The organism is uncultured Dokdonia sp., from assembly GCF_947492815.1.
Taxonomy (GTDB): Bacteria; Bacteroidota; Bacteroidia; order Flavobacteriales; family Flavobacteriaceae; genus Dokdonia.
In genome coordinates this window covers 57672-173014 of sequence record NZ_CANLOB010000005.1, presented here as the reverse complement: position 1 = coordinate 173014, position 115343 = coordinate 57672, and the positions used below count along the sequence as shown (strand labels likewise).

The following is a 115343-nucleotide window of genomic DNA, read 5'->3' as shown; positions in this document are numbered from 1 at the left end:
GGAAAAGTCGTTAAAATTACTGCCCCAAAATCTGTAAGTTCAAATATCCTTTTAAATCAAGAATCTAAGATTGGTATTCCTTGCCCACAATGCCTAAATAAAGATGGATATGATGAAGCATGCGTATTAGTTTGCATATTTGAAGCTATTTTTGGAACTAAATAATTTAAACTTAAATCATGATGCTCTTATAGACTGAACTCTAAAAGAGCATCTATTTAAAAAGCCTATAACCTTATGAAACCAATACTCCCCACACTATTCTTAGTGTGCATATCAACTATTGCCTTATCTCAAGAGTACAAAGCTAGTTTTGGAAAGTATACAGGTTGTTTACGAGCAGGTGGTATTTGTACGATCGAAACACCGCCGCTTTCAAACAATAAAGCTATATATGACAATAACTTATCCTTTATAAGAACCGAAGAGGGAGCTACAATACTAAGAGTATATAGAGATAAATTGACAGTAGAAGAACATGATAGAATTTTAGGAGTTCCTATCACATCAAAAAATAAGAACTTACTACAGTTCACCATGGAAGAAGCGTTGCCATTGTCTGTAGAAATTAAAGCAGTAACATCAAATAAAAAATCCAAACAACTTGCAGAACTGGAAGCAAAGACCTACCCAACAGTCATTACTGATAACTATATAGACATCACCATTGTACCAGTAGACACCAATGTAAACTCAAAAGATGAATGACAAAATAGCCTTTCTCCCTCTGGGAGAAACGGGAATGAGGGCAAAACAAATAACGTCATGTTGAACTTATTTCAGCATCTCAACAAAAAGCAAATTAACAACAAATAAGATTCTGAAATAATTCGGAATGATTAAAATAACGAATCCTCTGTAGTTTTTCCTCTTTTGGAAGAAACAGGAATGAGGAAAAACACAAAACAAATGAAACTTATTATATACATCACCATCATTCTTTCCCTTTGTGGAATACACACTTCCTTTGCTATAAATGATACTGGAATTACCAATGAAATTTCTATTGAAGAGCATATAACACAACTATATATTGAGTTAGAAAACACCAAGACACAGTATCAAAAAAAGTATATGTTTATTTCCTTAGCACTATCTAAAGCTAACCAAGGAATCAAAGAAAGTATCACTAACGACCAAAAACTATATTGGTTATTAGAAAAAGATAAGCTCAAAGAAGAAAGAGAACGCCTAGCGTTAAGCGAACTATCTGACTTAAGTAAAATCAGATATATCAAAGGACTTCAAATTATTAAAATACTCTATGAAAAAACACTAGCCTTAGATCATCATTTTGCTTCAGTGAGCACATTCAACGAAATAAACAAAATAGCAAATCCTAACAATTATCCTGAATTCAAAAACATTAAAGAAACCATAGGTTCTAAAACAGACAAAAAGAAAGGTTTTGATCTTACTAAAATTCTAGGTAATAATATTTATGCATCAGTGGCGCATTCTTTTATTTCTTTATTTAATAATGATGGTACTTCCAGAGCTCAAAAAGAAGAAAGTCTTAAAGATGTAGAGTGTATATTAGATTTTACACTTCGTATGCATAACGACCTGAATACTATTTATTTTGAAACAGTATTTCTTCAAAAAAGCAATGAGAATATTATAGGAGAATTACAGCAACTTTTTATTGATTTCACAAAACCCATTAAATACAAAACGCCACTAAAAGAATGTCGAAATACTGATGATTGGGATAGTGTACGAGATCATTTAGACATTTATTTAGAAGCGCTTAACACAGCGCTGGCAGACGACAGCAAACGCTATAAAGCGCATAAAATGCAAATTAATCTAGAGTTTCCTATAGATAGATTATTACAATTTATAACACAGTACAACGCTTTTATAGATCAAGGAGCAAAATTTTACGAAAAGTTCGGAATCATGCTAGATAGTTATGAAAACGAAACCCAATGTGCTAGTAAAATTCCTATAGAATATAAAAAACTAAAAGAAAGTATTGTGGTGGCTATAGAAAAGTTTAATACCGCTTATAAGCCCGTAGAAATTAATGGAAGTAAAATGAAAGAAGTACTCTATGGACTTAATGAATATGATTAAACATACTATGATTGCGTTCACTAGTATTCAAACAGACATAAGTCTATTTGTATGGCAGCTATCTTTAATACTGAGTATCATTTTCATTGTATTTTTCATGATCAAAATAGTACTATTTATAAGAAAAGTATCACTATATATTGATTTAAAAGTTGCGTTTATGGAACATATATTACAAGAAATATCATCATAACTAAACGTAGTTTTCTATCTAAAAAAACATAGTAAAGAACTTATACACGTGAAATAAACCTTCGCTCAAGCAACTAATAAAAAATACAGAATAACAACTTCTTTACAATAAAGGAGAAGAGAAATACATCCTATTCTTAAAGTGCGCATACACTAGGATAGGTGACCTCTTCTCCCTCTTATGTGTTAGTTAGAGGAGCTGCTTTTATAAAACGATAACATGCGCATTAAGACATATTGGTTTCTCTATGCACCAGTCCTCCAATGTCTTAAGTTGTCGTTTTTAAAGCAGCGTTTCTCTATAGCAATCTACTTTTCTAATTGCTACACTACCTACCCTACTTCTTACAAACAATCCTTTGAAATCATACAACACACTTCTAGCCAAAGCGACTATAGCGTTCATAATGGGTATTATGCTATACCCATATACTAGGTTATCTTTATTTTGGTGTTGTATCCTTATTGGATTTTTTTATGGTATCGCTGGTGTTTTTCATAGTTGTATTTATAAAAACAAAAAATGGACAATCCCATTTGGAATAAGCATTTTAGCACTCTTCTTACTATTAGGCATCGGAAATACCATACTCAAAAACCCTCTAAACAAAGAGTCTCACTACACAAATCATAATGACCACAACACGCACACTTATTTATTTTCTGTTGTAGAAAAATTAAAATCGAGTCCATATCATGATAAATACATCGTACAATTAAAAAAGAGTGACAGTACACAAATCAATGGAAAAGCGTTACTATCTGTTCAAAAAGATAGTATTCAAAATATGCTTACTGTAGGGCATTGGTATTATACACGTACTTCATTAAAAGAACTCCCTAACATAAAAAACCCCTATCAATTTGAGTACGGAAACTATTTAAAAAGAAAACATATTTACGGTCAATTTTCAATAAAAAACAATGAACTCTTTAAAGGAGATAAAATCACAACAAACATATATACCGCTGCTATACGCTTTCGCGAAAGCGTGCTATTAAAACTAAAAAGACACCCATTTACAAAACAACAATTAACGATCATTCAAGCCTTATTATTAGGCCAAAAACAAGATATAGATCGCACATTGAGCAACCAATACGCAAATGCAGGAATGATGCATATATTAGCCGTATCGGGACTGCATGTAGGTATTATATTACTCATACTACGTTTTATGACAAGCTTGATATCAAACAGAAAACTTCGCTGGTTACGCTCTGGAATGATTATAGGACTATTGTGGGGATTTGCTTTTATTACCGGTCTATCACCTTCTGTTTTACGAGCGGTAACTATGTTTAGTTTTTTAGAATTTGGGGCATGCCTAGGTGGAAAACGAAGAACACATGATGCTCTTTTATTTTCTGCCTTTATATTATTGGTAATAGATCCATCATTGATATATCAAGTAGGTTTTCAACTAAGTTATCTGGCGGTTATTGCGATTTTATGGATACAACCGTGGTTGTACAGTTTTTATCGTCCAAAATACTATGTGATTACTAAATTATGGGGAGTTATTACCGTGTCTATTGCAGCACAAATTGGGGTATTACCTTTAAGCATATTTTATTTCCATCAATTTCCTGGATTATTCTTAATCTCAAATGTTGTTGTACTCCCATTTTTAGGCATCATACTTTCGATAGGCATACTAGTCGTAATTCTCAGTTATTTTTCGATACTACCTGATATACTAGCGATCATTTATGGAAAAATCATCAACCTCTTAAATAAATTTATCTCATGGATTGCCTCTAAGGAAACATTTGTTTTTGATCACCTATCACTATCATTAAACAATGTGCTTTTAGTATATGCTTTGATTATCTCTCTCATTTATGTGCTTAAAAAGTATCAATATAAAAGAATGATACTTTTCTTACTCCTTTGCGCCATAACATTGAGTATCCAATTATATCAAAGAAGTGAGGTGGATAATTCTCATTTAACCATTTTTCATAAATACAAAGAAACCCTGATAGGTATTTACGCATCTGATTCTTTAGTAATATATACCGATACCACTAACTCAGCATACCAAAATGACAGTCGTATAGAAGCGTATAAAAACAGATTTGGACTAGATACTTTTCACATACGAAACATGCAAAACTATTTTAGCTTCAAACATCAAAAAACATTAGTGATTGATAGTTTAGGAGTTTATAAAATCAAAAATGTACAACCTGACTATATCCTATTACGTCAATCTCCAGATATCAATTTAGAACGTCTTATCGCATTATATCCTGAGGTAAGCATCATAGCAGATGGGTCTAATTATAAAAGCGATATCACCCGATGGAAAACTACATGCCATCAACTAAAAATCCCTTTTCATAGCACTTATGAAAAGGGATTTTTTATGATTGAATAAGTCAAGAAACTAAATAAATTCCTGATTATAAAAGTAGCTATATTATGGTCTCTCTATATGTGAGGACTACTTCCCAAACGTATATTTAAAACTATCTTGATAGGCTTGCCATTTCTCTTGTGTTGTCAAATCTTTATAATCATCATTGGCAATCATCTTAAGGAAAATTTCTAGTTGGCGAGGGGTTTTATATCCTACCACAGGCTGAATATAATTTCCTTTTTCATCAAAAAATACAATACTAGGATATCCTCTTAATTTCATAGCTCTTGTAAATTCATGCGGACTATTACGGCCTTTACGATTAGGGTCATAACCAGGGTTTGTATACACATTATCCAAGTAATTAACCTCTTCAGTACCTTCTGCATTAAACTTTACAGCATAGTAATTTTCATTGATAAAATCGGCTACTTGTTGGTCACTAAACGTATTTTTATCTAACAATTTACAAGGACCACACCAAGTAGTATAAGCATCTACAATAATTTTCTTTGGTGTTTTCTCTTGCGCAGCTAAGGCTTCATCAAAAGTCATCCAATTAATTTCTTGTGCTGATAGCGAACTCACAAAAACGAGTGCACATATATAAAGTAGTTTTTTCATCTATTTTTAAGTTTACATCTTAATGAAGACAGAGGGTCTTAATGAATGTGTTGTCCTTTTATACGCTTTCGCGAAAGCGTATACTGCATCAATACAATTAGTATACCTCAGACATCATCTTCATCTATTTATGTCTAATTCTTTTCTAATCCCTTACAAACAAAAAACGTTCCAAGATAAGGAACGTTTTTGTGTTTATAATCGTATGAATTTTATTTAACGCCGTGCATTAATTTCTTTATCACTGGATATAATATCGCAGATAGAATACCTAACCCTACTGCAACTGCCGTAAGAAGCCAGAAAAAATAACTCAGTCCTTCTGTTTTTGCAATAGATTCTGATGCTTCTCCAAATACACCAGCTAATTTCATCCCGATAGCGACAGCAAGGTACCAGATTCCAAACATCATTGCAATCATTCTTCCTGGAACAAGTTTACTGACATATGAAAGTGCTACTGGAGATATACAAAGCTCTCCCATCGTATGAAATAAATATACTAGCACTAGCCAGATCATACTTACTGAAGCTGTTCTAGCACCTACTGGTATATCTGATGCTCCAATAGCCACACAGGCCATTCCTATACCTAAAAGCACCATCCCAATAGCATACTTCATATTTGCATTAGGATTGTATTTACTTTCCCACCACTTTGAAAACAATGGCGCTAAGGTTATAATAAATAATGAATTTAAAATTCCAAACCAAGACGCATCAATTTCTGCAATATCTTGGTTAAACTTATCAAACAATCTATAGAGTGCAAGTGCCCAAATGATCACAAAACTTAATGCCAATATGATATTTGATAAAGAATATTTTTTAAATGTTTTTGAGAATAGCTTAATTAACACCCACGTAATTACTACAAGTGGAATAATAGTAATAAGCGCATCTACAATTTTAAAAGTCAATCCAGCACTCCCTTCTAAAATACGATCAGTATAATCTCTTGCGAAAATGGTAAGAGAACTTGGTGCTTGTTCAAATATTGCCCAAAAGAAAATCGTGACAAATGCAAAGAACACTACGGCAAGCATTCTATCTCTTGTTATTTTAGCATATTTAGGGATTCTAATAACCAAAAGAAGAATAAACAAGACTAATGCAAATAATATCATAAAATTAGCCCCACTTAATCCAAAAAGCTCAAAATCAAACAGATTATACTTCCCTTCAGATATTTTACTAACAGGGTCATTTAGAATCCAAGAAAGCCCTATTACTGATGCGACTGCTATTAATACGAGTTCAAATTTTGTAAAAGGATTCAATTGTGTGTCTTCTCCTTCTTCTAAAACGACTTCTTCTTTTTTGGCCGGTTTTAATCCTATGTTACCAAAAATATCTTGAGCAAACCAAAATTGTAGTAATCCGAAAAGCATAAAAATACCTGCTAATCCAAATCCCCATCTCCAACCAACTTGCTCTCCAAAATAACCACATAAAAGAATTCCTAAAAAGGCCCCTGCATTTACACCCATATAGAAAATGGTATACGCACCATCTTTTTTTTCTGGTCTATGCTTATACATTTCTGAAATAATAGAGGTCATATTCGGCTTAAAAAAGCCACTTCCAAATACTAATAGCGTAAGTCCTGTATAAATAAAGAATGGTGTTTCTAGGGCCATTGCAGCATGTCCAAGAGTCATTAATAATGCACCAACAACAACTGCCCATCGATACCCTATTTTCTTATCCGCAAAATATCCTCCTAATAAGGTTGATAAATACACTAAAGAAGTATATGTGCCAAATATAGCAAAAGCATGTTCTCTCGGCCAACCCCAACCTTCATCCATTATAGATGCCGTAAAAAACATCACTAGTAAAGCTCTCATCCCATAGTAGGAAAAACGTTCCCACATTTCAGTAAAAAAGAGCACAAAAAGACCTGCTGGGTGCCCTATTACAGGATTTTCAAAAAATTTATCTGTAGAATTTGTCGCCATAATATCGTTTTTTAGTTATCTGCTAGTTCAAACCCTTCAGCTTCTTCATTGGTCGTTCCTTCCTTATCTTCAGCTCCGTGAGTTAAACGTTTTAAAGGTTTAAGAATAGCAATTACTCCAAGACCAAATAACACTGTAAATATTGTGATACCAGTAAATATGGTATACTCTCCATATTCTGAAGCATTTTCACCTAATATACCTGCAACCTTGTTACCTAATCCTGTAGAAGCAAAATAGAGTCCCATCATTAACGACGCGTATCTTACTGGCGCCAATTTTGTAACAAATGAAAGAGAGACTGGTGATGAAGATAATTCACCTATTGTATGAAAGAAGTATGCAAGCACCAACCAATACATTGCAGACGATCCATTTGCATTATAATCTCTAGCTGCAAACACCATGAATACAAAGCCTAATCCCATAATTATAGTTCCTGTTGCCATTTTAAAGAGAGAAGATGCTTCTTTATTTTTAAGCTTACGTTTCGCCCAATAATTAGCTACTGTTACTGCAAAAAGAATTATAAAACCAGCATTCAGGCTTTGAAACCAAATTGTGGGCACCTGCCAACCAAATAGCATTCTATTCGTTTTATTTTCTGCATATAAATTCATTAATCCTCCAGCCTGTTCAAATGCTCCCCAGAAAACAATCACTAAAAAGAAAGATAACAACACTACTAAAAATCTATCTTTTTCAATTTGATTTCTAAGGCTTTTAAAAATCATCATTAACATTCCAACTACAAAAGAAAGAAATACAAATAATGCAACATATCCCCAATGATCTACTCCTGTCATAACAAAACCTCCAAAATAGATAGAAAGTCCTAATAATATTAAGACAATAACTAGATGCTTTGTAGATTTTATAAGATCCCCAAATAACTTCCCTAAATCAACTTGATCTTTCTTTTCATTTTCTGGAGTCTTATTTCCTACATGAACTAAATACTTCTGCCCATATAAGTATACTATAAGTCCTAATAACATACCTATTCCTGCAAGGCCAAAACCTGCATGCCATCCCCATTTTGCAACAACTAATCCAACAATTGTCGTTGCTAATAATGATCCTGTATTAATCCCTATATAAAATATACTAAACCCTTTATCTCTTCGTATATCGTTCTTACCATATAAACCACCTACCATCGTTGAGATATTAGGCTTTAACATTCCTACTCCAAGAATTATTAATATCAAACCTACAAAAAATGCCCATTCTTGCTCTATAGCAAGAGTTGCATGTCCTAAAGTCAAAATAACAGCTCCTACTAAAACAGATTTTTTTTGTCCAATAAGTTTATCAGCTATTAACCCTCCCGGTATTGACATAATATACACCAACATTGTATACCAACCGTATAGTTTTAGTGCTTCTGCTTCAGTCCATCCTAAACCAGGATTAGCACCTGTAATTTCTGCAGCCATATATAAAGATAATAATCCTCTCATCCCATAATATGAGAACCGTTCCCACATCTCTGTAAAAAATAAAACATAAAGCCCTACTGGATGTCCAAATAGTTCTTTTTGGTGTGCTGCTTTTGTTGACATATATTTTCTATTAATTAATAATTAGGTTGTATAATAGTTAGTTGATTATAATTTTTCTTTGATAAAGTTGGTCATCATCGTATATAAGTGATAACGCGTATTACCTCCATAAATCCCATGATTTTTATCAGGGTAATTAAAGTACGTAAATTGCTTATCTGCTTGTACAAGCGCTTCTACCAGTCGTGTAGAGTTTTGCACATGCACATTATCATCTGCACTACCGTGTACTAATAAAAGATCTCCTTTTAATTTTCGTACATGGCTTAGTGGAGAGTTGCGATCATACCCGTCAGGATTTACCTGCGGTGTTTGCATATATCGCTCTGTATAAATAGTATCGTAAAAACGCCAAGAAGTTACTGGAGCAACCGCTATAGCCATCTTAAATGTATCGGCTCCTTGGAATAAACAATTTGAAGCCATAAACCCTCCATAACTCCAACCAAAAATCCCTATTCTATCTGCATCTATATACTCTCTTTTTCCTAATTTTTCTGCGGCAGCAATCTGATCGATCACTTCGTATTTTCCTAATTCTTTTTGAGTCACTTTTTTAAAATCTCTTCCTTTCAATCCTGTTCCTCTTGGGTCAATACATACAACAATATATCCCTCTTGCGCTAGCATTTGAAACCACATATCATTGGCACTATTCCACGAATTTTTTACAGATTGTGATCCGGGACCTGAATATTGATACATAAACATTGGATACTTCTTAGTTACATCAAAGTTTTTAGGCTTGATCATATATCCATTTAAATCTTCTCCATTGATAGGCAATGTAAAAAACTCTTTAGGGGATACTGTATACCCATTATATAATGTCTTTACAGCTTCATTATCTTTTAAGGTCTTAATTAATCGACCATCTTTTGCATCATGTAGTGCATAACGCCAAGGAGTTGTTGTATCACTAAACGTATTTATGAAATAGGTGAAGTCTGCGCTAAAATCGGCATTATTTGATCCTACTTCTACAGCTAATGCTGTTTTATTTTTACCATCTATACCAATAGCATATACGCCTCTATTAATAGAACCGTTTTCTGTACTTTGATAAAAGATTCGATTTGAAGCAGCATCATATCCGTAGTAATCTGTTACTTCCCATTTACCTGATGTTACCTGGTTTTTCAAAGAACCGTCTTTATTGTAATGATAAATATGATTCCAACCGTCTTTCTCACTCGTCCAAATAAAGCTATTATCGTCTAGAAAAGTTAAGTTATCAGTTATATCTACATAGGCTTTATCTCTATCTCTAAGGGGTTGTGAAACTTTATTTGTCTTTGCATTGTAAAACACGAGTGTTAAATCATTCTGATTTCTATTCAATGTTTGTATAGAAAGAACAGTAGCGTCTTTAGACCATTTAATTCTTGGGATATAATAAGGATCTATATTTCCAAAACTTATTTGTTTGGTCTGCACCACATTTGTTCCTGTAAGTGCTTCTCCTAAACTATAAATATGCAAACTAACTTTTGCATTTTCTTCTCCTGCTTTAGGGTACTTAAATACCGTTTGCGTTTGATACAATTTATCACCATACATATCCATAGAGAATTCAGGAACATTGGTTTCATCAAAACGGATGTAAGCGATACGTTTTCCATCTGCACTCCAATCGAATGCACGAACAAAACCAAATTCTTCTTCGTATACCCAGTCAGTAATTCCGTTTATGATACTATTTTTCTTTCCGTCAAATGTAAATTGATTTGTTTCGTTTCTATCTATATCAAAAACATATAGGTTATTATTTTTTCCATAGGCTATTTTAGTTCCATCTGGAGAAAATGTAGGTTCCTGAATAAGATCGTCAGATACTTTGGTAAGCTTTCGCGAAAGCAAATCATACACATAATACTCTCCTAGTTTAGATCTTCTAAAAATAGATTTAATCTGTGTAGAGAGTAATACTTTTTGTTCATCAGGACTAAATTCATATCCTATAAAGTCATCAAGACCTTCTATTTCTGCTGTGCTTACCGCTGTACGTACTTTCTCACCACTTTCGTAATTGTATACATCAACAGATGCTACACGTGTAGCGTTGTCAAAATTTTGAACTGCATATTCTTTTCCGTTTTCTAAAGAATGTAATGCTTGTAAACGCTCAGTTATAAAGGTATTATTTCTCCATATATCTTCAATGGTAATAGACTTGTCTTGAGCTGTAATGATGGGGGTTGCCAAAAGAAAACAGGCAATCATAAAAGTAGTGATTCGCATAAAAATCGTAAGATTTTAATAAAGGTTTTCCAATTTTACTAAAAAAAGACCAGAAAACCTGCTATTTGGTGTTAAATACTATCAAAATGTTAAGAAATAGCAATCATCAAAAATAATACCTAAAAGTTCTTTATCAACTTTCTACCTATCTTTGTAGTGACTACAAACCATATAGAATGACCCAAAAAATATCAGGTTTTTCAAAACTCTCTAAAATAGAAAAGATTAATTGGTTAACACAAACTTATTTTTCTAACAAAGAGACCGCAAGCCAATTACTTAGAACATACTGGAATTCAGACCAAAAGCTACAACAGTTACATGATGAATTCATAGAAAATACAGTAACCAACTATTACTTACCATTAGGTGTTGCGCCTAATTTTTTAATAAACGGTACATATTACACCATCCCGATGGCCATTGAAGAAAGTTCTGTGGTAGCTGCCGCAAGTAAAGCAGCTAAGTTCTGGGAAGAGCGTGGAGGGTTTAAAACTACTGTTCTAGGTACTACTAAGGTTGGTCAGGTACATTTTATGTACACTGGCAATATAGATCATTTACAAGCTTTTTTTAACGAAATACACCCTACACTTCTTGAAGAAGCCAAGCCTATTACGGCAAATATGAAAAAAAGAGGAGGCGGTATAAAAACTATTGAATTAGTAGATAAAACAGCTGCTTTAGCTAATTACTATCAATTACACTGCACTTTTGAAACCTTAGATGCTATGGGCGCTAATTTTATTAATAGCTGCTTAGAGCAATTTGCACAAACATTTAAAAATGGGTTTGATGCTGATATACGCTTTCGCGAAAGCGAACTCAGCATTATTATGAGCATTTTATCAAACTATGTACCTGATTGTATCGTAAGAGCCGAAGTAAGCTGTCCTGTAGAGGCTCTTACAGAAAAGGGAATTGAAGGAGACGAATTTGCGGCTAAATTTGCGCAAGCTATCGCTATTGCAGAAATAGAACCTTATCGTGCTGTAACGCATAATAAAGGTATTATGAATGGTATAGATGCCGTTGTTTTAGCGACAGGTAATGATTTTAGAGCTATTGAAGCAGGAATACATGCCTATGCTTCTAAAGATGGAGTATATAAAAGTCTTACTCATGTAAGTATAGAAGATGGTATGTTTCGATTTTGGATTGATATTCCATTAGCATTAGGTACCGTGGGTGGGCTTACAAAACTGCATCCACTTGTAAAATGGTGTTTTGAATTATTACAACAACCTAATGCCAAAGAGTTAATGCAGATCATTGCAGTAGCGGGACTTGCTCAAAATTTTGCTGCTGTAAAATCACTTACCACTACAGGAATACAACAAGGGCATATGAAAATGCACCTAATGAATATCCTAAATCAGTTTGAAGCTTCTCCTTCTGAAAAAGAACAAGCAATTACTCATTTTAAAACACACCCTGTCACACATAGCGCAGTGGTACGTTTTATAGAAAAAATAAAATCGTAAATGCCCTCTTTTTATAGTCACGGAAAATTACTTATTACTGCTGAGTATCTTATTTTAGATAACGCCATGGCGCTTGCTATTCCTACAAAAAAGGGACAATCACTTTCTATCACGAAAACAGATACTACAACATTAGTATGGGAAAGTGTTTTACACGACACCTCTTTATGGTTTAAGACAGAAATTAACCTGCCTATAAAGAATACAATACATTCTAATGATCCTATTACACAGAAACTATATGAAATTCTTATCGCAGCACAAGAATTAAACTCTAATTTTTTACAAACTACAGAAGGATATAAGGCTGTAAGCACTTTAGAATTTCCAAGAAATTGGGGATTAGGCTCTTCTTCTACCCTGATTACTAATATTGCACAATGGGCACAAGTGAATCCATACGAACTACTTAAAAAAACATTTGGCGGAAGTGGTTATGATATTGCTTGTGCTACTACAAACACCCCTATAACATACATACGAAATAAAGTTACCCCAAGTATAAATCCTGTTACATTTGACCCTAGTTTTAAAGATCAATTGTTTTTTGTTCACTTAAACAGGAAACAAAATAGCAGAGATAGCATCTCTCATTACAGAAACCTTTCTACAGCAGAAAGAGAAGCACAAGTCAGGGCATTTACGACATTTACAGAAGCTATTATCGCATCACAAAATATGCTATCTGAATTTGAAGCACTCATCAAAGATCATGAACTAACACTTTCAAAAATAGTCCAAACCCCCACTATAAAAACCCAGCTATTTCCGGACTACCCTAAAGCTATTAAAAGCTTAGGAGGTTGGGGAGGAGACTTTATACTTGTGGTTGGCACCTCTCAAGAAATGAATTATTTTAAAGAAAAAGGATATACTACTATCATTCCATTTTCAGAGATGGTTCTTTAATGCTCATTTAATTTCAAAACATCGCATAACGTTTGTTGTTTCAAAACATACATGACATAAAAAAGGATCGCAAATGCGATCCTTTTTTTATACTACAATGGCATACTATTAATAGAATACACCTCTATAATCTTCGATATCTGCTGCTTCTTTTAATGCTGCAACTACCTTTGTAGTCACGCCATTTCTTGCTTTTTGAGTTTGCTGTGCAGCATATGTACCATAGTTTTCTAATACTGGTGCTTCTGTCTTTTTTGTTACTTTAATAACATAGACACCTCTTTCTCCTTCGATAGGTTCTGAAACATCACCTTCTTTAAGTCCAAAAGCGACACCTACTACTTTAGGCTCATCTCCTGCTCCTGCAATATTAGGACTATTCATATTGAGTGCTCCTGAAGTTTTTACTGTTTGACCTTGACTTTGTGCGATAGCATCTAACGTTGTTCCAGTAATCTTTCCTTTAATTTGTTCAGCTTTCTTTTGCTTACGTATAATAGGTAATACACTTGCTGATACATCTTCAGCACGTTTTACTCCTTTTTCTACCTTACGTGTAATTTGAGCTACGATATACCCATCATTTACTTGGAAACGTTTAACATCTCCATTTTCTGCATCTTCTTCAAAAGCCCACTGTACAATTGAACGTTGCGATCCTTGTCCTGGAAGATTCTCATCCATTCTTCCTATATTATTTACAGGACGAACTGTGTAATTACCTTCTTTGGCAACTGCTTCAAAATCTCCATCTCCAACAGCTACTTCAAATTTTTGTGTTTCGGTATAGACATCAGATATTGTTTGATCTGAAGGAACAATTTCTTTAGCTATACTAGCAATTTTAAGCGCTTTTTGAAAATTCTTTTGCTCTGTAACCTCTATAATATGGTATCCAAAATCTGTTTTTACAACATCCATAGATCCTTTTGGATTATCTACGATATAATCTCTAAATTCTACTGCAAATAAATTAGGGTTTTGAAAACCTAAATCACCACCTGTGCTTTTATTTGATGAATCAGATGAATACTCAGCTGCCAATGCATCGAAAGAGCTTTTATCTCGTTTTATTACGCTAAGGATACTATCTGCAAGTTTCTTTGCTTCTTCTTCAGTACGAGTTTCTGCAGAACGTAATGCACCTTGGTACGATAATAAGATATGACGTGACTGTACCGAATCAGGCATTTGGCGTGTCTCTACAATACGATCTAATCTCATATAACGACCATCCTTATAAGGACCATAAATTGCTCCTTCTTCTAGTGTAGAAAGTGTATCTCTTACAACACCTGCAAGATCTTTTTTAAATCTAAAACGATCTGCATATGGTAAGTCAGAATTTTCAGAAAGAAATTCAGTTAAATTTTCAGCAACTCTAAATCCAGGAAGTGTGTCGTTAATTTGTGTTGACCTATTATAGGTCACTAATTCATCATTAAGATATGTTTTCATAGATTCCTTAAGAGCATTTTCATCTTCTAAGGTTGCTTTTTCTTCAAATTTCACAAAACGAATGTTACGTGTAGCATCTGTTTGATATTCGTCTTTGTGCTCATTGATATAATTCTTAATCTCAGCTTCAGTTACTGTAATATCTTCATCTGAAATACTAGCGTAAGGAATTTGAACAAACTGAATATCTACAGCATTTCCATCTAATCTGTATGCAACTTCACCATCTTTTAGAGTAGCCCCTAATCCTGCTTTTACTAGATTATAATATATATTTTGCTTTTCTGTATCTTCAAGAGATTTTTCAAAAACAACCCATTGTCTATAACCATCTGAATTTTGACTACTTTTTTGCAAAGCAATATATTCTTGCATTTTAGCTTCACTAAAGAAACCATCTGCATCTTGAAATGTTGGATTGTTCTGTAATGAATTTTTAAGAAGCTCTGCTAGGCGGTCTTTTCCAATACGAATATCTAATTCTTCATACTGCTCCTCCAAAACCATGCGGTTTACTTCTTGATCCCATACAGAGTTAACAGCTCTTGTCGTTGTACCTGAAGGGCCTAAACGACGTACTTGTTGCTCCACTTTTAGATCGAAATCTTTTCTATCTACATCCTCTCCATTAATTGTCGCTATACGATTCTGTTTTGAGGAATCTGATCCTGCATTTTTAAACAAATCAGCAAGCACAAAAGAAAAAAGTGCCAATGCAATGATTAGAATTAAAAATAGTGATCGTTGTCTTATCTTATTTAAAATTGCCATCTGTCAATAGTTTATTCTACAATAGTGGGCGAAAATACCATTTTCTTATAAAATAAAAAACAAAAAAGTGATAGGATTTAACCTTCTTGAGGTCGTATCTCAATAAGCTCGATTTTTGTACTAGAAGTCTCTAGTATATGAAGATGTAAATCATCTATAATAATTGTCTCTCCTTCTTCTGGAATCTCTTCTGTATGACTAACAACAAGACCTCCTAAAGTTTCATAATTTTCACTCTCTGGAAGGTTTAATCTATAGGTTTCATTTAGATAATCTACTTCTAAGCGAGCTGACAGGTGATAATAACCATCATTTGTAATTTCTTCTTTCAAATCTATAGAATCATGCTCGTCTTGAATCTCTCCAAAGAGTTCTTCTATAATATCTTCTACAGTCATCATACCACTAGTACCTCCATACTCATCTATTACGACAGCAATACTCTTTCTCTTTTTTGTAAGTACATTAAGTACGTCTTTTGCAAGCATTGTTTCTGGAACATATACAACTGGCATCAAAACACTACTGATCGTTTTGGGCTTTTTAAACAAAGCAAATGAGTGTACATACCCTACAATATCATCTATAGTGTCTTTATATACTAGTATTTTAGAAAGTCCAGATTCTATAAAAAGAGAAGTTAGTGCCGAAGGACTCGTATTTTCTTCTAAAGCAATTATCTCTGTACGTGGAATCATTACCTCGCGAGATTTTACTTCAGAAAATTCTAATGCATTTTGAAAAATTTGGATTTCAGTATCTATTTCTTCATGCTCAGATACCGATTCCATTTGTTCTGATATATAATTTCCAAGTTCTACTTTAGAAAAAGCCAGTTGTACTTCATCTCCATCCGTTTTAAATAGATATTTAAGTACTCTATCAGAAATCCAAATTACAAAAGAGCTTAAAAAACTAAATAAAACATAAAAGAAATAAGCAGGTATAGCAAAAAACTTCAATAGCTTATTAGCATATATCTGAAAGAATACTTTTGGCAAAAATTCTGCTGTAAGAAGAATTACAATAGTTGAAATAATAGTCTGACTTAAGAGACTAAACTCCGAGACAAAGGTAGAGAGCCATTGAAAATTTTCGCCGAAAGGCACACTTTCAAGCCAATGCTGAAGCACATCCCCCATATAATACCCATATACAACCAGAGCAATATTATTACCCAATAACATGGTTGCTATAAATTTTGAAGGCTTTTTTGTAAGACGGGCTAGAATCTTAGAAAGGAAGTCATTTTGCTTTTTCTCTATCTCGATATGAATTTTATTTGCCGATATATAGGCAATCTCCATCCCTGAAAAAAAAGCAGAAAGAATGAGCGAAATACAAATAACCGCTAAACTACTCTCAAGTGACTCCATTCGTTAAGGATTACTTCCTTTTTTCAAATTTCTTCCTAAAATGTCTTCTAAAGAAGACCATTCCTAGACTAATTACAGTAAAAAACAAAAATAGATAAGCTTTATTTCTATCTTCATTCCATGTTGAAAAGGTTTCATAACCTGCTAATACAGCTACAATAGCATATATCCATTCTGTGAATTTTGCGTAACGCATCATTGTTCTTCGGTGGTTTCTTTTACGTATTGTTTACTTACGTTGTTTAAAGATACAAAATTTGTAAAGTCTTTGTTTGAATCAAATAAATCTCCGTCATTACGAGATCCATCAGCAGTGATAAGTGTATAGGGTTGATCTGTAAATATCCAATTATTAGACTGATCCCAATACAATTGTTGTGCATTTAATGTTACTGAATCACTTGTAAATAAAGTAACATCCTGTTGTAAATCTATAAGATTAGTATTCTTGTATCGTATAGCATATTTTGAAGTAATAATACTTTCCTCTCCATTTTCATCAATAAAAGTCACTTCTACTCCTTCTGGAAATTCTTCATAAGGAAAACCAGCATTACTAAAATCTTTCAGTAAAGGAGTTTTAAGATGTGCGGTCACTTTTCCAGAATCAGTATATTTTAGATTAATACCAGTTCCTTCTGCAATAGCTGCATCAGATTTGATTCTCATTTTACGAATCTCTTCTCCTTTACCCTTACAACTAAAACACAAAGTCACAGCAAAAGCTGTGACTAAGTATAATATATATGTTGTTGTTCTTTTAATCATTATAGATTAGGAACTCTTACACTAGATCTAATCCAACATCCAATAGAAATTGTTTTGCCTCCCATGTTTTGGTTAAAGATCATTGACTTATCCGGTGCTTTCGCTCTGTAAGAAACCGCTGTTGCATTTGCTGTTTTTGCTAATGATGGGCTCACACGACCAGCACGCTCTGCTGTATTTGCAGCTAACCAGTATACTGCTCTTTTGTTAAATACAGAGTCTCCACAATTATTTGCACTTGAAGCATACATTGCAGCTATACGAAGGTAACATCTACCCATTGTAGGATCTTCCTGTAATGTTCTATTATAAAGACCTCTTGCTTTTCCATAGCTCCCTTTCTTTCTAGCAGTCTCAGCTAATCTAAACAAAGACTTAGCTTTTTCTTTTGGATCAGTTTCTAACTCCACTGCCTGAAGAAAATATTTTTCTGCCTCTGCTTCATCTCCTCTTTTTAGAGCAAGAATCCCTAAATACTGAGCAGACCTTGCAGATGGTTCTAATCTATGTAACTCCTCTACCATGGAAACAAATAAATCAGAATCGGTACAATCTTTACCTGCAAGACGTCCTGCTGATTTTTTCAACCATGCAACATCATTTTTATTTGCTTCAAAATCTTTTGTGTATAATGGAATTAAGTTTTCACAATTACCTAATTCTCCCATTGCTCCATCTGTACTACTTCCAAATGTAGCAAACGCTTTTAGGTTTGTTATATACCCTTTTTTTCTTCTTGCTTCTTTTGCAGTAAGTGCAGTTCCAGATTCTTCCTTATCTAAAAGTTTCTGTAGTTTACCATCAAGTTTTGTCGCTTCTTTATTTAATTTTTCCTGAGTTTCATCATAAAGATCAAAAACATTCTGAAGTGGCAATTCGTTTGCTTTAAATAAATCTACAGCTAGTTTAAATCTCGTATAAATACTTTTTGAACTTGAAATAGACGCTGCATCTTTTGCAAATGCTGCATTAAATGCATCATACTGAGATTTTTTCGTACCTATTTTATTATCAAAAAGAATCTGTGCTTGGTTTGAAGCATTCTTTCCAGCAGGAGTCTTTGCAGGAAAGTACTGCTCTCTTTGCTTTAAAAACGAAATAAGATCTTGTGCAACTGCAGTTTTTGCATCTCCAGTCGCTTTTTTAAGGTCGGCTTTTAATAAACGCTCTCCATATTGATATAATGCTAATGACCAATTAGGACAATCTTTTCTTAATTTTTCAAATGACGGTCTTGCAGCTTCATAGTTTTTAACTTTGGCAGCTTCTACAAAAATCGAACCTGTAGTAATACACTCCTCGCTTATTTGAGCATTTAAATTTGCAGTACCAGTCATCATCAATACGATCGCTGCAAAAAGTGTAGTTAATTTAGTTTTCATAATCTAGTTTTTGTACTATTAATTAAATTTACTTTGGATAAACCAAATATCATTGAGAGATAAACTAACTCCTGCGTTAAAGAAGTTTTCTTGAACCAATCCTGAATTTGTTGTTCCACGCTGTCCGAATTCAAAAGTAAAATTAATATTACTTAATCTTCGTCCTGCTGGTAATCCAACTCCAAAAGATATGCCAAACTCATTTATATCTTCATTATCTATGACAATACCACTCTCTTCATATCGAAATCCAGCCCTATAAGTAACTCTTTCAAAGTAACTTGAAACAGAATTATATTTAGGAATATAAAACCCTCCTAATCTAAATTGGGCAGCATCTTCAAAACGCGCATTATCAATCTCAAACCCTCTATTAGTAAATGTACTATTCTTTTGAGTGGTATATTCAGCTCCAAAAAACCATTTATTAGGTGCTCCTAATCCAGCTCCTAATGTTACAGAAGAAGGAAAATCAAAATCAGTATCTCCTACAGGAACTTCAACAATATCTAAATCTTGTAATAATCCTAAACTATTAAATAGAACAGAAGAAACTTGTCTTTCATTTTCAGATCTAACCTTTGTTGCAGGAACATACTTTACAGAACTACGAAGTTCTAACTTATCTGTCACCATAACATCATATTGAGCTCCTAATTCAAAAGTAAATCCTAAAATATCAGAACGATTACGTTCACGAGTCCCTAATTCGGCTCCATCTATAGTACGTAATGTTTCATTTTGAATATTACCAAAGTTATAATTGGCGCTCGCACCTAGATAAAGTCCTTTTGTTAATTCATATCCTGCAGACAAAAATACACGATTTACGCCACCTCGTCCCGAAAATGTATTTATAGTTTCTTCATCGCTATCACTAAGATCATACCCTACAGATGTATAAGGAACTAATCCAAAACTAACTCCAGCCTTTTTAGACACAGGAAAACTTAATGCCAAATAATCTATAGTACTTTTAGATGTATTACTTTCTGCAACACCATCTTTTAGTACTTCTTCAGTATGACTCCCTCCTACTGTAAATGTCACAAATCGCAAACGCCCTAATTGAGCAGGATTTAATAAATTAAGGTGTAAACTATCACTATAAATCCCCATACCACCCATGGCACGGTTTTCATAAGTCCCTCTAAATTGTTGTGTTCCTATACCAAAAAAGGAATAAGGAGATGCAGTTCCACCCTCCTGTCCAAAGGCATTTCCAGCCATCACAAGCATTACTGCAATAATTATTTTTTTAATCATTCGTTCGTCTTAATATATAATTTAAGCCCTCCATCAAAAAATTAGAGTGCGCAAAGATGCTATTTTTTAATCGTTTTGACAAGGTTTCTGTGTCTCCACCAGTTAAAATAACGGTATCAACCCCAAAATCACGTTTATATTGGTCTATTATTCCATCAATTTCTTTAACTACCCCTACCATAACTCCAGAATGAATAGCCATCTCTGTGCTATCTCCTACAATTTGCTCTGGCATATGTGTTTCTAGTAAAGGGAGGTTTGCCGTAAGATTATGTAATGAAGTATATCTCAATCGAATCCCTGGAGATATCGCTCCTCCTTTATAATGACCTTCGGCATTAATAAAATCATACGTTATACAAGTGCCTGCATCTATGATTAATCCATTTTTTCCTGGGTACGCTTTCGCGAAAGCGGCCACAAGCGCCATCCTATCCACCCCTAATGTTTCAGGTGTTCCATAATCATTTATAAAAGGAAGTGACGTAGTATGAGATAATAATAACGTAGGAAATCGAAGCTGAACGGAGCGAGCTTGTTCTTTTGACAAGCGTCCTACGGAAGATATGATTGCCTTCTTCACAGGATATGCTGCCACAAAACCACCCAAATTTTCTACAAATTGAGGTAATGCCATCACTTTTTTTGCGACCATGACATCATCATCAAAAATAGCAGTTTTTACTCTTGTGTTTCCTACATCTATAATAAGTTGCATACGGTATAAGTATGTCGCCAAAAATACAAATTGAAAAGTACTACCTTGTTAACAGAATTGTAAAAGACTGTAAGGTTTTGCAAATTAATAGGCTGTTAACATAAATTAGGGCTTATTAACATACTTTGTATTTTTCATGATTTTCAAAACCATTTTTTAGTAAGTTTGTAAACATAAGTAAATAATTCATGTAATAACTACCGGCGCAATTTTTTCATAAAAAAAGAGGGATCAAAGACATTTGTCTTCATAAAAACCAAAATCCCTTAAATTATGGAAAAAGTAATCCTAGCAATTGCATTTGCCCTTGCTGTTTTTGTAGGCGCAACTACAGACTCATCCCCAAATGACACAAGAACAAATGATAAAACAACATACGAAATCCCGCCAAACGGATAGAAAAAAACGTTTTATTATTGGAGGTGTGATTGCAATAATTCTTGCAACCACACCTCTTTTATTTTACCTCTACACCTACGCTCCTAATAATGCTAAAGTGTGGGAAACATCATTTTTCACTTTTGAAAGCAGAGGGTTTAATAATGTTCAAAGCTTCATACACGCATTATTTACTAAAATAACTTTTGTTATTATAACAACACTATGGTTTATCACTTCTAAGGACTGGTGGAAATGGGCCATTCTTGTCCCATTAATTATGTTTCTTTTTCAATTGATAGGTGTTGTTAATTATCAAATAAAATATGTGGATGATTTTTCTTTCTGGTACTCACTTCCTATTGTAATGCCAGTAATTGTATTTCTAATATGGATAAGTAGAGAACTAAATAAAACTATTGGTGACCTTGATCTTAAAGATGAGATAGAAGAAGAGTTAGAAAATTACAATAAAAAAATATAGCCATCCAGCATAAAAAAACCTTAAAAGCACTTGATAATCAACAATAGTAATAAAAACAAAAAACCCGATCAAATTGATCGGGTTTTTCTGTGGTACCTCCAGGAATCGAACCAGGGACACACGGATTTTCAGTCCGTTGCTCTACCAACTGAGCTAAGGTACCTCGCTAATGCGGGTGCAAATATATAACCTTATTTAAATATGAACAACAACTTTTTTAGAAAAATTACACTTCTTTTTATTTTTAATTTCTCAAACCCCTAAAATCAACCCATTAGCAGTAAAAAATGTTAAATAAAACCATTTATTTAAATTTACCGTAAGTAATTGGACAGAATTACGATTAATTATACTTTAGCCTACAGCAATCAAACATATTATGGCAGATCAATATTACGACCCAAAAGACCTTAGAAAGTTTGGCAAAATCACAGAATGGAGCGAAGAATTAGGAACAAAATTCTTTGATTATTACGGTAAAGTCTTTGAAGAAGGAGCGCTTACCGCTCGTGAAAAATCTCTTATTGCCCTAGCCGTAGCTCATACAGAACAATGTCCGTATTGTATAGACGCTTATTCTAAAGATGGTCTTCAAAAAGGAATTACCAAAGAAGAAATGATGGAAGCTGTACATGTAGGTGCCGCTATAAAAAGTGGTGCTACATTAGTACATGGCGTGATGATGATGAATAAAGTAAATAAATTAGACGGATAAATTATTAGCTTTCGCGAAAGCGTACAAAAAGACAAAGACACTCGCCTTAGCGGGCAACATATATGGGAGCAACAAAATCACTTAAAAAGAGCGAAAACGAATTGGCAGATGCAAACCGCCAGTTAGAAATACTCTCTAACGGTATTTTCCAAAATGGAGAATTACCCACATTTGCAAAAAAAATAAAAGAAACAAATCAGTTTCCTTTACGTCCTCGAAAACTAGAAATCTTACAAATTAATGTAGGATATATGTGTAATCAAGTGTGTGATCACTGTCACGTAGATGCAGGACCAGACCGAAAAGAAATTATGACTTGGGAAACCATGGAGCAATGTCTTGAGGTAATACGTAATACAGGTGCACATACATTAGACCTTACAGGAGGCGCGCCGGAAATGAATCCGCACTTTAGACGTTTTGTAGAAGAAGCAAGTAAAGCAGGAATTAAAGATTTTATCGTACGTAGTAATCTTACGATCATAAGAGCCAATAAAAAATATTACGATTTACCTGAGTTTTTCAAAAAACACAATGTACACGTCATTTCTTCTATGCCTCACTGGACTAAAGGAAAAACGGACAAACAACGTGGTGATGGTGTTTTTGATAAATCTATCAAAGCATTGCAAGAGCTAAATGCTGTAGGTTACGGAATGCCTGATAGCGATTTACGCTTAGATCTTGTATACAATCCATCAGGTGCATTTTTACCTGGTGATCAGGCAAGTATGGAGAAAGATTTCAAAAAAGCATTAATGGAAGATTTTAGCATTCAATTCCATAATCTTTTTGCCATTACCAATCTCCCTATCGCAAGATTCTTAGACTATTTGATTGCTTCAGAAAATTATGAAGATTATATGTATCAACTGGTAGAAGCATATAATCCTATGGCCGTTGCCAATGTGATGTGCACAAACACCATCTCTATAAGTTGGGATGGATGGTTATATGACTGTGACTTTAACCAGATGTTAGGCCTTAAAGTCAATTCAAAAGTGAAACATATCTCTGAGTATAACGAAGAAGTTCTAAATAATCGCGATATTGTAATCTCACAACATTGCTATGGATGCACTGCAGGTGCTGGTAGTAGTTGTCAAGGAACTGTAGCTTAAGTATAGTGAAAACAGAAAAAACTGCCATATTAATATTTGCACAATCTGCTCAAAAAGAGGCAGCAAACAAGCCGTTTAAAAATGCGGCGCAGTTATTTACGCAGTTAAATAATCACACTATTACTACCGTAAAAAAGAGCAATCTTCCTTACTATAGAGCTACAGAAGAAGAACAGGTAGGCATGACCTTTGGAGAGCGCTTAACAAACGCTATACAATCTATCTATGAAAAAGGATATGAAAATGTAATCACCATAGGAAATGATACTCCCAATCTTAAAGTACATCATATTGTAGATGCTGTTCAAAAATTAGAAACTCACAAACTGATTTTAGGACCTTCTAAAGATGGCGGTTTTTACCTCTTAGGATTACATAAATCACAGTTTGACCCAACGAAATTTTTACAATTACCTTGGCAGACAAATTTACTTTCTGAAAAATTACTCCATGTATATTCAGAAAACGAAAACGCTATTTTATTAAACACATTATCAGATATTGATACACTATTTGATATTGAAACTATTCTAGAAAAAGAACAGCAAATAGCAAATAGCATACTCGTACAAGTTCTACAATCTGTTACAACTACCACTACTGCTATTATAAAAGACACTCAATTTCTTATTGATTCTTTTGTGTCAAATAATATATTCAATAAAGGTTCTCCCTCCACTTGTCTTTTATAACGTATGTATTATAAATGCATACCTATCTATAAATAGATAGTACTTCACAGCGTTTAAATATGTTGTAAGTCATGTAGAATTCACGTAGATCACTTATGAAATTAACAGTTATTATTTTATTTTTTATATCAGTTCCCATACTGGCTCAAACACCTATGGATCAGATATTAAATACGTATAATGACCGTACTGTACCCTATATTTCTGTAGAAGATCTTCATAAAAACAAAAAAGCATACCTCATTTTGGACACACGTAAAAAGGAAGAGTTTTTGGTGAGTCATATTCCAAATGCTATTTGGAGTAGTGAGAAGTTGGATGCGTCCGCTTTCGCGAAAGCGTACCCAAAAAAATCACAACCCATTGTTGTGTATTGCTCCATAGGAGTGCGTTCTGAAAACTTTGGAGAAAGTCTTCAAAAATTAGGATACACCAATGTGTATAATTTATACGGAAGCATCTTCTCATGGAAAGACAAAGGATATACGCTTGTAAATAAGCAAAAAAAGCCTACAGATAGTGTACACGTATACAGCAAAGAATGGGGAAAATATTTACAAACTGGTATTAAAGTATATAAATAGTGAGCACAAAAAACACAGATAACGTCCTTCTTATATTTACTCGAAACCCAGAATTGGGTAAAGTAAAAACGCGACTCGCAAAAGGAGTGGGACAAGAAAATGCACTTACTATTTATAAAGAATTACTACAACACACACATGATGTTGTGATTAAAAATGACTGTGCAAAACGAGTTGGTTATTCTGTCAAAATAAGAGAGCATGATATGTGGGAGGCATCTCTTTTTGAAAAATTTCAACAAGAAGGAGCAGACTTAGGACAACGCATGGAACAGGCGTTTTCTAATGCGTTTTCAGACAATTATAAAAAAGTAATCATTGTAGGCAGTGATCTTTATGACTTACGAACGCATCACTTAGAGCAAGCTTTTGACGCACTAACAACAAATGATGTTGTTATTGGCCCAGCAAAAGACGGGGGATACTATTTATTAGGGATGAGAGTGCTCATTACTGATGTTTTTAAGAATAAAAAATGGGGCGGTGATACTGTGCTTGAAAACACATTGAAAGATCTTTCATCGTACACCGTATATAAACTAGAAGAACTAAACGACATAGACTTTGCAGAAGATTTAAAACCTTACCCAGAGTTTAGCAAATACATTAACTAATTAAACTACAATCATGAAAAAAATTACGATTATTCTTATTGCCTTTTTAGGTATTACAACAATTACACAAGCACAATGTTTTAGAGAGGGAACTCTTGCTGCAGTAGATGACCCTGTTGATTATCCTGTAGAAGGAACCGCTTTTTTAAGATTTGAAACAGATGGAACAAAACAAGTCATCTTTGCAGACGATTTTGCGACTGTACAAGGAATCGAATTACGTGTATTTCTAACCACTACAGAGCGTCTTAATCAAGGTGGAACAGAATTACAAGTAACGACAGAACCATTACAAGACGATAATGGAGGGCAAGATATGAATGACCCTATTACAGGAATGAAAACCTTTGACGTTCCTGATAGTGTAAATCTTAGTGATTTCTCTTACATCATCATACAGTGTGTACAAGCAGATGTATTATGGGGTCGTGCTACATTAGGAGATAATGAGGGAGCAGATTGTGCTGCACTTGCTATCGAAGAGAGCCCTTTTGACACTATGGATATCACGCCAAACCCTATGAAAGATCAATTTTCAATAACTGGATTGACCACACAAGATAATACCATTACTATTTATGATGTCGTGGGAAAACAAGTACACACACAACAAAATATTACAAACCAAACGATATATGTTCCTTCATTAAAAGCAGGGATTTACATCATGACAATCTCATCAGGAAATCAAAAAACAACAAGAAAACTGATCATTCAGTAAGTAATTATTATGATAAAAATCATTCAAGAGACTACAGAATACCTCCAAAACAAAGGATTTGACAATCCAGAAATTGGAATTATTCTAGGAACAGGATTAGGTCAATTACTAAACAGTATAGACATCATCAAAGAAGTAAGCTATAACCATATTCCAAATTTTCCAACAGCGACCGTTGAGTTTCATACTGGGAAATTAATTTATGGAACACTTGAAGGTAAAAAAGTGGTTGTCATGCAAGGTCGTTTTCATTTATATGAAGGATATTCCCTTACTGATGTAACATTTCCTGTACGTATCATGCATGCATTGGGTGTTAAAAAGCTATTAGTATCTAACGCCGCGGGAGCTGTAAACCTCAACTTTAAAAAAGGGGAACTCATGCTTATTGATGACCACATCAATTTACAAGGTGGATCACCACTTGCTTTTAAAGGTGTCGAAAAATTGGGAGAACGTTTTACAGATATGAGTGCTCCTTATGATGCTACGATGAATGCTTCTCTTGAAAAAATAGCTACTACAAACGGAATCAACCTACACAAAGGAGTATATGCATCTGTTGTAGGACCACAATTAGAAACAAGAGCAGAGTATAGATATCTCAAGATTATTGGAGCAGATGCTGTAGGCATGAGCACTGTTCCTGAAATTATTGTTGCTAATCATTTAAAGCTTCCTGTAAGTGCAGTATCAGTATTAACTGACGAGTGTGATCCAGATAATTTAGCCCCTGTAAATATTCCTGAAATTATAGCAATGGCAGGAAAAGCAGAACCCAACATGATCACTTTATTTACAGAATTAATAAAAAATATATAAAAAGAATTTAATACGACTAAGGAGTTCAATTGTACAAAACCCCTTACCAATTTATAATAAAACAGACAGAAATATGAGTTATTTAGATGCCACAGTAGATGTATATAAAGAAGCGGCCTTAACACCAGATGTAGGATTATGCTGTACCACAAATCCTATTTGGGAACTACCAGGATTAAAGATTCCTAAAATCATGCAAGAAATGAATTATGGATGTGGTAGTACCGTAAATGCAAGAGATCTCACCAATGAACCAAAGATGTTATATGTTGGTGTAGGTGGTGGTATGGAATTATTACAATTTGCATATTTCAACCGAAATAAAGGTGGCGTTGTAGGCGTAGATGTTGTTGATGAAATGCTAGAAGCATCACGTGTTAATTTTAAAGAAGCAGAAGAATTAAACCCTTGGTTTAAAAGCGAGTTTGTAGATCTTAAAAAAGGAGATGCACTTAATTTACCTGTAGCTGATAATACGATTGATGTAGCCGCTCAAAATTGTCTCTTTAACATCTTTAAAGCAGAAGATTTAAAGAAAGCTATAGAAGAGATGTACCGCGTTTTAAAACCGCATGGTCGTTTGGTGATGAGTGATCCTACCTGTGAGCAACCTATGAATGAAGAATTACGTAACGATGATAGATTACGTGCCCTTTGTTTAAGCGGTAGTCTTCCTATTGCTGAATATGTAAAAGCATTGACAGATGTAGGTTTTGGAACCATTGAAATCAGAGCTCGTAAGCCATATCGTATTTTGAATCCAGGTGCATATCCAACAGATGAGCTTATCTACATAGAATCTATAGAGATTGCAGCTATTAAAGATCCAATGCCAGAAGATGGTCCTTGTATTTTTACAGGAAAAGCTGCTATTTATTATGGTGATGAAGATTATTTTGATGATAAAAAAGGACACGTTCTTTTAAAAAATCAGCCACTAGCGGTTTGTGACAAAACAGCGCAAGACATTGCAAATTTAGGTCGTAATGATATCTTTATTAGTGAGTCTACCTATCATTATGATGGTGGTGGATGCTGCTAATAAGTATTTCAATTAAAATATAAAAAGGATAGCCATTGAGCTATCCTTTTTTGTTGGCATTCTTAAACTGAAACAAGAATTAGGAACTTATATTCTTGTTACAAAAACTACTGTTAACTTTTATCGGTTAATACTTTCAATTTTAGTTTTTTATATATTTTTGATTCATCACAAAAATGATTATTATGAAAAAAAGTCTTAAAGCTCTTAACCTAAATAAAGAAGTAATTTCAAAATTAAAACCTTCTGAAATGAAACATATACATGGGGCTTCTGCGAATAATTTTGGTTGTAGAATCTCAAAACAGTATGATTGCGAAATAACTATAGATTTCTTTGGCAGTTTTAACTGTTAAGCCTACTTATTATTACAGTATTTGTGTTTTATGTTATTGTTGAATAATCGCAACAATATTGCTACTATGACTTCAATTAAAATTATATCTTCAATTATTATTTAATTTTAAACCTTTGAGGACACCACCTACGTATGAGCGATTAAAAATTTTAAATATTATTTCTACCGAATAGCGGAACTGATAGGTACATCTATTTTTTACTGTAAATTGCAGATGAATCCAAGTGATATAATAAATCTTTTGTTACTTATTATTGGAATCATCCGAATTATTAAATTGTTAAACTTCCATAACCACTACCTACAATTTTTAGTTTTATTATATTGAGGTTACTACCATTTGTTACTAATGAATAAATTTGAAAGACGTTTAAAGGGATTACATAAGTTCAAACAGCGATTAAGAAATTATAATCTTAATAAATCAGAAGGTTATATTCTTAAAACAACTGGAAAACCTTGTAGCTGCTATATGTGTAGCCCTAAAGAAGGGAAATCTAAATATAATACCTCTAAAAATAAAGACCACCACTCTATAATTCATTAATTACTGTTTAATAAAATTGTCAAGGTAATTATAAAATATCTTCAGGAATAGATACTATCAAAATTATCTTCTTTCATTACACCTATACAAACTCTAAATGAATTTTGAATTAGTTTTGTAAACGGCTCAATAACTGCATCGCTTCCTTTCCTATTAAAAAGCTTAAAAAAAATAAATACCCCAATATGTAAAGTATGGCTTAAATTTTGGACTACTAGAATGAAAAACAAAATAAGTCCAAAAAGGAAGTATTGGTATAAAGCACATACCCCATAAAATCAAACAAATGAAATATTACCTAATAGCATTAGCACTTACAACAGGTATATTAACTGCCTGTGGCGGAAGTAAAAGAATAGCTACTACAGAACAACAAACAAAGCAAACAGTTACTATCAACGAGAATGCAGCTAAAGAAGAAGTAAAAACAGAAACCAAAACTGTTATAGAACGTGAAGCTCCTGAAGTAGAAAAAGACATGATGGAGGCTCCAAAAAAAGACACAAAGGAAGAAACGACTGTAGTTCTAAATACAGACATACAACCTAATGAAGAAAAAATGGCAGATGTTCCTGTGCCTACCATAAAACCACTGGAAGCTTTTGATCATACCAGCTATGGTGATTTAGTAGCAACCTATGTGTCTCCACAAGGAAATGTAGATTATGATGGATTTAAAAGAAATTGGAGTACGCTAAGAAACTATATAAAAGCCTTAGGAGAAAATATGCCTACAGATCAGTGGAGCAAGGAAGACAAACTTGCCTATTGGATGAACGCCTATAATGCTATGACGGTAGATCTTATTCTCCGTAATTATCCATTAGCAAGTATTAAAGATATCAAAGACCCATGGGGACAACGTTTCTGGAAATTAGGTGAAAAATATTATAATCTTAATGAAATTGAGCATAAAATTCTACGTAAAATGGGAGATGCTCGTATCCACTTTGGAATTAATTGTGCATCCTTTTCTTGCCCTCCATTGTTAAACGAAGCATTTACTGCTCAAAAAGTAGACAAACAATTAGACACATTAGCAAGACGTTTTGTAAATGATAAAAAACGTAATACTATTACAGCTAATAGCATTGAAATCTCAGAAATTTTCAATTGGTTTGCAAAAGATTTTAAAACTAACGGATCGGTTATAGACTTTTTAAATACGTATTCTGATACGCCTATTAATGCAAAGGCTAAAAAGAGATATAAAGATTATAATTGGTCACTTAATAAATAAACATATTTGGGAACTCCCAAAATTTCGATAGTAATACCTACGCTTAATGAAGCCGAGAATATTTCTCGGCTTTTGAAGCATCTAGACGCCTCTAAAAATCCAAACACACCTATTGAGATTGTTATTGTTGATGGCAAAAGTGAAGACAACACACCAGATATCATTCAACAATACATTTCTAAGCATAGCCTACACCATATTACTGTGATCACTTCCCCAAAGGGTCGTGCAAAGCAAATGAATGCAGGAGCTGCCGTTGCAAAGGGAACTGTCCTTTACTTTTTACACGCCGATAGTTTTCCTCCTAATGGATATGATCAATATATTTTAAATGAAGTCTCAAAGGGCAATCATGCCGGTTGCTTTAGAATGCGTTTTGATAGTAATCACTGGTGGTTACGCCTTGCTAGTTGGCTTACGCAGTTCTCATGGAGAGCCTGCCGAGGAGGAGATCAAAGTCAGTTTATCACAAAAAAGCTATTTGAAGAATTAGGCAGATATGATGAGCGCTTTATCATTTATGAAGACAACGATCTTATTAATAAGTTATATGCACGGAAGGAATTTGTAGTCATCAATAAAAAAATAACTACTTCCTCTAGACGCTATAAAAACAATGGTATCTGGAAATTACAATATCATTTTTGGGCGATTTATGTAAAAAAATGGTTCGGTGCATCTGCCGAAGAATTACACGAATACTATAAAAAGAAAATTGTTTCTTAACAACACTTCTTTATCTTAGAGGAGTGAAATCTATAGAGTACATACTCATTGTCTTATTATCTGTAGGCGCTTTTCAGGGAATTGTATATGGCATTATTTTATCTCAAAAAAGAGGCATGCATTTTTATGCCAATAGATTTCTAGCTGCCATTCTTTTCTTTTTCTCCTATCGATTATTAGTAGAAACAAGTAAGATATTTGGATATGGTCGCTATGATTTTTGGTATCAAGTGCTCTTAGAATATAATTGGATATACGGTACACTTCTATTCTTCTTTGTAAAGAGCTATGTCAACCCTGATTTTCGCTTAAAGCGAAAAGACTACATTCATTTTCTCCCAGTTCTTATTGAAATTATCTGGAGTTTCTTTATAAAATCGCAAAACTTTTATTGGGATGGAACCAGAGAAAGTCTCTCTTGGCTAGGTTATTACGGGTACATGGCTTGGATGCGCTACCCTACCATGTATGTTATTTCTAGCGCACTTCTTATCTATTACACAAGTACGTCCCAAAAAATACTTTCTCACCTTCCTGAACTTACCAATTATGAACGTATCACAAGAAAATTACAATGGATTAAACGTGTTGTAATCATTATCAAAATATTTGCTATTGCATATATCATAGGGATTCTTGTAGATTACTTTTTCTTCAATTTTGCTAGTAATTTATTTTATGGCCACCCTGTATTTATAGGCATGGCGATTATTACCTATTGGTTAGGTATAGAAGGATTTTCGAGACGTAAAGATGCAGCCGTAAAACCTATACAACAATTATCTACCAAGGAACAGAAGCAACTAGAAGAAATTGCTATTTCCATACAGCAACTAATGAAAGAAGAGTCATTATATAAAGACCCTGAATTAACACTGGGTACGCTTTCGCGAAAGCTACACCAGAAACCATACCTCGTGACCAAATCTTTAAATAATATTCTACAAAAAAAGTTTACTGATTACATCAACGAACTACGAATAGAAGAGGTAAAACGAATGCTAGAAGACCCTAAAAGCGAGAAATACACCTTACTTTCTATAGCCTATGATGCTGGTTTCAACTCAAAAGCATCTTTTAATAGAGCCGTAAAGAAAATTACCGGAAAACCTCCAACACACTTAAAAACAAATAAATAAAAGACTCAATTTTCAAATTGACACCTATAAAAAGTGTCATTTCCAGAATTGAGACGACCAACATCCTTTCATATAGCATCTTTGTGTCAACCAATAAAAACACAAAAGATGAAAACATATCTCACGCTCTGTTTTATACTCATAACGCTCACGGCATGTGGCCAAAGAGATTGGACAGGCCCCACTGGAAAAGAACCATTACCAGAAAAACTAAAAGATATTCGACAAGCAATAACTGTTGCTAATTTCCCTAAAGAAAATGATCCTATACAAATAAAAGATAGATATTACTGGAAGCACGCGACTTCCATTTTATGTAAAGAAAGTGCTATTACGATTATAGAATATGGTGCCTACTTATTTTATGACGGAAAATGGAATCTTCGAAAATCATACCCACTCAAGGAACTTGATAAAACCTTTGGCACTAAAAAACAACAATTACTACAAGGAGAACCCTATACCTGGACCAACAATTGGCGTACAGATACAAAACCATATGGAGGCTGGGCAATGTGGTACTTCATAGGTAAAACAGCAAATGGAGAAACTGTTTGCGGTTATGACACTATTCACACAACGAATCATCTTTTAAACAACTAATTATGAAAACCTATATCACCCTTTTCTTTTTAAGTATTTGCTCGCTATTATTTAGTCAAGAAATCTATATCGTCACAAAAAATAGTAGCACCCTTACTTGGGGCGGAAAAGCAGCCGTAGGCGGTTATGCACCTGAAGGAACTTTACAAATCCAAAAGGCAACAATTACCTGTGAAAACAATACGATTACTACTCTTGAAATTATTGTAGATATGACAAGCTTATATCAAGAAAATAAACAACTGTCTGGACATTTAAGAGACAAAGATTTCTTTCACGTAAAAAAATACAAAACAGCAAAATTCACGCTTTCTGAACCAGCAGCTATTTCATCTGGCACTTGTATTTTAAATGGTTACATGACCATAAAAGACACTAAAAACAAAGAGCAAGTAAAAGCCACAGTAACTATGCAAGAAGGAATGATCTCAATTGCTTTTAATCATACAATGGATCGCACTACGTATGGTGTAAATTATAATTCTCCATCTATATTTAAAAGCTTAAAAGAAAATGTTATTGCAGATGATTTTACATTGAAAGGAAGCTTGACATTTATAAAAAAGTAATAGTTGACCAGAAATCACTACTTTTAAGAAAAGAGACAAGATTATATCATTTTAAAATTATAATCTTGTCTTGTGTTTCCATATACAGAAACACCTTTTGCTTATGAAAGTAGTACCACACGCTTTTTATTTGAATCCAGCTATTGAAAAAATTTTAATAGATGGAAATTCTGCTGTCATTCATAAAAAAGTGACAGCATCAGATATACAAAACCAACGCTATTTAGCTTCTCATGCACTTACACTTGTACTACATGGAGGCCTACAAATAGAAAAACATAATGGTGAATTCACTAAAGTTCGTAAAAACCAAATGGTATTATTACCAAAAGGATTGTACGCTATCACAGATATTATTCCTGAAGATCAATACTTTGAAGCTATTGTCTTTTTCTTTGATCAAGAAATTACTGATGAGTTTTTAAATAGTTTTGAGATAAGCAAGTCACAACATACAACATGTACATTCTTAATAGATTACGACGAGAGCTTACGTCTATACACAGATACGTTGCTTGCCTTATATAGAGGTAAAAGCACACATCAATTCACCAAACCTAAATTATTAGAACTATTACATCTTATCAGCATCTCAGAAAAAGGAGATGCTTTTGTACAACATCTTTTTGCATTAAAAAATAGAGAGCGTTTGCATATCAGAAAATTCATGCTCCAAAATTTTGAAAAACCATTAGATATTGTTGATTATGCATATCTCACTGGAAGGAGTCTTTCTACATTTCAGAGAGATTTTAAATCTACGTTTCATATGTCTCCAAAAAAATGGCTTATTGAACAACGTATGCAAGAAGCGTCAAAATTACTACGTACAACATCAGATTCTGTAACAGACATTGCCTATCGGGTAGGCTATGAAAACGTTTCTCATTTTATTAAAGCCTTTCATAAATTATTTGGTACTTCTCCTAAACAATACCAAATTCAAAATAGAAAAAATACACTCATATGATTTTTGACTAGAAATCACCATTTTTGATGTATTTGGAAATTTAATGCTTTCATTTTGATAGAAATTTGTTCTCATAAAACAAAAAATCATGAATAAGAAAATAGGATTTATCGGATTAGGAATCATGGGAAGTCGTATGGCACGCAATCTTCAAAAAGCAGGCTGTGACCTCATTATTTATAATCGTACGAAAGAAAAAGCAACTGAGCTTCTAAAAAACGGTGCATTATGGGTTGCTAGCCCTAAAGATGTCGTCATGCAAAGTGATATTTTAATCACCATGTTATCTACACCAGAAGTGGTTCAAGATACGATCACACCTATACTATCATCATTTAAAAACGATGCACTTTGGATCAATGCCAGCACAGTTAATCCTTCGTTTACAGAGATGATGGGTACGCTTTCGCGAAAGCATAACATACGTTATTTAGATGCGCCTGTAGCTGGAACTAAGGGTCCGGCTGAAGCTGGGGAATTGCTCTTTTTGGTGGGAGGAGATTCACAAGATTTAGCGCAAGCAAAACCTCTTTTGGATTGTATGGGCAAGAAAACAATACATTTAGGCACTATTGGAAAAGGAGCCGCTATGAAAATGTTGATCAATCAATTATTAGGACAGCAAATGGCAGCTGTTGCCGAAGCACTTATGATGGGAAAAGCAATGGGACTTCAAGAAAAATTGTTATTAAATGTTCTGACTGCCACACCTGTAGTTGCTCCCGTCATACAAGCGGTAAGGCCTAAATTAGAGCAGCAAAATTACGAAGCAAATTTCCCCCTAAAATGGCTACATAAAGATTTGCACCTCTCTAGTATTTCTGCGTATGAAGTAGGCGTAGCGACTCCTAGTTTAAATGCAACAAAAGAGCTCTATGCAAAAGCAACACAGGATGGTCTAGGAGACTTAGACTTTACCGCTATTTATAAATATCTAGAATCAAAATAACACCAAACACAAAACAACATCATGAAAAAGAATCTTTTTATCGCACTACTAAGTCTTATGATAGGTAACACCTATGCGCAAGATGCAAAACAACTCTTAGCTGAAACCATGGAAGCTATGGGAGGCAAAACAAATTTTTATAATAAAGGGAGTGTATCCTATGATTATGAGTACAACGATCCAAATTCAGGACTCCATTTTATAGGAAAAGAAATGTATGATTTTGATGGAGAATTATCTCGTGCTGATTTTACAACGCATACTATGATTGCTCCAAAAGGAGGCGCAGTTACCGAAGGTTATGATGGCACTCATTTTTGGGTAAACATAGATGGCCAAAAAACAACTAGTGAAGAAGCACTAGGGTTTGCTCGTTTCTTACGCAAAACGAACTATTATTGGTTTACTATGTTTTTCAAACTTTTAGACGAAGGTGTGAATCAAGAATTTACAGGTACTAAAACTATGAATGGTAAGACGTATAACATCGTTAAAATTACATTTGGAGAAAAGGTAGGAGATGCGCAAGATACGTATGTGTTATATATTAATAAAGAAACAAAACTGATTGATCAGTTCTTGTTTACGATTACTGCTTTTGGAGTTACTGAGCCTAATCTTATGCGATTTGATTATGAAACTATAGATGGGATTAAAATTCCTACGCGAAGAAATTATATCAAATCTAATTGGGATGGTGAGATTATTGGTACCGTTCCAGCAATTACAACATGGGAGAATATTCAGTTTGGAAATGTAGATCGCTCTGTATTTACTCAAAAGTAAATTTCATATACACCTAAGCAAACTACCACGAGGAAAGTCCGGAAGACATTTACATAAGACTGGATTTTAATTTCGAGGCTAGCCTCAGAGTATCAGATCCTTTGGTAGTGCCAAAAAAAGCTCTCGAATAATCATTCGAGAGCTTTTTATATCAAAATAGATAACAGCTTATAAATCTCCTATCAATTCTATAAATGTTCCATCTGGATCTTGTATCAAGATAAATGTTTTCCCATTAGGGAGTTTTGTAGGTGTTTCACCCAAAGTAGGGACATTATATTTCTTGATACGTGCCATTGCTTGTTTCATATCTTTAGGGAAGATAGTAATATACTGCATCCCCGTATCATCTTGAATATATCGTTGTTTAGGATGTGTAGCTTCTTTGTTGAAACTCATTAACTTCCATTCTGTAGCTGTAGGACTGTCTTCTAATTTCAAAACAGTTACTTGAAGCGGTAACCCTCCTGTAAGACCTGTTTTCTTTGCGACTTCACTTGTCACATTAAAACCAGGAACTTCTAGCATTCCCACTACATCTTTATAAAACGTAGTAGATGCTTCTAAATCAGAAACCACGACCCCTATACTGATTGCATTTTGTTCAAATGCTGTTTGTGCGTTTACAACCATCCCTATTTGAATTATTAGTAAAAGAAATCCTGTTTTAATGCTATTTTTCATCATTGTTATTTAGTTAAAAGTATTGACCGATTCCAAACACAAAACCACTAGTTGCACTAGGAGTTATACCATACCCATAATCCACTCTAAAAGTAGCGTTAAATATCTTCTTATGTATAAATCGCATCCCAATTCCTGGGTACACACGTAAATTTTGGTCATCCCCAAAATCACTTAAATCACCTCCTGGATTACGCCAACTACCAGCATCTACAAATGCATTTCCTTGTACTACAAACCAAGATCTATCTACAAAAGTATATCGGTATTCTGTATTTAAAACAATCACCCCAGTACCACGATCAATGGTATTTCCCACCCCTCGTACATTCAAATTATTATCGACTGAAAAGGGCGCAAAAGGTGAGTCTGCATTGGTGGCTAGACCAACACGTAATCTATTAGCCCAGTTCCCTTTCTCCCCTACTCTTTTAAAATAATGAAAATCATTCCACCATATCAAAAAATCAGGTAATGTCTCATTACTAGCAATTACATATTGCACATTAAATGTGCTTTTAAATCCATCGGTATATTGATAGTAATAATCTAGATTATCATATTCGTATACTCCTTTAAAAAGCAGCTTATCCACAACAAGTTCTTGTGGAACAACATCACTTGTAGCACCAAATAGATATTCATAATCTTCTGTAAAAAAGGTAACACCAGATTCTATACGATGTCGGAAGTTAAAAGCATACAATCCTAAAACTTCAAAAGAGGTATTATTATACTTATACTCTGCAGTTCCCTCTTCTAAAAACACGGGTTCTTGTGTGGTTAGACTTTGAAAATTTAAAGCAATTCCAATCTTATTATTAAATACAAAAGGAGCTCTTAAATTAATTCCAAAAGAATCAAAAATATCTCTCTGATAAAATCCTCCAAAAGCAATATTTCTACCTAGCGTGTTAAATTCATACAGACCTGCTCTATAGGCAAACTCATCATCATTAGTGGTATACACATTAAGCTGAGGATTAATAGTAAAGTTTTCTTCTATATTGTAAAAGACATTATAATGATTATCATGCGAATAAAAAACTTGATAATACGCATGCGAAACCGCTGGAAGTCGTTTTAATCGAATAATATCATGGTCTAATACTGTAGAATCTAATACATGTCCTGTTTTTGCATCACTTATTAAACGTACAAAGGAGCTTTTAAGGCGTTTATTCCCTTGTACTTTTACATCTGCTATGTAAGATTCTTGCGCGTATCCTTTTGCAAACAAAGCTGTAAGAAAGAAAAGTAATAGCGCTTTTTTAAACATTATTTTTTAAAGTAAAATACAGTCAACAATATAAACGTTAAAATTAGCACTATTATAATGTATATCGTTAAAAAAACTGACCAATTCCAAACACAAGACCATTTGTTTCATTTTCTCCTAATCCAAAGCCATAGTCCAGTCGGATCACTGCATTAAAAATACGTTTATGTATAAAGCGCACTCCCAATCCTGGGTTTACACGAATGGTACTCCCATCAAATAGTTGATTAATATCATTTCCTGGGGTACGCCAAGAGCCTGCATCTATAAACGCATTACTCTGAATTACAAACCACCCTTTTTCTAATAAGGTATGTCTATACTCGGTATTAATGACAACAGAAGCTGTACCACGATCTACTGTATTTCCTACACCTCGTATATTTACTTGATTATCTAAAGCAAAAGGTGCAAAAGGAGAATCCCTATTGGAAGTAAACGATAATCGTAATCTATTAGCTAGATTTCCTCGTTCTCCTATTCTATGAAAGTATTCCAGATCATTCGTTCCCACAAAAGCATCCTCTAAAAACTCTTCGCTTCCAGAATTAAAAATATACTGTGCATTTGTCTGATTTCTAAAACCTGATACATATTGATATTCGATATCTAAATCATTATATTCATATTCACTAATTACGCCTACACTATTAGCTTCTAATTCATCTGGAAGACCTAAATCAGGTTGATCAGGTTGCACCAAATAATCTTGACTTCCTATGGTAAATCCTAATTCAAATCTATTATGAAAATCATATTCATAAATCAAACTAGCTTGAAAAGCTCTATTCTGAAATCTAAAATCTTCTGAGATATCTTTAGAATCTGTAAAGATGGGCTCAAAAGTTACATTATCCTGATAGTTAATTCCTACCCCTAGTTTATTCGTAAATAGGAAAGGAGCTTCCCAAAATACACCGTAAGAATCAAAAACATCTCTTGAGTAAAAACCTCCTAAAATTTGACCTCTTCCAAAAAGGTTAAATTCAAATGCCGACACCCTAAAAGCAACATCATCATCGTTATTGGCTTGAGAGACTCGTATGCCAGGAATAATTGTAAAATTTTCTACAATCGTATAGGTAATGGTATAATCTACCTCAGAGTTTTTAGTAATCTTTGATGTTGCATTTGCAATACCAGCCAGTCTATTCAAACGTTCTACATCGGTAGCAACTTTTAAAGAATCATAGGTACTTCCTGGTTTGACTTTTACTAATCTTCTCAGAAAAGATTCTTTGGTTCTTTTCAATCCTTCTATTTCAATTTTCGTAACGATAACTTCTTGTGAAAAGGCAAAAGAGGTTATCATCAAAACCAACAATACGATGGTTTTTTTCATAATATATTTTTTTCGAGGTTCAGGGATTTTAGACGGTATATGTTTAGGATAATTACAGCATATGAAAACAAAATCTACTTTTATTTTATTACCTAATTATTAATCCTCCAAAACAAATTCTGCCTGTAACAATGTATTCACCCAATTATCCTCACTTACGCCCATCACAGTAAAACCATATAATGTTTGGCTTGCTAATTCTGGAGGTATTTCTTCTGTGATATTAAGCACTACATTATCCAACTGGTAATATCTAAATTGAGGTTCAAAGGTGTATGTTCCAGAAAGCAATTCATTAGAAGCATCAGATACTACCTGAAAATAGATAGCATCTAGAGGCTGTAGTATTGTTTCCCAATTAAAAAGAGGCATTCCTATTTGTGATTGATCAATAGTAACCTCTGTAGTAAAATTAGTATTCTGTGTTTTATGTTTTAATCGAATAGGATTGGATAGATGCAGTATTCCGCTTTCGCGAAAGCTTATAATGACCCATTTTTCTACAGTAGTTTGTCTTGTAAATGTTTTGAGATAGCCGTTAAAAAAATCTTCTTCTGGCAATATTACTTGACGATAATTTTCATAATCATTTTTATCTACTGTTACAGATTCCGTTTCAAAATAACGTATATCTGAAACGCCCAGCCGAGGATATACATACGCAATAATTTCATTTGGATTTTCAGAACCTGAAGCACAGGCAATCACATTATCTATTTCTATAGTATTTTGAGCCACCAAAGTATCTAATGAGCCATCATCATCTTGTTCAGCAATTGTTTCATTATCACTATTACATGAAATTAGCAATACTAAAAAACAAACCCATAAGAAATTAGTTTTTCTCATAATATTCTTTTATTACTGCTTCTGCAGGTTTATTTTGAGGTGTAAATCGATTATTATCACTTCCTCCTGACTCTGAGTGATGAATAAACCACTTCCATATAAAGCCACCAGCAAACCAATCTTCATTCCATAAAGTATCAAAAGTTGCTCTCGTTGTATTGGCCTGTGCTTCTAGATTTACAGTAGTTACAGAATGATCAGAGGTCCAAGGTTCTTTCGCTGTAAAATCTACACTACGATATCCCCACTCTGTAAAAAGAATCTTTTTATCATGTAGTTTTGAAAAAGCAGACAGTTCTCCTTTCCACCATCGCCATCCATCTATTACACTTTCTACAGATGGTGTCTGCATTTCAGACAAAGGGAAGTAGGCATCTACTCCTACATAATCCATTTGATCCCAAAAGGGAACACGTTTGTACTCATCCCAATTAGAGGCATAAGTAAGTTTTCCTTTATAAACCGTTTTAATTTTTTGAATAAGGGATTCCCAAAATGCTGGCCGATTTGCTACAAATTGTTCTAGCTCTGTTCCTATAGAAAAAATAGACGTTCCTGTTTCTTGTGCCAATTTTGCATAATCTAAAATAAACCTCTCATAAGAAGTTTCTAATGCCTTCCAATTTTCTTCCGTTTCCATTTTGAGGTATCCCGTATACTCACCTCTCCAGATCCATAGTTGTGGCTTCAACATTACCTTAATACCATTAGACTGCAATAGTTTTATATAAGCCTTTGCTCCATCTCTACGCTCTCCATACCACTGTCTATCTGTATTATACACAATAGTTGGATTATCTAAGGCACGTATAAACCCAAAAGGCATGACTGCAGCATAATTAGCTCCTACTTGTACAACAGGCTTTACATGTTCATTAGTAACTTTATCTCTAGAAGCTACAAAACTAATTCCGTTAATTTTCTGAGCGTGTAAATAGGACACCTGTAGAAGAAGAAATAATACAATAAAAAAGTAATTCTTAGAATACATAGTTATTTTTTAAATCAAATTACAGCATTATATAGCTATACACGTGTTAAAATCATCATAATGCTATATCGCTTTATTGATGATTATATAAACGGATAAAACCCTAATTAAATTAGGGTGATTTCCTTTTTATTAAAATAAGGCTCGCAAAGTTTGTTTAACCGGTTTCAAAACTTTGCGAGTCACTTGGAATACGATAGCCTAGAGAGGTTATAGGGGATACTGACTAGGCGATGTACGTTATTTCTTAAAGGACATAACGAAGTCCGAAATTATAAGATTCTCCTAATCCTGTATCATTACCTCTAGCAAAATAACTCCATAATACTTCGAGGTTTAATGATTCTGTAAGTTGATACTTTGCACCTGCACCAACTGCTGTTAAATCTTGTTCAAAACCATCATCTTCAAAAGAGATGAGTTGAAAATGTTGTGCAAATACTTGAGCTGTAAATTTAGATGTTGGAAAATAACTTAGAAAAGCACCTGGTGTTAATCTTAGACTATTACTTGCAAAACTCCCTTCAGATCGGCCATCATCTGTAAACACTAAATCATCACCAAAGTTATACTCTGTATTTACGTCAAAAAACAACTGCCATTCTTTTGAAGTTCCTAATGGAAGGTCATAAAAGAATCTATTTTGTAGAACAAAAGCATCTTCATCTAAAAATACGCCATTTTCAAATTCGCTATCTATAAGTGGGATCACTATACTACTCTGAATAGAAAAATTACTTAAACTTGCAAAAGGCACATATTTGATACTAGGAGCTATACTTGTTAAACCACTACGAGCAGATCCTCGTTCACCGTCAAAACTAAATACATCAAAAGCACCACGTCCTCCTATAGTATTAGATCGAAACTCAAGAATCGCCCCTACACTCACACGACGATTTTCAGATACTCCGTAAAAGAAATCTAATGTAGAAGTAAAAAAGTTTCCGCGTGGCGCTGCTGAGACATCTCCGTCAGCATTTGCAACTCTAGTTTGTGTAAATAAGTTATTAAACCATTTAACGTCTACTTGTCCTTTTCCTATCAATTTTGAAGGCGTTAAGTTTTGGATCACAGACCCTCCTTGATCTTGATCATCATCTGAGTTGTCTTGAGCAAAAGCTCCTATGGTAAATAATGTGGCTAATGCTAGTGTATAAATCTTTTTCATTTTGTTTTTTTTGATTTGTGCTTCCCATACCTGATTTATTCATAACAGTAAATCAGGCAGGAAGACTTTTATAAAAAATGTAATATGTTATTATTTAGTTTGGTTTAATGTCCAATCATATGAGTAATATGAGATTTTTGCCTTTGCAGGAAGTACTTCTTTTCTGTACTTATTAATAAAATCGACTTCTGATCCTTCTTGTGTAAAATCTCCTTTGTACCACTCAAATATTTGAGAAATTTGTACTTTATTCCCTTTTACTCTTATAAAGTTAGGATTGTTCAATGCTTTTACTGTTTGTCTCTGTAACTGTGCTTCTAATTTTGAAGGGGTATATGCTTCATTAATAATAGGAGGGCATCCTAAACCAGCACATACTAACACAAAGTGAAAGCGTGCTTCTTTTGGAAAGACTTTTCTGAGTAATTTATTTTCGATATCATTCAGCGTGGTTTTAACGCCACCTACCTCATGAGTCGTTTTATCAAAGAACCCTTTAATATCTAAAGGCTGTTTTACTGGATAGTTATCTACAATACCTTTTATTACAGTGATATTGTATGCATTAATCCAAAATGCTTGGTATGATTTTGCATCACTTTTTGATACTCGCACCTCTTTTGCTAGCGATGTAAGTTCATTTAATGTTGTTGGATTATTTTTAATAGCTTTATAATCTACACGTCCGTTTTTTATATGTGTTTTGAAAAAAGTATCTGCTTTATTTACAAAAGTATCTACGCTTTGTGAGTAGCTTACAACTACAAATAATAATGCTACAAGAGTGGTTATTTGTTTCATTTTAATTTTGATTTTTATGTTGCCTTCTGTCGTGAGTATTTCTTTTCGCTTACAAAAAAAGTTGTCATATTTTCCTTTTCTTTTAAAAAAATTCGTGTAGTAAAAAAGACAATAACCTTACAAATTGTAAGCTTATTTAAAATAATTCTAAATGATTTGTATATGTTAAGTTCATTATCTTTAAGACGACCTTATTAAGGAATCTATTGCGAATGCTACTTTATACGCTTTCGCGAAAGCAAAAAAACAACCACCATCATATGGAAGAACACATTGTTATAATAGGTAACGGAATTTCTGGTGTCACGACTGCAAGACACATCCGAAAGTTATCTGATAAAAAGATCACTATTATTTCCGCAGAAACTGATCACTTCTTTTCTCGTACAGCTCTTATGTATATTTACATGGGACATATGAAATATGAGCATACAAAACCGTATGAAAATTATTTTTGGAAGAAAAACAGAATTGAACTAAAACGTGCTTTTGTAAAGACCGTAGATCACGCAAATAAACAATTACAATTTGCAGATAACACAATGATGTCTTATGATAAATTAGTACTAGCTGTAGGTTCTAAACCTAACAAATTTGGATGGCCAGGTCAAGATCTAGAAGGTGTTCAAGGCATGTATTCAAAACAAGACCTTGATATGCTTGAAAAAAACGCTCCAAATAATAAGGCATGTAATCGTGCTGTTATTGTAGGTGGAGGCCTCATAGGAATAGAACTTGCTGAAATGTTACACTCTCGTAATATTCCCGTTACTTTTTTAGTACGTGAAGAAAGTTTTTGGGGAGGTGTATTACCAAGTGGAGAAAGTGGAATGATTAATAGGCATATCCTAAACAGTCATATAGACTTACGACTAGGCGTTAATCTTAAAGAAATCTTATCTGATGAAAATGGCCGTGCGCGTGCTGTAGTCATTGCAGAAACAGGAGAAGAAATTCCATGTAATGTTGTAGGGCTTACAGCTGGTGTATCACCTAATATCGATTTCTTAAGAGACAGTGGTATTGAACTTGGTAGAGGCATTAAAGTAAACCCTATGCTCGAAACTAACATTCCAGACATTTATGCTGTAGGTGATTGTGCAGAGCAACATGAAGGGATTAATGGAAGACGTCCTATAGAAGCAGTATGGTACACAGGAAGAATGATGGGAGAAACGGTAGCACAAACGCTTTGTGATAATCCTACAGAATACAAGCCAGGACATTGGTTTAATAGTGCTAAGTTTATAGATATAGAGTACCAGACATACGGCTGGGTATTTTCTAAACCTCGCGAAGGAGAAATACATTTCCATTGGAAACATCCAGATGACACAAAATGTATTACAATAAATACAGAAGAAGCTACTGGGAAGTTTATAGGTATTAACACATTTGGAATCAGAATGCGACACCAAATTTTTGATAGATGGTTAACAGAAGAACGCACCACAGATTACATATTAGAACATTTAAAGGATGCCAACTTTGATCCTGAATTTTATGCACTATTTGAGAAAGATATTGTAGCTCACTATAATAAAACATACAGTAAGAATATTCAAGTAAAATCAAAAAGCTGGGCTCGCATATTCAGCAAAGCATAATTTTAAAAATCTAATTATCACATATAGGCTTTATGCACTTTAGCGAAAGCTTACTCAAGAAAATACCCACTATGAAAGCATTAACATATATAGGTTTAGCTATATTCCTTATTGGACTTTCCATATTTACTGGATCTATCTTTTTAGGAAATTTTGAGCTTAAACAATCAGACTTAACAACGTTTCTAGAAAACAAAGGAATCGAGAATGAATTGCTCCAAAAAGAATTACAAAGTGCTGTAATTACAGGAGAAAAAATGGACATTTTCACCTTTTCTAGTAATGTACGAGGAGCACTAGAAAAAAATAACGCTCATTACGATGCACTTATAGCAAAGTACGATGCAGAAAAAGACTGGACCAAGAAAGGTGAGCAATATCAATATAGAATTAATGATAAAGATTTCAGAGCTATGAGTTTCTCTCTTGCAAAGAAATCTGGAACTGGCTTTGTGGTGGAAAACAGAGGACTCATGTGGTTTCTCACCTTTGGTTTAGGTATTATAGGAGCCCTTTTATTTATTCTTCCTCAATTAAAATTACTAGGCCCGCCAGGTATAAAAAATAATGGTGTATATCATAATCCTGCAACCAATCGTGGTTGGATAGCATGGCTAGTCCTTGTATATTTAGTGGTCTTTTATATTATGCTATACTTTATGGCTGATTATGTTGTAAACTGGACGTTTATTTTAGATCCTATTAGCAAAGCACTCAGTGGTGGAGAAGCAAGTCAATGGTTTGTTTATGGTTTCCTTTATTGTGTGATCATGATCGTGATGGCGGTACGTATGTATATTAAATATCGTCACAATAAATATCAAGTTGTAAGAACTACATCAGTACTTTTCTTTCAGATTGTTATTGCTTTCTTGATCCCAGAAATTATGACGAGCCTTAACATGCCTGCATATGATTTTAAAAATGCATTTCCATTAGATTATGACTTCTTCTTTGACTGGAATTTAGATTCATTAATAAATAGTGGTGGGATAGGATTATTTATACTCGTATGGGGCATTGTCCTTACTTTAGTGATCGTACCAGTAATGGTTTATTTCTTCGGAAAAAGATGGTACTGTAGCTGGGTATGTGGTTGCGGTGGACTAGCGGAAACACTTGGAGATCCTTACAGGCAAAATTCTAGCAAAAAAATGTTTTCTTGGAAACTAGAAAGATGGTTAATTCATTCCGTTTTAGTGTTCTCTTTGGTAATGACACTTGTAACACTTTATTGTTATTTTACAGGAGCCTCTTCCTTTATAGGAATCCCTTCTAATTGGATAAAAGACACCTATAGTGTTCTTATTGGTGCTTGGTTTGCAGGTGTTATAGGTACTGGATTCTACCCTATTTTTGGAAATAGAGTATGGTGTCGTTTTGGATGTCCTCTGGCTGCTTACTTAGGATTTGTGCAACGTTTCAAATCAAGATTTAGAATTACAACTAATGGAGGTCAGTGTATCTCTTGTGGTAACTGTTCTACGTATTGTGAGATGGGTATTGATGTAAGAGCGTATGCTCAGAAAGGAGAAAACATTATACGTTCTAGTTGTGTAGGATGTGGTGTATGTTCTGCGGTATGCCCTCGTGGTGTTCTTAAGTTAGAAAATGGTCCTTTAGATGGCCGTATCAATCCTACAGATGTATTATTAGGAAATGATGTAGACCTAATGGACTATGTAAATAATAAGAACGCGAGTTAATTCTTATTAAGATTCTTTATTTATACGCTTTCGCGAAAGCGAACTTGTGAGACCTGCCGGCAGGGAGGTTTGCGACCATCGGAAGAGTGAAGCAATAAAGCATATAAAAGTACAAACCGTCTCAAATGAGGCGGTTTTTTTATTGCAAAACATCACATACGAATCATGATTACTTATCTTTAATCAAAATTAAAAATAAGACCACAAAACACACATGCTAAATTGGTTTAAAAAAAAGAAAAAAGATACTCCTAAAAAATATGAATTCAGATGGTATGGAATAGAACCTGAAAATCCGTTTAATAAAAAAATTTTAGATATTAGATCGTATACTGGAACTACACTCGCTTTTACTACTGAAAAAAAAATAGCTGAAAAATATAATGAATTACGCTATTCTAATGGTGAATATCTGATAAAAGCAACTATCGAAAATAAAAAAACATCTGATTTCGACTTAGTATATCCTCATAATGGAGATACACTTCGCGGAAATATTTTTAGAGCAGATAGCATGGATTGCAAATGGGATATTTATTGTTTTGAAAACACCTTTTTCTTTTCCAAAAGTTGGGGAGGAGAATTAATTTATAAAGCTAAATTCAAAATAACACCTACTAGTATTCAAATATACCAAATCGATCACTCATCTGATGTTGATCAAAATACTGCTGCAAACGACATACATTACTTAATCAAAACACATGCATTAGATCAACCTATTCCACATAATATTCCTGAATATTTAAAAACTGATTTAGAAATTGCAAATTGGTCATTCATTAAATTTGGAAATCGTGCATATTATGCCACTTATGAAGATGTCACAAACACCACTGTAGTTTCAAAAAAATAATCTATTCTAATTTTCTAAATGAATCTAAACATCACCTCCTATTCTACAGCCTTATTTTCCACATGGATTAACATAGAAGAATTACATCTTTTATTCGATGCTGGTGATGGAGTTACTGCTGGATTATTACAAAAATCTGGAAAGATTAAATATGTTTTTATTACGCATCCAGATAGAGATCATATCACAGGGCTTTTTCAACTTCACCAACTTAATGCAAGAAAAGGGCTTCCAAAAATATATTATCCAAAAGATAGTGGCTCTTTTCCTGCAATAAAGGACTTTCTGCACAAGTTTGACACACACATACAAGGCACAGAATGGCACCCCATAAAACATTTAGACACCATCGAAATTCGTAATGATTTATTTGTAGAAGCTATTCGTAATGAACATGTGGCTGTTCCTCAAGAAGTCTCAAAAAGTTTAAGTTTTAAACTCTACCAAACAAAACAAAAACTTAAAAAAGAGTTTTCCCATCTAAATGGTAACAGTATTAAAGAAATGATAGGACTACACGGTAGAGATCACTTAATGGAAACGATACATACCAACATACTCTCTTATGCAGGAGACACCCCAGTAGATGACTATAACAAATGGGATCACTCAAAAATACTCATCCATGAATCTACATTTCTTCAGGATCAAGAAAATGCTATTATAAAGAGTCCTAAAGAGAGAAATAAACACAGTAAACTAAATGAAGTATTAGAAATGGTTTCTAATATTACTATAGACAGGCTCATTTTACACCATTTTTCATCTCGATACTCCAAAGAAGAAATAGACACCAATGTTATTAAGCTTTGCAAATACTATCATATTAAAGTTCCTGTACATGTAATTTACCCCGGAAAAATTCATCGTGACATTTTGAATAGTCCTCCCTTATATGGGTAGCATCAAGATGACTCTTGTGATAAGAAATAGGTAAAGAACACTTTTGCTGTATCAAAAGAAGGACATCCCATCACTAGATCATCTACACTTACATTATTTTTTTCTATAAACGCTCGGTCTTTTTGAAAATAAGCATCTCCTGCTTCTTTAGAAAATTCAGGATGAAACTGAGTTCCTAATAAATGGAGATCATAATTAATATAGGCCTGTATTGAAGAATGCGCATTTGTTGCTAATATCTCTGATCCTTCAGGTAATGCTACTACTTCATCAAAATGGTGTTGCCAAACATCTTCTTGATGTTCTACTTGCAATATGCTTGCTGCACTATTTATAAATCTTACTCGTCCCCATCCTACTTCAAATCCATGAGGAGAAGATCTAATCGCATGATCACCTACCAAGGCCTTACAAACTAACTGATGTCCATAACAAATTCCCATTTGCCAAATTCCTTTATCACAAGCATCCTGAATATATTGAATAGCCTTCTCTGTAAAAGGAGCCATATCATTTATAGATAAAGCAGACCCTGTGTGAATGATATGCGTATATTCCTTTGTTATCAGATCATCTGGAAAGGATGCCGCAGTATCTACAAACAAGGAAGACACCTCCCAATTGGGTTCGGTCAAACAACCTTTAATGGTAGGGGTTTCTAACCGATCTACTGAGTAATCTAGAATTAAAATTTTTCTTTTCTTCACGTTCTCCATTTCAATAAAGTACGAAAGATAAAACCATATCTACAAAATAATCTTAATAGTATTCTAAAAAAGAAAAGCCAACCTGATTAGGTTGGCTTTTAAAAAAATATAATTCCTTGTTTATGCTTTCATTTCAAAGTCTTCCATAAACTTTGTTGTGTAGTTTCCAGCAATATAATCAGGATGATCCATTAATTGTCTATGGAAAGGGATGGTTGTTTTAATTCCTTCAATCACAAACTCATCCAATGCACGTTTCATTTTATTGATAGCCTCTTCACGAGTCTGTGCAGTGGTAATTAATTTAGCAATCATAGAGTCATAATTAGGTGGTATCATATAACCACTATACACATGGGTATCGATACGAACTCCGTGTCCTCCTGGTGCATGTAAATTAGTTATACGTCCTGGAGAAGGTCTAAAGTCGTTATAAGGATCTTCTGCGTTGATACGACATTCTATAGAATGCAATTGAGGGTAGTAATTCTTTCCAGAAATAAGAACACCAGCAGCAACAAGAATTTGCTCACGAATCAAATCGTAATCTACTACTTGTTCTGTAATAGGGTGCTCTACTTGAATACGCGTATTCATCTCCATAAAGTAGAAGTTACGATGCTTATCTACTAAAAACTCTACTGTTCCTGCGCCTTCATATTTGATAAACTCAGCCGCACGTACTGCCGCTTCTCCCATAGCATCTCGAAGTTCATCTGTCATAAACGGAGATGGGGTCTCTTCTGTTAATTTTTGGTGACGACGTTGTACAGAACAATCTCTTTCAGATAAGTGACAAGCTTTCCCTTTACTATCGCCAACCACTTGGATTTCAATATGGCGAGGCTCTTCAATAAGCTTCTCCATATACATTCCATCATTTCCAAAAGCAGCTTTAGATTCTTGACGAGCAGATTCCCATGCTTTTAAAAGATCTTCTTCTTTCCAAACAGCACGCATTCCTTTTCCTCCACCTCCAGCAGTTGCTTTAAGCATCACTGGATATCCAACTTCAAGTGCTAATTTTGTACACTCTTCAAAATCTGCGATAATTCCATCAGAGCCTGGCACACAAGGTACCCCTGCCGCTTTCATTGTAGCTTTTGCAGTGGCCTTATCTCCCATCTTACTAATCATATCTGCACTTGCTCCGATAAATTTGATATCGTGCTCTTCACAGATTTTTGAAAATTTAGCATTTTCAGAGAGAAATCCATATCCAGGATGGATTGCATCGGCATTTGTGATCTCTGCAGCAGCAATAATATTTGCCATTTTTAGGTAAGACTCGTTACTTGGAGCGGGTCCTATACACACTGCTTCGTCTGCAAATTTCACATGAAGACTTTCTTCATCTGCTTTTGAATATACAGCTACGGTTTTTATACCCATCTCTTTACACGTTCTTATAACGCGTAATGCGATCTCGCCTCTATTTGCAATAAGTATTTTCTTAAACATAGTGTTCAATTTATTTTTAAGGAATCATAGAATTCTAAAAAATCCATTATACACTTTCGCGAAAGCGTACTTATTCCTTAATACATTTAAAAATACCCGTAAGGGGTTATGATGGGTCTACTAAAAATAATGGTTGATCAAATTCAACTGGTGATGAATCGTCTACAAGAACTTTTACAATCGTTCCTGAAACTTCACTTTCAATTTCGTTGAAAAGTTTCATTGCTTCGATTACACAAAGAACATCTCCTTCAGCTATTGATTTTCCTACTTCTACAAACGTAGGTTTATCTGGAGATGGTTTACGATAAAATGTTCCAATAATAGGTGATTTTATCGTAATATATTTTGAGTTCTCGTCTTCTGCAGGAGCTACTGGAGTAGGAACTGCTGCTTCAACTGGTGGTGGTGCCACAGGTTGTGCTTGCGCTTGAACTGGAGCCATTGCTGGCATTTGCTGTACTATCGTCGTAGCACCTTTATCATCATCGGCACCCGTTTTTATGGTGATTTTTACATCATCCATTTCAAGTTTCACTTCACTAGCGCCTGATTTTGCAACAAATCTGATAAGGTTTTGAATTTCTTTTAAATCCATAGTGCGTTTGTTAGTCTTTTAGGTTTTTGTTTTAGGAGTTATAGGCCCACTTTAAATATATAGACCCCCACGTAAATCCGCCGCCAAAGGCTGCAAAAACGATCTTATCTCCTTTTTTAAGTTGGCTTTCATAATCACTCATCAGCAGTGGTAATGTTGCTGATGTTGTATTACCGTATCGATGAATATTGATAAGAACTTTGTCTTGATCCAATTTCATTCGTTTTGCGGTAGCATCAATTATTCTTTTATTAGCCTGATGAGCAATAAGATAATCTACATCATCTCCCGTTAGGTTATTTCGGGTTAAGATTTTATCACTGACATCTGCCATATTTGAAACAGCATACTTAAACACTGTTTTTCCATCTTGGAAAACAGTGTGCTGTTTATTATTTACAGTTTCATGAGAAGCTGGAAGTATAGAACCTCCTGCATCTATTTTTAAGAATTCACGTCCCACCCCATCAGATCGTAAGATTTCATCTTGCAATCCATTTCCTTCTTCATTAGGCTCAAAAAGAACAGCTCCGGCACCATCTCCAAAAATAATACACGTAGCTCGATCTGTATAATCTATAATAGAAGACATTTTATCTGCTCCTATTAATAATACTTTTTTGTAGCGTCCAGATTCGATATAACTTGAAGCTGTAGACATTCCATATAAGAAACTTGAACAAGCTGCTGTAAGATCATACGCAAAAGCATTGGTAGCTCCTATTTGAGATGCTGTATATACTGCGGTAGATGCCACAGGCATATCAGGAGTAGCCGTAGCTACAATCACCATATCGATCTCTAAAGGATCAAGGTTTGCTTTTTTCAGTAAATTGTTTGCTGCTTGTATAGCAAGGAAAGAGGTTCCCTTACCTTCTTCTTTAAGGATACGACGTTCTTTGATTCCCGTTCGGGTAGTAATCCACTCGTCGTTGGTATCTACCATGGTCTCCAATATCTTATTGGTAAGCACATAGTCTGGAACATATGCCCCTACAGCTGTAATTGCCGCTGAGATTTTATTCATTTGCTTCAGTTAGGTTTGTTCATTTTATATCAAAAATGATATAAAATGGAGCGAAAAATACTAAAATTTGACCAAAACAAGTCAAAAATTAACTTTTTTTACAAAAAAACATTTACAAAAAAAACTCTCACATCGTGAGAGTTTTTGTGTTATGTAGCGGTAGAAAGCTTTTACGCTTCTACTTCGTCTCCAGTTTTATCAATAACTACTTGACCTCTATAATATAATTTTCCTTCATGCCAGTGTGCTCTGTGGTAAAGGTGTGCTTCTCCAGTTGTAGGGTCTACAGCTATTTGTGGTACAGCAGCTTTGTAATGTGTTCTTCTTTTATCTCTTCTAGTTTTTGAGATTTTTCTTTTAGGATGTGCCATTACGTATACTCTTATTTATCTGTTAATAGTTTTTTTAATGAATCCCATCTGGGATCTGTTTCCGACTGATCGTTATTTTCTTGTTCTTTTTTACCTCCTAAACTTAATTCTTCAAGTTTTGTAAGTATTTCTGATTTTAATGTTCCATCCTTAACTCCTGGGTGAACCCTTTTGTTTGGAACAGATAGAATGACTAGCTCATATATATAATGCGCCACATTTAATTCATATTCTCCATACGGAAGAATAAGAATTTCTTCATTTTCATCATTATATTCATGACCAAACTTCACAACAAGCTCAAAATCACCCTCAATAGGCTCATCATAAGGCTCATTAGTAAGATCACAATTTACATTGACGCTTCCATCTACTTTAAAATGCAACTGCATAAGTGTTGTCTTTTTAACAAAACTAAGACTCGCTTTTATTGCTGCGCCATTAAAGTCATCAAATTCAAAATAATCAAAGAACGACTTGTCTATTTGATATTCAAAATTATGCTCTCCTTCTTTTAAACCTACATACTGTATGGTAAATAGTTTCAAATCTTTCATCATTTCATCCGTTAGGAGCGTGCAAAGATACATAATTTTCTTTATTTAAAAACTTCTTAGTATCTTTTTATTTATTAGCGTGTAAGCCTGTAAATCTACAAGATACTATTTATGACTCTTTAGAAGCTTGACGTCCTTTATTCACTGATTTTCTTGGTGAAATTTTAAGTACATCTTTTGTCAACTCCTTGTAATCTTCTCTCTTTCTATACATTTCTATAGCCATAAATACGGCTTCTCTGAAAGAACCATGATCAGCCTTGTTTTGACCCGCAATCTCATAAGCAGTACCATGATCTGGAGATGTTCTAATTTGATCTAACCCTGCTGTATAATTCACCCCTTTCCCAAAAGACAATGTCTTAAAAGGAATTAAGCCTTGATCATGATAAGCTGCTAAAATAGCATCAAAATTCTTGTAATTTCCTGAACCAAAAAAACTATCTGCCGCATACGGACCATACACGATCTTTCCTGTATCTCTTATTTTTTCAAGTGTCGGGATCAGTACTTTATCATCTTCATCACCTATAACTCCATTATCACCAACATGTGGATTAATACCTAACAACGCAATTTTAGGCAAATGAATTCCGAAATCGCTTTGAAGTGTTTTATACAATGTTTCTACTTTTTGAGTGATTACTTCTGGCGTAATATGAAAAGGGACATCCTTTACCGCTACATGATCTGTAAGCAGCCCTACCTTAAGGCTATCAGTAGCCATAAGCATCATTGCATCTCCTTTTAATTCTTTTGCAAGATAATCCGTATGCCCAGGAAACTTAAACTCATCTGTTTGAACAGTAGCTTTATTAATTGGAGCCGTCACTAGCACATCTACCTCACCTTCTTTAAGTGCTTTTGTAGCTCTCACAAACGATTTTAAAGCGTATTTACCTGTTTCTTCTGTTGCTTCTCCAAATGCTATTTTTACAGGCTCCTTCCATACATTAAGGACATTTACCTTCCCTTCCAATGCTTTAGAAACGCTATCTATACCATGCAAGCTAATTTGACTTCCCAATACTTTTTTTATATATGAAAGCGTCTTAACAGATGCAAATAATATAGGCGTACAAAAATCCAACATCATACTATCCGCAAAAGTTTTAAACACTATTTCAGTTCCTATACCATTAAGATCTCCTATTGATATTCCAACTTTAATTTTTTGATCTTTCTTCATTATATACCAGCTATGGGTTTTGTATTTTTACACCACAAAAGTAACCAAATTAATAGTCATTCATGTTTACAGGCATTATAGAAGATTTAGGTAAGATTATTACTATCGAAAAAGAACAAGAAAATGTTCACCTAACCGTTGAAAGTAATCTTACTCCAGAATTAAAAATTGATCAAAGTGTTGCTCATAATGGCGTGTGTCTAACTGTAGTATCCATAAACAATAATCAATATACAGTAACAGCCATCAAAGAAACTCTTGAAAAAACAAATTTACACACCTTAAAAGAACAAGATGAAGTAAATCTTGAACGTGCTATGGTTTTAGGGGCTCGACTAGATGGTCATATCGTACAAGGGCATGTTGACCAAACTGGAGTATGCACAAATAAAAAAGAGGAAGACGGAAGCTGGCGATTTGATTTCCAATATGACCCAAAACTATCTAACGTCACTATAGAAAAAGGTTCTATTACCGTAAATGGGGTTAGCCTAACAGTGGTTGATTCTATACAAAATGGTTTTAGTGTTGCCATCATTCCGTATACATATGAACATACAATATTCAAAAATATTCAAAGAGACACTATAGTCAACTTGGAATTTGATGTAATTGGAAAATACGTAAAAAGACTTACAGAAGCTTATTAACTAAGCTTTAGACAATCGATTTCTTAAAAGATACACAATACCAGTAATCACACCTAATATCAATAAGATCATTAGGTTTTCATCTATTGGAACTACCAATCCTGGTAATCCTGGAATACGTTCTCCTGCAGGAGGTGGTGGTGGTGGAGTTGGTCCACCAGTAACCACTTCTTGGGCTATAGAAGCGTATCCAACAACATGTAGGAGTGTTGTCATAAGTAAGTTTTTGAGTTTGGGGCTCATAGACTACAAAAGTATATAATTTAAAAGGTACTTAATTGTAACGTTATAAATATACTAATAGTATATTGAATTTTATGCTTTTGGTCGACAATATTAAGCATTTTATCGGTAAAAACAAGTATTTTCTTGTTTTTTTTTACAAAAACATAAACTTAAATATACATTAATAAAAAAAACACCATATGCGCAAAAAGTAATGTATGTTATTATTTTACACGTATGATGATCTTTTAAAAGTGGTCCCACTTGGGCTCGAACCAAGGACCCTCTGATTATGAGTCAGATGCTCTAACCAACTGAGCTATGGGACCAAAAACGGGTGCAAATTTATAATAAATACTCAATAGAGCAAAGAAATTTATTGCTTATTATTATTTTCTTGACATAATTCTACTAAAACACCTCCAGCAGTCTTTGGATGAACAAAGGCTACTAGCTTATTATCAGCACCTTGCTTTGGTGTTTTATTAAGCAATATAAATCCTTCTTTTTCTAAGCGATCCATCTCTGCCTCTATATTATCTACTGCAAAAGCGATATGATGGACCCCTTCTCCCCTCTTTTCTATAAATTTTGCAATAGGACTATCTACATTTGTCGCTTCTAATAATTCAATTTTATTGGGCCCCACTTCAAAAAAGGAAGTTTTCACACCTTCAGACAACACCTCTTCTATTTTATAATGTGGTTTTCCAAGTAGTTTTTCATATAATTTATTGGAAGCCTCAAGGTCTTTGACCGCAATTCCTATGTGTTCGATTTTATCCATTTGTTTTTATTTCTTTCTAAGTACGCTTTCGCGAAAGCATATAATTATTGAAAACATGCCCTACAAAAGTAACACAATCCATAAAAAGCGTATTTTTGCCCCATGGAATCTAATAGACAGAAAAAAGTAGCTGGTGTTTTACAAAAAGATCTTGCCGATGTATTACAAAATGCATTACGAGAAAGTGGTCATAGAGGTATTATTGTCTCTGTCTCTAAAGTAAAAGTCCCGACAGACCTCTCTATTGCCAAAGTATACATAAGTGTATTTCCCAATGCTGAAGCAGAAAAAATGCTAGAGGAACTCAATATAGTGAAGTCTAAAATCAAACATGAGATTTCACAACGCACCCGTCACCAACTAAGACGCATGCCTGAATTACAATTTTACATTGATGATTCGCTTGAATACATGGAGGGAATTGACAGGTCTCTCAAAGGAATAGATAACCCTATTGAAGACCCTTCCTTATTAGAAAAAAGAAAAAAATCGTAAATGCGGTTTCCTCTATATATTGCAAAACGATACCTCTTTTCAAAAAGTGGCACAAATGCCATTAATATTATCACTATAATATCTGTTATAAGTATTATCATAGGCACAGCGGTGCTTTTAATAGTACTATCTGCTTTTGCAGGTCTTAAAGATTATAACGTTTCTGTCACATCTATTGTAGATCCAGACATTAAGGTTTCACCTAGCACAGGTAAAACAATCACTATAACTCCTGAACAAGAAGAAAAACTAGCGCTAATCACAGGCATACAAGGATATTCGAAAGTGATAGAAGAACGCGTTTATTTAGAATATGACGGAAAAACACATCTTGGTTTCATAAAAGGTGTTGATCAAAATTATTTAAAAGTAAGTAGCATAGACACCACATTATTTGCAGGATCATGGCCTAGCATAGGAGAACCAGAAGTAGCCATAGGCTTTGGCATAAGACGCAGATTATCTTTAGGCATGAGTGATTACGGGAACTTATTACGCATTATGGTTCCCAAACCTGGAACAGGCCAGATTATAGATCCCACGAGTGCTTTTAGTAAATCTAGTGCTGTTGCTAGCGGTATTCTATTAGTTGGAGAAACAGAAATAGACGAGAACTATCTTTTTGCCAATATTGATTTTGTAGGAGAATTGTTAGCGTATCCTTTAGACAAAATAAGCACCTTAGAATTAAAACTCGCGCAAGATGCTAATGAATCTGAAGTAAGAAGCCAACTAACAGCCATTTTTTCAGATGCCATCCTAATCAAAAATAGAACTGAGCTTAATGATGCACTTTACAAAATGCTGAATACGGAAAATTTAGCCCTCTATTTTATATGCACACTAGTACTTATTATTGCGTTATTTAGTTTTGTAGGAAGTATTATCATGATCATTATTGACAAAAAAGGCAATATCAAAACACTATCTGATCTTGGAGCAACACTCACAGACATACGCAAAAGTTTCTTTTATCAAGGCGCATTAATGGTTATTATAGGCGGTGCTACAGGAGTATTTTTAGGAAGTATTATTGTTTTTATACAACAACAATTTGGCTTAGTAAATATTACAGCAACTCTTCCATACCCGATGCGTTTTGAATTTTTAAATCTACTAATCGTCTATGCTACGATATTAGTTTTAGGAATACTAGCTTCAAGATTAGCCTCTAGTAGAATAAACAATACTTTTTTAGAAAAAGAATAACTTAGGTAAATTCATAGCCTGCAAATTCTTTTTCGATAAGATGCAAAGCTGCAAATACATCTTCGCTATGATCACTAGTGACCAATTTCATACGGTATTCTTTAAAATGTGGAATTCCCCTAAAGTAATTTGTATAATGGCGTCTGGTCTCAAAAACACCTAACTTCTCTCCTTTCCAATCTATAGACATTTGCAGATGTCTTCTAGCAGCTTCAATACGCTCTTCTAGCGTTGGAGGCTTACACTTTTCTCCTGTTGCGATATAATGCTTTACTTCTTTAAAAAACCATGGATACCCGATACTTGCTCTACCTATCATAGCGCCATCGAGTCCAAATTTATCACGCATTTCGACAGCCCGTTCAGGTGTATTTACATCTCCATTTCCAAATACAGGAATATGCATTCTAGGATTATTTTTCACCTCAGCAATAGGATGCCAGTTTGCATCTCCTTTATACATTTGTGCTCGCGTACGACCATGTATAGATATAGCAGCACAACCTACATCTTGTAATCTTTCTGCCACTTCAACAATCCTAATACTATCATGATCCCAACCTAAACGGGTTTTTACAGTTACAGGAAGCTTTGTATGTTTTACCATAGCTTCCGTGAGTTTTACCATAAGATCAATATCTTTCAAAATACCGGCACCAGCTCCTTTAGAGACTACTTTTTTAACAGGACAACCAAAATTAATATCTATAATATCTGGTCCGCTTGCCTCTACGATCTCTACACTTTTAAGCATAGATTCCATGACAGCTCCAAAGATTTGAATTCCAACGGGACGTTCCTTCTCGTAAATATCCAGTTTCATGGTGCTTTTTGCAGCATCACGTATCAATCCTTCTGAAGAGATAAATTCTGTATATACGACATCTGCCCCTTGTTCTTTACATAAAGCGCGAAACGGAGGGTCACTCACGTCTTCCATAGGTGCTAGTAATAACGGAAAATCTCCTACATCTATATCTCCAATTTTTGCCATGCTATTCTTTTAATTATGTATTCTTTTTATTCGCTTTCTCACTTCGACGTCGCTCAGTATAAATTTCTGCGTCGCTTCTCTATTTGAAAGCGTATTAATCCTTTACAAAAACAATTTCTTTATGTAACTGCTCCCCTTTTCTATCTACAACTATAGTCGTCTCGTCTCCCACATCAAAAGCGGAAAGTGCTCGCATATAACTCATCATATCTACCACAGTGCTATCTCCCATTTTAACAACTATATCTCCTTTTTCTAATCCAGCGTTTTGGGCAGCTCTACCTTCACTTACACCATCAATACGCATTCCTTTACCTGAAAACAAATAATCTGGTACCACTCCGAGCCCTACTTTAAAACTAGGCACCGCAGTACTTTCATCTTTAGTCTTAGTAAAAGCAAGCTTCCCATTATTATCTAATTCGGTTACAATGGCTAAAATATAGTCTTCTATCAGTTGCATTCCTTCATAATTAAGCTTTTCACTATCATCCCCAGGCTTATGATAATCATCATGCTGTCCTGTAAATAAATGCAATACTGGAATATCATTTAAATAAAAAGAAGTATGATCTGACGGCCCTACCCCACTTTTATGTTCTGCCAATTGGAATGATGTATTGGCAGCAAATACCGTTTGATTCCATGAAGGCGATGTTCCCACTCCATGAATTGCTAATGCTTTTTCTTCATTAAGTCTCCCCACCATATCCATATTAATCATATAATTGATTTCAGAAAGTGGTATTGTCGCATTTTTAGTAAAATAATTAGAACCTAATAATCCCATTTCTTCTCCAGAAAATGCAATAAACAAGTAATTATTTCCCTTATAAGATTCGGTTTGAAGTTTTTGAGCCAATTGCAATAGAACAGCAACTCCACTAGCGTTATCATCTGCACCGTTATGAATAGCTTCCCCTTCTCGATACAAAGAACCTTCTCCTCCCATTCCTAAATGATCATAATGCGCCCCAATTACAATTGTATTAGGTGCTTTATGATCTATATATCCTATCACATTAGTTCCAGTGATAAGGGAGTCGTTTCCGCTTTCGCGAAAGCGTACTTCTCCATGTGGATCTTTTTTAGGAGCAAATGTGAAGGTTTGGAAATAAGTTCCTGCATTGCCCTTTGGAGATACTCCTAAAGAAGCAAAACGATCTTTGATATAATGCGCTGCTTTTAATTCTCCTGCTGTCCCCGTTTCGCGTCCTTGCAAATCATCTGATGCTAGGAATGTTACATCATCTTTCATCGTAACCTGAGGAATTGATTCTTTCTTACAAGAGGTCAATCCTATTAACGCAAAAACCAATATGAGCTTTTTCATAGAAGAATACTGTATTTTTGTGCAAAATTAATGATTTATACTCGTATGAAACGTTTTTATCTAGTTGCCCTTATTTTAGTATGTATCGCTTGTAAAGAAAAAGCTTCTGAAACAGATACAAAGACCAAAGATGCTGAAGCCGTTGTAGAAATTCAGGACAATCCTTTAATCTATCCAGAAGAGACACATTTTAAAAATATACAGCAAGTTACATTTGGAGGTGATAATGCAGAAGCGTATTGGAGTTTTGATGATAAACAATTAGTGTTTCAATCCAATTATAAAGATTGGGGAGTAGGTTGTGATCAAATGTTTTTAATGAATGTAGGGGAAACATTCAAAGATAATAAGCCTCCTATGATTTCTACAGGAATGGGACGTACTACGTGTGCTTATTTTTTGCCAGATAACAAATCTTTTGTTTATGGATCTACACATCTAGGGGGAAAAGACTGTCCTGAAGTTCCTTTACGTAAAAATGGCAATTATGTGTGGCCTGTATATGACACATTTGACATTTTTGTTTCTGATTTAGAAGGAAATATCCTTGGACAACTTACAGATGAACCTGGTTATGACGCAGAAGCTACGGTATCTCCCAAAGGGGATAAAATTGTTTTTACTTCAACCCGTAGTGGTGATTTAGAATTATACACGATGAATATTGATGGGTCTGATGTACAACAAATCACAGACGAACTAGGATATGATGGAGGTGCTTTCTTCTCACCTGATGGCACAAAACTTATTTTTAGATCATCACGACCAAAAACAGAAGAGGAAATTAAAAAATACAAAGACTTACTCGCTCAAGGACTTGTAGAGCCTACAGACATGGAGCTTTACATTTGCAATGCAGATGGCTCGGATTTACGTCAGCTTACGCGTTTGGGTAATGCAAACTGGAGTCCGTTCTTTCACCCTAGTGGAGAAAAGATTTTATTCTCTTCCAATTTTGAAGCAGAACGCGGATTTCCATTCAACCTATATATGATAGACTTAGATGGAAAAAACTTAGAACGTATTACACATGGAGAAACCTTTGATGCCTTCCCTGTATTTTCAAACGATGGAAAAAAATTGGCTTTTTCTTCTAATAGAAATAATGGCGGTGGTAGAGACACCAATCTTTTTATTGCAGATTGGGTAGACTAATCACTAAGCTACAAACGTTCCCTTTCTTTTTTATCTAACGAACGATTATTATCTTCTAACTTAAAATTACCGAAATTGTAGGTAAAGCCTATTTGGACATTTTGAGTTTCTGGGAGTGCAAAATAACGATTATCTTGATTTAGATACCTAGAACTAAGCAAGGCATTAGCCTCTCCCAAAACATCATTTACAGTTATAGATAAAGACGCTCTTTTATCCCAAAAAGTTTTTTTAACCCCTATTCTTAAATCAGCGGTGCTTTCTTGAATATAGCTGCCTAATAAAAAGTTTGACACATACGTAAATGACACCTCTCCCGTATAGGTTTTATCCGCACTAAGTGTTAAGAAATTTGAAAAGGAGCCATAAACCCCATCTACTTCATTTATATAAGACACATTATTACTTTCTACAGCAAGAAAAGTTTCTTCTTCGTGAAAAATACTTATGTAAGTATAAAAATACCACCATTTTGCAATAGAACGACCATGTGTAATATCAAGTCCCCAAGATTTACTATCTAATGCATTTTGCTTATCTGTACGTAATATCTGATTTACATTATCTTGAAAAGGCAACGTTAAGATATTCTCTCCATTATCTCTATAATACACATCAAAGAAATATGTATTAGCAAGCGAGTAATTAATATTAAATTGATGACTAAATGCTGGCAACAAGCTTGAATTACCTTGAAAAAAATTGTTTTCATTTAGAAAATAAGCAAACGGATTTAAATCTTGATAACGAGGTCTATATAATTTACGTCCATAATCAAAACTAAAACTGTGATTTTCTGACAATTCATACTTCACATAAGCTGTAGGAAACCATTCTAGATAATCTAATTCCACAACTTCATTTAACACTAGGGAAGTCCCCGTAGAATTAGTTTGTTCTACTCTCAAACCACCTTTTAAACTCCACTTATTAATATCTTTACTTAATGTTGCATATGCCGCAAAAACATTTTCTTCGTATAAAAAATCATCATTTTGAGCTTGATCCAACCCATTAATCGCATCATTTTGGATAGTTAAAAAATCAATAGCAGATCTTGAATCGATGATAGACACTTTTCCACCTGTTTCAAAAGCTACTTCTCCAAGTTGTGTTGTATAATCTATTTGTCCAGTATAAATTTCTATATCTTGGAATGCATCAGAAGTAAACCTAACATTTCTAAAGTTTTCATTTTGATTATCTGTATACACTGAAGAAAGACTTTGAATACGGTCTCTTGAGAATGTTGTATAATGCGTATTTAATTTCAAGTTCCCATTTTGCATATCGTACGTATATGACATATCAAAAGCGACATTTTTCTGATCTCCATTTAGACGACTTGTTGTTCCTATAGAAAACGGATTATCTGTTAATGAATTTACTGTTGTAGCAGATCGATTAAAATCAAATTCATTTGGAGAATAAAGACCTATCGCAGAAAAATTAATTTTTTGCTTTTCATTGAGTTGATAATCCAGTATTAAATTTGCATTATGTGCTTCTCTCCATTCTTTATCTTCGATATCTTGATCCCACTCAGCTAAAATACCTGCACTATTCCTGTAATTTATTAACGTATTAGTTTGTTGTGTTCGCTTAAGAGGATTAAAACTATAATTAAAAAAAACATTCAGTTTTTTGTTCTTAAAATAATGACTGGTTCCAAAATAATGTTTTGGAAATATACCATAGGTCCCGCGAGTAGTTACAGATCCTTTATAACCAAGATACAATGCCTTTGAAGAAATAATATTAAGAATAGCTCCTCCTTCTGCATCATATTTTGCAGATGGATTTGTAATTACTTCTACGGATTTTATAAGATCTCCTCCTACACTTTCCAGTAAACTTTGGATTTCCTCATAGCTCAACGTTACTTTACGGTCGTTTAAATACACCGTAACATTCGTATTTCTTACTGTAAGTTCACCTTGTCGAATCACTACCCCTGGAGTTCTTTTTAAAATATCCCACGTAGTCCCTTGTGCTGCGATGGTATTTTCCACATTAAACACCAGCCTATCTGCTTTACGAGAAATTGTAGGTTTCTTACTAATAACAGTAACCTCATCTAAACCTTCAGAAACTTCTATTAGTTTTATTTCTGGCAGCCTTTTATTTTCCGAAAGAGCAAAAACATCAGAACTAAATGTTTCATAACCTACAAAACTGGCTTTTATAGTATAAGTTCCATCTGACACAGACGAGAATAAAAATTCCCCACTATCTTCTGTAATAGCACCTTGTACAACACTGTCCTCAGAATCATACAGAACAATATTGACAAAAGGGATTGGGTCCCCAGAAACAGTAATAACTTTTCCTGAAATCGAAGCTTGTTGAGCTATTAAAGAACTAGTACTTAGAATTAAAAATAACACTAAGAAAAACGGGGTGAAATCCTTCATGATAAGATTACAAAAATACTCCAAAAGCAAGTGTTTTGAATTGTGTATGAATGTTTTTTCGACGAAATCATTTTTCTGTCTATAAAATGCTGACAGAAGACCTATATTTGCACACATTGACTTGGAATAGATTATGAAGAATATCAGAAATTTTTGCATTATTGCCCACATCGACCACGGTAAAAGCACATTAGCAGATCGTTTACTTGATGAAACCTCTACGGTTACCAAACGTGAGGCTCAGGCGCAATTGCTTGATAGTATGGACTTAGAAAGAGAACGTGGGATCACCATTAAATCTCATGCGATACAGATGGAATACACCTATAAAGGTGAAGAATATATTCTTAATTTAATAGACACTCCAGGCCATGTAGATTTTTCCTACGAAGTATCTAGAAGTATTGCCGCTTGTGAAGGTGCATTACTCGTTGTAGATGCTGCACAAAGTATTCAAGCACAAACTATTTCTAATTTATATTTAGCTCTTGAAAATGATCTTGAAATCATTCCTGTACTTAATAAAGTAGATTTACCTAGTGCAAATCCTGAAGAAGTAACAGATGATATTGTAGACCTTTTAGGATGTGATGCTGAAGAAGTTATTCCCGCTTCCGCGAAAACGGGTATTGGTATTCAAGAAATTCTAGCAGCAGTTATAGACCGTATTCCTGCTCCTAAAGGAAATCCAGACGAACCATTACAAGCACTGATTTTTGATTCTGTATACAATCCTTTTAGGGGGGTGGAAACCTATTTTAGAATTTTAAACGGAAGCATTAAGAAAAATCAGCAAATAAAGTTTATTGCTACAGGTAATACCTATGGTGCTGATGAAGTAGGTACTTTAAAATTAAATCAAGTACCTAAAAAAGAAATAAACACAGGAGATGTAGGATATCTCATTACAGGTATAAAAGATGCTCGTGAGGTAAAAGTAGGAGATACCATTACTGATGCTAAAACCCCTACACAAAATGCCATCGAAGGTTTTGAAGACGTAAAACCTATGGTATTTGCAGGAATTTATCCAGTAGACACAGAAGACTATGAAGAGTTACGTGCTTCTATGGAGAAGCTTCAGCTAAATGACGCCTCGCTGGTTTTTGAGCCTGAAAGCTCAGCAGCATTAGGTTTTGGCTTCCGATGTGGCTTCTTAGGCATGTTACATCTTGAAATTATCCAAGAACGTCTAGAACGTGAATTTGACATGACGGTTATAACTACCGTACCTAACGTATCTTATCATGCCTTTATACATAAACATCCGGATGAGATTATTCTTGTAAATAACCCGTCAGATCTTCCTGATCCATCTAAGATGAATCGTGTAGAAGAACCATTTATCAAAGCCTCTATTATTACAAAATCTGATTTTGTAGGTCCTGTAATGTCATTGTGTATAGAAAAACGCGGATCCATTACCAACCAAACTTATTTGACACCTGAACGTGTAGAATTATCATTTGACATGCCTCTAGCTGAGATTGTTTTTGATTTTTATGATCGTTTAAAAACAGTATCAAAAGGATATGCGTCTTTTGATTACTCTCCTATAGGAATGCGTGCTTCTAAACTTGTAAAAGTAGATGTTCTGTTAAATAGTCAGCCTGTAGATGCACTTTCTGCGTTATTACACCAAGACAATGCATATGATATAGGAAAGAAGATGTGTGAAAAACTACGTCAGTTAATACCACGCCAACAGTTTGATATTCCTATTCAAGCCGCTATTGGAGCAAAAATTATTTCACGTGAGACAGTAAAAGCGTTACGTAAAGATGTGACTGCAAAATGTTATGGAGGTGATATTTCGCGTAAGCGTAAACTTCTAGAAAAGCAGAAAAAAGGAAAGAAACGTATGCGTGCTGTTGGAAATGTAGAAATTCCGCAAGAAGCATTTATGGCTGTGTTGAAGCTGAATGATTAACCTTTAAAAGAAGAAGTTTCTTTTTTAGGTTTATTCTTTAATTTATGTTGCAACATTGGAATTCCAATAGGAAATACCCACATATACATAGCGTATAAAAGTGAATCACTCATCGTGACTCTTTTCCCTTTCTCAATACTCATGACAACTTGTGCAGTAAAAAAATTTGTATGGATAAATGCTACAAGTGCTAAAAATCTAATAAAAGCCGCGCCAAAAAACATCAGTAAATACATGGTTTCACTCACCAAAAAGTCTGTATTTACTAAAGGAATTTTTGTGATTATTTCTAAAAATAAATAGATAACCAGATACCAATAACTCCTCATATACCATGTCACAGAAATAGGAGAAGGTTTTACTAGTTTTTGATTAAAAAAAACAGCTACATTTTTACTCCATATTAAGTAAACAACATAGATCATTAAAAGTCCTAGGACCATAATCCAATCACTAGGTTCTGGTGTATCTGTAAAAAAGCTAAATACTGCCACAATTAAATTAAGGGCAAAGAAAAAGAAAATGATAAAAACCATTAATAACCCTAATGCAATTGGGTGAAGACTCCATATAAATTTAAATATCCTGCTTGGCACTTTATATTACGAATTATACATCGCATCCAGAAGTTCTTTAATCTTTTCTGGATCTGAATAGGTTTGTAAATCTTGTTGTACGGCTTGTAAGTTATGCATAGGAAAAGCACCTTCCAAACTTTCAATAGTATTACTCGCAGATGCATGTATTTCCTTAAAACCAGCATCAATAAACTGCCCTATATTTGTTGGTCGTATGCCTCCTCCAGGTAAGATAACAGGTTTATTATTCGACTTTTCGAGCAACATTTTAAGCACAAATAAACCTGCAAGTGCTGTATCAGATTGCCCTGATGTAAGAATACGGTCTACGCCTATTTTCTGAAGTGTTTTAAGTGATTCTATGGCATTAGGTGTCCAATCAAAAGCACGATGAAATGTAAATGCCATCCCACCAGACGCATCTACAAGAGTTTGTGTACGTTCTTCATCTATGGTAAGATCAGACTGCAGTACTCCAGAAACAACACCAGCTACTTTGATGTTTCTACAAAACGCAATATCACGTAGCATCACATCAAACTCATCATCATAATACGTAAAATCACCACTACGAGGACGTATTAATACATAGACAGGAATTTCTAAATCTGCTACTACTTTTTCTATTAAACCATGACTGGGTGTAATCCCTCCTAAAGCAAGTTCGCTACACAACTCTATACGCTGTGCACCTGCTTTTTGAGCAGCTATAGCCGACTGATATGAATTTGCACAAATTTCTAATAACATATCCCGAAAGTACATAAAATAAAAAGGATCTTACACATCTAATAGCATTGATTTAAGCATCGTATTTAAATATTATAAATGCCTAATCTTTTCTGTATCTTTCTGACTTTAAATTTCACAGATATGCGTTTTAAAATCCTACTTCTTCTTCTAATAAGCATTTGTTTTAGCTGTAAAAAAGATACCGTTTCTGTCGCTACAGCAGATCAATCATTAACTAGTTATGTAAACACATTTATTGGGACAGGTGGTCATGGTCACACCTACCCAGGAGCAACCATGCCTTTTGGAATGATGCAGTTAAGTCCTGACACTAGATTAGAAGGTTGGGATGGTTGTTCTGGATATCATTACGACGACACCTATATCTACGGATTTAGCCATACGCACTTAAGCGGGACAGGAATTTTAGATTATGGCGATATTTTATTAATGCCTACAACGTCTGTAAATTTCCATAATGGCGCTGATGGACAACCTGGTTATCGCGCTCCATTTTCACATGACAAAGAAAAAGCAAGTCCTGGTTATTATGAGGTACATTTAGATAGTACAAATATTGATGTTGCCCTTACAGTGACACAAAGAGCAGGGATGCATAAATACGCTTTCGCGAAAGCGGATAATCAATACATCATCTTAGATATTGAACATAGAGACATCTTATTAGATGGCAGTATCAATATCCTTTCTGATACTGAAATAAGCGGACATAGATTTTCTGAATCATGGGCTAAAGAACAAAAATTATATTATTATATAAAGTTTAGTAAGCCTATAGCTAATGATGGCACACTATTCTACAGCTATATTGAAGAAGGAACAGGAGCCCACTCTAATAGTAAACCCATTAAAGGACCTATTACTAAAGCTGCTTTAAAATTTGACAACCCAAACAACGAACCAATTTATGTTTCTGTAGGAATTTCGGCGGTAGATGAAGCAGGTGCTAAAAAGAATTTAGAAACTGAAATCGGTTCTAAAACCTTTGAGCAAATCAAGCAGGAAGCAAAAGACACTTGGGAAAAGCAACTTTCTAAAATAGTGATTGAAGATGCACATCTAGATAATAAAACCAATTTTTATAGTGCTTTATATCACACCATGATCGCTCCGAATATCTATCAAGATGTAGATGGAAGATATCGTGGCATAGACCAAAAAATTCATGAGACTACAGATTTTGAGTATTATACCGTATTCTCATTATGGGATACCTACAGAGCTGCGCACCCACTATACACGATTATTGAAGAAAATCGCACCAATGACTTTATAAATACATTCCTTGCCAAATATAACGAGGGAGGTATTCTACCCATTTGGGATCTCTCTGCAAATTATACAGGCTGCATGATTGGATATCATGGTGTTCCTGTGATTGCAGATGCCTATATGAAAGGAATACGTGGGTATGACACAGACAAAGCTTTTGAAGCCATGTTACATAGTGCTACGAGAGATCATTTGGGTCTTGAAGCTTATAAAGAATTTGGATATATCCCTGTAGAAGAAGAATCTGAATCGGTATCTAAAACATTAGAATATGCTTATGATGACTGGACGATTGCACAAATGGCAAAATCTAAAGGAGATATGGATACTTACAACACCTTTATAGAAAGAGCGCAATATTACAAAAATACCTTTGATCCAAGTAGTAAATTTATGCGTGGTCGTGTGCGTAATACGTGGTTTTCTCCTTTTGATCCTTTTGAAGTAAACTTTAATTACACAGAGGCAAATGCATGGCAATATAGTTTTTATGTTCCGCAAGATATTACTGGATTTACAAAGCTAATTGGCGGTAAAAAAGTATTAGAAACACAATTGGATGAGTTGTTTACCGCAGCGTCACAAACCTCAGGACGTGATCAGGCAGATATCACTGGACTTATTGGGCAATACGCACATGGTAATGAGCCTAGTCATCATATGGCATATTTATATAACTTTATCAACAAGCCATATAAAACACAGGAAAAAGTACGTGAAATTTTAACCACCTTATACACAAATGAACCTGATGGCGTTTCTGGAAATGAAGATTGTGGTCAGATGAGTGCTTGGTATGTATTAAGCAGTATGGGTTTTTATTCGGTAACGCCTGGTAGTAGTCAATATATTATTGGAGCTCCGCTATTTGATAAAGCTTCTATCTATCTTGAAAACGGAAATACATTTACCGTACAAGCAACCAATCTTTCTGATGAGAATATCTATATCGCTTCCGCGAAATTAAACGGAACTTCCTACCCATACTCGTATATTACCCATGAAGATATTACAAAAGGGGGATCATTAGTTTTTGAGATGAGCGCTCAACCTTCTAATTGGGCGACAGATGATGCACATATTCCAAGTACTGAAATTAAAGAATCACTTATTGTACCTGTTCCGTTTATTGCCAAAGGTGATATTGCCTTTAAAAAACAAACAGAAATTGTATTAGGTACCGGAGAAGAAGAAACAACGATTTACTATAGTGCCTCTGAAGGTGATTTCCTAAAGTATGAAGGACCTATTACCATTACAGAACCCACTACTCTTTATACCTATTCAGAGAAAGAAGGACAAAAAAGTGTCACGATAAAAACTGAGTTTTATAAAATAGACGAAAATCTATCTATACAACTAGATGCCGAGTATGCAAATGCATACAATGCAGGAGGAAATGATGCACTTATCGATGGTATACGAGGAACCGCTAACTTCCGAACGGGCACTTGGCAAGGATATCATGACAGGGATGTTATCGCTACCGTTGACTTAGGAAAAAACCAAGACATTACATCCATAGAAACTAATTTCTTAGAAGATCAAGGAAGCTGGATTTTCTTCCCTACAGAAGTTGAATTACTGGTCTCTTCTGACGGCAAAAATTTCAAACCCTATAAAAGTCAAAAAATAGCAACTCCTACACCAACAGACAAGGTGGCTATCAAAACGATTAAAGGAGAAGGAAAACGCTCAAATATTCGGTATGTAAAACTCATTGCTAAAACACTAGGACCTGTTCCTACATGGCATAAAGGACATCCTTATAAAGGACGTAGCTGGGTGTTTGTAGACGAAATTGCTATACAGTAGTGGATGTTTTTAGGGTCATATTAGAATTCTTCAGAACTGACATTTTCATTTCTTTTGGTTTACTAACTATTCCACTATTAATAGGACGTTTTATTCCAAAAATAAAAGATACTGTCTCAAAAATTGATGAAGCAGCTTGTCGTTTTATTATATTTTCTGGAATAATATATACAGTGACTATTCTCCTATCGTACGCATATCTTTTTCTAGTTATATTAGACTCAAATAATGAGTATGCAATTACCAACAGAGCGACGGGGCCTTATGCGTGGGCATATTGGCTCATGATGTTTTCTTGGTTATTTATCACACAACCTTTTCGCTTTAAACTCGTACGCAAAAACATTTTAATAAGACTCATCTCAATCCCATTTTTCTTAATTACTTTAGAGCAATATATCATTCTAATTACATCGATACACAGAGATTACTTACCCATAAAATGGTCAGATATTGACTTAGGGGTTATTCTAAACGTAGCTCCTTACTGGCCTCTTCATCTTATTTTAAAGCTAGCAATATTTATAGGGTATGTATTTATATTTCAGTGGATACATCAAAAAAGAATAAAGTAGTATCTTAATCCAATTATTTTAAATATACATTACACGCTTTCCCGAAAGGGAAGTTTGCATTAAATCAATCAAAAACGAAATCAACATAGACTACACTAGATGAATAGAAGGAAATTCATACAAAATACAGCAATCACTGGAGCAGGCATTGCTACAGGTGTTTCAGCAATAAGTTGCAAAGAAGGTGAAAGTAAGACTTCAGAAACTAAAAAAACTACTATCACTTCAATATCAAAACCTAATTACATATCGATAAGTACTTGGAATACTGAAAGTGCTAATACGGCTTCTGGAGAATTATTAGCAAAAGGAAAATCGGCACTAGATGCTATTATAGATGGTGTCGCGGTAGAAGAAGCTAATGAAGAAAATACGACGGTAGGAATTGGGGCAACACCAGACAGAGAAGGTAATGTTACCTTAGATGCCTGTGTAATGTCACCAGACGGAGATTATGGTGCTGTGCTTGCTGTAGAAAATATTGTTCATGTAGCTGCACTAGCTCGTAAAGTCATGGAAGAAACGCCACATGTAATCATGGCGAGCAAAGGCGCTGAAGAATTTGCATATAGCCAAGGATTTAAAAAAGAAAAACTACTCACTCCTGCTTCTGAAAAAGCATGGAAAGAATGGTTAAAAACCAGTAATTACCAGCCAGCTATCAATGTAGAAAACCATGACACAATCGGTATGCTTGCCATGGATACATCTGGAGAAATTGCAGGTGTTTGCACTACTTCAGGATTAGGATATAAAATGAAAGGGCGTGTTGGTGATTCTCCCATTATAGGTGCTGGTCTTTTTGTAGATGATGAAGTAGGTGCCGCGGTAGCTACAGGTATGGGCGAAGAAGTTTTAAAAACGGTTGGAAGTTTCCTAGTGGTAGAATTAATGCGTAATGGAATGTCTCCACAAAAAGCTTGTGAAGAAGCTATACATCGCATTGTCAAAAAAGGAGATCGTTATAAAGATTTTCAAGTAGCATATATTGCTATGAACAAAAAAGGGGAAACTGGAAGTTATGCAATACACGAAGGATTTACAATGATGAAATATCAAGATGGAAAATCAGAAAATATCAATTCAGATTATTTCAACAAGGCATAATTAAGCTCGAATTTTGCTGAAAAATTATAAAAAAATCACATTTATCTATTTTTAACACAATTATACTTTTGCAAAAGAATACTCAGATTAAATTACCATAATAATCGTTGTAAGGAAAAGTTTACTAAAAAAGTCAGTAATCTATTCATAATTTAAAATTAAAAGCTCATTTTTGCTACTGTAAGCATTTAAAAACTTGTATTTTAGCTAAAAACTAAAAAAAAATTAAAAAAATTAAAAATCAATTTCAAAGTTGAATTTTTACAAATTTTTAAATTATAAATACATGATTATCAATATTTTAAATATTAACAAGTAAAAAATTATTTTAACAAAATACGATTACTGAAAAACCGTCGTTATATTATAAATAACACGTAATTAAAGATAATCAAGCTCTAATAATGAGTATTTTATAATTTTCTATTATATTTGCAAACGCCCTAGAGGCAAAAGACATTTAAGACTGTTGTAATTGACTTTTAAATAATCAATTATGATTTGGGGTGAAAGCCAAGCATCTTGCTTGGCTTTCTTTATGCTTATAACTCAACAAAGCAGTATCTCGTATACTTATTTTCAAATCAATTGGGGTCGCGAGTATACTACATATACTATGATATCTTAATCACACACGAGCGGTTATTCTTATTAGAACATCTTGCTTGGCTTTCTTTATTCACATAACTCAACAAACAGTAATTTTATACTCTTATTTTCAAATCAAAAAGGGGTCGCGAGTATACTACATATACTATGATACCAAAATCATACACGAGAGATTATTCTTATTAGTTTGCTTAACTCACTACAAACATTAATTTATAAAAACAAAAAGGTCATCTAAATAGACGACCTTAAGAACAAGCACTCATACTTTATTTATGAACGATTACACGTTCCTCCTGCTTGCTCTATAGCACTTATAAATTCATCAAAAGTAACACCTTCTAAATCTTGAACCTCTTCTATTCCTTCAAAGATAACTGTGATAGTTCCATCTTCATTGTCACAATACTCCGTTGTAAATACGATACCTAATGCACTTAATTCACAAGTTTCACATATTGGACCATCATTACTATCATCATCAGATGAACACGCAGTAAACATAAATCCGCTAATAACCGTAGCTATTAAAAAAAATCTTTTCATAATTCTAGTTTTGTATTAATTATATACCCCTACGTTCCTTATTCATAAAAATGTTACCCATGAATAGCTAAAACCATGTCTTGATATTAAAAATCACCTCATCCTAATAACACACATTACAACTATTAGGTAATAGCGATAGGAAATTATAGATACACTATCAGCAATGATTCAAAACAACTATATAGCGGACAATTAATTAAAAAATAATGACTACTTTCAGATGGATATGTAATCTATCATATTTTTGAACACCACTATTTTTCGTGAGGGATTGCAATGAAAATCCCACAGCCTGACCTTTAGTGAAGACGAGGAACCTGCCTTCCGGCAGGCAGGTTGCAATGAAAAGCCCGACCTGATTCCTGAATTTTTTCAGGATGAAGGACACGCCCAAATATCAAAAAACAACTAAATTACATATCCATTACACGGCATTGTATCACTCTTAAAATGAAATCTTATGAAATTTGGAGGAACTATTATCATTGATCAACCTTATGAAAAACTAGCCGCATTATTTGCCGACACAAATAATCTAAAAGAATGGCAAGAAGGCTTTCAAAAAAAAGAACTTACAAAAGGCACCGAAGGAGAAAATGGAGCCGTTTCTAAAATCTACTTGATGCAAGGAAAAAGAAAAATGGAATTAACAGAAACTATTGTTGATAACCAACTCCCCCATTCCATTGAAGCAACCTACCATCATATGCATATGGATAATACATTAAAGACTTCTTTTATCCCTATAAATGACACCCAAACTGAATACAAAACTGAAGGCGAATACACCAGAGTACGTTGGGTGATGCCAAAACTCATGATGATCTTATTTCCTTCTATGTTTAAGAAACAAGCGTATAAATGGATGGAAAACTTTAAACGATTTGCTGAAAGTCAAGAATAAGAGCGCTTAATACCAAAGCTATTATAAATAGAATAACTACTTATTAACACCCCTATAATTTCTGCCCTCATCTTCTTACATTTGAATGTAGCATAATTACGCTTTTGATTCGTCAAAGTTTATACTGAGCTTGTCGAAGTACGAAGCGTATAAAAATTCCTTCCAAGTGACCAATACTGAAGAAAACACACAAAAAAGACTTTTTTTACTTGATGCCTTTGCACTCATATTTAGAGGCTATTACGCACTGATAAAGAACCCTAGAATCACCAGTTCTGGAATGGATGTAAGCGCCATTATGGGATTTACAAATAGTCTTTTTGACGTGATTCGAAGAGAACGCCCTGACCATCTGGCCGTTGCCTTTGATAAAGGAGGTAGTAGCGCTCGTGTAGAAGCCTTTCCTGAATATAAAGCAAATCGTGACGAAACTCCTGAAGCTATAAAAATAGCCGTTCCTCATATCAAGGAAATTTTAAAAGCCATGCACATTCCTATTGTAGAACGTGAAGGTGTAGAAGCAGATGACCTTATAGGAACCTTATCAAAACAAGCCGAAAAAGAAGGCTACAAAGTATACATGGTCACTCCAGATAAGGACTATGCACAATTGGTTTCTGAAAATATATTTATGTACAAGCCTGCCCGAATGGGAAATGGCATTGAAATCTGGGGGATTCCAGAAGTACAAAAACGTTTTGAAGTAGAGCGTCCAGAGCAAGTGATTGATTACCTAGGAATGATGGGAGATGCCAGTGATAATATTCCTGGATTACCTGGTGTAGGTGATAAAACCGCTAAAAAGTTTATCGCTGCCTATGGCTCTATGGAAGGGCTACTTGAAAATACAGATCAGCTTAAAGGAAAGATGAAAGAAAAAGTCGAGGCAAATGCTGAGCTTGGATTACTTTCAAAACAACTAGCTACTATTATGCTAGATTGTGATGTTACTTTTGACGCATCAGATTATGAGCTTTCAGAACCAGATGCCGCAGCTGTGGGTAAAAAGTTTGACGAACTGGAATTCAGACGTATGAAAGATCAGTTTGTAAAAATATTTTCTGGAGAAGCACCACCACCTACCACGACAACAGCTACCAAAAAACAAGCTCCAAAACCAGCCGCTGGTGAAGGACAGTTTTCTTTATTTGGCGGAGATGGAGATGCCATTACAGGAAGTATGGATGCCGCTTCTACTCGCAAATCAATAAAAGACACTACGCATTTTTATCAAAGTGTGGATAGTCCGCTTTCGCGAAAGCTATTCCTGAATAATTTGATACAACAACCATCAGTATGCTTTGATACAGAAACAACAGGTCTCGATCCACTTACAGCAGAGCTTGTAGGAATTGCATTCTCTTGGGAAGTAGGTAAAGGTTTTTACATTCCGTTTCCAGAAGATCAAGAAGAAGCAACGGCATTGATTCAAGAAATACTACCATTTTTTGAAGCTGAAAGCATTGAAAAAATAGGTCAAAACCTAAAATACGATCTTAAAGTACTTGCCAAGTATGGAGTTACTGTAAAAGGAAAACTCTTTGATACCATGCTCGCACATTACCTCATCAATCCTGACATGAGACACAACATGGATGTGCTTGCAGAAACCTATCTCAATTACACCCCTGTATCTATTACAGAACTGATTGGAAAAAAGGGAAAGAATCAGCTTTCTATGCGTCAGGTCCCATTAGATCAACAAACAGAATATGCCGTAGAAGATGCAGATATTACATTACAGCTTAAAAAGCATTTTGAAAAAGAGCTAGACGAAGCAGGAACAAGGAAATTATTTGATGATATTGAGATTCCATTACTACGAGTGCTGGCCGCTATGGAATTGGAAGGGATCAATCTAAATGTTGACTTTTTAGAGAAACTTTCTGAAGAACTAGAAGCAGACATCACACGTCTCACCTCAGAAATTTATGCTGAAGCTGGTGAAGAATTTAATATCGGATCACCAAAACAATTAGGAGAAATCCTTTTTGATAAAATGAAGTTGGTAGACAAACCTAAAAAGACCAAGACTGGTCAGTATTCTACAGCAGAAGATGTACTTTCTTATCTAGCAAAAGATCATGAAATCATCCAGAAAATATTAGATTATAGAGGACTTACAAAGCTAAAATCTACTTATGTAGATGCCTTGCCAACACAGGTAGGAATAGATCATCGTGTACATACAGATTATATGCAAACGGTAGCCGCTACAGGACGTTTAAGTTCTAACAATCCAAATCTTCAAAATATTCCGATTCGTACAGAACTTGGCCGTGAAGTGCGTAAAGCATTTATTCCGCGTAATGAAAACCACACCTTACTCGCTGCCGATTACTCTCAAATAGAGTTACGTATTATTGCTGCTTTAAGTGAAGAGGAAACGATGATCAAAGCATTTCAAGACGGAGAAGATATTCATGCTTCTACCGCTGCTAAAGTATTTAATGTGCCTCTAGACGAAGTAACGCGTGAGCAACGTAGCAATGCCAAAACAGTGAACTTCGGAATCATTTATGGGGTGTCTGCATTTGGATTAAGTAATCAGACAGATCTTTCACGATCAGAGGCTAAAGAATTGATAGATACGTATTACAAAACGTATCCAAAGCTACGTAACTACATGAGCGAGCAAGTAGATTTTGCCCGTGATAATGGGTATGTAAAAACCGTATTAGACAGACGTCGTTATTTAAAAAATATCAATTCAGGAAATGCCATTGTGCGCGGCGCTGCAGAACGTAATGCTGTAAATGCACCTATACAAGGAAGTGCTGCCGATATTATTAAGCTTGCCATGATCAATATTTACGAAAAACTTGAAAACAGCGACTATCAAACCAAAATGCTACTTCAGGTACATGATGAATTGGTATTTGATGTTCCTAATGAAGAGTTAGAAACCATGAAAACCCTCATCAAAACTGAAATGGAAAGTGCCTTTAAAATGACGGTACCATTAGACGTAGAAGTAGGACTAGGTCATAATTGGTTGGAAGCGCATTAATATTTCAAGAGAAAAGAGCATAGAAAAAAGAGAATAGACTAGGCATAGATGACTGAGTGATTTTAGATAGAAACATCGTGCATATCTAAAATTGTATCGAAGTCACCGCTTTCGCGAAAAAACCACACCTCCCTAGCCCTCCTTCTTGGGAGGAAAAACTCTTCTCTAAATAAATTTAAAATCACAGTAATAAAAAATAAGTCTCAAAAACCTCCCTCCTAAGAAGGAGGGATTGATGGAGGTGTAAAAATAGAGTAACACTCTAAATTAGAGTAGCACTCTATTCTCTACGTATACTCAAAAGAATAAACCGTATTCATGTAACTTTTACAACATATATAGACTAGTAGAAATGGTTATCTTCATATTTTACGCATCATACTATATGAATACAACCCATTTATTTATATTTACAAATCATCAAAACAATTTAAACCAACTATGGAAGGTCTTTTTACACTAGACAGTTTATTCACTTTATTAATGCTCGTTCTTTTACAAGTTGTATTAGGATTTGACAATCTTCTATACATCTCTTTAGAGTCTAAAAAAGCACCTGCCGAAAAGCAAAGCTATGTGCGCAGACTCGGCGTAGGAATGGCAATTGTATTACGTATTATATTACTCTTTGTATTGATGTCACTTATTCAATACTTTCAGGAACCCTTTGCAAGTTTGCATGATAACAACATTATAGAGTTTTCTTTTAATGTACACAGTGTTATTGTTCTGGCTGGAGGTATCTTTATTATCTATACCGCTATCAAAGAGATTTGGCATATGATGCTCATTAAAGAGCATGAAGCGACGGAAGAAAAACGTTCTTCTGTAGGAAAAATAATTTTCTGGATTGTTGTCATGAACCTTGTGTTCTCTTTTGATTCTATCTTGAGCGCCATGGCACTTACTAGTGGCATGGAATTTAAAGCACAAATGATTTTGATGTCTGTAGCGATCATTGCTGGTGGTATTCTTATGATTGTCATGGCAGATAAAGTTTCCAATTTCCTTCAGAAAAATAGAATGTATGAAGTATTAGGGCTTTTTATTCTTCTTATTGTAGGAATTATGCTACTATCAGAAGGAGGACATCTAGCTCACTTATCATTCTTTGGAAATCATATTACACCTATGAGCAAAACAACCTTCTATTTTGTCATTATTGTATTAGTACTTATAGACATCGTACAGGGGAGATATCAGAAAAATCTTCTAAAAGCAAAGCAAGAAAAAGAAGAAAATATTCATTAAGTATACGCTTTCAAGAAACGTAGTGAAGCAGAAGTAGCATAGTCGAAGTGCGAAAGCGAACTAGCGAGACCTGCAGGCAGGCAAGTTCATGACCAAAGGGAGAGTGAAACGCTAAAGCGTACATAAGAAATTTTACAAACAAAAAGCCCAAGATATATCTCGGGCTTTTTATATAAATACAATATATTATTTACTGTCTCGTATATGTAAGTACAATAGTCTCTTCTAATTCAAAAGTACCATCAGAACCATCTTCATTTAAAAACTCTCCCACAAAACCATCATTCAATGTAAAAACAAGGGTATTACCAGACACAACACCTGAAAGTGTTTCTCCAGCATCAACAATATTTACTGTATTTCCATTTTGACTGAAAGTTAATTGTATGGATTCATTATCTATATCACACTCTACAAGCTGTACAATATTTCCTGAAGCATCTTCTGAAACATAAATATCTAGAAAAGTTTCATTGACTGCAGTAGCAGTATTATCTGTAGAGAAAATAAGTCTATTATTTTGAAGACATCCTGTCTCAATTAATAAATCATTAGAAGCATCTCCGTCTCCATCAAGATCAAAACTTGTTTCTGTTTCAAAAGAAGTTAAAAGATACGTTTCTCCATCTACAAGAATAGAATCATTAGATGAGTCATCATCACTAGAACATGAAACAGAAATTGCTAAAAGAGAAATTGTTAAATACTTAAAAAGGTTTTTCATAAAATTGATATAGTATGTTAGTAGTAATTAAATTGAGTAGTAGGAACGATAAATATGTATGAATATTATAATACAAATCTATACGTCCATTTGACTAAGAAAGTATTTCTAATTTGTTGCCCTAATATTTGTTGATCTGCGGCATCAAAAAGACTAGCATCAGAAGCACTATTCCCTTCAATTCCCTGTGACCAAACCAAGAATAATTCAGACCCTGGAATATACTCCCAACGCATCACTAAGTTAGACCTAAACTGAACAAAGTTAAAATCAGGATTCCCAAAAGAATAATCAGTCGTTCCATCCTCATCTTCATCTATCACATACGATCCATTTTGAAAATCAATTTGGTTATCATTATATAACGTCACACGATCACTTAAACTTTCCGCTTCGCTATTAGCTACATAATTAAAATTACGATACGTTCCTTTTGCAATAAAAGGTTGTGCATAGTATTGTATGGTCAAATTAGGATTGATATTATAATTTACGCGCAATGTTGTAGTTAATGTCTCCTGATCTATTTCTCCAGTAATATATCGAGTTCCAAACTGTGCAGGAGCATACGCTTGCTGAGATACATACTGTGTCTTATTAGGATTTGACTCATATTCGGTCTCTAAATTCAAACTTAATGCATCTAGTGGTTGCCAGTTAAAACGTACCACATATCGTCTAAACTGGAAATTACTTTCCCTTGCTTGAGAATATACATACCCAAGGACTGCTGAGAATTTTTTACGCTGATCAGTACCGCTAAATGTAAATCCAAAATTCTCATCACCAAACCTCCAACGTGGCCCTCCTCTCAAGAACGTATTGATAAAAATACGAGGTTTGTGTCCAAAGCCTACTTCCGTAAACCAGTTATTTTTCCAGTTGACCTCTGCTTGCATATCATACTGAATGCGATTGTAATTTCCTTGAAAATCAAACGTGGTAAATTGATTCAGATTTACTTGAGCTCTACGATACCACCCTGTTGGTTTTAAAAACAAATAGCGTAACCAAGCACTTTGGCGTATCTCATCTGCTTGTCTTAAAAACCCAATATCATTCAATTCTAACTCTGGAGATCTCCATGTAAAGCTATTTCCATAGCGCCAGTTTCCCCCACCATCTTTTCCAATTGCAATACGACCACCTGTACCTGTAAGTGATGTTCTAGTAGGATCTACTTCCACATGATCTGCATCTACTCTATTAAATAAATGTCGAATAGACTGTTGTGTCCTTGTGATAGATTCCTCAGAGCCCGTTACATTACTAAACAAAAATTTTCCATCTATAAAATAGTTGCGATTTTGCCAGGTATGCTGTCCATCTATTCCTCCAGTAAGTGCTTTATCATGAAGAAAAGGTAAATTTTGATCCAAGGTTCTATCTGTATATGTTACAAGTCCACCAACAAAAGAATTACGATTATTAAGGTCTTTTTGCACACGTATTACACTATAACTTGTTAATGGCTCTACAAGTTCTTTACGGCTTTCTCCTAAATTATCTTCAAGTGCTAATTCATCACGTATTTCACTACGATCATCTAGTGCTATTTCTGCAAACTCATTGGCTGTAATACTTTGTAACGCTCCAATAGACCATCCATCTTTTGTTTTACCACTAAACTTTGCGGCACCCAGTATGGTAGAGTTAATAGGAAAGTCTTCAAATTCCCCTTTACTTCCATCTGCAGTAGAAAATCCTTGTGGACTACGCCCTATACGTCTAGAGAAAAACAAATTATCCTGACTTCCATTCAGACCAAGCTGAAAAATATTAGCATTCTCTACAAAAAACGGTCGACGTTCCTGAAAGAAAATTTCAAACCCATCAAGTGCAATAGCACCTGGATCTGCATCTACCTGGCCAAAATCCGGATTTACGGTAAGATCTAATGTAAGGTCATTTGTGATTCCAATTTTTGCGTCTATCCCTCCATTTAATCTAAAGTCATCGCCATCTCTAAAAGGATTCCCTGGCTCTGCTTCAAACGTATCATATTGCCCTACCAAGAAAGGTTGAATTTCTAATTGCTTTTGAGGTTCTATATTTTTAAGACCACGTAATTCTCCAAAATTACTTACCCATCCATTCGCATCTTGAGGTACACGTTGCCATACATCACGTTCTTGATTTCTAAAAAACAATCTATTTACTTGTAGCCCCCAAACCTGTTCTTCTGCCTTTCCAAATTTAAGTTGACTTAAAGGTATTTTGGCTTCAGCCGTCCACCCTTCTTCATCTATATGACTTGCTGCATACCAGATAGGGTTCCAACTATCATCAAAATTTCCATTATTGGAGATAAACTCATCTCCTTTTACACCAGAGGCAGAAATTGTAAATGAAAACCCAGAACGATCATCATTATAACTATCTATATTAATTTCAACCCAATCGCCAGGAAAGTCATCACGACGTCCCATACGTTTTTCTATCTTATCTACTTCTGTATCATAGGCACGCCATGCAACATATAGATATTTTTGATCATAGGTTATTTTGAATTTGGTTTGTTGTTCTGGCGGCGTATTTTCATCCGGTTCATTTTCTATAAAATCGCCAGCCCATTCTACTGCATTCCATGCATCTTCATTTATAATCCCATCTATAATGGGTGCTTCTCCCGTATAAGCATTTGTAGTATAGGTGCGCTTAGGAACTACGGTAGTGGTTTTTGTAGAATCTGTTTGTGAGTACGCTTTCGCGAAAGCGGAAACGTATATAATAAAGCATAAAATAACTGCTCGTTGATTGATTGATTGCATGAATTGATGATTAGTTGATGCCCTAATAGACCTAAAAACTATAATAGATGTGACACTATTGTCTTTTTTTATGAATATCTTAACTTTTTTAACAGAGAATCACTTCAATCATTCAGTTACTCTAATGTGTATGTGACTGTTATAGGTCCGTTATAGATACATATCGTTCCATCATTTTGCAAAAATTCTAACGGAAGTATTTCTTCTTCAGAAAAAGTAAAGGTCATCGTATTATTTAAAAATTCTCCTTCTACAGAAATTCCATTATCAAAAGAAAACACAATCTGATCATCATTAATGGTATATTCTGTAAAACCATCACAACTTAACACAGCACAAATGGCAGTTTGTATAAGTGTCCCTGTATCATCTTCTTCGACCTCCAAAAGTATACTTCCAAAAGGACAAGCAATACCTCTTTCTTCAAATAAAAGGCTTCCTATATCCAAACAATCATTAAATACCTGTAACCAAAGAGGGGAAAACAAAGGCGTTTCAATAAGCAAATCATTAGAAGAAATACCATCATCATTAAAATCCATAGCAGTATCTAATTGGTACGAGGTAATAACATAGGTTTGTCCTGCAAGTGGAGAACTTGTATCATCAGAACTGCAACTAAAGAACAAAAGGATTAGGAATGTACTTAGAATTAGTTTCCTCATTTTGATTTTTTTTACTAAAAATACCTCTTTTAAAACGAATGAAAAAAGGAGAAGTAATTATTATAAAATGTGTCCTATATATATACCCTATATTTACCCTTCTAAAAACACTATAAAATATTGCCGCTCGGCTATTTGTGTAATCAATAATTAATTGTACTTTTGCAGACCGTTTTTACACGGGAAAATTGGAATGTTTAATTAAAATTAATTAGTGTGGACACATTAAGTTACAAAACAGTATCTGCAAACAAAGCTACCGTAAACAAGGAGTGGGTTTTGATAGACGCTGACGGACAGACGCTAGGACGTATGTCATCTATCGTAGCTAAGTTTTTACGCGGTAAGTACAAAACTAACTTTACACCTCATGTTGATTGTGGAGATAACGTAGTTGTTATCAATGCAGAGAAGATCAACTTAACAGGGAGTAAATGGACGGACAAATCATACATCCGTCACACAGGATATCCTGGTGGGCAGCGTAGTCTTACAGCAACAGAACTCTTCGATAAAGACCCTACTCGCATCATTGAGAATGCAGTAAAAGGTATGTTACCTAAAAACAAATTAGGTAGTGCTTTATTTCGCAATTTGAAAGTGTACTCTGGATCAGAGCATGGACAAGAGGCACAAAAGCCTAGAACAATTAATCTTAACGAAATTAAGTAATGGAAGTAATTCACAAAATCGGTCGTCGTAAGACCGCTGTAGCACGTGTATATGTTTCTGAAGGAAAAGGAAACATTACCGTAAACAAAAAAGACATGGCTACGTACTTCCCTACCGCAACGTTACAGTACAAAGTAAACCAACCATTGGTATTAACCGAAAATGATGGGAACTTTGACATTAAAGTAAACGTATACGGAGGTGGTATAACAGGTCAAGCAGAAGCAATTCGCCTTGCGCTTTCTAGAGCAATGTGTGAGCTAGATGCAGAAAACCGTAGCATCCTTAAACCAGAAGGTTTATTGACTAGAGATCCAAGAATGGTAGAGCGTAAGAAATTCGGACAGAAGAAAGCTCGTAAGAAATTCCAGTTCTCTAAGCGTTAATACATCGTGTATTAATCTCAGAATTAAGAAAATTAAAAATGTTGTCGTTGCTTGGTTCGCTTTCGCGAAAGCGTATAAAGAATCAAGGTTAGTTTAGCATCTAAACCCTGTCTAGTACAGTGTTGCTAATTTAAGTCCAACGGAACGTAAACTATTACAAAAATGGCAAACAACATAGAAGTTAAAGAATTACTTGATGCAGGTGTACACTTTGGTCACCTCACAAGAAGATGGGATCCAAATATGGCACCATATATCTATATGGAGCGTAATGGTATTCACATCATTAACTTATACAAAACAGCTGCAAAAATCGAAGAGTCTTCAGAAGCTCTTAAAAAAATAGCAGCATCAGGTAGAAAAATACTTTTCGTAGCTACCAAAAAACAAGCAAAAGATATCGTAGCAGACAAAGCTGCAAAAGCAAACATGCCTTACATCACAGAAAGATGGCCTGGTGGGATGCTTACTAACTTTGTTACTATTAGAAAAGCAGTAAAGAAAATGCAAACTATCGACCGTATGAAGGCTGATGGTCGTTTTGATACGCTATCTAAGAAGGAAAAACTACAAATGAATCGTCTTCGTGAGAAGCTTGACAAAAACTTAGGATCTATTGCAGATATGACACGTCTTCCAGGTGCATTATTTGTTGTAGATATTAAGCGTGAGCACATCGCGATTAAAGAAGCTCAAAAATTAAACATTCCAATATTTGCGATGGTAGATACCAACTCTGACCCACGTCAAGTTGATTATCTTATCCCATCTAATGATGATGCTTCAAAATCTATCGATAAGATTGTAGGATATGTATCTGATGCAGTAATTGAAGGTCTTGCAGAACGTAAGGCTGGAAAAGAAGCTCAAGCAGAAGGAAAAGACAATGCTCCAAAAGCAAAAGCGAAACCAGCAGCAAAGCCAGCTCCTGCACCAGCAGAAAAAGCAGCTCCTGCGCCAGTAGCTAAAGCTGAACCAGCAAAAGTTGAAGCTCCAGCAAGCGAAGAAGAAGAGTAATAAGAAATTTATTGAAGACAGAAGTCGTTTAGTTTTTTTCTTACACGGATTAAATTAAACGACTTTTTTTTAATGTATAACCAATGATATTTCCGTAAAAGCGGAAATGAAAATGAAAATAATTATGGCAAAAATTACAGCCGCAGACGTAAACAAGCTTAGAAAATCTACCGGAGCCGGTATGATGGATTGTAAAAAAGCATTAGTAGAAGCAGAAGGTGATTTTGACAAAGCAATTGCTATCCTTCGTAAGAAAGGACAAAAAATTGCAGAAAAAAGAGCAGATAGAGATTCTAGTGAAGGTGCTGTTGTTGCAAAAATAAATGATGATAACACAAGAGGTGTTGTTGTTTCTTTAAATTGTGAAACAGATTTCGTTGCTAAAAATGATTCTTTCGTAGCGATGGCTCGCCAAATGGCAGATATCGCATTAGGAACAAATTCTAAAGAAGAATTTCTTGCTGCTGATTTTGAAGGAATGACTGTAGCCGAAAAATTGATCGAGCAAACAGGTGTTATCGGAGAAAAAATTGAAATAGGTGGCTTCAAAACATTAGAAGCTCCTTTTGTAGGTTCTTATGTACACGGTAATAAAATTGGAGCATTAGTAGGATTATCTGCTGGAGCAGATACTGCTGCAGAAGTTGCTAAGTCTGTATCTATGCAAGTAGCATCTATGGGAGCGACTACATTATCTTACAAAGATTTTGATCCTGCATACGTTGCATCTGAAACAGAAGCAAGAATTGCCGCTATTGAAAAAGACAATATTGAATTAGGTCGTTTAGGTAAAACACTTAAAAATGTACCTGAATATATCTCTATGTCTCAGTTAACTCCTGAAGTTTTAGCTAAAGCTGAAGCTGATATCAAAGCACAATTACAAGCGGAAGGAAAGCCAGAAAAAATTTGGGATAAAATTGTTCCTGGAAAATTAGAGCGCTTTATTTCAGATAATACAACACTAGATCACGAGCAGTGTCTTCTTGATCAGCGTTTCATCATGGATGAAAGCGTAAGTGTTGCAGATTATGTAGCTAGTAAAGGAGATTTAAACGTTACATCTTTTGAAAGAGTTTCTTTAGCATAAGCAAAAGAATATCAAATACACATAAAAAAATGCGCTCTATTTATTTAGAGCGCATTTTTTATATATTGTTATTTCTAATACTAATTATCTCTCTCAATCACAAGATTTGCTAGAGGCTCTGTAAGTGGGTTTCCATTTCCGAATGGAGCTCCATCATAAATACTTATAGCAGCATTTTCATCACCATCATTTGCTTCATAAGTATCTCCTAGAATAACACCTGCATCTATAGGACGTAATTCCATTTCTTCTAAGTCTATAAGCTCATCTCCATTTACAACATTAAATGAACTTACTCCTAAGAACCAATCTGGACTAGGATTTAATCTAGCTAAAACAGTAATTCTAGTACGCGTAGGTGTTACTGTAACAGACGTACTAGCTGATGATTCAGGACCTACCATTCCTGCTGTAGTAATGCTAAACAACCCATCTCCCTCTTCTCCTAAAGAAGTACTTATAAAAGCAGCAAGACCATCTACATCACCAGACTCTGCATACAAAGCCATACCGTCTGATGCTAACTGACCAAGTGAATATACAGATACTTCAGGAGCATGCGCTATTGCTACAATAGTTCCAAAAGAAGCATTTGTAGGATAATCCTGAGGATTATCTGTTTGATTAAAATTGGTTGTTAATTCAATAGTATATGAAGCACTAGCTTCTGGTAAACCTGGACCTGTTGGACCTCCTCCTGTTGGACCTCCATCATCATCACTTCCACAACTAATAAAGAATGAAAGAATAATCAGATAACTTAGTTTGAATAATTTGTTCATAATTGATGTATACATTTTTGATTTTAATAAATATTTTGGAAAATAATACGTGCATAGCAACACTTATATATTTATGTCATAAATATAATAAACTTGCCACTTCCAAAAGGTAAGAGTTTATAATAGTTTACATAAAAACAACCACTTTATAGCATAAAACAGCATTCTTTCGATTTTACATTTTAAAAAAGCACTAACTTATTTACTTTCATCTTGCTTAAAAGAATTTCTTTAAAAAAGTAGCATAAGCACTATATTTGCATAATCTTTTCAACCTATGACATACAAAAGAATATTACTTAAGTTATCTGGCGAGTCCTTAATGGGTGATCGCCAATATGGTATTGACCCTAAACGCCTATCTGAATATGCTACAGACATCAAAAAAGTAATTGATACTGGAGTTCAAATTGCTATCGTAATAGGTGGCGGAAACATCTTTAGAGGTGTTGCTGGGGCAAGCAAAGGAATGGATCGTGTACAAAGTGATCACATGGGAATGCTTGCTACTGTAATAAACGGACTTGCATTACAAGATGCATTAGAAGATGCAGACATCCCTACACGACTTCAAACAGCTATAAAAATAAATGAAGTTGCAGAACCTTTTATAAGAAGAAAAGCGATGCGTCACTTAGAAAAAGGACGTGTTGTTATTTTTGGAGGTGGTACAGGAAACCCTTATTTCACAACAGATTCAGCAGCCGTTTTACGTGCTATTGAAATAGAAGCTGATGTAATTCTTAAAGGAACTCGCGTTGATGGAATTTACACCGCAGATCCAGAAAAGAATAGTGACGCAGTAAAGTATGACAATATCTCATTTGACGACGTATTGCGTAAAGGCTTAAAAGTAATGGATACTACAGCATTTACGCTAAGTCAAGAAAATGAACTTCCTATTATTGTTTTTGACATGAACACCCCAGGAAACCTATTAAAAGTAGTGACTGGAGAACAAATAGGAACCACAGTAAACCTATAGAATTAGTATATGGCGTAGTTTTTGTTAAATTGCGTATAAAATATGTTACATTATGAATGAAGAAATTCAATTTATATTAGATAGTACTAAAGAAGCAATGGAAGGTGCTATCAATCATCTTGCAAAAAGATTACTAACTATTCGCGCTGGAAAAGCTAGTCCTGCTATGTTACAAGGAGTGATGGTAGATTATTATGGTAGCCCAACACCACTTGCACAGGTAGCCAATGTAAATACTCCAGATGGACGAACTATATCTATACAACCTTGGGAAAAATCAATTATTGGAGATATAGAACGCGCTATTATCAATTCGAATCTAGGCTTTAATCCTATGAATAATGGAGAAAGTGTAATTATAAACGTCCCTCCTCTTACAGAAGAAAGACGTAAAGACCTTGTAAAACAAGCTCGTTCTGAAGCAGAAGACGCGAGAATTGGAGTTCGTAACGATAGAAAAAACGCTAATAATGATCTAAAAAAATTAGATGATGTTTCTGAAGATGCTGTCAAAAATGCAGAAATTGATGTGCAAAATCTTACAGATACTTACATTAAACAAGTAGATGATACACTCGCTGCAAAAGAAAAAGAAATAATGACCGTTTAATTCATAAGACGATCGTTAAACTAATACAAAAAGCGACCGCTATCGGTCGCTTTTTTAATACATTTGAATTCACTATAAACTCTCTATGTATAAAATACTTGTTGTTTTATTATGTATACAAGCCACTTCTTTTGCGCAAACTAAATCTAACAAAACAGCAGAAGAACTTATACAAAAGGCTATCTCACTACGAGATAGTAATGACCCACGAGTAGTTTTACCAAATTACGCCTACACGAGTTATGAAAAAACCATCATTACTGACAGTCTTAGTTCTAGCACTCACAGCTATTTATCTGAAAAAGTAAGTAACACTAGTTATACCTCATCACAAGGTTTTGTTGAAGACATTACAGGCTTTCAATTGGCTGGATTTAAAAAAACCCGATATGAAGTACTTGCCGTAGATTTACAATCACACTCATTTTATGATGAAGATTTTGTGATTTTCAACACACGATATGCAGGTATCTTATCCCGTAGAGGGGTTAGAAATTATATATACGACACCGTCCCTTCTGATGCTGCAGATGAAATACATATTTCCTTTACACCTAAAAGACCCAGAGCAGTTCCCGGGCTATCTGGTGTTATGGTATTAGACAAAGAAAAACTTGCTATTAAAAATGTAGAAGTAAGTCTAGATGATGCCATAAAAATAAAGCTTACCCAATCCTATATCCTTAATGAAGAAACGGGTCTTTATTTACAGAAAAATAGAGCATTATTTATAGACAAAGGAAATAGCGACAGACGACTTTCCTTTTTTGGAGGGCGTATTTCCATAGGAACATTACAAGAGGAAGATTTAGAAGAAATGATTACTAAAAAGTATCTCGTTTCTACTACTAGTAATAGTAATTTTTCGCTTAAAGCGAAAGAAATACAAACACAACCTTACTCTATAACAATAGCGTCAGATGCTACCGAAAAACCCCCTAGCTTTTGGCAAGAGTATCGTTTAGAAGAACTCACGAATAAAGACAAGCGTAGTTTTTCCGAGATAGAACGTATAATCAGCGCTGAAAATATAGAACGTCGTTTAGGAACGATTAATAATTTTAGTGTCGGTTATTACAGCGTCAATTTCTTTGATTTTGACCTTACTTACCCAGTAAAATTCAACAATTTTGAAGGCTTACGACTAGGCTTAGGTGGCGTCACTAATGAAAGTTTTTCAAAAAGATTTCGCATAGAAGGTTATGGTGCCTATGGTTTTAAAGACAAAGATATTAAGTATGGTGCTGGTGGTGGTGTACTTCTAGATGCTAAAAAAGATGCTTGGCTTAGCTTAACATATAATAGTGATCTAGAAGAAGTAGGAAACTATGCTTATTTGACTGACCGACGTGTATATTCCTTATTTGAACCTAGACTCGTCAATATTAATTTATTTTACAAACACCGAACGACACGTACAAATCTTGAATACCGCATTGCTCCAAAACTACTCTCTGAATTTCAGGTCGCTCATAGACGTATAGAACAAACCACTCCCTACCGATATATAAAAGACGGAGAAGAAATAAGTAATTATAATATTACAGAAGCAACCGCAGGCATACGATGGAGTCCTGGCAGTAAATTTATGAAAACCAATAGTGGCATAAATGAAGTATATGATGGATATCCAAAAGTAACTGCTCAGATTTCACAAAGTATAGACGGCCTAGAAGGAGATTTTAATTTCACTAAAATAGGTGCCAAAGTATTTTACAGACTCGATAGACTTAACAAGTCTGCCACAGAGCTTCTCATAGAAGGCAATGTAGGTTTTGGAGATCTTCCTATCACCCATTTATTTCAAGCATATCCTAATGCCCCTACAAAAGAAACCATACTTCAACGCTTTTCTGTAGCCGGAGTCAATAGTTTTGAAACCATGTTCTTTAGTGAGTTTTTCTCAGATAGGTTATTTACGGCACAACTAAAACACAGACTTGCACCATTTAATATCAGCAAGCGATTTAAACCTGAAATGGTATTTATTAGTCGATTTGCGATAGGAGATATTAGCAATCCTGAAGATCATTTAGATATTCAATTTGGCTCTTTAAGAGAAGGATACACAGAAACAGGTTTCGAAATCAACAAATTAATCTTTGGTTTTGGAACAAGTTTCACCTATAGATATGGCGCCTATCATCTGCCTAATTTTGAAGACAATATTGCCTTTAAATTTACTTTTAATTTACAACTTTAGAAAAGTATCATCATTCTCGGATTTTCTTTAATAAAAGAATACCTTTGCGGTAGTAAACAGCGATAATGGCCAAGTTTTTAAGTTCAGGATTTTGGGAGAGCATTGCAGGCATTATTCTGCGCAATAAACTTCTCATTCTTATACTTGTTATCGGTGCTACTATTTTATTAGGAATGCAGTGGACACACATGCGATTTACCTACACAGAAGCAAACCTACTTCCTGATGATCATGAAGTCAACTTAGAATACAATACATTCCTTGATAAATTTGGCGAAGAAGGAAATCTTATTGTTATAGGAATCAAAAATGATAGTTTATTTACACCATCCGTTCTAAATGCTTGGAACAGTCTATCTGAAAAAATAGATCAGTATGAAGAGGTTACCTTATCCATCTCTCTAAAAGATCTTAAATTACTTGACAAACAAGAGAATCCTGCTCGATTTGATTTAAAATCATTTATTACAGATAGTGTAACTTCTACAAAACAAGCGTCAGATTATAGAAAGCAGTTATTTAATGACCTGCCGTTTTACGAAAACTTAATTTACAATAAAGAAACGGGTACGGTACGATCTGCTATCTATCTAGATAAAGCAATTGTAAACACCCCAGCGCGAAGAGATTTTATTGTTAATGATCTTGTACCATTAATAGCAAATTTTGAGTCAGCATCAGGCATTAAAGTTCGTACAAGTGGGATGCCCTACATACGCACACTTAATTCTCAAAATATTATAGATGAGATAGGTTTATTTGTAGGAGCCGCTTTATTAGTGACTTCATTAATATTCTTTTTCTTCTTTAGATCGTATAGAGCCACCTTTATTTCTATGATTACCGTAATTATTGGAGTTATGTGGGCTTTTGGATTCTTAGGATTACTTAGATATGAAATCACGGTGCTTACAGCGCTTATACCACCTCTTATTATCGTTATTGGAATTCCAAATTGCATCTTTTTAATTAATAAGTACCAGCATGAATACAAGATGCATGGTAATAAGATAAAAGCATTACAACGTGTAATTACGAAGGTTGGAAATGCCACACTGATGACCAATATTACAACGGCTTCAGGATTTGCTACATTCATTCTTACGGAGAGCTCTTTATTAAAAGAGTTTGGGGTTGTTGCAAGTATCAATATCATAGGAATATTCTTATTATCCTTATTAATCATTCCTATCATATACAGTTATATGCCTCCTCCAAAAGAGAAACATTTAAAACATTTAGGCAAAAATTGGATTGAAGGATTTGTAAATTGGATGGAACGTATGGTGAGAAACCATCGTATAGCCATTTACATTGTGAGCATCATCTTATTAACGGCAAGCATGATAGGTATCAATCAAATACGTATTTCTGGAAGTCTCATAGAAGATATGCCTAAAAAAACTGCTTTTTTTCAAGACATTAAGTTTTTTGAAGAAGAGTTTGATGGCATCATGCCTTTAGAAATCTTAATAGACACTAAACGTAAAAAAGGAGTCATGAAGCTGGCTACTTTAAAACGTATGGATGAACTAAGTCAGGTAATAGAAGAACAACCAGAGCTATCGAAGCCTGTCTCTATAGTCAACTTAGTAAAGTATGCAAAACAAGCCTATTATAATGGCTCTCCAAAATACTATCAATTACCGAGTAGTAACGAACGTAATTTTATCCTACCATATACCAGTAGTTTTTCAGAGCAAACCAACCTCATGGGAGCCTATGTAGATAGTACTGGGCAATATGCACGTATCACAACCTTTATGAAAGACATTGGCACTGATAAAATGGAACGTGCCGAAGAAAATTTAAGAGCAAAAATTAAAACACTATTTCCAGAAGAACGTTATGAAGTGACGCTAACTGGAAAAGCACTTGTATTTCAAAAAGGAACCAACTATTTAGTAAACAATTTAGTCATTAGTTTATCACTTGCTATTCTCCTTATTGCCCTATTTATGGCATGGATGTTCCGATCATTTAAAATGATTCTTGTATCTCTCATACCTAATTTATTACCGTTATTAGTCACTGCAGGAATGATGGGCTTTATAGGCATCCCTATAAAACCATCTACCATATTAGTATTTAGTATTGCATTTGGAATATCTGTAGATGACACTATACATTTCTTAGCAAAATACAGGCAAGAATTACGCGCTAGCAGGTGGAAAATTAAAAAATCTGTGTATGCATCCTTACGCGAAACCGGGGTCAGCATGTTCTATACATCCATCGTATTATTCTTTGGGTTCTCTGTTTTTATGATTAGTAGTTTTGGAGGAACTGTTGCTTTAGGAGGTTTGGTAAGCGCTACACTATTATTTGCTATGTTAGCCAACCTATTGCTCCTCCCTTCCCTATTACTTTCGTTGGAACGCAGTATTGCCAACAAGAAAACACTCAAAGAACCTGCATTGCAAATCATCACAGAATTAAACGAAGAGCAGGAGACAAAAAACGACCCTTCCGAAGAGAATACCACAAGCTAAACGACTTATAAAGCATATTCTAATTTGATAAATGTTCCTGTTTACGCTTTCGCGAAAGCGTATAAAGTAAAATTCGAATCAAAAAACAGTATTCCCTTAACAAAGTAGGCTGTCATTTTCAAAACATCATTTATATTTGCGGTTCGCAAATTAAACCCTTTATAGTAAAGGAATGATTTGAAATATAAGTAAGTATCGGTCTAAAACACCGAAGGAATCAATCCCAAGACGGGATTAAAAATTAAAATACCATGACCTATATCTCTATTATTGATCTTTTAGCAAGTGATGCTATACATCAGGAGTTCACTGTAAAAGGATGGGTACGCTCTTTTAGAGCTAATCAATTTATTGCACTTAATGATGGTTCTACCATTAAAAACATACAATGCGTCGTAGACTATGAGAATATGGACGACGCGCTCTTAAATCGCATTAATACAGGTGCCGCTATTGTAGTAACTGGAGTTCTTGAAGAGAGTCAAGGAGCTGGACAACGTGTAGAGATCAAGGTAAAATCTATAGAAATAGAAGGAGATGCCGATCCAGAAGAAGTAAAACTTACCATTTTATCTCCTAAACGCCATACTTTAGAAAAATTGCGTGAGCAAGCACACTTACGTGTACGTACCAATACTTTTGGGGCTATTATGAGAATGCGCTCTAAACTGTCATTTGCAGTTCATCAATATTTTAATGAAAATGGTTTTTTCCAAGCACACACACCTATGATTACAGGGAGTGATGCAGAAGGTGCTGGAGAAATGTTTCAAGTAACAGGACTGGATCTTAATAATCCTCCTAAAAAAGAAGATGGAAGCATTGATTACAGTCAAGACTTTTTTGGAAAAGAAACCAATCTAACAGTTTCTGGACAACTAGAAGCCGAAACCTATGCTTTAGGATTAGGAAAGGTGTATACATTTGGTCCTACATTTAGAGCTGAAAACAGCAATACCTCACGTCATCTTGCTGAGTTTTGGATGATTGAGCCTGAGGTTGCTTTTAATGATCTAGATGCCAACATGGATCTTGCAGAAGATTTTATTAAATATGTCATCGGATACGTATTAGAACATTGTCAAGATGATTTAGAATTCCTAGAAAATCGCCTTATTGAAGAAGACAAAAAGAAACCACAAGCAGAGCGCGCTAGCATGTTATTACGTGAGAAACTAGCGTTTGTGATGAACAACAACTTCAAGCGTGTAAGCTATACAGAAGCGATTGCGATATTACGTAACAGTAAACCAAACAAGAAAAAGAAATTCAAATACATCATAGATGAATGGGGTGCTGATTTACAAAGTGAGCATGAGCGTTATCTTGTAGAAAAGCATTTTGAATGCCCTGTGATTCTCTTTGATTACCCTGCAAACATCAAAGCATTTTACATGCGTTTAAATGAAGATGGAAAAACGGTACGTGCTATGGATATTTTATTTCCTGGTATTGGAGAAATTGTAGGTGGATCACAACGAGAAGAACGTTTGGATGTGCTTAAAGAAAAAATGGCTGCTTTAGATATTCCTGAAGAAGAGTTATGGTGGTACCTAGACACTCGTAAATTTGGAACCTGTATTCATAGTGGTTTTGGCCTCGGTTTTGAACGTTTAGTACTCTTTGCAACAGGTATGACTAATATTAGAGATGTGATTCCTTATCCTCGTTTTCCTGGCCATGCTGAATTTTAATCATCAAACGATACTATATCCAAATATTTAATTTTCAAACACTTGCTTCAGTATCTAAAACATATTCTAAACTTTTCTGAATAAAGACTATTAGTTTAGTAATTGCAAAAAAAAAGGGGCTTTCGCCCCTTTTTTTTTGCAATTACTACACGTATCATTGTAACTTACAAAAATCACATTCATAACCACAAAAACCAAAAACAATTATGAAACTTTTACATCTTATGATTCCGTTTACAATGATGAGCCTTTTGCTTGTTGATTGTAAAGGAGATCACACAAATAATGAAGATGATGGTAATTCTGGACCACCAACAATTGTTGTCGTAGAAAGACCAGATATGGCTATAGAGCTTGATGAAGCCATTGCCCTATATCAAAATTATGGTGAGAATAGAGTAAAACTAATAGAAACTCACGAAAACGAAGAAGTAGGAGAAGTAGACGACTACCAAGCAACACGTTCCCTTACGTTTAATTACAAAGAATTAAGACAGTATTTAGATTATGTAGAACAAGAAGCAAAAGAAGCAAATACTGACATCATGGGTATTCGTGTGTATTTAGGGCAGTATGACACGGAAAATTCACCACATCCAAACGCTGAAACGGTATTCTTTAATCCAACGATGAAAAAAGATGGAAATGAAGTAGCTTTTGCTATTCAAAATCAAAACGGAAACCCTACAGCGGTTCCAGTAGGACAATTACAAGAGTATTATCTTAAAATCAAAAATGGTAAACTTAAAACACCTGGAAAAGCAAATTTAGTATTAGTTCAAGATGATGTTACTAGTTTAGCTGGAAATGAAGGTCATAGAAGACCTCCTCCAAAATCTGGTGATGACGAAGATTTCGAATAATATAAATTAATTAGTAAATAGATGACACTTAGCATTTTTGATATAATACAAATTATAACGGCTATTGTTTCATCTATTTACTTTTATAAATATAAAAACAGTTTTCTTAAATATATTTGTTACTTCTTATGGTATACAATCGCTAATGAATTCCTTGGAAATTATATAGGTGAAATTCTCGAAAAAGACACAGGATATTTATATAATATAAGACGTATTGTTTTATTTACTTTAATCTATTGGATTTTAAAGAATGCAATAAAAGATAAAAAAAGGCTTAAAATCATAAATATTCTATTCTTCATCTATGCTCTTATCCAAGGTATAGAAATAGTATATAAATACAAAACCATTATTGTAGATTATTATACTATATCATATTTCATTGGTGGCTTGATATCATTTCTAGGTATTATGTATTATGCAATTGAATTATTAAAAAGTCAAAACATAACATTTTTACATAAGAATCTAACCGTTTGGTTTTTAATAGGAAACTTGATCTTTTGGATAGTCTATTTACCAATCAATCTCATCTTTACTAATTATGAATATTTCTCAAAAGAAGTACTTGATAATCTTTCAGTTATACATAACACATTTATTATAATACAAAATATAATTTTTATCTTAGGCTTTATTATATCTGAAAGAATAGATGAAACTTAGTAGAAATCATTAAAACAAAATTTTATGAAATTAAATCCATTATTATTTATCATTTGCTGTTTAGCATTATTTTTAAGTTGCGAGGAAGATAACTCTATAGTTAATGAAACCGCAAACAGTATTACAACACTTCCTCCTAAAAACATCATTCCTGTAACAGATGCAAATATAATGTATCAAGAATATGGTGCTGAAAGAGCAAAATTTTTAGAAGAAAATTTAATAAAAAAATCATCTTTAAATTCTTATCAGGCGACTAGAACTTTTATGTTAGATTTTCAAACACTAAAACAATACATAACATATATTGAACAAGAAAGTCTTAATGCCGGTGTTAATATTGAAAGTCTAGGGTTTTATTTCTCTAAATACCCCGATAATAATGGTAAATTATCATTTGAAATAAAAAATCAAAATGCAGGTGCTGAAACACTTTTCTTAAACCCTATGGCTACTTTTAATACTGATAGCGAATCTGTTTCCTACGCAATACAAAAGAAAAAAAATGGGGAATCTAGAGCTGTTCCAGTAGGAGAAGTGTTAAAACTAATTAAAAACAAAGAAATAACTGCAAACGAAATAAAAAGTCTCGCAGGTAATCATGGAGGAAAAAGACCGCCTCCATCTACTATCACAACAGATTATGGAGATGAATCAGACGACAATTAACATATAGATTATTTTAAAATGCGATTACTATAAGTGGTAGTCGCATTTTTAATAAAATCCATTAGAGCAAAAATTAAATTTCACAAATGACATAATGCATGGCGCAACCCCAAGAGAACAGTACAGTTATATTAATATTAGTAGTAATTACTATTCTATTATTGTTTTTAATAGTTGGCGCTGTATTATTCTCGGTATTTATCAGACGTAAAAACGAGCTTTTGATAGAACAACAAGACTCTCAAAAGCGATTTGAACGGGAAATTGCTGAATCACAAATAGAAATACGAGAAGAGACCTTACGAAATATTAGTTGGGAATTGCATGATAATATTGGACAGCTATTAACCTTGGCTAAAATACAAACACAAAATTCTGGCGGTGATCAAACACAACTAGATGAAGCCGCAGCAACTATAGGGAAAGGGCTTACAGAAATACGTGCTTTATCTAAACTCATTAACCCTGAAGCGCTTAAAAACATGACGCTTATAGAGGCCTTAGAGCTAGAGTTAGATCGTTTTAAACGCATGGAATATCTGACTACAACTTTAGAGGTAACGGGAATTCCTATTGAAATAGATAAAAAAATAGGTTCTATTATTTTTAGAATATTTCAGGAGTTTTTTACGAATACGATTAAACATTCTAAGGCTAGTCATTTAGATGTTTGTATTAGTTATACAGAAAATAGTGTGGATATCAAAGCTAAAGACAACGGGATTGGGTTTGATATAGCTTTCGCGAAAGCGAAAAAAGGAATAGGACTTTCAAATATAGAGTCTAGAGGAAAACTGATTGGCGCTACGATTGAAGTTTCGTCAAAAGAAGGAGATGGTACAGAAATGCACCTCTCATACACATCAAAAAATGATATGACATGAACAAACTTGTAGTAGTAGACGACCATACATTGCTCTCACAAGCCATCAGCGGACTTGTAAATTCTTTTGAAGATTTTGAAGTGTTATACACCTGTAAAAACGGACAAGAACTTGTGGACCAACTCGTTTTTGAAAACAAACGCCCAGACATTGTCCTCATGGATGTCAACATGCCTATTATGGATGGTATTGAAACCACCGCCTATCTCAAAGAACACCACCCTAACATAAAAGTACTAGCACTATCTGTAGAGGAAGAAGAACGCACCATCTTAAAAATGCTACGAGCAGGAGCCAAAGGATACCTTCTAAAAGACACCGAAAAGTCGGTTTTAGAAAGTGCACTTAAAGAATTAATGAGTCAAGGATTTTATCATACCAATACCGTCGCTCAAATCTTAGTACGAAGTCTACACGAGGAGAGTTCGCTTACCCTTAAAGAGCGAGAACTCGAATTCATAAAACATGCCTGTACTGAAATGACGTACAATGAAATCGCAGACCGTATGTTTTTGAGCCCAAAAACGGTACAAGGTTATAGAGACAGTGTGTTTTCTAAACTAAATTTAAAAAATAGAACAGGATTGGTCATTTATGCGATTAAGCATGGATTATTTAAGCCTTAGATTTAATTCTCAAAATATTAGAAAACACATTTAAAACATTTTCCCTATACTTTTTTACTATCTTAATAGAAATATTAACCATTTATAATCAATAAATTATGAGAAAATTACTAAGACCCATTTATTTCTTGGGGCTACTATTTGTATCGTGTTCTGAAGATACTACTGTCACGCCAGAAAATGCCGTCGCTGATCTAACATTGCAACGTAGTGAATGGAAAACAGCAACGCTAACTAATGAGATTATTACCAACCAACAAAGCATCTCTCACTATGAATTTGATGCAACACAGCTTTCTAAACTTATTGCTCAAGAAGAAGTAACCTATGTATGGTTTGACTTAGGATTAAATACTAAAAATCAAATCACTTTTTCTGCTAGAGGTTTTAACAAAAAAGATTTAACTAATCACGGAGAAATAACTTCTGAGATCATACCTACAACAAGGAACATTACAAATATCGATATCTTACAACAAACAAAAGGTGCTGAAACTGGTTACAATTCTAAGGAATCTCACATTATATCTAACGAAGATGCCTACAACTATATATTTTCCATGAATAATGCTTATAATTATGATAGTTTTGAGAAAGGTTTTACAAAGCAAACGGTTAGAGTAGAAAGAATTGGATTTGGCAAACCGGTAATTCAACGTATATTAAATACAAAAGACTCTAAATCTATTGCTTTATTTTTAGGTATAAACAAACAACAAGAAATTATAACAATACTTATAGCAAAGGACAAAAATGGAAATCTTATAATTGACAATAGTAATGATATTGAGACCAGCGGACGAGCTTTTGACCATGGAGGAAGACGTCCACCACCACCACATTCTAATTGTGGTGGGTGTGCAGAGTATTGCGAATCGCCTTTTTGGATGTGTTGTGTAGCGGAACCTCCTTGTGGAGGGGGCGATCTATAAATACTAAATAACATCTACATACAAATTATAATTGAATATGCTTATTTAAAATATTATAGGCAACCTATGGTATTTTAAATAAGCATATTCTCTTTATTTTTTTCAATAGCTTCAGTAATTCCTTTTTCTATAACAAAATATAAAGCGATGATATTCTTCCTTTTGCTTATTTTTGTTATATGCTGAAACAACAACTTAATTTTAAACTCTCTCAAAAGCTATCTCCTCAACAAATACAGTTGATGAAATTGATTCAATTGCCTACCCAAGCTTTTGAACAAAAAATAAAACAGGAACTTGAAGAGAATCCTGCTTTAGATAGTGGAAAAGAGGAAATTAAAGATGAGTTTGATGAGTTCAGCAATACAGAAGACGATTTTGGAAATGATACTATCGAAACCGAAATCAATGTAGATGAATATCTAAGTGACGATGAGATTCCTGACTATCGCTTGAGTGCCAATAACTATAGCATAGATGATGAAGACAAACAGGTACCTTATGCTTCTGGCACTTCATTTAATCAATACTTAAAAACACAACTTAATACATTTCGTTTATCACAAGAAGAACGTGATATTGCAGAATTCATTATAGGTAGTTTGGACGAAAGCGGATACCTAAGAAGATCGCTTGAAGATCTAATGGATGATCTTGCGTTTACCCAAAACGTGTATACCACTGAAGAAAAAATAGAAGAAGTACTCTATACTGTTCAAGAACTAGATCCTTCTGGAGTTGCAGCTCGTAATCTAGAAGAGTGTTTAGTTTTACAGCTTTCGCGAAAAACACCCACGAAGTCCATAGAACTTGCGATAGACATTCTTGAAAAATCTTTTGATCATTTTAGCAAAAAACATTACAAAAAATTAATGTCTAAATTCTCTATCTCTGAAGAAGAATTAAAAGACGCTATACAAGAAATAGAGCATTTAAATCCAAAACCTGGAGGCTCTTACGCTAGTAATACAAAAATTGTAGAGCATGTAGTCCCAGATTTTACTATACGTATTGTAGAAGGAGAACTTGAACTTAGCTTGAATGGTCGTAATGCTCCTGAACTAAGAGTTTCCAGAGATTACAGCAATATGCTCAAAGGCTACAAAGCTTCTAAAGAAAAAACAAAAGCACAGAAAGATGCTGTTTTATTTATAAAACAGAAACTAGATGCTGCAAAATGGTTTATAGAAGCTATTTTACAACGCCAACAGACATTATTTGTTACCATGAGTGCTATCATGTATTATCAAAAAGAGTACTTCCTGACTGGCGACGAACGTAGCTTACGTCCTATGATATTAAAAGACATTGCAAACGAAATCGAAATGGACGTATCAACTGTTTCTCGTGTCGCCAATAGTAAGTATGTAGATACACCTTATGGCACAAAGCTTATTAAAGAGTTCTTTAGTGAGAGTATGACCAATGATCAAGGAGAAGAGGTATCTACACGTGAAATTAAAAAAATATTAGAAACTGTTATCGAAGAGGAAGACAAGAAAAAACCCCTCACTGATGATAAACTAGCGGGTATCTTAAAAGAAAAAGGATATCCTATCGCTAGACGTACTGTTGCAAAGTATAGAGAACAATTAGATTTACCTGTTGCGAGGCTCCGTAAAAGAATCTAATGAAATATATCATTCGAAGTCTATCTTATATTTTCCATCCGCTGTTTATGCCAATAGCTGGTGTACTTCTTTACTTTAAAATATCACCTAGGTTTTTTAATACGTCATTCCTTTTTTCAAAATTGTTTGCCACAACAATCATGACTATTATTATTCCTATTTTAAGTTATTATATGCTTAAAAATTTGAATTTGGTATCAGACATAAATTTAAAGAATGTAAAAGAACGTCGTTATCCATTATTAATGCAGTTACTCTTTACATTTTTATTAATTCAAATTGTTTTTAAAGGCTATGAAATTCCCGAACTTCATTTTTTCTTTGTAGGAATTTTAGGATCAAGTCTTGCCGCACTAATATTAGCCCTATTTAATTTTAAAACAAGCTTACATATGATAGGCATATCTGGCTTAGTTGCATTTATAATAGGATTAAGTATTCATTTTAATCAAAACTTACTCCTACTTATTGCATTTTTAATTATAGGATGTGGCGGTACTGCAACCTCTCGATTAGATGCAAAAGCACATACCTACCGAGAATTAATTATTGGTTTTTTTGTAGGATCCTTACCACAACTCATGTCATTTAAGTATTGGTTATAGCAATCAATTATCTTATAGGAAATAAAACTGAAGTCCTAAACGGACCACTTGTAAATTTACCATCTCTTCATTAATGATAGCATCGTCATTAAATAACGTATTTAAACCATAATACGCCTGAAAATTAAATGCCCCATAACCAAAAGCAAAAGTTAAACCGTATTGTAATTTATTTAATTCAGGTAGATCTGTCTGATTGACTTCGTTACCTTCCTGTATAAATGTAGATTTAAATCTAAAGATATATCCTAATTGCACCCCTGTGTGAATACGCCAAAAAGCATATTTTGTTGGTGTAGATGTTCTCCATCTATACTGAATAGGCATTTCTAATGTGTAAAAAGTAAATCTATTTTTATCGGCATTTATATCTTCAGGTATTGCCGAAAATATAGTTGTATTTCCGTCGTTTTCTTCGCCTATAAAGAGGTCTTGATTAAAGGTATCTATAGACACTCCCAAACCAACACCTATAGCTTTATTTCGCCTCTTATTAAAAGGCATATCACGTATAAAACCTAATTGTAAGCTTCCACTAAGTCCATTTTGAGATACTGCATCAGGTTTATTAGACAACAAATTAAAAGTAACACCAATATACACTTGATCTTCTCTATACAAAGAATCAATCCCAGTATACATATATTCTTTAATATCTTCTTGACTCAACACTGTTTGTCCAAATAGTAAAAAAAGTAGTAAATAAAAAGAAGGATATCTCACAAGATTTGATTTATAACAAAGATACAAGAAATGATTCCTGATAAAAACATAAAAAAACGCCTTGATTTCTCAAGGCGTTTTTTTACTAATTATAAAATTTGAGTTTATTCAACTGACTCACCATTTGTTGTAATGAATACAATCTTAGGTAAATTGGCTTCACGTAATTCTTGTTTTACATCGTACACCAATCCTGCTTCTGCATTTTTATCAATTTTCAAAGCAACAATAGCTGAGCTCTGTAAATTTTCATCAAGTTTTGTTTGAACTTCCTGAAGAACAGCTGATTTCACTTCACTTACATCTACAATTCGATCACCGATTTGTACAATAGCTTCCCTAGATTTCCCTTTATAATTAGGACCTGGTTTACCAATAAATACAAAAACTGTTCTTTGTTTATCCAGCTTTTCAACTTGATTTGCCGGAGGCAATTGATTTAGAACTTTAAGATCATTTTTTCTAAGTACAGTAGCCACCATAAAGAAAAACAGTAACATAAATACGATATCAGGTAATGAAGCTGTATTCACAGGAGGAAGTTCTCCTCCTTTTTTCTTTTTAAATTTAGACATAGTATTAATTACTTTGAGGTTCTGCTTCAGAAAGTTTAAAAGGAATCAGTGCTCTAACCTCTTTTAATTTTTCTTTAGCTTTTTCTTCATTTCCTTCATAGTTTCCGGCCGCAATTGCAGCTTTAACTTCTGTATATTTCCATCCAAAAAGTCGTTGCGACTCTCTATCTCTAAGCTCATTATAAGCTGCTCCTAATTCATTCTGAACAGCTATATAGGTAGTGTAATCTGTTTTTCTTGCACTACTCATAGAGATTATGGCTTTATCTGGATTATCTGATGAACTTGGACTACGAGATCCTTGACAATAATCACAGTATCCTTCCTGACCAGCAGGAATTCCACCATTGTCTAAGAAATCTTTAGCCGCTTGGCGTAAATCTTTTAATTCCATTGGCTCGTCCTCTACCAAAAGGTCATTATTTGCATTTACTAATACTACAAATAAGTTTTTCTCTTTGATAATTGGAGGAACTATCTCATCATCTAATGGAGGAGGCAATTGCCTTACTAATCCTTTATCCTTGTCTATAGTTGTAGTAACTAGAAAGAAAATAAGAAGCAAGAACGCAATATCTGCCATAGATCCTGCATTAATTTCGGGTGCTGAGCGTTTTGCCATAATAAGTTATTTTACAAGTTTCTTTGCTCCTGAGAGCACCATTAATCCAATAGCAGTAGCTGCTAATATAAAAAACGAGTTGATTCCTGCTCCTACCCATTTCATCATATTAGGAGTAAGGTCTATTTCTTGTTTTACAGCTGCTTTCATAATATCGTCAGGTATCACATCTGAAGCTGTGAAATAAGATATCGCAATTACAAGTAAGAATATACCAACACCTATCAAAACATTCTTAGCATTGCCGCTAAAAAGTCCTTTTATAACAAAAATCACAACTAGCACTAAAATTAAAGCTAGTACGATATATCCGATAGTCATTAAGTTACCAATACTAGAAGGTACATCTACATTATTGATTCCTAATGCTTTTACTTCTTCTTGAAGTGGTTCACTATCAATTGTCCAAACAATACCAGCAATTACCATGGCAATAATACCAATGACACCTACTACTATTTTTAATATTTTATGTAATCCCATAATTTTTTAAAGTTTTTAAGGTATTACTAATTATTTTTTATGCTTCACTAACATATCAATTAGAGTGATTGAAGAATCCTCCATATCATTTACAATGCTGTCAATTTTAGCAATAATATAATTATAGAAAATTTGAAGTATAATAGCCACAATCAGTCCAAATACTGTTGTAAGAAGTGCTACTTTAATACCTCCTGCTACAAGCGCTGGATTCATATCTCCTGCTGCTTCAATTTTATCGAATGCTTGAATCATACCGATTACCGTTCCCATGAAACCAAGCATTGGTGCTAGTGCAATAAATAATGAAACCCAAGAAACATTCTTCTCTAATTGTCCCATTTGTACACCTCCATAAGAAACTACAGCTTTTTCTGCTGCCTCAACACCTTCACCTACACGGTCAAGACCTTGATAGTATATAGATGCAACAGGTCCTTTTGTATTACGACAAACTTCTTTTGCTGCTTCAACACCACCACTGTTAAGTGCGTCTTCTACGTTTTGTGCTAATTTCTTACTGTTAGTAGAAGCTAAGTTTAAGTATATAATTCTTTCTATTGCAATAGCTAAACCTAAGATAAGACATAAAAGAACAATCCCCATAAATCCAGGCCCTCCTTCTATAAAACGTTTCTTTAAATCTTGTGTGAAAGTTAGTTCTTCTTCTGCATCTGCATCTTGAAATGTTGCTCCTGCATCAACACTAGCAACTATTTGCTGTACTTGAACTGGAAGGGTTGTTTGCGCATTGCTGGCTTTAGTTGTAAAAGTCCCTAAAGCTACAACAGCTGCGATTGCCATAATAGAGAATAATTTTTTCATTGCTCTTGATCTTAAATTTAAATTAGTAAAGGGTTAAATATAGTAATTAATTAGATTAATTCTAAAAAAATAGCAGATAGAAACTCATTATACTTCATAGTAAGCATATCCTATACACTAGACTTGCTTACTTCTAATGAAATAGCTTGCTTTTAGCAAAAAAAGCAAGAATACGTTTCTATTTGTAAGAACTTAATAATAAAGGATATTTATTATTCTTTAATAAGCAGAGAGGAAGGGATTCGAACCCTCGATACGCTTTTGACGTATACACGCTTTCCAGGCGTGCGCCTTCGACCGCTCGGCCACCTCTCTAAAAAAGTTATAGACACCTATATCTAAACTTTTAATATATGATATAGCATTCTATAAATACCTTCCTCAAAAGGAGTGCCAAATAACAAAAAAAAACTGACCTGCTAAAAAGATATATCTTAAATTTATGTAAGCTCACCTCTTAAAGGAGTTTCATATACTGATTTAAAGACCTTTGGACCTAAATTCTGTCCCAATAAATACATCATTTTTGCAACAGCTGCTTCTACAGTGATATCCCTACCACTAATAACACCTGCTTTTTTAAGTCCTACACTAGTCTCATAATTACCCATTTGCACACTTCCAGCGATACATTGTGTTACATTTACTACAGGCACGCCACTCTTTATAACTGTTTTAAGCGCTTCTAAAAACCACATTTCTGTAGTAGTGTTTCCTGATCCATATGTCTCAAGAACTATACCTTTAATTTCTTTTATAGCTAGCATAGCTAACACTAAACTTTTAGGAATACCCGGATACATCTTTAAAAGCAACACGTCTGTAACTAGATTTTGGTGCACTTTAAAAGACTTTCTACTAGGTTTAAAGAGCAACTCTTCATGAACAGAAAGATGAACTCCTGAAGTAATTAAAGGAGGGTAATTAGGCGAATCAAATGCTTCAAAATGCTCTGCACTTACTTTTGAAGTTCGATTTGCTCTATATAACTTATATTCAAAATAAAGACACACTTCCTGTATGACAGGTTTATTTCTTTTTTGTAAAGCCGCTATTTGAATAGCAGTAATTAAATTTTCTTTTGCATCTGTCCTTAAATCACCAATTGGTAATTGAGATCCCGTAAAAATAACAGGCTTATTTAAATTTTCAAGCATAAAACTGATAGCAGATGCTGTATAACTCATCGTATCACTTCCATGTAAAACTACAAAACCTTGATAAGCGTCAAAATTAGTACTTATCAAATCACATAATTCATTCCAATACTCAGGATTCATATTGGAAGAATCTATAGGTGTTTCAAAAGAGGATGTACTAATATCACAATCTAATAACCGAAGTTCTGGGATATTTTGTAATAACTGATCAAAGTCAAAAGCTTTTAAAGCTCCTGTTTCGTAATCTTTAATCATACCTATAGTACCTCCAGTGTATATTAAAAGTATACTTGGTTTTGTACTCATAACTTAGCAGCGTTAATTACAGGATTTGCATACATCAGTAAAAAACTATCAATCTCTAATTGATTTTCCTTATTTACTCTACGCTCTAAACGTCTTTCAAAATGACGTAATTCCTTTTCGTCATACTTAGATGCATACTGATCTGTATTATGATATAAATCATATGCGATATAATTAGAAGGCCATAATTTATAATGACAATGTATACTATTATCTATTTCTGAAGCTAACCGTTTTAGTTTTTCATTATCACTTTGCTCTTCCCTATCTATTTGATCATAAATAGAAGGATCTAAAGGAGCCGCCTCTATGTGAATCCGTTTTTTAAAACCTAATGCACCTTTTAAAATACTATTAAAGTCTTCATTGTTTGTCTTTATATACGGTACATTCTCCTGTTTAGCTACAATTTCAGGAACCTTTAAAATATCAGTAGGATCATACTCATATGAAATAGCAATAGGAACTACATCTAACTCCTTTATATATTGCATTAATGGGGTTTTCCCTTTAGCCATGGTAATCATCTTAAGTACGCCTTGTTGTGTTGAATCATTACCATCTTTTGTACGACCTTCTCGTTGTGCCATCCAAACAGATCTTCCTTCTGACAATAAAAACTTCATATAGTCAGATAAAACTTTAGAACTTTTAAGCAATTCTCTTGGAGATTGATTACGCAACACCAAAAAGTTTCTATTCAGCTTAGACAATGCCATCAGAAATTCTTTCTGAACTAAATTATCTCCTATAGCTGATGCCGTTGTTATCAATCCATTATCTATTAAACCTACATTAATTAATGAAGTGTCTAATACGATATCACGGTGGTTAGATATGTAGAAATAAGGTTTATTAGGCTTTAATGTATCAAATCCAGCTGTAGTAAACCCTTCAGAACTTTTTGCTAATAGATTCTGAACTGATTTATAAATGACATTAGTTTGAAAATCATGGATAGAGTGACATCCTAATAATATCTCCTGAATCTCATGCATAGAAGCATTGGGAAATGTAAACTGCAATAGGACTTTAAACATAGGATGTCTAGAAGCTACCTGTAATGCCTCATTTACTTCAGTATCATGATAGGGTCGTATGTGATCAAATATGGAAATAATTATGTATTTAAGTTATTAGCCACAAAAGAAGCAAAATTATTTCAGTTTACTCGATTATAATAGACTAAGTTTATATTGTCTTTACATTAATAAATACAGCATTTGCATTTTCTGAGGTAATTTCTGCAATTTCGTTAAGTGGTTTTTGATAAATAGTTGCTAATTTTTCTGCTACTAATGTTACATAACTACTTTCATTACGTTTCCCTCTATAAGGGACAGGACTCAAATAAGGAGCATCCGTTTCTAAAACAATATGTTCCAGTGGGATTTCAGATAAAAACTGATCTATTTTGCCATTTTTAAAGGTAACAACACCTCCTATTCCTAATTTCAAATTATAACTTATTGCTCGCAAAGCGTGTTCTTTCGTCCCTGTAAAGCAATGAAAAATACCAAAGAGGTCCTCTCCTTTTTCACTTTCTAATACTTCAAAAACCTCATCAAATGCTTCTCGGCAATGTATTACGATAGGCAATTTATATTTCTTAGCAAGTTGAATTTGTCTTTTAAATGCATCTTTCTGTATCTCCAATGTACTTTTATCCCAATATAAGTCTATCCCTATCTCTCCTACTGCGTAAAAAGATCGTTGTTTAAATTGTGCTTCTACATGCGCCAATTCTTCTTCATAGTTTTCTTTTACATGTGTAGGGTGCAATCCCATCATCAAAAACATATGATCTGGGTATGTCGCCTCCAAGGCATACATACGTTCTGTATATTCAGAATCAATAGCAGGAATAAAAAAGCGGGTAACTCCAGCTTCAATAGCGCGTTGAATCATGACGTCTTGGTCCTCATCAAATGCCTCACTATATAAATGAGTATGTGTATCTGTAAATTGCATGGCCCAAAAATAGAAATAGCACAGCACACAACCTAACCTAATACTTATAGTTTTTTAAGAAGTTCTTGTGCTTCTATATAATTTGCTGCTTCTTGAGGCAAGGCTTGCAAGATTTGCTTACACTGATCTGTATCTCCTTGTTTCAAAAAACTGAGCGCATTATACCATTGCGCCTTGTATTTAAAAACAGAATTTCCTTGGCTAAGCACTGTAAAAATTTCGGTTGCTTCAGCATAATCTTCTATTTCTACAGAAGCAATTCCTTTGTAATATAAAACCTGCGTATTGTCTGGATCGTTTGTCAGAATGGTATCAAAAGAAACAATAGCCTCATGATATAACTTGTTGTTAAATGCTTTTTCCGCTTTCGCGAAAGCGGACTCATCACCACTCCTTTCTACCAAGTCTATAGATCCTTTAAAAGAGTAATCATCATAGCTCACATCTTGCATTTGAGACCAAAATATGGTACCAAAGACGAGTACAACACAAGCTGCAACAAGATAACGCAAAGGTTTAAAAGCAATAACCTTCACTTCTTTTTTCTTGGTTTTGGTCGTTTCTAAATGCGTATCTGCTAGGGTTTCTAAAGTATCTTTAAAGTGTGCTCTTTCATCAGAAAAACGATGACTTAAATGACCATTTAAATCCCTAAAGATGGTAAATGCATCTTTAAGAGCAGGGTCTGATTCCAGTCTTGACTCAAGATTTTCTTTTGCTTCAGGAGAAAGTGCTCCTTGGAGATAATCGTCAAAAAGTAGTATGGTTTTCTCGTCCATGACTATAGATTTTTAAGGGTTTGGTACTGCGCAGATCCTTGCACCATCTTAGTAAGTTTACCTATACAAAGTGATTTTTTCTTTCGAGCATATGCGTAAGACACTTCTAACTTTTTTGCTACTTCCTCCATTGATTTAATAGAAAAACTAAGCTTTAAGAGTTTCTTACAGGCGTCACCCATTTGCTCGAGCACTTGATTAAATAAGCTCGCTCTACCTTCATGCAAGGCTGTTTGATCTGCTTGTTGCTGCACGTTTGCATCTATAGATGTAATTTCTTCCTGTATTGTTACCCCTTCTGGTTTATTTTTTTTGAGCACATTAAACCACTTACGTTTACATATTAAAAAAAAGTAAGCATCAAAAGGGCAGGAAAGAGTTAATCCTTTTGTTTTTGCTTGATCATATATAGTGATAAGTGCTTCTTGAATAATATCCCTAGCAGCTGATTCATCTCCACTATTTTTCTGAATATACCCAACAACTTTGGGAGCAAAACGAGAGTAGATTTCAGCAATCAATTTCGTATCATTTGTTAGTAATGCCTTCACATATTTCTGATCAGCATGTACCTCGTAATCTCCCATATTTACTGGATTTGCAAGTAAATATAAAAAAAGTTTCAAAAAAAATTCAAAAAAGGGGTAACAATATAAAACCGCTGATGATATAAGGGTGTAAAACAAAAAACAAAACATCAAATTAATAATATTATGAAAACAACAAACATTAATGACACAAATCAGAAAAATAGTATGAGTGTGTTCGCAGCAATTAAATTATTCACTTTATGTATCGTATCACTTATCCTTATGGTAAGTTGTGAAACAAATGACGACGCAGATATCATAACTGAACTACCGGATGACACTGTACAAATATTTGGAGGATTAGAATATGCAAACAGTATTATAGAAGCACGCGAAAATGCTATTCAAACCTTTACTATAGATGCAACTACGGGAGGAACTATTATTGGAGAACAAGGAACTCAATTATACTTCCCTCCTAGTGGGCTTACATTTCTTGGGGGAGAACCTGTATCTGGAGATGTTACTATAGAATTTATAGAAATTTATAGCAGAGCAGATATGCTCACTCAAAACTTACCTACAAATGGAAAAAGAGATAATGGCGATATTGTTTCTATTATCTCAGGTGGTGAATTTTACATCAATGTGACTCAAGGAAACAATCAACTTGTAGTTGAAGTTCCATTTGGTTTAACAGCTCCTACAGCCGATTTCGATCCCGAAATGACTGTTTTCTTACCGGAAGATTGTGATCGATTAGATTGTGATGTTGTATGGGAAGAAGATGAAAATGCTAACATACAGGGAGGAGAAATTCAAAATGCAGATGGAACTTGGACTTCGGCATATTTTGCACCACTTACCAACTTTGGATGGACAAACTTAGATAGATGGTGGGCTTATGAAGATCCTAAAACATTAGTATATGTAGATGTTCCAGAAGGATTTAATGAAACCAATAGTGCGGTATATGTTTCTTATGACGGAGAGCCAAATGCATTAGCTTTTTTTGACACATATGATACCGATTTAGATATGTTTACAGAACACTATGGACAAATGCCAATAGGACTAGAAGTGCATTTTATATTTGTATCTGTACAAGATGGTGATTATGTATATGCTATTCAAAGTGCCACAATTGGAACAGATCATATCGAAACTATCACTACTACACAAACAACAACAGAAGCAGGTTTAACAGCATTAATCAATGCTTTACCATAAAAGTAAAATATAAAATAAAGACTAGCCTCAAAGCCTTATTGACTTTGAGGTTTGTCTCTTTTATTAACATTCATAGTTTTTACCTATATTTAAGATGCATTTACATCACCCCCCTTTTTGCATCTAACTAACAATCCATATTATGAAATACGTTCAATTTCTGTGCACGCTAATTTTGGCGGGATGCCTAACTATTAGCTGTTCTGAAGATCACGATTGCGAAGAAGGCCTTATTGAAACTCCAAATGCTATTGCGCCTATAGACGGTACTGATTATACAGCAAGTCTTTTAGATTGTAGATTACCTAAAGTTCAAACATTCACTATACAAGGATTTGCAGGAGGACAAATCACAGGAAATCAAGGAGGAACTATTTCAATTCCTGCTCAATCATTATTTAATCAAGACGGAACACCTATAGATGATCAAGTAGAAGTAAGTTTATTAGAAATGTTTAGTTCAGGAGATGTAGTTGCCTGCCAACTATCTACTAACACACGTAATACTTCAGGAAGTATAGAACCTACATTAAGTGAAGGGCTTTTGTTTTTTGACATCCGTTTTAATGGCAATCCTGTCGTGATACAAGGAGAAATACAAATTTTTATTCCAGAAGAAAACAACGCACAAGAGCAACTACTTTTTAATTCTCCTTCCTGTCCTGATATAGAGTGTATGGTCACTTGGGAAAACGCAGGCATTGCATTTCCTGCTGAAATCATAGACCCAAATGGCAATAATAGTACCGGATATAGTAGCAACACCTCTCAAACGGGATGGTATCATATTGGTCAATTTAATTCTAGTCAGAACGAGAGAACTATTATTTATGATGTGCCTCCTCCTGGGTTTAATAACACTAATAGTAATGTTTTTTTTAACTATAGAAATGAAAAGATTGCTGTCAGCTTATTTGAACAATATGACACAAGTTTAGGTGTTTTTAGTGAAGTATACAATGAGATCCCCATAAACACACAAGGACAATTAATTTTTGTATCAAGACTAAACGGAATGTATCAACTAGACACCTCTGAAGTAAGTGTAACACAAAGTGTTATTGGAGCAACCACTACTACAAATGAGACTACAGAAGAGCAACTCATAACCACAATCAACTCACTATAAGTTATGACAAAAAGATTTTTAATATCGCTACTCTTTATGGGTGTATTCAAATTTGTTGGTTACTCACAAACAACTACACAAGATACGCTTACAAGAAATGCTCCTATATTTTATGATGTGCTTGGTAATAAAGTTACCTATGGAGCAACAATGCCTGAGCTAAATCAAATTGCTGGTGCACCAAAAGCATATTATACGTATTACTGGGAATTTGGCGATGGAAATTATAGTAACGAAGAAAATCCCCAACATACTTATAAGAAAAAAGGAAACTACGAGGCTCGCTTATGGAGTACTAATAATTATGCAAATGGAAAGCCTCCTGCGAGTAGACCCAAAAGTGTCACTATTACAGATGATCAAAATGACCAATCCAGTTTGGATGATGGTCCTTCTATTAAAACTTCTCCATTTAAAGTAGATGAAGATCTTATTATAAAAACCAATCGCGATCCAATTCCTGAACAAGAACTTGTGGTGATCACCAGTTATAAAAATACTAAAGATTACACCACAAGCGGAAAGTTATATCTCTTTTACAATGATGAGTCTTTTAAAAATGATAACTTCAGACTTAAAGATACCCGTATTCATCATAACGAAACGATAGTAGAAGAACAGTTAATTACCGCCAATACCGGTATTGATTTTTCATCAGAATATCTAACATCTACAGACAGCTCTCCATTTGAAAAACCAAAGCTATCTTTTCGCGACAGCGTAAAAAAAACAAACCTTTTAAACACTATAGAAGAGTGTAAAACATTGTATCGCAATAGTCAGGTGATTGAATTTAAAGATATGCAGCCTGGGGAAGAGCGCAATATTTTTAGAACACTGGAGACCACTCCTGAAATGATTAAAGACACCAGTGCTATTGTTACATTACGTAGTGTATATGTTCCTGATGAGAACTATGAAAATCATACGGTAAAAGACACCGAAATGGAAATTGTCACCTCACATGACCCTAATAAAATGTCTTCCAATGGTACGTTAATGAACTATCGCTTGGTACGGTTTAAACGACTTAAGTTTAAAGTTCGCTTTCAAAATGATGGTGAAGGACCCGCAAACACCATCAGACTTGAAGTAGACACTCCTGAAATGTTTGATAAAAAAACGTTGAAAGTAGAAGACATGTACCCTCTATGTCGCATTTGTCCGAAGGGACGTGAAGTTGATTATTCATGCCTAGACACTATTTTCAAAAAAGACAAAATCATCTTTACCTTTAAGAGAATATACTTACCAGGAACTGCTCAAAAAAACGTAACAGAACGTGACTCTACAAAAGGGTTTGTAAAATATTCTATGAAGTTTGGAAAAGACTTCCATAAAAAGAAAACACGTAGTCGTACAGCCATTTACTTTGATAAAAACGAACCTATCTATACAAATTACAGTACCACTCGATTTACGCCTGGTATTTCTATAGGTGCAAAAGCAGGATATATTTTCAATCCTAATTTAGATAATGCTCGTGAGGTATTTGCAGGAGTAACGATATCGCCTTTCAAATCGTATCGAGGATATTTACAAGCAGAACTTTTCTTTTCGGCGTCATCTTTTGAAACGTTACGTGATTTTGAAGTAAGTGAAGTAAATGACATTGGTATAGAAAGCCTTACACGATTTACTGAGCAAGCAGACTCTCAAAATATCACCACCTACCTTGTCCCTATATCCTATCGCTATAACCTCAATAATTTTATTGCTCTTGGAACGGGGCCACAACTCAAATTAGATTTGAGTCAACAGTGTGACAGTCGTACAACAGGAGAATTTTCATTAGTCATTCCAGGAGAAGGAGAAATACGAGATGAAACCCAAGATACTTTTCAAGAAACCAAATGCGATAAAGGAATAGGCAACTTTCAGGCAGGTTGGTTTGTAGGTGCAAATTTTGGAGGTGCGCGTATTGGACCTAGTGGAGGCATACGATATGTGTATAACTTTAACGAGCCTCAATCACAAGTACAACTATACGGTATTTGGAAATTTTAAGTTATGTTTAAAAAGGTATTCTTTGCTATTTTTTCACTCCTATTTATAGGGAATTTACAAGCACAAGAAACATCTTTTTATAAAGTACTAGATCAATTTTTAGAAGTCCCGACCCAAGATAATTTTAGCCAATTAATTACCGCATCAGATAGTTTACAAACACCTAATTTAAAAAGCCATCTTGCAAAAGTAGTGGTAGATTGCAATATTGCATATTACCAAGAACGACAAGGTACACTTCATAAAGCCATTGCCAGATATGAAAATGCTATAGATAGATACAGTCAATATCAGTTGGAAGGATACGATATTGTAACCTACGCAATGATTCCGCTTGGAAATTTGTACACAAAAACCAATGCATATACTGAAGCTGAAAATTTGATTAAGGGATATATTACGCTTTCGCGAAAGCAAAACAATTCACAAGACCTCCTTTCTGGCCTTATTAATCTTTCAATACCGCTTCAAAATCAAGGAAAGTACACACAAGCTATTCGTATTCTAGAGGAAGCGTATGTCTTAGCACCTAAAAACAAAGACATACAGATGAATCTGGCGACCAATTACCTAAGTGTTGGAAACTATCAAAAAGCAGAAAACAAGGCAAAACAACTCATAAAAAAGGATCCTAATCAAATAAACGCCTATAAATTACTATCACAAATTGCACTTCAAAAAGGAAATACAACACAAGCTATTCAACTACTAGAAACTACTATTGAAATACAAACAAAGCTTCCTAATCAAACCCTAAGAGATATTACAAAATCTAAGTTAGCACTTGCACAAGCATGTATCATCCAACAAGATTACGAAGCAGCGATTACCCAATTGGAATACATATATAGAACTTGGCATCCTAATCATCCTTCTGGAAAAACACCTAACAAAACAAATCTGATCGCAGAAAACACCCTCATGGATGCTTTAGACCTCCATGCAGAAATTCATAAACAAAAAGATCGAAAAGAAAAAGCATTAGAAGCCTATGAAGGCGCTGCTGAGGTGTCTGACTTATTGAATTCTCCTCAGCTTTCTCAGCAATCTAGACTTGTTTTAGAAGCTTCAGATAAGAGAAGAAGTGAAGAGCGAATTAGCTTGTTATATGAATTATACCAAGATCAAAAAGATGTTACTTTTTTGGAAAAAGCAATACAAATAAGCGACCGATCTAAAGCCAGTTTAGTAAGCGAGGCGATGAATGACAAGGCAAAACTCTCGCAATATGCGCAAGACAACTTAGTTATTGAATATGAACAACGCACTCAAAAATTAGCACAACTGGAAGTACAGTTATTACAAAAACAACAGTCTACAGATATCAAAGGTTTAGAAGAGTTACAAAGCGTATACTCAAGTGAACTACTATTACAAAAGAAACTGCGTGAAGCGATTTCTAAAAAACATCCAGATTTAAAGCCATCCAAGGCTACTTTTACACTTCAGGATATCCAAACTAAAGCAACACAATCTCAACAAACTATTATAAGTTATTTCTTCGGGCTACAAACCGTCTATCAATTTGTAATAAGCCCTAACGAAATACGTTTCCACCAGATTGCTGTAGATAGAAAAGCACTAGATCAGTTATTTAATAGTTGTATAGTCTATAATAGGTATTTTGAAAATGCAAGTACTATATTGAATGACCCATCTGGTTTTAGCAAACAATCTTTCAATGTATTTAAGGCACTTCATATAATTCCATCTACACAAATGGTGATCATACCTGATGGTATACTTGCGTTTGTTCCTTTTAATACCTTACTTACCTCAGCGAGTACCCAACGTACTTTTAGTGAAATGCCTTTCCTACTCAAAGAAACGCAAACTACTTTTCAACGCTCCTATAAAGAATATTTAAAGCCAAATCTAGGTTTACAAGATGCTACCACCGTATTAGGAGTATTTCCTGTTTTTGAAAATACGTCTTTAGCTTTAGAACACTCAAAAGAAGAAGCAAAAGCCATACAAGAAACGTTCAATACTGAATTACTCATGAGTAACAAAGCTTCCGTAAATAATACATTTACAAAAGCATCACAACATACAATACTCCACTTTTCAACACATGCCTCAGGAGGTAGTTTTACAGA

109 protein-coding genes and 3 tRNA genes (2 of these 112 cut by a window edge) are annotated in these 115343 nt (G+C 34.3%); 62 read left to right on the top strand and 50 right to left on the bottom strand.

Features of this window, described 5'->3' with window-relative positions:
• The 4 genes from Q1A01_RS07575 to Q1A01_RS07560 form a co-directional block, all read left to right on the top strand.
• A protein-coding gene (locus tag Q1A01_RS07575; RefSeq protein ID WP_299678321.1) for a hypothetical protein crosses the window boundary here: on the top strand, positions 1-165 show its final stretch. 237 nt of this gene lie to the left of the window's left edge; only the last 165 of its 402 coding nucleotides appear in the window; its start codon lies off the left edge, out of view; it ends in the stop codon at positions 163-165.
• A gap of 72 nt (positions 166-237) precedes the next feature.
• Complete coding sequence (locus tag Q1A01_RS07570; RefSeq protein ID WP_299678318.1) at positions 238-708, top strand: hypothetical protein; 471 nt, start codon at positions 238-240, stop codon at positions 706-708.
• A 201-nt stretch (positions 709-909) separates the two neighbouring features.
• Complete coding sequence (locus tag Q1A01_RS07565; RefSeq protein ID WP_299678315.1) at positions 910-2079, top strand: hypothetical protein; 1170 nt, start codon at positions 910-912, stop codon at positions 2077-2079.
• Positions 2080-2630: 551 nt separating this feature from the next.
• Complete coding sequence (locus Q1A01_RS07560; protein ID WP_299678312.1) at positions 2631-4655, top strand: ComEC/Rec2 family competence protein; 2025 nt, start codon at positions 2631-2633, stop codon at positions 4653-4655.
• Positions 4656-4721: 66 nt separating this feature from the next.
• On the opposite strand, the gene Q1A01_RS07555 is transcribed toward Q1A01_RS07560, so the two are convergent.
• A complete protein-coding gene (locus Q1A01_RS07555; protein WP_299678309.1) occupies positions 4722-5261 on the bottom strand; it encodes a thioredoxin fold domain-containing protein in 540 nt (179 codons plus the stop codon).
• A 22-nt stretch (positions 5262-5283) separates the two neighbouring features.
• Here Q1A01_RS07555 and Q1A01_RS07550 point away from each other — a divergent pair, with 22 nt between their 5' ends.
• Entirely contained in the window at positions 5284-5481 is a 198-nt protein-coding gene (locus Q1A01_RS07550) for a hypothetical protein (RefSeq protein ID WP_299678306.1), read from the top strand.
• On the opposite strand, the gene Q1A01_RS07545 is transcribed toward Q1A01_RS07550, so the two are convergent.
• From Q1A01_RS07545 to Q1A01_RS07535, 3 genes are read right to left on the bottom strand one after another with little or no spacing between them, the layout of a single operon-like run.
• Positions 5474-7222 carry a peptide MFS transporter gene (locus Q1A01_RS07545; protein ID WP_299678303.1) on the bottom strand — a complete coding sequence of 583 codons (1749 nt, stop codon included), beginning with the start codon at positions 7220-7222 and terminating at the stop codon, positions 5474-5476. The two genes, Q1A01_RS07550 and Q1A01_RS07545, sit on opposite strands and share 8 nt — an antisense overlap.
• A gap of 11 nt (positions 7223-7233) precedes the next feature.
• Positions 7234-8787 (bottom strand): peptide MFS transporter, encoded by a 1554-nt coding sequence (locus Q1A01_RS07540; RefSeq protein WP_299678300.1) that lies wholly within the window; start codon positions 8785-8787, stop codon positions 7234-7236.
• A 45-nt stretch (positions 8788-8832) separates the two neighbouring features.
• Entirely contained in the window at positions 8833-11028 is a 2196-nt protein-coding gene (locus Q1A01_RS07535) for a S9 family peptidase (RefSeq protein ID WP_299678297.1), read from the bottom strand.
• A 176-nt stretch (positions 11029-11204) separates the two neighbouring features.
• On the opposite strand from Q1A01_RS07535, the gene Q1A01_RS07530 reads away from it, so the two are divergent.
• Positions 11205-12512: a hydroxymethylglutaryl-CoA reductase, degradative gene (locus Q1A01_RS07530; RefSeq protein ID WP_299678294.1), complete on the top strand. Its 1308-nt coding sequence runs from the start codon at positions 11205-11207 to the stop codon at positions 12510-12512.
• Positions 12513-13421 carry a GYDIA family GHMP kinase gene (locus tag Q1A01_RS07525; RefSeq protein WP_299678291.1) on the top strand — a complete coding sequence of 303 codons (909 nt, stop codon included), beginning with the start codon at positions 12513-12515 and terminating at the stop codon, positions 13419-13421.
• 108 nt (positions 13422-13529) lie between these two features.
• On the opposite strand, the gene Q1A01_RS07520 is transcribed toward Q1A01_RS07525, so the two are convergent.
• The 7 genes from Q1A01_RS07520 to Q1A01_RS07490 form a co-directional block, all read right to left on the bottom strand.
• Positions 13530-15650 (bottom strand): peptidylprolyl isomerase, encoded by a 2121-nt coding sequence (locus Q1A01_RS07520; protein ID WP_299678288.1) that lies wholly within the window; start codon positions 15648-15650, stop codon positions 13530-13532.
• 77 nt (positions 15651-15727) lie between these two features.
• A complete protein-coding gene (locus tag Q1A01_RS07515) occupies positions 15728-17026 on the bottom strand; it encodes a hemolysin family protein (RefSeq protein WP_299678285.1) in 1299 nt (432 codons plus the stop codon).
• 10 nt (positions 17027-17036) lie between these two features.
• Positions 17037-17225 carry a hypothetical protein gene (locus Q1A01_RS07510; protein WP_299678282.1) on the bottom strand — a complete coding sequence of 63 codons (189 nt, stop codon included), beginning with the start codon at positions 17223-17225 and terminating at the stop codon, positions 17037-17039.
• Complete coding sequence (lptC, locus tag Q1A01_RS07505) at positions 17222-17794, bottom strand: LPS export ABC transporter periplasmic protein LptC (protein ID WP_299678280.1); 573 nt, start codon at positions 17792-17794, stop codon at positions 17222-17224. The genes Q1A01_RS07510 and lptC overlap by 4 nt, the downstream gene beginning before the upstream one ends.
• Entirely contained in the window at positions 17794-19176 is a 1383-nt protein-coding gene (locus tag Q1A01_RS07500) for a tetratricopeptide repeat protein (RefSeq protein ID WP_299678278.1), read from the bottom strand. Before Q1A01_RS07500 ends, lptC begins: the two co-directional genes overlap by 1 nt.
• Before the next feature lie 18 nt (positions 19177-19194).
• Positions 19195-20442 carry a hypothetical protein gene (locus tag Q1A01_RS07495; protein WP_299678276.1) on the bottom strand — a complete coding sequence of 416 codons (1248 nt, stop codon included), beginning with the start codon at positions 20440-20442 and terminating at the stop codon, positions 19195-19197.
• Positions 20435-21160: a type III pantothenate kinase gene (locus Q1A01_RS07490; protein WP_299678273.1), complete on the bottom strand. Its 726-nt coding sequence runs from the start codon at positions 21158-21160 to the stop codon at positions 20435-20437. Before Q1A01_RS07490 ends, Q1A01_RS07495 begins: the two co-directional genes overlap by 8 nt.
• A gap of 273 nt (positions 21161-21433) precedes the next feature.
• On the opposite strand from Q1A01_RS07490, the gene Q1A01_RS07485 reads away from it, so the two are divergent.
• Together Q1A01_RS07485 and Q1A01_RS07480 are read left to right on the top strand one after the other, a co-directional pair.
• Positions 21434-21559, top strand: coding sequence for a hypothetical protein (locus tag Q1A01_RS07485; protein WP_299678270.1), 126 nt, complete (start codon positions 21434-21436; stop codon positions 21557-21559).
• Positions 21522-22022, top strand: a complete 501-nt coding sequence (locus Q1A01_RS07480; protein ID WP_299678267.1) for a hypothetical protein — start codon at positions 21522-21524, stop codon at positions 22020-22022. Before Q1A01_RS07485 ends, Q1A01_RS07480 begins: the two co-directional genes overlap by 38 nt.
• A gap of 90 nt (positions 22023-22112) precedes the next feature.
• Here Q1A01_RS07480 and Q1A01_RS07475 read toward each other — a convergent pair.
• Positions 22113-22185, bottom strand: a tRNA-Phe gene (locus Q1A01_RS07475).
• A gap of 216 nt (positions 22186-22401) precedes the next feature.
• On the opposite strand from Q1A01_RS07475, the gene Q1A01_RS07470 reads away from it, so the two are divergent.
• From Q1A01_RS07470 to Q1A01_RS07390, 17 genes are all read left to right on the top strand, one after another.
• Positions 22402-22737, top strand: coding sequence for an arsenosugar biosynthesis-associated peroxidase-like protein (locus Q1A01_RS07470; protein ID WP_299678264.1), 336 nt, complete (start codon positions 22402-22404; stop codon positions 22735-22737).
• 62 nt (positions 22738-22799) lie between these two features.
• Positions 22800-23858, top strand: a complete 1059-nt coding sequence (gene arsS, locus Q1A01_RS07465; protein WP_299678261.1) for an arsenosugar biosynthesis radical SAM (seleno)protein ArsS — start codon at positions 22800-22802, stop codon at positions 23856-23858.
• A 5-nt stretch (positions 23859-23863) separates the two neighbouring features.
• A complete protein-coding gene (locus Q1A01_RS07460; RefSeq protein ID WP_299678258.1) occupies positions 23864-24550 on the top strand; it encodes a DUF2064 domain-containing protein in 687 nt (228 codons plus the stop codon).
• Positions 24551-24645: 95 nt separating this feature from the next.
• Positions 24646-25134, top strand: a complete 489-nt coding sequence (locus Q1A01_RS07455) for a rhodanese-like domain-containing protein (protein ID WP_299678255.1) — start codon at positions 24646-24648, stop codon at positions 25132-25134.
• A complete protein-coding gene (locus tag Q1A01_RS07450; RefSeq protein WP_299678252.1) occupies positions 25134-25748 on the top strand; it encodes a TIGR04282 family arsenosugar biosynthesis glycosyltransferase in 615 nt (204 codons plus the stop codon). Before Q1A01_RS07455 ends, Q1A01_RS07450 begins: the two co-directional genes overlap by 1 nt.
• Positions 25749-25761: 13 nt before the next feature.
• Entirely contained in the window at positions 25762-26469 is a 708-nt protein-coding gene (locus Q1A01_RS07445; protein WP_299678249.1) for a T9SS type A sorting domain-containing protein, read from the top strand.
• Positions 26470-26478: 9 nt separating this feature from the next.
• Positions 26479-27291 (top strand): purine-nucleoside phosphorylase, encoded by an 813-nt coding sequence (locus Q1A01_RS07440; protein WP_299678247.1) that lies wholly within the window; start codon positions 26479-26481, stop codon positions 27289-27291.
• Between the two features lie 73 nt (positions 27292-27364).
• On the top strand, positions 27365-28333 hold the full coding sequence (gene arsM / locus Q1A01_RS07435) for an arsenosugar biosynthesis arsenite methyltransferase ArsM (protein ID WP_299678244.1): 969 nt from the start codon (positions 27365-27367) through the stop codon (positions 28331-28333).
• Positions 28334-28518: 185 nt separating this feature from the next.
• A complete protein-coding gene (locus tag Q1A01_RS07430; RefSeq protein WP_299678241.1) occupies positions 28519-28689 on the top strand; it encodes a class I lanthipeptide in 171 nt (56 codons plus the stop codon).
• An 835-nt stretch (positions 28690-29524) separates the two neighbouring features.
• On the top strand, positions 29525-30478 hold the full coding sequence (locus Q1A01_RS07425; RefSeq protein ID WP_299678238.1) for a DUF547 domain-containing protein: 954 nt from the start codon (positions 29525-29527) through the stop codon (positions 30476-30478).
• A gap of 6 nt (positions 30479-30484) precedes the next feature.
• Positions 30485-31204: a TIGR04283 family arsenosugar biosynthesis glycosyltransferase gene (locus Q1A01_RS07420; protein WP_299678235.1), complete on the top strand. Its 720-nt coding sequence runs from the start codon at positions 30485-30487 to the stop codon at positions 31202-31204.
• A 23-nt stretch (positions 31205-31227) separates the two neighbouring features.
• Positions 31228-32343, top strand: coding sequence for an AraC family transcriptional regulator (locus tag Q1A01_RS07415; protein ID WP_299678233.1), 1116 nt, complete (start codon positions 31228-31230; stop codon positions 32341-32343).
• Positions 32344-32451: 108 nt separating this feature from the next.
• Positions 32452-32946, top strand: coding sequence for a hypothetical protein (locus Q1A01_RS07410; RefSeq protein ID WP_299678230.1), 495 nt, complete (start codon positions 32452-32454; stop codon positions 32944-32946).
• A 2-nt stretch (positions 32947-32948) separates the two neighbouring features.
• On the top strand, positions 32949-33515 hold the full coding sequence (locus Q1A01_RS07405; protein ID WP_299678227.1) for a YceI family protein: 567 nt from the start codon (positions 32949-32951) through the stop codon (positions 33513-33515).
• 103 nt (positions 33516-33618) lie between these two features.
• Positions 33619-34485, top strand: a complete 867-nt coding sequence (locus Q1A01_RS07400; protein ID WP_299678224.1) for an AraC family transcriptional regulator — start codon at positions 33619-33621, stop codon at positions 34483-34485.
• Positions 34486-34573: 88 nt separating this feature from the next.
• Positions 34574-35434: an NAD(P)-dependent oxidoreductase gene (locus Q1A01_RS07395; RefSeq protein ID WP_299678221.1), complete on the top strand. Its 861-nt coding sequence runs from the start codon at positions 34574-34576 to the stop codon at positions 35432-35434.
• Between the two features lie 21 nt (positions 35435-35455).
• Complete coding sequence (locus Q1A01_RS07390; RefSeq protein ID WP_299678218.1) at positions 35456-36220, top strand: DUF6503 family protein; 765 nt, start codon at positions 35456-35458, stop codon at positions 36218-36220.
• Between the two features lie 168 nt (positions 36221-36388).
• Here Q1A01_RS07390 and Q1A01_RS07385 read toward each other — a convergent pair whose 3' ends face one another.
• The 7 genes from Q1A01_RS07385 to Q1A01_RS07355 form a co-directional block, all read right to left on the bottom strand.
• On the bottom strand, positions 36389-36907 hold the full coding sequence (locus Q1A01_RS07385) for a VOC family protein (RefSeq protein ID WP_299678216.1): 519 nt from the start codon (positions 36905-36907) through the stop codon (positions 36389-36391).
• Between the two features lie 10 nt (positions 36908-36917).
• A complete protein-coding gene (locus Q1A01_RS07380) occupies positions 36918-38183 on the bottom strand; it encodes an outer membrane protein assembly factor (RefSeq protein ID WP_299678214.1) in 1266 nt (421 codons plus the stop codon).
• Between the two features lie 67 nt (positions 38184-38250).
• The gene (locus Q1A01_RS07375; RefSeq protein WP_299678212.1) at positions 38251-39525 is read right to left on the bottom strand and encodes a POTRA domain-containing protein; all 1275 of its coding nucleotides are present in this window, start codon (positions 39523-39525) and stop codon (positions 38251-38253) included.
• A 99-nt stretch (positions 39526-39624) separates the two neighbouring features.
• The gene (locus tag Q1A01_RS07370; RefSeq protein ID WP_299678210.1) at positions 39625-40374 is read right to left on the bottom strand and encodes a hypothetical protein; all 750 of its coding nucleotides are present in this window, start codon (positions 40372-40374) and stop codon (positions 39625-39627) included.
• Positions 40361-41365 carry a glycoside hydrolase gene (locus tag Q1A01_RS07365; protein ID WP_299678208.1) on the bottom strand — a complete coding sequence of 335 codons (1005 nt, stop codon included), beginning with the start codon at positions 41363-41365 and terminating at the stop codon, positions 40361-40363. Before Q1A01_RS07365 ends, Q1A01_RS07370 begins: the two co-directional genes overlap by 14 nt.
• 247 nt (positions 41366-41612) lie before the next feature.
• Positions 41613-42536: a hypothetical protein gene (locus Q1A01_RS07360; protein ID WP_299678206.1), complete on the bottom strand. Its 924-nt coding sequence runs from the start codon at positions 42534-42536 to the stop codon at positions 41613-41615.
• A gap of 90 nt (positions 42537-42626) precedes the next feature.
• Positions 42627-43337 carry a DUF547 domain-containing protein gene (locus Q1A01_RS07355; RefSeq protein ID WP_299678204.1) on the bottom strand — a complete coding sequence of 237 codons (711 nt, stop codon included), beginning with the start codon at positions 43335-43337 and terminating at the stop codon, positions 42627-42629.
• Positions 43338-43549: 212 nt separating this feature from the next.
• Between Q1A01_RS07355 and Q1A01_RS07350 the strand changes: the two genes are divergently transcribed.
• The 4 genes from Q1A01_RS07350 to Q1A01_RS07335 all read left to right on the top strand — a co-directional run bounded on the left by Q1A01_RS07350 (position 43550) and on the right by Q1A01_RS07335 (position 48409).
• Positions 43550-44944 carry an FAD-dependent oxidoreductase gene (locus Q1A01_RS07350; RefSeq protein ID WP_299678202.1) on the top strand — a complete coding sequence of 465 codons (1395 nt, stop codon included), beginning with the start codon at positions 43550-43552 and terminating at the stop codon, positions 44942-44944.
• Between the two features lie 71 nt (positions 44945-45015).
• Positions 45016-46650, top strand: coding sequence for a 4Fe-4S binding protein (locus Q1A01_RS07345; RefSeq protein WP_299678200.1), 1635 nt, complete (start codon positions 45016-45018; stop codon positions 46648-46650).
• Positions 46651-46864: 214 nt separating this feature from the next.
• Entirely contained in the window at positions 46865-47506 is a 642-nt protein-coding gene (locus Q1A01_RS07340; protein ID WP_299678198.1) for a hypothetical protein, read from the top strand.
• Between the two features lie 18 nt (positions 47507-47524).
• The gene (locus tag Q1A01_RS07335) at positions 47525-48409 is read left to right on the top strand and encodes an MBL fold metallo-hydrolase (protein WP_299678196.1); all 885 of its coding nucleotides are present in this window, start codon (positions 47525-47527) and stop codon (positions 48407-48409) included.
• A gap of 2 nt (positions 48410-48411) precedes the next feature.
• On the opposite strand, the gene Q1A01_RS07330 is transcribed toward Q1A01_RS07335, so the two are convergent.
• From Q1A01_RS07330 to pdxA, 7 genes are all read right to left on the bottom strand, one after another.
• Positions 48412-49116 carry a hypothetical protein gene (locus tag Q1A01_RS07330; RefSeq protein WP_299678194.1) on the bottom strand — a complete coding sequence of 235 codons (705 nt, stop codon included), beginning with the start codon at positions 49114-49116 and terminating at the stop codon, positions 48412-48414.
• Positions 49117-49236: 120 nt separating this feature from the next.
• On the bottom strand, positions 49237-50577 hold the full coding sequence (accC, locus tag Q1A01_RS07325) for an acetyl-CoA carboxylase biotin carboxylase subunit (protein WP_299678192.1): 1341 nt from the start codon (positions 50575-50577) through the stop codon (positions 49237-49239).
• A 106-nt stretch (positions 50578-50683) separates the two neighbouring features.
• Positions 50684-51175, bottom strand: a complete 492-nt coding sequence (accB, locus tag Q1A01_RS07320; RefSeq protein ID WP_299678191.1) for an acetyl-CoA carboxylase biotin carboxyl carrier protein — start codon at positions 51173-51175, stop codon at positions 50684-50686.
• Positions 51176-51206: 31 nt separating this feature from the next.
• Complete coding sequence (locus Q1A01_RS07315) at positions 51207-52202, bottom strand: beta-ketoacyl-ACP synthase III (RefSeq protein ID WP_299678190.1); 996 nt, start codon at positions 52200-52202, stop codon at positions 51207-51209.
• Positions 52203-52372: 170 nt separating this feature from the next.
• Positions 52373-52573 (bottom strand): 50S ribosomal protein L32, encoded by a 201-nt coding sequence (rpmF, locus tag Q1A01_RS07310; protein ID WP_299678189.1) that lies wholly within the window; start codon positions 52571-52573, stop codon positions 52373-52375.
• Between the two features lie 11 nt (positions 52574-52584).
• A complete protein-coding gene (locus Q1A01_RS07305) occupies positions 52585-53130 on the bottom strand; it encodes a DUF177 domain-containing protein (RefSeq protein ID WP_299678445.1) in 546 nt (181 codons plus the stop codon).
• Between the two features lie 109 nt (positions 53131-53239).
• Positions 53240-54319, bottom strand: coding sequence for a 4-hydroxythreonine-4-phosphate dehydrogenase PdxA (pdxA, locus tag Q1A01_RS07300; protein ID WP_299678188.1), 1080 nt, complete (start codon positions 54317-54319; stop codon positions 53240-53242).
• Between the two features lie 62 nt (positions 54320-54381).
• On the opposite strand from pdxA, the gene Q1A01_RS07295 reads away from it, so the two are divergent.
• Complete coding sequence (locus Q1A01_RS07295; RefSeq protein ID WP_299678187.1) at positions 54382-54969, top strand: riboflavin synthase; 588 nt, start codon at positions 54382-54384, stop codon at positions 54967-54969.
• On the opposite strand, the gene Q1A01_RS07290 is transcribed toward Q1A01_RS07295, so the two are convergent.
• From Q1A01_RS07290 to mce, 3 genes are all read right to left on the bottom strand, one after another.
• On the bottom strand, positions 54970-55185 hold the full coding sequence (locus tag Q1A01_RS07290) for a hypothetical protein (protein ID WP_299678186.1): 216 nt from the start codon (positions 55183-55185) through the stop codon (positions 54970-54972).
• Positions 55186-55449: 264 nt separating this feature from the next.
• Positions 55450-55523 (bottom strand) — tRNA-Ile (locus Q1A01_RS07285).
• A gap of 47 nt (positions 55524-55570) precedes the next feature.
• On the bottom strand, positions 55571-55981 hold the full coding sequence (gene mce, locus Q1A01_RS07280) for a methylmalonyl-CoA epimerase (protein WP_299678185.1): 411 nt from the start codon (positions 55979-55981) through the stop codon (positions 55571-55573).
• Between the two features lie 102 nt (positions 55982-56083).
• Here mce and rbfA point away from each other — a divergent pair, with 102 nt between their 5' ends.
• Positions 56084-56476 carry a 30S ribosome-binding factor RbfA gene (gene rbfA, locus Q1A01_RS07275; RefSeq protein ID WP_299678184.1) on the top strand — a complete coding sequence of 131 codons (393 nt, stop codon included), beginning with the start codon at positions 56084-56086 and terminating at the stop codon, positions 56474-56476.
• Positions 56477-57685, top strand: coding sequence for an FtsX-like permease family protein (locus Q1A01_RS07270; protein WP_299678183.1), 1209 nt, complete (start codon positions 56477-56479; stop codon positions 57683-57685).
• A gap of 1 nt (position 57686) precedes the next feature.
• Here Q1A01_RS07270 and dusB read toward each other — a convergent pair whose 3' ends face one another.
• On the bottom strand, positions 57687-58679 hold the full coding sequence (gene dusB, locus Q1A01_RS07265; protein ID WP_299678182.1) for a tRNA dihydrouridine synthase DusB: 993 nt from the start codon (positions 58677-58679) through the stop codon (positions 57687-57689).
• 94 nt (positions 58680-58773) lie between these two features.
• A complete protein-coding gene (locus Q1A01_RS07260) occupies positions 58774-60012 on the bottom strand; it encodes a M28 family peptidase (RefSeq protein ID WP_299678181.1) in 1239 nt (412 codons plus the stop codon).
• Positions 60013-60057: 45 nt separating this feature from the next.
• Here Q1A01_RS07260 and Q1A01_RS07255 point away from each other — a divergent pair, with 45 nt between their 5' ends.
• Positions 60058-61167, top strand: coding sequence for a hypothetical protein (locus tag Q1A01_RS07255; protein ID WP_299678180.1), 1110 nt, complete (start codon positions 60058-60060; stop codon positions 61165-61167).
• A gap of 8 nt (positions 61168-61175) precedes the next feature.
• Here the strand turns inward: Q1A01_RS07255 and Q1A01_RS07250 are convergent, their stop codons facing one another.
• Positions 61176-63581, bottom strand: a complete 2406-nt coding sequence (locus Q1A01_RS07250; protein ID WP_299678177.1) for an outer membrane beta-barrel family protein — start codon at positions 63579-63581, stop codon at positions 61176-61178.
• A gap of 133 nt (positions 63582-63714) precedes the next feature.
• Between Q1A01_RS07250 and lepA the strand changes: the two genes are divergently transcribed.
• Complete coding sequence (lepA, locus tag Q1A01_RS07245; protein ID WP_299678174.1) at positions 63715-65511, top strand: translation elongation factor 4; 1797 nt, start codon at positions 63715-63717, stop codon at positions 65509-65511.
• Here the strand turns inward: lepA and Q1A01_RS07240 are convergent.
• Together Q1A01_RS07240 and Q1A01_RS07235 are read right to left on the bottom strand one after the other, a co-directional pair.
• The gene (locus Q1A01_RS07240; RefSeq protein ID WP_299678171.1) at positions 65508-66107 is read right to left on the bottom strand and encodes a hypothetical protein; all 600 of its coding nucleotides are present in this window, start codon (positions 66105-66107) and stop codon (positions 65508-65510) included. The two genes, lepA and Q1A01_RS07240, sit on opposite strands and share 4 nt — an antisense overlap.
• Before the next feature lie 6 nt (positions 66108-66113).
• The gene (locus Q1A01_RS07235; RefSeq protein WP_299678168.1) at positions 66114-66839 is read right to left on the bottom strand and encodes a copper homeostasis protein CutC; all 726 of its coding nucleotides are present in this window, start codon (positions 66837-66839) and stop codon (positions 66114-66116) included.
• A 123-nt stretch (positions 66840-66962) separates the two neighbouring features.
• Between Q1A01_RS07235 and Q1A01_RS07230 the strand changes: the two genes are divergently transcribed.
• The 3 genes from Q1A01_RS07230 (at position 66963) to Q1A01_RS07220 (ending at position 71611) form a co-directional block, all read left to right on the top strand.
• Positions 66963-69929: a GH92 family glycosyl hydrolase gene (locus Q1A01_RS07230; protein ID WP_299678165.1), complete on the top strand. Its 2967-nt coding sequence runs from the start codon at positions 66963-66965 to the stop codon at positions 69927-69929.
• Positions 69929-70504, top strand: coding sequence for a hypothetical protein (locus Q1A01_RS07225; RefSeq protein ID WP_299678162.1), 576 nt, complete (start codon positions 69929-69931; stop codon positions 70502-70504). Before Q1A01_RS07230 ends, Q1A01_RS07225 begins: the two co-directional genes overlap by 1 nt.
• A 99-nt stretch (positions 70505-70603) precedes the next feature.
• Positions 70604-71611 (top strand): N(4)-(beta-N-acetylglucosaminyl)-L-asparaginase, encoded by a 1008-nt coding sequence (locus Q1A01_RS07220; protein ID WP_299678160.1) that lies wholly within the window; start codon positions 70604-70606, stop codon positions 71609-71611.
• Between the two features lie 882 nt (positions 71612-72493).
• On the opposite strand, the gene Q1A01_RS07215 is transcribed toward Q1A01_RS07220, so the two are convergent.
• Positions 72494-72766, bottom strand: a complete 273-nt coding sequence (locus Q1A01_RS07215; RefSeq protein ID WP_299678158.1) for a hypothetical protein — start codon at positions 72764-72766, stop codon at positions 72494-72496.
• Between the two features lie 463 nt (positions 72767-73229).
• Here Q1A01_RS07215 and Q1A01_RS07210 point away from each other — a divergent pair, with 463 nt between their 5' ends.
• From Q1A01_RS07210 to Q1A01_RS07200, 3 genes are all read left to right on the top strand, one after another.
• The gene (locus Q1A01_RS07210; RefSeq protein ID WP_299678156.1) at positions 73230-73673 is read left to right on the top strand and encodes an SRPBCC family protein; all 444 of its coding nucleotides are present in this window, start codon (positions 73230-73232) and stop codon (positions 73671-73673) included.
• 166 nt (positions 73674-73839) lie between these two features.
• On the top strand, positions 73840-76683 hold the full coding sequence (polA, locus tag Q1A01_RS07205) for a DNA polymerase I (RefSeq protein WP_299678154.1): 2844 nt from the start codon (positions 73840-73842) through the stop codon (positions 76681-76683).
• A 441-nt stretch (positions 76684-77124) separates the two neighbouring features.
• Positions 77125-77934 carry a tellurium resistance protein TerC gene (locus tag Q1A01_RS07200; protein WP_299678152.1) on the top strand — a complete coding sequence of 270 codons (810 nt, stop codon included), beginning with the start codon at positions 77125-77127 and terminating at the stop codon, positions 77932-77934.
• Positions 77935-78124: 190 nt separating this feature from the next.
• On the opposite strand, the gene Q1A01_RS07195 is transcribed toward Q1A01_RS07200, so the two are convergent.
• From Q1A01_RS07195 to Q1A01_RS07185, 3 genes are all read right to left on the bottom strand, one after another.
• Positions 78125-78658, bottom strand: a complete 534-nt coding sequence (locus tag Q1A01_RS07195) for a hypothetical protein (protein ID WP_299678150.1) — start codon at positions 78656-78658, stop codon at positions 78125-78127.
• A 65-nt stretch (positions 78659-78723) separates the two neighbouring features.
• Positions 78724-81429, bottom strand: a complete 2706-nt coding sequence (locus Q1A01_RS07190; RefSeq protein ID WP_299678148.1) for a DUF5916 domain-containing protein — start codon at positions 81427-81429, stop codon at positions 78724-78726.
• Between the two features lie 116 nt (positions 81430-81545).
• Positions 81546-82094 carry a hypothetical protein gene (locus Q1A01_RS07185; RefSeq protein WP_299678146.1) on the bottom strand — a complete coding sequence of 183 codons (549 nt, stop codon included), beginning with the start codon at positions 82092-82094 and terminating at the stop codon, positions 81546-81548.
• A 216-nt stretch (positions 82095-82310) separates the two neighbouring features.
• Between Q1A01_RS07185 and rplM the strand changes: the two genes are divergently transcribed.
• The 4 genes from rplM to tsf all read left to right on the top strand — a co-directional run bounded on the left by rplM (position 82311) and on the right by tsf (position 85259).
• Positions 82311-82766 carry a 50S ribosomal protein L13 gene (gene rplM / locus Q1A01_RS07180; RefSeq protein ID WP_299678144.1) on the top strand — a complete coding sequence of 152 codons (456 nt, stop codon included), beginning with the start codon at positions 82311-82313 and terminating at the stop codon, positions 82764-82766.
• Positions 82766-83152 carry a 30S ribosomal protein S9 gene (gene rpsI, locus Q1A01_RS07175; protein ID WP_299678141.1) on the top strand — a complete coding sequence of 129 codons (387 nt, stop codon included), beginning with the start codon at positions 82766-82768 and terminating at the stop codon, positions 83150-83152. The genes rplM and rpsI overlap by 1 nt, the downstream gene beginning before the upstream one ends.
• A 162-nt stretch (positions 83153-83314) precedes the next feature.
• Positions 83315-84169 (top strand): 30S ribosomal protein S2, encoded by an 855-nt coding sequence (rpsB, locus tag Q1A01_RS07170; protein ID WP_299678138.1) that lies wholly within the window; start codon positions 83315-83317, stop codon positions 84167-84169.
• Positions 84170-84293: 124 nt separating this feature from the next.
• On the top strand, positions 84294-85259 hold the full coding sequence (gene tsf / locus Q1A01_RS07165) for a translation elongation factor Ts (protein ID WP_299678135.1): 966 nt from the start codon (positions 84294-84296) through the stop codon (positions 85257-85259).
• 80 nt (positions 85260-85339) lie between these two features.
• On the opposite strand, the gene Q1A01_RS07160 is transcribed toward tsf, so the two are convergent.
• The gene (locus Q1A01_RS07160) at positions 85340-86041 is read right to left on the bottom strand and encodes a spondin domain-containing protein (RefSeq protein ID WP_299678132.1); all 702 of its coding nucleotides are present in this window, start codon (positions 86039-86041) and stop codon (positions 85340-85342) included.
• 277 nt (positions 86042-86318) lie between these two features.
• Between Q1A01_RS07160 and pyrH the strand changes: the two genes are divergently transcribed.
• The 13 genes from pyrH (at position 86319) to Q1A01_RS07095 (ending at position 100904) form a co-directional block, all read left to right on the top strand.
• Positions 86319-87026, top strand: coding sequence for a UMP kinase (gene pyrH, locus Q1A01_RS07155; protein WP_299678129.1), 708 nt, complete (start codon positions 86319-86321; stop codon positions 87024-87026).
• Between the two features lie 52 nt (positions 87027-87078).
• The gene (gene frr, locus Q1A01_RS07150; RefSeq protein ID WP_299678126.1) at positions 87079-87636 is read left to right on the top strand and encodes a ribosome recycling factor; all 558 of its coding nucleotides are present in this window, start codon (positions 87079-87081) and stop codon (positions 87634-87636) included.
• A gap of 85 nt (positions 87637-87721) precedes the next feature.
• On the top strand, positions 87722-89839 hold the full coding sequence (locus Q1A01_RS07145; RefSeq protein WP_299678124.1) for a DUF5686 family protein: 2118 nt from the start codon (positions 87722-87724) through the stop codon (positions 89837-89839).
• Positions 89840-89904: 65 nt separating this feature from the next.
• The gene (locus Q1A01_RS07140) at positions 89905-92331 is read left to right on the top strand and encodes an efflux RND transporter permease subunit (RefSeq protein WP_299678122.1); all 2427 of its coding nucleotides are present in this window, start codon (positions 89905-89907) and stop codon (positions 92329-92331) included.
• Positions 92332-92582: 251 nt separating this feature from the next.
• Positions 92583-94025 carry an asparagine--tRNA ligase gene (gene asnS, locus Q1A01_RS07135; RefSeq protein ID WP_299678120.1) on the top strand — a complete coding sequence of 481 codons (1443 nt, stop codon included), beginning with the start codon at positions 92583-92585 and terminating at the stop codon, positions 94023-94025.
• A 206-nt stretch (positions 94026-94231) separates the two neighbouring features.
• Complete coding sequence (locus tag Q1A01_RS07130; protein ID WP_299678118.1) at positions 94232-94888, top strand: hypothetical protein; 657 nt, start codon at positions 94232-94234, stop codon at positions 94886-94888.
• A gap of 21 nt (positions 94889-94909) precedes the next feature.
• Complete coding sequence (locus Q1A01_RS07125) at positions 94910-95557, top strand: hypothetical protein (protein ID WP_299678117.1); 648 nt, start codon at positions 94910-94912, stop codon at positions 95555-95557.
• 24 nt (positions 95558-95581) lie between these two features.
• Entirely contained in the window at positions 95582-96226 is a 645-nt protein-coding gene (locus Q1A01_RS07120) for a hypothetical protein (RefSeq protein ID WP_299678116.1), read from the top strand.
• 98 nt (positions 96227-96324) lie between these two features.
• On the top strand, positions 96325-97110 hold the full coding sequence (locus Q1A01_RS07115; protein ID WP_299678114.1) for an ATP-binding protein: 786 nt from the start codon (positions 96325-96327) through the stop codon (positions 97108-97110).
• Positions 97107-97736: a response regulator transcription factor gene (locus tag Q1A01_RS07110; RefSeq protein ID WP_299678111.1), complete on the top strand. Its 630-nt coding sequence runs from the start codon at positions 97107-97109 to the stop codon at positions 97734-97736. The genes Q1A01_RS07115 and Q1A01_RS07110 overlap by 4 nt, the downstream gene beginning before the upstream one ends.
• A gap of 98 nt (positions 97737-97834) precedes the next feature.
• Complete coding sequence (locus Q1A01_RS07105; RefSeq protein ID WP_299678108.1) at positions 97835-98668, top strand: hypothetical protein; 834 nt, start codon at positions 97835-97837, stop codon at positions 98666-98668.
• Positions 98669-98847: 179 nt separating this feature from the next.
• Positions 98848-100299 (top strand): RNA polymerase factor sigma-54, encoded by a 1452-nt coding sequence (rpoN, locus tag Q1A01_RS07100; RefSeq protein WP_299678106.1) that lies wholly within the window; start codon positions 98848-98850, stop codon positions 100297-100299.
• On the top strand, positions 100299-100904 hold the full coding sequence (locus Q1A01_RS07095; RefSeq protein ID WP_299678103.1) for a hypothetical protein: 606 nt from the start codon (positions 100299-100301) through the stop codon (positions 100902-100904). Before rpoN ends, Q1A01_RS07095 begins: the two co-directional genes overlap by 1 nt.
• A gap of 12 nt (positions 100905-100916) precedes the next feature.
• On the opposite strand, the gene Q1A01_RS07090 is transcribed toward Q1A01_RS07095, so the two are convergent.
• From Q1A01_RS07090 to Q1A01_RS07040, 11 genes are all read right to left on the bottom strand, one after another.
• Positions 100917-101627, bottom strand: coding sequence for a porin family protein (locus tag Q1A01_RS07090; protein WP_299678100.1), 711 nt, complete (start codon positions 101625-101627; stop codon positions 100917-100919).
• A gap of 104 nt (positions 101628-101731) precedes the next feature.
• Complete coding sequence (locus Q1A01_RS07085; protein WP_299678097.1) at positions 101732-102202, bottom strand: biopolymer transporter ExbD; 471 nt, start codon at positions 102200-102202, stop codon at positions 101732-101734.
• Positions 102203-102206: 4 nt separating this feature from the next.
• Positions 102207-102824, bottom strand: a complete 618-nt coding sequence (locus tag Q1A01_RS07080; RefSeq protein WP_299678094.1) for a biopolymer transporter ExbD — start codon at positions 102822-102824, stop codon at positions 102207-102209.
• Between the two features lie 6 nt (positions 102825-102830).
• The gene (locus Q1A01_RS07075; protein ID WP_299678091.1) at positions 102831-103307 is read right to left on the bottom strand and encodes a hypothetical protein; all 477 of its coding nucleotides are present in this window, start codon (positions 103305-103307) and stop codon (positions 102831-102833) included.
• 30 nt (positions 103308-103337) lie between these two features.
• Positions 103338-104132, bottom strand: coding sequence for a MotA/TolQ/ExbB proton channel family protein (locus Q1A01_RS07070; protein WP_299678088.1), 795 nt, complete (start codon positions 104130-104132; stop codon positions 103338-103340).
• A 227-nt stretch (positions 104133-104359) separates the two neighbouring features.
• Positions 104360-104447 (bottom strand) — tRNA-Ser (locus tag Q1A01_RS07065).
• Positions 104448-104572: 125 nt separating this feature from the next.
• Positions 104573-105598, bottom strand: coding sequence for an asparaginase (locus Q1A01_RS07060; protein WP_299678085.1), 1026 nt, complete (start codon positions 105596-105598; stop codon positions 104573-104575).
• Positions 105595-106716, bottom strand: coding sequence for a 1-acyl-sn-glycerol-3-phosphate acyltransferase (locus Q1A01_RS07055; RefSeq protein ID WP_299678442.1), 1122 nt, complete (start codon positions 106714-106716; stop codon positions 105595-105597). The genes Q1A01_RS07060 and Q1A01_RS07055 overlap by 4 nt, the downstream gene beginning before the upstream one ends.
• A gap of 73 nt (positions 106717-106789) precedes the next feature.
• A complete protein-coding gene (locus tag Q1A01_RS07050; RefSeq protein ID WP_299678082.1) occupies positions 106790-107569 on the bottom strand; it encodes a TatD family hydrolase in 780 nt (259 codons plus the stop codon).
• A gap of 44 nt (positions 107570-107613) precedes the next feature.
• The gene (locus tag Q1A01_RS07045) at positions 107614-108348 is read right to left on the bottom strand and encodes a hypothetical protein (RefSeq protein WP_299678079.1); all 735 of its coding nucleotides are present in this window, start codon (positions 108346-108348) and stop codon (positions 107614-107616) included.
• 2 nt (positions 108349-108350) lie between these two features.
• On the bottom strand, positions 108351-108974 hold the full coding sequence (locus tag Q1A01_RS07040) for a sigma-70 family RNA polymerase sigma factor (protein ID WP_366520088.1): 624 nt from the start codon (positions 108972-108974) through the stop codon (positions 108351-108353).
• A gap of 87 nt (positions 108975-109061) precedes the next feature.
• Between Q1A01_RS07040 and Q1A01_RS07035 the strand changes: the two genes are divergently transcribed.
• The 4 genes from Q1A01_RS07035 to Q1A01_RS07020 all read left to right on the top strand — a co-directional run.
• Positions 109062-110108, top strand: coding sequence for a hypothetical protein (locus Q1A01_RS07035; protein ID WP_299678077.1), 1047 nt, complete (start codon positions 109062-109064; stop codon positions 110106-110108).
• A gap of 142 nt (positions 110109-110250) precedes the next feature.
• Positions 110251-111237 (top strand): hypothetical protein, encoded by a 987-nt coding sequence (locus Q1A01_RS07030; protein WP_299678075.1) that lies wholly within the window; start codon positions 110251-110253, stop codon positions 111235-111237.
• A 3-nt stretch (positions 111238-111240) separates the two neighbouring features.
• Complete coding sequence (locus tag Q1A01_RS07025; RefSeq protein WP_299678072.1) at positions 111241-113244, top strand: PKD domain-containing protein; 2004 nt, start codon at positions 111241-111243, stop codon at positions 113242-113244.
• 3 nt (positions 113245-113247) lie between these two features.
• A protein-coding gene (locus tag Q1A01_RS07020) for a CHAT domain-containing protein (protein ID WP_299678069.1) crosses the window boundary here: on the top strand, positions 113248-115343 show its 5' portion. Its footprint extends 475 nt past the window's final position; the window shows 2096 of its 2571 coding nt (coding positions 1-2096); the start codon lies at positions 113248-113250; its stop codon lies off the right edge, out of view.

Coding starts and splice junctions, on each gene's coding strand:
- Q1A01_RS07145 (WP_299678124.1), top strand. CDS start 87,722: ATGTATAAAATACTTGTTGTTTTATTATGTATACAAGCCACTTCTTTT.
- Q1A01_RS07185 (WP_299678146.1), bottom strand. CDS start 82,094: ATGAGGAAACTAATTCTAAGTACATTCCTAATCCTTTTGTTCTTTAGT.
- Q1A01_RS07565 (WP_299678315.1), top strand. CDS start 910: ATGAAACTTATTATATACATCACCATCATTCTTTCCCTTTGTGGAATA.
- arsM (WP_299678244.1), top strand. CDS start 27,365: ATGAGTTATTTAGATGCCACAGTAGATGTATATAAAGAAGCGGCCTTA.
- Q1A01_RS07515 (WP_299678285.1), bottom strand. CDS start 17,026: ATGGAGTCACTTGAGAGTAGTTTAGCGGTTATTTGTATTTCGCTCATT.
- Q1A01_RS07120 (WP_299678116.1), top strand. CDS start 95,582: ATGAAATTAAATCCATTATTATTTATCATTTGCTGTTTAGCATTATTT.
- Q1A01_RS07105 (WP_299678108.1), top strand. CDS start 97,835: ATGAGAAAATTACTAAGACCCATTTATTTCTTGGGGCTACTATTTGTA.
- Q1A01_RS07095 (WP_299678103.1), top strand. CDS start 100,299: ATGAAATATATCATTCGAAGTCTATCTTATATTTTCCATCCGCTGTTT.
- Q1A01_RS07215 (WP_299678158.1), bottom strand. CDS start 72,766: ATGAAAAGATTTTTTTTAATAGCTACGGTTATTAGCGGATTTATGTTT.
- Q1A01_RS07555 (WP_299678309.1), bottom strand. CDS start 5,261: ATGAAAAAACTACTTTATATATGTGCACTCGTTTTTGTGAGTTCGCTA.
- Q1A01_RS07405 (WP_299678227.1), top strand. CDS start 32,949: ATGAAAACCTATATCACCCTTTTCTTTTTAAGTATTTGCTCGCTATTA.
- Q1A01_RS07160 (WP_299678132.1), bottom strand. CDS start 86,041: ATGAACAAATTATTCAAACTAAGTTATCTGATTATTCTTTCATTCTTT.
- Q1A01_RS07425 (WP_299678238.1), top strand. CDS start 29,525: ATGAAATATTACCTAATAGCATTAGCACTTACAACAGGTATATTAACT.
- Q1A01_RS07470 (WP_299678264.1), top strand. CDS start 22,402: ATGGCAGATCAATATTACGACCCAAAAGACCTTAGAAAGTTTGGCAAA.
- Q1A01_RS07030 (WP_299678075.1), top strand. CDS start 110,251: ATGAAATACGTTCAATTTCTGTGCACGCTAATTTTGGCGGGATGCCTA.
- accC (WP_299678192.1), bottom strand. CDS start 50,577: ATGTTTAAGAAAATACTTATTGCAAATAGAGGCGAGATCGCATTACGC.
- Q1A01_RS07195 (WP_299678150.1), bottom strand. CDS start 78,658: ATGAAAAACCTTTTTAAGTATTTAACAATTTCTCTTTTAGCAATTTCT.
- Q1A01_RS07140 (WP_299678122.1), top strand. CDS start 89,905: ATGGCCAAGTTTTTAAGTTCAGGATTTTGGGAGAGCATTGCAGGCATT.
- Q1A01_RS07255 (WP_299678180.1), top strand. CDS start 60,058: ATGAAACGTTTTTATCTAGTTGCCCTTATTTTAGTATGTATCGCTTGT.
- Q1A01_RS07115 (WP_299678114.1), top strand. CDS start 96,325: ATGGCGCAACCCCAAGAGAACAGTACAGTTATATTAATATTAGTAGTA.
- Q1A01_RS07355 (WP_299678204.1), bottom strand. CDS start 43,337: ATGAAACAAATAACCACTCTTGTAGCATTATTATTTGTAGTTGTAAGC.
- Q1A01_RS07295 (WP_299678187.1), top strand. CDS start 54,382: ATGTTTACAGGCATTATAGAAGATTTAGGTAAGATTATTACTATCGAA.
- Q1A01_RS07400 (WP_299678224.1), top strand. CDS start 33,619: ATGAAAGTAGTACCACACGCTTTTTATTTGAATCCAGCTATTGAAAAA.
- Q1A01_RS07110 (WP_299678111.1), top strand. CDS start 97,107: ATGAACAAACTTGTAGTAGTAGACGACCATACATTGCTCTCACAAGCC.
- lepA (WP_299678174.1), top strand. CDS start 63,715: ATGAAGAATATCAGAAATTTTTGCATTATTGCCCACATCGACCACGGT.
- tsf (WP_299678135.1), top strand. CDS start 84,294: ATGGCAAAAATTACAGCCGCAGACGTAAACAAGCTTAGAAAATCTACC.
- Q1A01_RS07570 (WP_299678318.1), top strand. CDS start 238: ATGAAACCAATACTCCCCACACTATTCTTAGTGTGCATATCAACTATT.
- Q1A01_RS07360 (WP_299678206.1), bottom strand. CDS start 42,536: ATGAAAAAGATTTATACACTAGCATTAGCCACATTATTTACCATAGGA.
- Q1A01_RS07125 (WP_299678117.1), top strand. CDS start 94,910: ATGACACTTAGCATTTTTGATATAATACAAATTATAACGGCTATTGTT.
- Q1A01_RS07315 (WP_299678190.1), bottom strand. CDS start 52,202: ATGAATAAAATCTCAGCGGCAATTACAGCTGTAGGGGCATATGTTCCA.
- Q1A01_RS07490 (WP_299678273.1), bottom strand. CDS start 21,160: ATGCAACTTATTATAGATGTAGGAAACACAAGAGTAAAAACTGCTATT.
- Q1A01_RS07445 (WP_299678249.1), top strand. CDS start 25,762: ATGAAAAAAATTACGATTATTCTTATTGCCTTTTTAGGTATTACAACA.
- dusB (WP_299678182.1), bottom strand. CDS start 58,679: ATGGCAAAAATTGGAGATATAGATGTAGGAGATTTTCCGTTATTACTA.
- rpsB (WP_299678138.1), top strand. CDS start 83,315: ATGGCAAACAACATAGAAGTTAAAGAATTACTTGATGCAGGTGTACAC.
- accB (WP_299678191.1), bottom strand. CDS start 51,175: ATGGATTTAAAAGAAATTCAAAACCTTATCAGATTTGTTGCAAAATCA.
- Q1A01_RS07070 (WP_299678088.1), bottom strand. CDS start 104,132: ATGAAAAAATTATTCTCTATTATGGCAATCGCAGCTGTTGTAGCTTTA.
- Q1A01_RS07345 (WP_299678200.1), top strand. CDS start 45,016: ATGAAAGCATTAACATATATAGGTTTAGCTATATTCCTTATTGGACTT.
- Q1A01_RS07525 (WP_299678291.1), top strand. CDS start 12,513: ATGCCCTCTTTTTATAGTCACGGAAAATTACTTATTACTGCTGAGTAT.
- pyrH (WP_299678129.1), top strand. CDS start 86,319: ATGACATACAAAAGAATATTACTTAAGTTATCTGGCGAGTCCTTAATG.
- Q1A01_RS07500 (WP_299678278.1), bottom strand. CDS start 19,176: ATGAAAACTAAATTAACTACACTTTTTGCAGCGATCGTATTGATGATG.
- frr (WP_299678126.1), top strand. CDS start 87,079: ATGAATGAAGAAATTCAATTTATATTAGATAGTACTAAAGAAGCAATG.
- asnS (WP_299678120.1), top strand. CDS start 92,583: ATGACCTATATCTCTATTATTGATCTTTTAGCAAGTGATGCTATACAT.
- mce (WP_299678185.1), bottom strand. CDS start 55,981: ATGGATAAAATCGAACACATAGGAATTGCGGTCAAAGACCTTGAGGCT.
- Q1A01_RS07260 (WP_299678181.1), bottom strand. CDS start 60,012: ATGAAAAAGCTCATATTGGTTTTTGCGTTAATAGGATTGACCTCTTGT.
- Q1A01_RS07050 (WP_299678082.1), bottom strand. CDS start 107,569: ATGCAATTTACAGATACACATACTCATTTATATAGTGAGGCATTTGAT.
- Q1A01_RS07510 (WP_299678282.1), bottom strand. CDS start 17,225: ATGATGCGTTACGCAAAATTCACAGAATGGATATATGCTATTGTAGCT.
- Q1A01_RS07230 (WP_299678165.1), top strand. CDS start 66,963: ATGCGTTTTAAAATCCTACTTCTTCTTCTAATAAGCATTTGTTTTAGC.
- Q1A01_RS07370 (WP_299678210.1), bottom strand. CDS start 40,374: ATGAGAAAAACTAATTTCTTATGGGTTTGTTTTTTAGTATTGCTAATT.
- Q1A01_RS07530 (WP_299678294.1), top strand. CDS start 11,205: ATGACCCAAAAAATATCAGGTTTTTCAAAACTCTCTAAAATAGAAAAG.
- Q1A01_RS07350 (WP_299678202.1), top strand. CDS start 43,550: ATGCTACTTTATACGCTTTCGCGAAAGCAAAAAAACAACCACCATCAT.
- Q1A01_RS07380 (WP_299678214.1), bottom strand. CDS start 38,183: ATGTTTAAAAAAGCGCTATTACTTTTCTTTCTTACAGCTTTGTTTGCA.
- Q1A01_RS07060 (WP_299678085.1), bottom strand. CDS start 105,598: ATGAGTACAAAACCAAGTATACTTTTAATATACACTGGAGGTACTATA.
- Q1A01_RS07545 (WP_299678303.1), bottom strand. CDS start 7,222: ATGGCGACAAATTCTACAGATAAATTTTTTGAAAATCCTGTAATAGGG.
- Q1A01_RS07340 (WP_299678198.1), top strand. CDS start 46,865: ATGCTAAATTGGTTTAAAAAAAAGAAAAAAGATACTCCTAAAAAATAT.
- rpmF (WP_299678189.1), bottom strand. CDS start 52,573: ATGGCACATCCTAAAAGAAAAATCTCAAAAACTAGAAGAGATAAAAGA.
- Q1A01_RS07210 (WP_299678156.1), top strand. CDS start 73,230: ATGAAATTTGGAGGAACTATTATCATTGATCAACCTTATGAAAAACTA.
- rbfA (WP_299678184.1), top strand. CDS start 56,084: ATGGAATCTAATAGACAGAAAAAAGTAGCTGGTGTTTTACAAAAAGAT.
- Q1A01_RS07520 (WP_299678288.1), bottom strand. CDS start 15,650: ATGGCAATTTTAAATAAGATAAGACAACGATCACTATTTTTAATTCTA.
- Q1A01_RS07200 (WP_299678152.1), top strand. CDS start 77,125: ATGGAAGGTCTTTTTACACTAGACAGTTTATTCACTTTATTAATGCTC.
- Q1A01_RS07045 (WP_299678079.1), bottom strand. CDS start 108,348: ATGGACGAGAAAACCATACTACTTTTTGACGATTATCTCCAAGGAGCA.
- Q1A01_RS07305 (WP_299678445.1), bottom strand. CDS start 53,130: ATGAAAGATTTGAAACTATTTACCATACAGTATGTAGGTTTAAAAGAA.
- Q1A01_RS07485 (WP_299678270.1), top strand. CDS start 21,434: ATGGAAAAAGTAATCCTAGCAATTGCATTTGCCCTTGCTGTTTTTGTA.
- Q1A01_RS07250 (WP_299678177.1), bottom strand. CDS start 63,581: ATGAAGGATTTCACCCCGTTTTTCTTAGTGTTATTTTTAATTCTAAGT.
- Q1A01_RS07390 (WP_299678218.1), top strand. CDS start 35,456: ATGAAAAAGAATCTTTTTATCGCACTACTAAGTCTTATGATAGGTAAC.
- Q1A01_RS07190 (WP_299678148.1), bottom strand. CDS start 81,429: ATGCAATCAATCAATCAACGAGCAGTTATTTTATGCTTTATTATATAC.
- rpsI (WP_299678141.1), top strand. CDS start 82,766: ATGGAAGTAATTCACAAAATCGGTCGTCGTAAGACCGCTGTAGCACGT.
- Q1A01_RS07025 (WP_299678072.1), top strand. CDS start 111,241: ATGACAAAAAGATTTTTAATATCGCTACTCTTTATGGGTGTATTCAAA.
- rpoN (WP_299678106.1), top strand. CDS start 98,848: ATGCTGAAACAACAACTTAATTTTAAACTCTCTCAAAAGCTATCTCCT.
- Q1A01_RS07385 (WP_299678216.1), bottom strand. CDS start 36,907: ATGATGAAAAATAGCATTAAAACAGGATTTCTTTTACTAATAATTCAA.
- lptC (WP_299678280.1), bottom strand. CDS start 17,794: ATGATTAAAAGAACAACAACATATATATTATACTTAGTCACAGCTTTT.
- Q1A01_RS07365 (WP_299678208.1), bottom strand. CDS start 41,365: ATGTATTCTAAGAATTACTTTTTTATTGTATTATTTCTTCTTCTACAG.
- Q1A01_RS07375 (WP_299678212.1), bottom strand. CDS start 39,525: ATGAAAAAAACCATCGTATTGTTGGTTTTGATGATAACCTCTTTTGCC.
- Q1A01_RS07480 (WP_299678267.1), top strand. CDS start 21,522: ATGATAAAACAACATACGAAATCCCGCCAAACGGATAGAAAAAAACGT.
- Q1A01_RS07495 (WP_299678276.1), bottom strand. CDS start 20,442: ATGATTAAAAAAATAATTATTGCAGTAATGCTTGTGATGGCTGGAAAT.
- Q1A01_RS07220 (WP_299678160.1), top strand. CDS start 70,604: ATGAATAGAAGGAAATTCATACAAAATACAGCAATCACTGGAGCAGGC.
- Q1A01_RS07035 (WP_299678077.1), top strand. CDS start 109,062: ATGAAAACAACAAACATTAATGACACAAATCAGAAAAATAGTATGAGT.
- Q1A01_RS07075 (WP_299678091.1), bottom strand. CDS start 103,307: ATGGGATTACATAAAATATTAAAAATAGTAGTAGGTGTCATTGGTATT.
- Q1A01_RS07455 (WP_299678255.1), top strand. CDS start 24,646: ATGAAATTAACAGTTATTATTTTATTTTTTATATCAGTTCCCATACTG.
- Q1A01_RS07540 (WP_299678300.1), bottom strand. CDS start 8,787: ATGTCAACAAAAGCAGCACACCAAAAAGAACTATTTGGACATCCAGTA.
- Q1A01_RS07410 (WP_299678230.1), top strand. CDS start 32,452: ATGAAAACATATCTCACGCTCTGTTTTATACTCATAACGCTCACGGCA.
- Q1A01_RS07550 (WP_299678306.1), top strand. CDS start 5,284: ATGAAGACAGAGGGTCTTAATGAATGTGTTGTCCTTTTATACGCTTTC.
- Q1A01_RS07080 (WP_299678094.1), bottom strand. CDS start 102,824: ATGGCAAAACGCTCAGCACCCGAAATTAATGCAGGATCTATGGCAGAT.
- arsS (WP_299678261.1), top strand. CDS start 22,800: ATGGGAGCAACAAAATCACTTAAAAAGAGCGAAAACGAATTGGCAGAT.
- Q1A01_RS07440 (WP_299678247.1), top strand. CDS start 26,479: ATGATAAAAATCATTCAAGAGACTACAGAATACCTCCAAAACAAAGGA.
- Q1A01_RS07290 (WP_299678186.1), bottom strand. CDS start 55,185: ATGACAACACTCCTACATGTTGTTGGATACGCTTCTATAGCCCAAGAA.
- Q1A01_RS07430 (WP_299678241.1), top strand. CDS start 28,519: ATGAAAAAAAGTCTTAAAGCTCTTAACCTAAATAAAGAAGTAATTTCA.
- Q1A01_RS07335 (WP_299678196.1), top strand. CDS start 47,525: ATGAATCTAAACATCACCTCCTATTCTACAGCCTTATTTTCCACATGG.
- Q1A01_RS07270 (WP_299678183.1), top strand. CDS start 56,477: ATGCGGTTTCCTCTATATATTGCAAAACGATACCTCTTTTCAAAAAGT.
- Q1A01_RS07130 (WP_299678118.1), top strand. CDS start 94,232: ATGAAACTTTTACATCTTATGATTCCGTTTACAATGATGAGCCTTTTG.
- Q1A01_RS07535 (WP_299678297.1), bottom strand. CDS start 11,028: ATGCGAATCACTACTTTTATGATTGCCTGTTTTCTTTTGGCAACCCCC.
- Q1A01_RS07235 (WP_299678168.1), bottom strand. CDS start 66,839: ATGTTATTAGAAATTTGTGCAAATTCATATCAGTCGGCTATAGCTGCT.
- Q1A01_RS07395 (WP_299678221.1), top strand. CDS start 34,574: ATGAATAAGAAAATAGGATTTATCGGATTAGGAATCATGGGAAGTCGT.
- pdxA (WP_299678188.1), bottom strand. CDS start 54,319: ATGAAGAAAGATCAAAAAATTAAAGTTGGAATATCAATAGGAGATCTT.
- Q1A01_RS07085 (WP_299678097.1), bottom strand. CDS start 102,202: ATGTCTAAATTTAAAAAGAAAAAAGGAGGAGAACTTCCTCCTGTGAAT.